The sequence below is a fragment of the Nocardia sp. NPDC057440 genome (assembly GCF_042802915.1).
Taxonomy (GTDB): Bacteria; Actinomycetota; Actinomycetes; order Mycobacteriales; family Mycobacteriaceae; genus Nocardia.
In genome coordinates this window covers 12960-127450 of sequence record NZ_JBHVDF010000001.1, presented here as the reverse complement: position 1 = coordinate 127450, position 114491 = coordinate 12960, and the positions used below count along the sequence as shown (strand labels likewise).

Annotated in this window: 104 protein-coding genes and 3 tRNA genes (1 of these 107 only partly in view); 56 read left to right on the top strand and 51 right to left on the bottom strand. The window is 67.2% G+C overall.

Features of this window, described 5'->3' with window-relative positions:
• Positions 1-2078, bottom strand: partial view of an ATP-dependent helicase gene (locus ACFU4Z_RS00605; RefSeq protein WP_379058299.1) — the start only. The gene continues 2752 nt to the left of window position 1, outside the view; 2078 of the gene's 4830 nt are visible here — the first part of the coding sequence; it begins with the start codon at positions 2076-2078; its stop codon lies beyond the left edge, outside the window.
• Between the two features lie 142 nt (positions 2079-2220).
• Between ACFU4Z_RS00605 and ACFU4Z_RS00600 the strand changes: the two genes are divergently transcribed.
• Positions 2221-2766 carry a histidine phosphatase family protein gene (locus ACFU4Z_RS00600; RefSeq protein ID WP_379058296.1) on the top strand — a complete coding sequence of 182 codons (546 nt, stop codon included), beginning with the start codon at positions 2221-2223 and terminating at the stop codon, positions 2764-2766.
• Here the strand turns inward: ACFU4Z_RS00600 and ACFU4Z_RS00595 are convergent.
• On the bottom strand, positions 2756-3385 hold the full coding sequence (locus tag ACFU4Z_RS00595) for a TetR/AcrR family transcriptional regulator (protein WP_379058294.1): 630 nt from the start codon (positions 3383-3385) through the stop codon (positions 2756-2758). The two genes, ACFU4Z_RS00600 and ACFU4Z_RS00595, sit on opposite strands and share 11 nt — an antisense overlap.
• Before the next feature lie 69 nt (positions 3386-3454).
• On the opposite strand from ACFU4Z_RS00595, the gene ACFU4Z_RS00590 reads away from it, so the two are divergent.
• On the top strand, positions 3455-4402 hold the full coding sequence (locus ACFU4Z_RS00590) for a patatin-like phospholipase family protein (RefSeq protein ID WP_379058292.1): 948 nt from the start codon (positions 3455-3457) through the stop codon (positions 4400-4402).
• Positions 4399-5238, top strand: coding sequence for an SDR family oxidoreductase (locus tag ACFU4Z_RS00585; protein WP_379058289.1), 840 nt, complete (start codon positions 4399-4401; stop codon positions 5236-5238). Before ACFU4Z_RS00590 ends, ACFU4Z_RS00585 begins: the two co-directional genes overlap by 4 nt.
• 163 nt (positions 5239-5401) lie before the next feature.
• On the opposite strand, the gene ACFU4Z_RS00580 is transcribed toward ACFU4Z_RS00585, so the two are convergent.
• The 3 genes from ACFU4Z_RS00580 to ACFU4Z_RS00570 all read right to left on the bottom strand — a co-directional run bounded on the left by ACFU4Z_RS00580 (position 5402) and on the right by ACFU4Z_RS00570 (position 7652).
• The gene (locus tag ACFU4Z_RS00580) at positions 5402-6001 is read right to left on the bottom strand and encodes an FAD-dependent oxidoreductase (RefSeq protein ID WP_379058287.1); all 600 of its coding nucleotides are present in this window, start codon (positions 5999-6001) and stop codon (positions 5402-5404) included.
• Complete coding sequence (locus ACFU4Z_RS00575) at positions 5920-6357, bottom strand: DUF3761 domain-containing protein (protein ID WP_379058284.1); 438 nt, start codon at positions 6355-6357, stop codon at positions 5920-5922. Before ACFU4Z_RS00575 ends, ACFU4Z_RS00580 begins: the two co-directional genes overlap by 82 nt.
• A 140-nt stretch (positions 6358-6497) precedes the next feature.
• Positions 6498-7652, bottom strand: coding sequence for a lipase family protein (locus ACFU4Z_RS00570; RefSeq protein ID WP_379058282.1), 1155 nt, complete (start codon positions 7650-7652; stop codon positions 6498-6500).
• 800 nt (positions 7653-8452) lie between these two features.
• Between ACFU4Z_RS00570 and ACFU4Z_RS00565 the strand changes: the two genes are divergently transcribed.
• From ACFU4Z_RS00565 to ACFU4Z_RS00555, 3 genes are all read left to right on the top strand, one after another.
• The gene (locus tag ACFU4Z_RS00565; RefSeq protein ID WP_379058279.1) at positions 8453-11926 is read left to right on the top strand and encodes an indolepyruvate ferredoxin oxidoreductase family protein; all 3474 of its coding nucleotides are present in this window, start codon (positions 8453-8455) and stop codon (positions 11924-11926) included.
• Positions 11927-12177: 251 nt separating this feature from the next.
• A complete protein-coding gene (locus ACFU4Z_RS00560; RefSeq protein WP_379058276.1) occupies positions 12178-13305 on the top strand; it encodes an acyl-CoA dehydrogenase family protein in 1128 nt (375 codons plus the stop codon).
• A gap of 308 nt (positions 13306-13613) precedes the next feature.
• Positions 13614-14405 carry an SAM-dependent methyltransferase gene (locus ACFU4Z_RS00555; RefSeq protein WP_379058274.1) on the top strand — a complete coding sequence of 264 codons (792 nt, stop codon included), beginning with the start codon at positions 13614-13616 and terminating at the stop codon, positions 14403-14405.
• 33 nt (positions 14406-14438) lie between these two features.
• On the opposite strand, the gene ACFU4Z_RS00550 is transcribed toward ACFU4Z_RS00555, so the two are convergent.
• Complete coding sequence (locus ACFU4Z_RS00550) at positions 14439-15479, bottom strand: hypothetical protein (RefSeq protein WP_379058271.1); 1041 nt, start codon at positions 15477-15479, stop codon at positions 14439-14441.
• Between the two features lie 229 nt (positions 15480-15708).
• Between ACFU4Z_RS00550 and ACFU4Z_RS00545 the strand changes: the two genes are divergently transcribed.
• Positions 15709-16731: an alpha/beta hydrolase gene (locus ACFU4Z_RS00545; RefSeq protein WP_379058269.1), complete on the top strand. Its 1023-nt coding sequence runs from the start codon at positions 15709-15711 to the stop codon at positions 16729-16731.
• 120 nt (positions 16732-16851) lie between these two features.
• On the opposite strand, the gene ACFU4Z_RS00540 is transcribed toward ACFU4Z_RS00545, so the two are convergent.
• Together ACFU4Z_RS00540 and ACFU4Z_RS00535 are read right to left on the bottom strand one after the other, a co-directional pair.
• Positions 16852-16925, bottom strand: a tRNA-Met gene (locus ACFU4Z_RS00540).
• A 63-nt stretch (positions 16926-16988) separates the two neighbouring features.
• Entirely contained in the window at positions 16989-18518 is a 1530-nt protein-coding gene (locus tag ACFU4Z_RS00535) for an aldehyde dehydrogenase family protein (RefSeq protein ID WP_379058267.1), read from the bottom strand.
• Positions 18519-18627: 109 nt separating this feature from the next.
• Between ACFU4Z_RS00535 and ACFU4Z_RS00530 the strand changes: the two genes are divergently transcribed.
• The 3 genes from ACFU4Z_RS00530 to ACFU4Z_RS00520 all read left to right on the top strand — a co-directional run bounded on the left by ACFU4Z_RS00530 (position 18628) and on the right by ACFU4Z_RS00520 (position 22191).
• Complete coding sequence (locus ACFU4Z_RS00530; protein WP_040732134.1) at positions 18628-19080, top strand: Lrp/AsnC family transcriptional regulator; 453 nt, start codon at positions 18628-18630, stop codon at positions 19078-19080.
• Positions 19081-19145: 65 nt separating this feature from the next.
• Complete coding sequence (lat, locus tag ACFU4Z_RS00525; protein WP_379058265.1) at positions 19146-20495, top strand: L-lysine 6-transaminase; 1350 nt, start codon at positions 19146-19148, stop codon at positions 20493-20495.
• Positions 20496-21030: 535 nt separating this feature from the next.
• Positions 21031-22191 carry a hypothetical protein gene (locus ACFU4Z_RS00520; protein WP_379058263.1) on the top strand — a complete coding sequence of 387 codons (1161 nt, stop codon included), beginning with the start codon at positions 21031-21033 and terminating at the stop codon, positions 22189-22191.
• Positions 22192-22214: 23 nt separating this feature from the next.
• On the opposite strand, the gene ACFU4Z_RS00515 is transcribed toward ACFU4Z_RS00520, so the two are convergent.
• Together ACFU4Z_RS00515 and ACFU4Z_RS00510 are read right to left on the bottom strand one after the other, a co-directional pair.
• Positions 22215-22559, bottom strand: coding sequence for a hypothetical protein (locus tag ACFU4Z_RS00515; RefSeq protein ID WP_379058261.1), 345 nt, complete (start codon positions 22557-22559; stop codon positions 22215-22217).
• Complete coding sequence (locus ACFU4Z_RS00510) at positions 22559-22966, bottom strand: DUF1707 domain-containing protein (RefSeq protein WP_379058259.1); 408 nt, start codon at positions 22964-22966, stop codon at positions 22559-22561. Before ACFU4Z_RS00510 ends, ACFU4Z_RS00515 begins: the two co-directional genes overlap by 1 nt.
• Before the next feature lie 261 nt (positions 22967-23227).
• Here ACFU4Z_RS00510 and ACFU4Z_RS00505 point away from each other — a divergent pair, with 261 nt between their 5' ends.
• Together ACFU4Z_RS00505 and ACFU4Z_RS00500 are read left to right on the top strand one after the other, a co-directional pair.
• A complete protein-coding gene (locus ACFU4Z_RS00505; RefSeq protein WP_379058257.1) occupies positions 23228-24823 on the top strand; it encodes a protein kinase in 1596 nt (531 codons plus the stop codon).
• 190 nt (positions 24824-25013) lie between these two features.
• The gene (locus ACFU4Z_RS00500; protein ID WP_379058253.1) at positions 25014-27086 is read left to right on the top strand and encodes a protein kinase; all 2073 of its coding nucleotides are present in this window, start codon (positions 25014-25016) and stop codon (positions 27084-27086) included.
• Between the two features lie 104 nt (positions 27087-27190).
• Here the strand turns inward: ACFU4Z_RS00500 and ACFU4Z_RS00495 are convergent, their stop codons facing one another.
• The 3 genes from ACFU4Z_RS00495 to ACFU4Z_RS00485 all read right to left on the bottom strand — a co-directional run bounded on the left by ACFU4Z_RS00495 (position 27191) and on the right by ACFU4Z_RS00485 (position 31134).
• Positions 27191-28141, bottom strand: coding sequence for a patatin family protein (locus ACFU4Z_RS00495; protein WP_379058251.1), 951 nt, complete (start codon positions 28139-28141; stop codon positions 27191-27193).
• A gap of 107 nt (positions 28142-28248) precedes the next feature.
• Positions 28249-30063, bottom strand: coding sequence for an acetyl/propionyl/methylcrotonyl-CoA carboxylase subunit alpha (locus ACFU4Z_RS00490; protein ID WP_379058249.1), 1815 nt, complete (start codon positions 30061-30063; stop codon positions 28249-28251).
• A gap of 156 nt (positions 30064-30219) precedes the next feature.
• Entirely contained in the window at positions 30220-31134 is a 915-nt protein-coding gene (locus ACFU4Z_RS00485) for a sulfurtransferase (RefSeq protein ID WP_379058246.1), read from the bottom strand.
• Positions 31135-31300: 166 nt separating this feature from the next.
• Here ACFU4Z_RS00485 and ACFU4Z_RS00480 point away from each other — a divergent pair, with 166 nt between their 5' ends.
• Complete coding sequence (locus ACFU4Z_RS00480) at positions 31301-32110, top strand: helix-turn-helix transcriptional regulator (protein WP_379058243.1); 810 nt, start codon at positions 31301-31303, stop codon at positions 32108-32110.
• Here ACFU4Z_RS00480 and ACFU4Z_RS00475 read toward each other — a convergent pair.
• The 3 genes from ACFU4Z_RS00475 to ACFU4Z_RS00465 all read right to left on the bottom strand — a co-directional run bounded on the left by ACFU4Z_RS00475 (position 32036) and on the right by ACFU4Z_RS00465 (position 34856).
• A complete protein-coding gene (locus ACFU4Z_RS00475) occupies positions 32036-32671 on the bottom strand; it encodes a Maf family protein (protein ID WP_379058240.1) in 636 nt (211 codons plus the stop codon). The two genes, ACFU4Z_RS00480 and ACFU4Z_RS00475, sit on opposite strands and share 75 nt — an antisense overlap.
• A 78-nt stretch (positions 32672-32749) precedes the next feature.
• Positions 32750-33076 carry an acyl-CoA carboxylase subunit epsilon gene (locus ACFU4Z_RS00470; RefSeq protein WP_379058237.1) on the bottom strand — a complete coding sequence of 109 codons (327 nt, stop codon included), beginning with the start codon at positions 33074-33076 and terminating at the stop codon, positions 32750-32752.
• A gap of 139 nt (positions 33077-33215) precedes the next feature.
• Complete coding sequence (locus ACFU4Z_RS00465; protein ID WP_379058234.1) at positions 33216-34856, bottom strand: acyl-CoA carboxylase subunit beta; 1641 nt, start codon at positions 34854-34856, stop codon at positions 33216-33218.
• Positions 34857-35071: 215 nt separating this feature from the next.
• Between ACFU4Z_RS00465 and ACFU4Z_RS00460 the strand changes: the two genes are divergently transcribed.
• Together ACFU4Z_RS00460 and ACFU4Z_RS00455 are read left to right on the top strand one after the other, a co-directional pair.
• On the top strand, positions 35072-35260 hold the full coding sequence (locus tag ACFU4Z_RS00460) for a hypothetical protein (protein WP_379058232.1): 189 nt from the start codon (positions 35072-35074) through the stop codon (positions 35258-35260).
• 88 nt (positions 35261-35348) lie between these two features.
• Entirely contained in the window at positions 35349-36149 is an 801-nt protein-coding gene (locus tag ACFU4Z_RS00455) for a biotin--[acetyl-CoA-carboxylase] ligase (RefSeq protein ID WP_379058230.1), read from the top strand.
• Positions 36150-36206: 57 nt separating this feature from the next.
• Here ACFU4Z_RS00455 and ACFU4Z_RS00450 read toward each other — a convergent pair whose 3' ends face one another.
• Positions 36207-37160: an acyl-ACP desaturase gene (locus ACFU4Z_RS00450; protein WP_379058228.1), complete on the bottom strand. Its 954-nt coding sequence runs from the start codon at positions 37158-37160 to the stop codon at positions 36207-36209.
• Between the two features lie 206 nt (positions 37161-37366).
• Between ACFU4Z_RS00450 and ACFU4Z_RS00445 the strand changes: the two genes are divergently transcribed.
• Genes ACFU4Z_RS00445 through ACFU4Z_RS00435 form a run of 3 tightly spaced genes read left to right on the top strand, consistent with a single transcriptional unit; the run spans position 37367 to position 39951 of the window.
• On the top strand, positions 37367-37924 hold the full coding sequence (locus ACFU4Z_RS00445) for a PH domain-containing protein (RefSeq protein ID WP_379058226.1): 558 nt from the start codon (positions 37367-37369) through the stop codon (positions 37922-37924).
• Positions 37925-37964: 40 nt separating this feature from the next.
• Positions 37965-38642: a response regulator transcription factor gene (locus ACFU4Z_RS00440; RefSeq protein WP_379058223.1), complete on the top strand. Its 678-nt coding sequence runs from the start codon at positions 37965-37967 to the stop codon at positions 38640-38642.
• A 1-nt stretch (position 38643) separates the two neighbouring features.
• A complete protein-coding gene (locus ACFU4Z_RS00435; RefSeq protein WP_379058220.1) occupies positions 38644-39951 on the top strand; it encodes an ATP-binding protein in 1308 nt (435 codons plus the stop codon).
• Position 39952: 1 nt separating this feature from the next.
• Here the strand turns inward: ACFU4Z_RS00435 and ACFU4Z_RS00430 are convergent, their stop codons facing one another.
• A complete protein-coding gene (locus ACFU4Z_RS00430) occupies positions 39953-40495 on the bottom strand; it encodes a GtrA family protein (protein ID WP_379058218.1) in 543 nt (180 codons plus the stop codon).
• A 232-nt stretch (positions 40496-40727) separates the two neighbouring features.
• On the opposite strand from ACFU4Z_RS00430, the gene ACFU4Z_RS00425 reads away from it, so the two are divergent.
• The 4 genes from ACFU4Z_RS00425 to ACFU4Z_RS00410 all read left to right on the top strand — a co-directional run bounded on the left by ACFU4Z_RS00425 (position 40728) and on the right by ACFU4Z_RS00410 (position 44418).
• Positions 40728-41903: a 5-(carboxyamino)imidazole ribonucleotide synthase gene (locus ACFU4Z_RS00425; protein WP_379059274.1), complete on the top strand. Its 1176-nt coding sequence runs from the start codon at positions 40728-40730 to the stop codon at positions 41901-41903.
• On the top strand, positions 41893-42396 hold the full coding sequence (gene purE / locus ACFU4Z_RS00420; protein WP_379058215.1) for a 5-(carboxyamino)imidazole ribonucleotide mutase: 504 nt from the start codon (positions 41893-41895) through the stop codon (positions 42394-42396). Before ACFU4Z_RS00425 ends, purE begins: the two co-directional genes overlap by 11 nt.
• Before the next feature lie 29 nt (positions 42397-42425).
• Positions 42426-43088 carry a TetR/AcrR family transcriptional regulator gene (locus tag ACFU4Z_RS00415; protein ID WP_379058212.1) on the top strand — a complete coding sequence of 221 codons (663 nt, stop codon included), beginning with the start codon at positions 42426-42428 and terminating at the stop codon, positions 43086-43088.
• A gap of 169 nt (positions 43089-43257) precedes the next feature.
• Entirely contained in the window at positions 43258-44418 is a 1161-nt protein-coding gene (locus tag ACFU4Z_RS00410; RefSeq protein ID WP_379058210.1) for an acyl-CoA dehydrogenase, read from the top strand.
• 193 nt (positions 44419-44611) lie between these two features.
• On the opposite strand, the gene ACFU4Z_RS00405 is transcribed toward ACFU4Z_RS00410, so the two are convergent.
• Both ACFU4Z_RS00405 and ACFU4Z_RS00400 read right to left on the bottom strand, forming a co-directional pair.
• Positions 44612-44896: a GNAT family N-acetyltransferase gene (locus tag ACFU4Z_RS00405; protein WP_379058207.1), complete on the bottom strand. Its 285-nt coding sequence runs from the start codon at positions 44894-44896 to the stop codon at positions 44612-44614.
• Between the two features lie 64 nt (positions 44897-44960).
• A complete protein-coding gene (locus tag ACFU4Z_RS00400; RefSeq protein WP_379058204.1) occupies positions 44961-46319 on the bottom strand; it encodes an FAD-binding oxidoreductase in 1359 nt (452 codons plus the stop codon).
• 235 nt (positions 46320-46554) lie between these two features.
• On the opposite strand from ACFU4Z_RS00400, the gene ACFU4Z_RS00395 reads away from it, so the two are divergent.
• Both ACFU4Z_RS00395 and ACFU4Z_RS00390 read left to right on the top strand, forming a co-directional pair.
• The gene (locus tag ACFU4Z_RS00395) at positions 46555-46866 is read left to right on the top strand and encodes a hypothetical protein (protein WP_379058201.1); all 312 of its coding nucleotides are present in this window, start codon (positions 46555-46557) and stop codon (positions 46864-46866) included.
• A 71-nt stretch (positions 46867-46937) separates the two neighbouring features.
• Complete coding sequence (locus ACFU4Z_RS00390; protein WP_379058198.1) at positions 46938-47429, top strand: GtrA family protein; 492 nt, start codon at positions 46938-46940, stop codon at positions 47427-47429.
• On the opposite strand, the gene ACFU4Z_RS00385 is transcribed toward ACFU4Z_RS00390, so the two are convergent.
• The 3 genes from ACFU4Z_RS00385 to ACFU4Z_RS00375 are packed head-to-tail and all read right to left on the bottom strand — an operon-like array spanning position 47426 to position 49398.
• On the bottom strand, positions 47426-48064 hold the full coding sequence (locus tag ACFU4Z_RS00385) for a Type 1 glutamine amidotransferase-like domain-containing protein (RefSeq protein ID WP_379058195.1): 639 nt from the start codon (positions 48062-48064) through the stop codon (positions 47426-47428). The genes ACFU4Z_RS00390 and ACFU4Z_RS00385 overlap by 4 nt on opposite strands.
• A gap of 6 nt (positions 48065-48070) precedes the next feature.
• Complete coding sequence (locus ACFU4Z_RS00380) at positions 48071-48910, bottom strand: maleylpyruvate isomerase family mycothiol-dependent enzyme (RefSeq protein WP_379058192.1); 840 nt, start codon at positions 48908-48910, stop codon at positions 48071-48073.
• Positions 48907-49398, bottom strand: a complete 492-nt coding sequence (locus ACFU4Z_RS00375; protein ID WP_379059273.1) for an HIT family protein — start codon at positions 49396-49398, stop codon at positions 48907-48909. Before ACFU4Z_RS00375 ends, ACFU4Z_RS00380 begins: the two co-directional genes overlap by 4 nt.
• A gap of 406 nt (positions 49399-49804) precedes the next feature.
• Between ACFU4Z_RS00375 and ACFU4Z_RS00370 the strand changes: the two genes are divergently transcribed.
• The 3 genes from ACFU4Z_RS00370 to ACFU4Z_RS00360 are packed head-to-tail and all read left to right on the top strand — an operon-like array spanning position 49805 to position 52673.
• Entirely contained in the window at positions 49805-50923 is a 1119-nt protein-coding gene (locus ACFU4Z_RS00370; RefSeq protein WP_379058188.1) for a Re/Si-specific NAD(P)(+) transhydrogenase subunit alpha, read from the top strand.
• On the top strand, positions 50923-51240 hold the full coding sequence (locus ACFU4Z_RS00365) for an NAD(P) transhydrogenase subunit alpha (protein ID WP_379058185.1): 318 nt from the start codon (positions 50923-50925) through the stop codon (positions 51238-51240). Before ACFU4Z_RS00370 ends, ACFU4Z_RS00365 begins: the two co-directional genes overlap by 1 nt.
• A gap of 17 nt (positions 51241-51257) precedes the next feature.
• Positions 51258-52673 carry an NAD(P)(+) transhydrogenase (Re/Si-specific) subunit beta gene (locus ACFU4Z_RS00360; protein WP_379059272.1) on the top strand — a complete coding sequence of 472 codons (1416 nt, stop codon included), beginning with the start codon at positions 51258-51260 and terminating at the stop codon, positions 52671-52673.
• A 122-nt stretch (positions 52674-52795) separates the two neighbouring features.
• On the opposite strand, the gene ACFU4Z_RS00355 is transcribed toward ACFU4Z_RS00360, so the two are convergent.
• The 3 genes from ACFU4Z_RS00355 to ACFU4Z_RS00345 all read right to left on the bottom strand — a co-directional run bounded on the left by ACFU4Z_RS00355 (position 52796) and on the right by ACFU4Z_RS00345 (position 55357).
• Positions 52796-53041, bottom strand: a complete 246-nt coding sequence (locus ACFU4Z_RS00355; protein WP_379058182.1) for a hypothetical protein — start codon at positions 53039-53041, stop codon at positions 52796-52798.
• Between the two features lie 73 nt (positions 53042-53114).
• Positions 53115-54368 (bottom strand): MFS transporter, encoded by a 1254-nt coding sequence (locus ACFU4Z_RS00350; protein ID WP_379058178.1) that lies wholly within the window; start codon positions 54366-54368, stop codon positions 53115-53117.
• Between the two features lie 140 nt (positions 54369-54508).
• Positions 54509-55357 (bottom strand): SDR family oxidoreductase, encoded by an 849-nt coding sequence (locus ACFU4Z_RS00345; protein WP_379058175.1) that lies wholly within the window; start codon positions 55355-55357, stop codon positions 54509-54511.
• Between the two features lie 80 nt (positions 55358-55437).
• On the opposite strand from ACFU4Z_RS00345, the gene ACFU4Z_RS00340 reads away from it, so the two are divergent.
• Together ACFU4Z_RS00340 and ACFU4Z_RS00335 are read left to right on the top strand one after the other, a co-directional pair.
• On the top strand, positions 55438-56403 hold the full coding sequence (locus ACFU4Z_RS00340) for an AraC family transcriptional regulator (RefSeq protein WP_379058173.1): 966 nt from the start codon (positions 55438-55440) through the stop codon (positions 56401-56403).
• Positions 56400-56822, top strand: a complete 423-nt coding sequence (locus ACFU4Z_RS00335; protein WP_379058171.1) for an acyl-CoA thioesterase — start codon at positions 56400-56402, stop codon at positions 56820-56822. Before ACFU4Z_RS00340 ends, ACFU4Z_RS00335 begins: the two co-directional genes overlap by 4 nt.
• A 117-nt stretch (positions 56823-56939) precedes the next feature.
• Here the strand turns inward: ACFU4Z_RS00335 and ACFU4Z_RS00330 are convergent, their stop codons facing one another.
• The gene (locus tag ACFU4Z_RS00330; RefSeq protein WP_379058169.1) at positions 56940-57743 is read right to left on the bottom strand and encodes an SDR family oxidoreductase; all 804 of its coding nucleotides are present in this window, start codon (positions 57741-57743) and stop codon (positions 56940-56942) included.
• Positions 57744-57787: 44 nt separating this feature from the next.
• On the bottom strand, positions 57788-58321 hold the full coding sequence (locus ACFU4Z_RS00325) for an Lrp/AsnC family transcriptional regulator (RefSeq protein ID WP_379058166.1): 534 nt from the start codon (positions 58319-58321) through the stop codon (positions 57788-57790).
• Positions 58322-58466: 145 nt separating this feature from the next.
• Here ACFU4Z_RS00325 and pdhA point away from each other — a divergent pair, with 145 nt between their 5' ends.
• From pdhA to ACFU4Z_RS00305, 4 genes are all read left to right on the top strand, one after another.
• Entirely contained in the window at positions 58467-59579 is a 1113-nt protein-coding gene (gene pdhA, locus ACFU4Z_RS00320) for a pyruvate dehydrogenase (acetyl-transferring) E1 component subunit alpha (RefSeq protein WP_379058164.1), read from the top strand.
• Positions 59576-60550 (top strand): alpha-ketoacid dehydrogenase subunit beta, encoded by a 975-nt coding sequence (locus ACFU4Z_RS00315; RefSeq protein ID WP_379058161.1) that lies wholly within the window; start codon positions 59576-59578, stop codon positions 60548-60550. The genes pdhA and ACFU4Z_RS00315 overlap by 4 nt, the downstream gene beginning before the upstream one ends.
• Before the next feature lie 28 nt (positions 60551-60578).
• Positions 60579-61937: a dihydrolipoamide acetyltransferase family protein gene (locus tag ACFU4Z_RS00310; protein ID WP_379058158.1), complete on the top strand. Its 1359-nt coding sequence runs from the start codon at positions 60579-60581 to the stop codon at positions 61935-61937.
• Positions 61938-62096: 159 nt separating this feature from the next.
• Positions 62097-62591, top strand: a complete 495-nt coding sequence (locus ACFU4Z_RS00305; RefSeq protein ID WP_379058155.1) for a nucleoside 2-deoxyribosyltransferase domain-containing protein — start codon at positions 62097-62099, stop codon at positions 62589-62591.
• A gap of 4 nt (positions 62592-62595) precedes the next feature.
• On the opposite strand, the gene ACFU4Z_RS00300 is transcribed toward ACFU4Z_RS00305, so the two are convergent.
• Positions 62596-63792, bottom strand: a complete 1197-nt coding sequence (locus ACFU4Z_RS00300; RefSeq protein ID WP_379058153.1) for a benzoate/H(+) symporter BenE family transporter — start codon at positions 63790-63792, stop codon at positions 62596-62598.
• 415 nt (positions 63793-64207) lie between these two features.
• Between ACFU4Z_RS00300 and ACFU4Z_RS00295 the strand changes: the two genes are divergently transcribed.
• Positions 64208-65026: a sulfurtransferase gene (locus ACFU4Z_RS00295; RefSeq protein ID WP_379059271.1), complete on the top strand. Its 819-nt coding sequence runs from the start codon at positions 64208-64210 to the stop codon at positions 65024-65026.
• A 256-nt stretch (positions 65027-65282) separates the two neighbouring features.
• On the opposite strand, the gene ACFU4Z_RS00290 is transcribed toward ACFU4Z_RS00295, so the two are convergent.
• Positions 65283-65645 carry a hypothetical protein gene (locus ACFU4Z_RS00290; protein WP_379058149.1) on the bottom strand — a complete coding sequence of 121 codons (363 nt, stop codon included), beginning with the start codon at positions 65643-65645 and terminating at the stop codon, positions 65283-65285.
• A gap of 192 nt (positions 65646-65837) precedes the next feature.
• On the opposite strand from ACFU4Z_RS00290, the gene ACFU4Z_RS00285 reads away from it, so the two are divergent.
• Both ACFU4Z_RS00285 and ACFU4Z_RS00280 read left to right on the top strand, forming a co-directional pair.
• Entirely contained in the window at positions 65838-68768 is a 2931-nt protein-coding gene (locus ACFU4Z_RS00285) for a DEAD/DEAH box helicase (protein ID WP_379058147.1), read from the top strand.
• Positions 68765-69532: a hypothetical protein gene (locus ACFU4Z_RS00280; protein WP_379058144.1), complete on the top strand. Its 768-nt coding sequence runs from the start codon at positions 68765-68767 to the stop codon at positions 69530-69532. The genes ACFU4Z_RS00285 and ACFU4Z_RS00280 overlap by 4 nt, the downstream gene beginning before the upstream one ends.
• 7 nt (positions 69533-69539) lie before the next feature.
• Here the strand turns inward: ACFU4Z_RS00280 and ACFU4Z_RS00275 are convergent, their stop codons facing one another.
• On the bottom strand, positions 69540-70028 hold the full coding sequence (locus tag ACFU4Z_RS00275) for a hypothetical protein (protein WP_379058142.1): 489 nt from the start codon (positions 70026-70028) through the stop codon (positions 69540-69542).
• 73 nt (positions 70029-70101) lie between these two features.
• Between ACFU4Z_RS00275 and ACFU4Z_RS00270 the strand changes: the two genes are divergently transcribed.
• Both ACFU4Z_RS00270 and ACFU4Z_RS00265 read left to right on the top strand, forming a co-directional pair.
• Positions 70102-70629, top strand: coding sequence for a TetR/AcrR family transcriptional regulator (locus tag ACFU4Z_RS00270; protein ID WP_379058139.1), 528 nt, complete (start codon positions 70102-70104; stop codon positions 70627-70629).
• A gap of 253 nt (positions 70630-70882) precedes the next feature.
• The gene (locus ACFU4Z_RS00265; protein ID WP_379058137.1) at positions 70883-71647 is read left to right on the top strand and encodes a helical backbone metal receptor; all 765 of its coding nucleotides are present in this window, start codon (positions 70883-70885) and stop codon (positions 71645-71647) included.
• A 48-nt stretch (positions 71648-71695) separates the two neighbouring features.
• Here the strand turns inward: ACFU4Z_RS00265 and ACFU4Z_RS00260 are convergent, their stop codons facing one another.
• The 5 genes from ACFU4Z_RS00260 to ACFU4Z_RS00240 all read right to left on the bottom strand — a co-directional run bounded on the left by ACFU4Z_RS00260 (position 71696) and on the right by ACFU4Z_RS00240 (position 77016).
• Positions 71696-72103, bottom strand: a complete 408-nt coding sequence (locus ACFU4Z_RS00260; RefSeq protein ID WP_379058134.1) for a DUF3224 domain-containing protein — start codon at positions 72101-72103, stop codon at positions 71696-71698.
• A gap of 219 nt (positions 72104-72322) precedes the next feature.
• Positions 72323-73819 carry a flavin-containing monooxygenase gene (locus tag ACFU4Z_RS00255; protein ID WP_379058131.1) on the bottom strand — a complete coding sequence of 499 codons (1497 nt, stop codon included), beginning with the start codon at positions 73817-73819 and terminating at the stop codon, positions 72323-72325.
• Between the two features lie 199 nt (positions 73820-74018).
• Positions 74019-74753, bottom strand: coding sequence for an HD domain-containing protein (locus ACFU4Z_RS00250; protein WP_379058128.1), 735 nt, complete (start codon positions 74751-74753; stop codon positions 74019-74021).
• A gap of 27 nt (positions 74754-74780) precedes the next feature.
• Positions 74781-75725: a GlxA family transcriptional regulator gene (locus ACFU4Z_RS00245; RefSeq protein WP_379058125.1), complete on the bottom strand. Its 945-nt coding sequence runs from the start codon at positions 75723-75725 to the stop codon at positions 74781-74783.
• Positions 75726-75936: 211 nt separating this feature from the next.
• Complete coding sequence (locus tag ACFU4Z_RS00240; protein WP_379058122.1) at positions 75937-77016, bottom strand: amidohydrolase family protein; 1080 nt, start codon at positions 77014-77016, stop codon at positions 75937-75939.
• Positions 77017-77096: 80 nt separating this feature from the next.
• Here ACFU4Z_RS00240 and ACFU4Z_RS00235 point away from each other — a divergent pair, with 80 nt between their 5' ends.
• Positions 77097-78062, top strand: a complete 966-nt coding sequence (locus tag ACFU4Z_RS00235; protein WP_379058119.1) for a hypothetical protein — start codon at positions 77097-77099, stop codon at positions 78060-78062.
• 63 nt (positions 78063-78125) lie between these two features.
• On the opposite strand, the gene ACFU4Z_RS00230 is transcribed toward ACFU4Z_RS00235, so the two are convergent.
• On the bottom strand, positions 78126-78752 hold the full coding sequence (locus tag ACFU4Z_RS00230; protein ID WP_379058116.1) for a TetR/AcrR family transcriptional regulator: 627 nt from the start codon (positions 78750-78752) through the stop codon (positions 78126-78128).
• 110 nt (positions 78753-78862) lie between these two features.
• Between ACFU4Z_RS00230 and ACFU4Z_RS00225 the strand changes: the two genes are divergently transcribed.
• Positions 78863-79264, top strand: a complete 402-nt coding sequence (locus ACFU4Z_RS00225; RefSeq protein ID WP_379058114.1) for a Dabb family protein — start codon at positions 78863-78865, stop codon at positions 79262-79264.
• A 6-nt stretch (positions 79265-79270) separates the two neighbouring features.
• On the opposite strand, the gene icmF is transcribed toward ACFU4Z_RS00225, so the two are convergent.
• Entirely contained in the window at positions 79271-82489 is a 3219-nt protein-coding gene (icmF, locus tag ACFU4Z_RS00220) for a fused isobutyryl-CoA mutase/GTPase IcmF (RefSeq protein WP_379058111.1), read from the bottom strand.
• A 414-nt stretch (positions 82490-82903) separates the two neighbouring features.
• On the opposite strand from icmF, the gene ACFU4Z_RS00215 reads away from it, so the two are divergent.
• Genes ACFU4Z_RS00215 through ACFU4Z_RS00195 form a run of 5 tightly spaced genes read left to right on the top strand, consistent with a single transcriptional unit; the run spans position 82904 to position 88342 of the window.
• Positions 82904-84403: a CoA-acylating methylmalonate-semialdehyde dehydrogenase gene (locus tag ACFU4Z_RS00215; RefSeq protein WP_379058108.1), complete on the top strand. Its 1500-nt coding sequence runs from the start codon at positions 82904-82906 to the stop codon at positions 84401-84403.
• Between the two features lie 4 nt (positions 84404-84407).
• Complete coding sequence (locus tag ACFU4Z_RS00210) at positions 84408-85547, top strand: acyl-CoA dehydrogenase family protein (RefSeq protein WP_379058106.1); 1140 nt, start codon at positions 84408-84410, stop codon at positions 85545-85547.
• Positions 85544-86617, top strand: a complete 1074-nt coding sequence (locus ACFU4Z_RS00205) for an enoyl-CoA hydratase/isomerase family protein (protein ID WP_379058104.1) — start codon at positions 85544-85546, stop codon at positions 86615-86617. Before ACFU4Z_RS00210 ends, ACFU4Z_RS00205 begins: the two co-directional genes overlap by 4 nt.
• Complete coding sequence (mmsB, locus tag ACFU4Z_RS00200; RefSeq protein WP_379058101.1) at positions 86614-87510, top strand: 3-hydroxyisobutyrate dehydrogenase; 897 nt, start codon at positions 86614-86616, stop codon at positions 87508-87510. The genes ACFU4Z_RS00205 and mmsB overlap by 4 nt, the downstream gene beginning before the upstream one ends.
• A 46-nt stretch (positions 87511-87556) precedes the next feature.
• Positions 87557-88342, top strand: coding sequence for an enoyl-CoA hydratase (locus ACFU4Z_RS00195; protein ID WP_328409811.1), 786 nt, complete (start codon positions 87557-87559; stop codon positions 88340-88342).
• Positions 88343-88436: 94 nt separating this feature from the next.
• On the opposite strand, the gene ACFU4Z_RS00190 is transcribed toward ACFU4Z_RS00195, so the two are convergent.
• Positions 88437-89495, bottom strand: coding sequence for an Hsp70 family protein (locus ACFU4Z_RS00190; protein WP_379058097.1), 1059 nt, complete (start codon positions 89493-89495; stop codon positions 88437-88439).
• A gap of 128 nt (positions 89496-89623) precedes the next feature.
• Positions 89624-90172 (bottom strand): MarR family winged helix-turn-helix transcriptional regulator, encoded by a 549-nt coding sequence (locus tag ACFU4Z_RS00185; RefSeq protein ID WP_379058094.1) that lies wholly within the window; start codon positions 90170-90172, stop codon positions 89624-89626.
• Between the two features lie 142 nt (positions 90173-90314).
• Here ACFU4Z_RS00185 and ACFU4Z_RS00180 point away from each other — a divergent pair.
• A tRNA-Cys gene (locus ACFU4Z_RS00180) sits at positions 90315-90386 on the top strand.
• 69 nt (positions 90387-90455) lie between these two features.
• On the opposite strand, the gene ACFU4Z_RS00175 is transcribed toward ACFU4Z_RS00180, so the two are convergent.
• The 6 genes from ACFU4Z_RS00175 to ACFU4Z_RS00150 all read right to left on the bottom strand — a co-directional run bounded on the left by ACFU4Z_RS00175 (position 90456) and on the right by ACFU4Z_RS00150 (position 96984).
• Positions 90456-91514: an ABC transporter ATP-binding protein gene (locus tag ACFU4Z_RS00175; protein WP_379058091.1), complete on the bottom strand. Its 1059-nt coding sequence runs from the start codon at positions 91512-91514 to the stop codon at positions 90456-90458.
• Positions 91511-93064 carry an ABC transporter permease gene (locus ACFU4Z_RS00170; RefSeq protein ID WP_379058087.1) on the bottom strand — a complete coding sequence of 518 codons (1554 nt, stop codon included), beginning with the start codon at positions 93062-93064 and terminating at the stop codon, positions 91511-91513. The genes ACFU4Z_RS00175 and ACFU4Z_RS00170 overlap by 4 nt, the downstream gene beginning before the upstream one ends.
• A gap of 2 nt (positions 93065-93066) precedes the next feature.
• Positions 93067-94089, bottom strand: coding sequence for an iron ABC transporter substrate-binding protein (locus ACFU4Z_RS00165; protein ID WP_379058084.1), 1023 nt, complete (start codon positions 94087-94089; stop codon positions 93067-93069).
• A 202-nt stretch (positions 94090-94291) separates the two neighbouring features.
• Positions 94292-95707 carry a metallophosphoesterase gene (locus ACFU4Z_RS00160; protein ID WP_379058081.1) on the bottom strand — a complete coding sequence of 472 codons (1416 nt, stop codon included), beginning with the start codon at positions 95705-95707 and terminating at the stop codon, positions 94292-94294.
• 16 nt (positions 95708-95723) lie between these two features.
• Entirely contained in the window at positions 95724-96365 is a 642-nt protein-coding gene (locus tag ACFU4Z_RS00155; protein ID WP_379058079.1) for a hypothetical protein, read from the bottom strand.
• Positions 96366-96480: 115 nt separating this feature from the next.
• Positions 96481-96984: a MarR family winged helix-turn-helix transcriptional regulator gene (locus ACFU4Z_RS00150; RefSeq protein ID WP_379058076.1), complete on the bottom strand. Its 504-nt coding sequence runs from the start codon at positions 96982-96984 to the stop codon at positions 96481-96483.
• Between the two features lie 62 nt (positions 96985-97046).
• Here ACFU4Z_RS00150 and ACFU4Z_RS00145 point away from each other — a divergent pair, with 62 nt between their 5' ends.
• Positions 97047-98264, top strand: a complete 1218-nt coding sequence (locus ACFU4Z_RS00145; RefSeq protein ID WP_379058073.1) for an amidohydrolase family protein — start codon at positions 97047-97049, stop codon at positions 98262-98264.
• Between the two features lie 140 nt (positions 98265-98404).
• Here the strand turns inward: ACFU4Z_RS00145 and ACFU4Z_RS00140 are convergent, their stop codons facing one another.
• From ACFU4Z_RS00140 to ACFU4Z_RS00120, 5 genes are all read right to left on the bottom strand, one after another.
• A complete protein-coding gene (locus tag ACFU4Z_RS00140) occupies positions 98405-98548 on the bottom strand; it encodes an MmpS family transport accessory protein (RefSeq protein WP_379058069.1) in 144 nt (47 codons plus the stop codon).
• A gap of 183 nt (positions 98549-98731) precedes the next feature.
• Complete coding sequence (locus ACFU4Z_RS00135; RefSeq protein ID WP_379058066.1) at positions 98732-99424, bottom strand: class I SAM-dependent methyltransferase; 693 nt, start codon at positions 99422-99424, stop codon at positions 98732-98734.
• Between the two features lie 389 nt (positions 99425-99813).
• Positions 99814-99886, bottom strand: a tRNA-Arg gene (locus ACFU4Z_RS00130).
• A 122-nt stretch (positions 99887-100008) separates the two neighbouring features.
• Positions 100009-100809, bottom strand: a complete 801-nt coding sequence (locus tag ACFU4Z_RS00125; protein WP_379058064.1) for a DUF305 domain-containing protein — start codon at positions 100807-100809, stop codon at positions 100009-100011.
• A complete protein-coding gene (locus ACFU4Z_RS00120) occupies positions 100810-101790 on the bottom strand; it encodes a DUF3105 domain-containing protein (protein WP_379058061.1) in 981 nt (326 codons plus the stop codon).
• Between the two features lie 91 nt (positions 101791-101881).
• Between ACFU4Z_RS00120 and argS the strand changes: the two genes are divergently transcribed.
• From argS to prmC, 9 genes are all read left to right on the top strand, one after another.
• Positions 101882-103534 carry an arginine--tRNA ligase gene (gene argS, locus ACFU4Z_RS00115; RefSeq protein WP_379058058.1) on the top strand — a complete coding sequence of 551 codons (1653 nt, stop codon included), beginning with the start codon at positions 101882-101884 and terminating at the stop codon, positions 103532-103534.
• Between the two features lie 46 nt (positions 103535-103580).
• Entirely contained in the window at positions 103581-104996 is a 1416-nt protein-coding gene (lysA, locus tag ACFU4Z_RS00110) for a diaminopimelate decarboxylase (RefSeq protein ID WP_379058056.1), read from the top strand.
• Positions 104997-105073: 77 nt separating this feature from the next.
• Positions 105074-106429 (top strand): homoserine dehydrogenase, encoded by a 1356-nt coding sequence (locus ACFU4Z_RS00105; RefSeq protein WP_379058053.1) that lies wholly within the window; start codon positions 105074-105076, stop codon positions 106427-106429.
• 94 nt (positions 106430-106523) lie between these two features.
• Positions 106524-107618 carry a threonine synthase gene (gene thrC / locus ACFU4Z_RS00100; protein ID WP_379058050.1) on the top strand — a complete coding sequence of 365 codons (1095 nt, stop codon included), beginning with the start codon at positions 106524-106526 and terminating at the stop codon, positions 107616-107618.
• A gap of 43 nt (positions 107619-107661) precedes the next feature.
• Complete coding sequence (gene thrB / locus ACFU4Z_RS00095; protein WP_379058047.1) at positions 107662-108621, top strand: homoserine kinase; 960 nt, start codon at positions 107662-107664, stop codon at positions 108619-108621.
• Positions 108622-108964: 343 nt separating this feature from the next.
• Positions 108965-111037, top strand: a complete 2073-nt coding sequence (rho, locus tag ACFU4Z_RS00090) for a transcription termination factor Rho (protein WP_379058045.1) — start codon at positions 108965-108967, stop codon at positions 111035-111037.
• Between the two features lie 760 nt (positions 111038-111797).
• Positions 111798-112040, top strand: coding sequence for a 50S ribosomal protein L31 (gene rpmE, locus ACFU4Z_RS00085; RefSeq protein ID WP_328409859.1), 243 nt, complete (start codon positions 111798-111800; stop codon positions 112038-112040).
• A gap of 108 nt (positions 112041-112148) precedes the next feature.
• Positions 112149-113219: a peptide chain release factor 1 gene (gene prfA / locus ACFU4Z_RS00080; protein WP_379058041.1), complete on the top strand. Its 1071-nt coding sequence runs from the start codon at positions 112149-112151 to the stop codon at positions 113217-113219.
• A gap of 25 nt (positions 113220-113244) precedes the next feature.
• Positions 113245-114117 carry a peptide chain release factor N(5)-glutamine methyltransferase gene (gene prmC, locus ACFU4Z_RS00075; RefSeq protein WP_379058038.1) on the top strand — a complete coding sequence of 291 codons (873 nt, stop codon included), beginning with the start codon at positions 113245-113247 and terminating at the stop codon, positions 114115-114117.
• Positions 114118-114491: the final 374 nt, after the last annotated feature.

Genomic DNA, 114491 nt, shown 5'->3' with positions numbered 1-114491 from the left:
GGCAGTTGACCGGTGGCGGTGCGCTGCTCCTCCAGCAGGGTGAGCAGGTTGGTGGCCGCGTTGTCGTCGAGGCCCGCGCCCCGCACGATCTGCGCGAAGCCTGCGCCTGCGCCATTGTGCGACGAATCGGCCACGCCCGACACCCTCGCCGAGGCACCGGTTTTACTGCGCGACGGCCGTTTCCGAGGCACATCGGCAGTTGCGGCGGTGCGCTGCGCAAGGGCCGCGGTGGAGTCTTGTCCGGCTTTGCGGATGAATTCGCCCAACGCCGCGCCGAGTTCCGCGGGGCGGCCGAGCCCGTCGCCGTGCCAGAACGGCAGGCGTCCCGGCTGCCCGAACGCGGGGGTCACCAATACCCGGTCGAAGGTGATTTCCTCGATCCGCCAGCTGGTCGCGCCGAGGGCGAAGACATCGCCGACGCGGGATTCGTACACCATCTCCTCGTCGAGTTCGCCGACCCGCGAGGCTTTTTCGCCGACCATGTACACCGCGAACATGCCGCGGTCGGGGATCGCGCCGCCGGAGGTCACCGCGAGTCGTTGCGCGCCAGGCCGCCCTGTCAATGTGCCCGCGTCCCGGTCCCACACCACTCGTGGTCGCAGCTCGGCGAACTCGTCGGAGGGGTAGCGGCCGGACAGTAGATCCAGCACCGACTCATAGGCCGAGCGCGGCAGCGCGGCGTAACTGCCGGTGCCGCGCACTGTTTCGAACCACCCGTCGACGTCGATCGATTCGAGCGCGCACGCGGCGACCGTCTGCTGCGCCAGAATATCCAGCGGATGCGCTGGGATCTGCATCGCCTCGATCTGTCCCGCGGTCATGCGCTGTGAGGCGACCGCGCAGTGGATCACATCGGTGCGATGCTTCGGGAACAGCACGCCGCGGGAGATCTCGCCGACCTGGTGTCCGGCGCGCCCGATCCGCTGCAATCCGCTTGCCACCGAGGGCGGCGCCTCCACCTGCACCACCAGATCGACTGCGCCCATGTCGATGCCGAGCTCGAGACTGCTGGTGGCCACCACGCAGCGCAGCCGGCCGCTCTTGAGGTCGTCCTCGATGAGCGCGCGCTGCTCCTTGCTCACCGAACCGTGGTGCGCCCGCGCGAGCAGTTGCCCGGCGCCATGGATCACTTCCGTGGACGCCCCGAGCTGCGCGGGCGGCTTGTGCTCGGTGTCGACGGGCTCGCCGATGCGCGCCGCGTAGGTCTCGTTGAGCCGTGCGGTGAGTCGTTCGGCCAGCCGCCGGGAGTTCGCGAAGACGATGGAGGAGTGGTGCTCGAGTACCAGGTCCACGATCGCTTCGTCCACATGTGGCCAGATGGAACCCGGCTGATCGGAGTCGCCCGGCTCGGTCATGTCCGCCACCGGCACACGCACCGACAGGTCGAAGGTCTTCGGCGCGGGCGGCGACACGATGGTGATCGGCGCATCGCCGACCAAGAATCGCCCGACCTCCTCGGGCGGGCGCACGGTCGCCGAGAGACCGATCCGCTGCACCGGCCGCTCGGTCATCAGATCGAGGCGGGCCAGTGACAGCGCCAGATGTGCGCCGCGTTTCCCGCCCGCGATGGCGTGCACCTCGTCCACGATCACGGTGTGGACCTCGCTCAGGGTCTCCCGCGCCGCGGAGGTCAGCATGAGGAACAAGGATTCCGGTGTGGTGATCAGGATGTCCGGCGGCGTGCGCTGCATCGACCGCCGGTCCGCCGCGCTGGTGTCGCCCGACCTGACCCCGACCGTGATGGCGGGCGGATCGAGGCCGAGCCGTCCGGCCGTCTGCGTGACGCCGACCAGCGGTGCGCGCAGGTTGCGTTCCACGTCGACCGCCAGCGCCTTGAGCGGTGAAACATAGAGCACCGAGGTGCCGCGGCCAGGGGGCTTGCCTTCGGTTTTCGGCCGGCCCGCGAGCTGATCGATCGCCCACAGAAACGCCGACAATGTCTTTCCCGACCCGGTCGGCGCCACTACCAACGTGTGCTCACCTGCCGCGATGGCCTTCCATGCGCCCAGCTGAGCGGCGGTCGGCGCGGGAAAGGCCCCGTCGAACCACTCCTGGGTCGCGGTGGAGAACTGAGCCATGGCACCAGTCTGCACCTGGGTACCGACAACTCATCCGGCCGTACAGGCAACCCGGCGGCGGCGTCCCCGTCCTGCCAACTGTCCGAGCGAAGGCAGAGCAATCGAATAACGGCCACCTCCGCCGCGCCGTACGCTTCCATCCGTGCAAAAGGTGCTCAGACTCGACCTGGTCAGCCATGGCATGACCGAGGCGATGCGAAAGGCACGTTTTCCAGTCGACGAGTCGCTCACCGAGGCGGGCCGCAGGGCAATCGCCGCATGCGGGCCGCTCACCGCCGCCCGAGTCCTCACCGGCCCCGAACGCCGGGCTGTGGAAACCGCCGCCCTGATGGGATTGCCCGGTGCGGAGGACACCCGGCTGCGCGACCTCGACGCGGGGGCGTGGCGCGGCGGCGAGTTGATGTCGGTGCCGCAGGACGAGCTATACGCCTGGCTGACCGACCCGCAGTTCCGCGGCCACGGCGGTGAATCCGTGGTGGACGTGGTCGAGCGGACCAGATACTGGATGGCCGAGATCGCCTCCGAGGGCATGTCCACCATCGCGATCACTCATCCGGCGGTGATCAGGGCGGCCTTGCTCGTCGCCCTCGACGCGCCGCCGAAATCGTTCTGGCGCATCGACATTCCGCCGGGCAGCGTCACCAGGCTGCACTATCGCGGCGAGTGGACGTTGCACTTCACCGCGTGAGCGTGCGCGGTTGCGCACGCAGCGCCCCGCCGCCGGAGGTCACCAGCAGCCGCACGGCATCGGTGATCAGCCGGGCCGGGATCGATGGATCTATGGCGCGCTGCATGCCGAGGCCGATACCCATGCTGAGGATCGCGCTCGCGGCTTCTTCCGCGGGCATCGGCAGCGGAATTCCGACGGTGTCGGACAACCTCTGTACTTGCGCGGCGACGGCGCCGCGCACCATGGCGAGGCTGGACACCAGCGCGGCCTGCAGCTCGGGGTCGTCGCGGGCGACCGTCGCGAACTCGAATTCCAGCAGGGTCCAGCCGACGTCGCCGATGGTCCGTTCGGCCCATTCCTGGAAGCGCTCCAGCTGATCGTCCAACGTGATGCCCGCCGCGATCAGGTCGGTGACCTCTTGGAATTTGGTGGCATGGATGAGCCCGAGCACCTCGAGGCCGAGTTCCTTCTTGGTGCGGAAGTTCGAGTAGACCGCGCCCTTCGAATAGCCCGCTTCCTCGGCGACCCGCTCCAGGCTGGTCTTCGCGTAGCCCTCGGCCAGGAAGAGGTCGCGTGCCGTGACGATCAGGTCCGCGCGGGTGCGGGCCTGGCTCTCGGACCGGGTCAGACGTGCCATGCGGACGATTCTACGTACCGACAGATTTCAGATACCGTAGGTATTTGGATTCTGCTAGTGTTTGGAACTATGGGTAACAAGAACGGGTCACAGCGGCGTGGCCTGGCCATCGGATGCGGTGGCACGCTCGGCGCCGCCTGGATCGTCGCCGCGCTCGCCGCGACCCGTGACGTACTGGACTGGGATCCGCGCGAGGCGGACGTGCTGATCGGCACTTCGGCCGGCGCGGAGATGATGACGCTGCTCGGCAGCGGCATCGGGGTGGACGAGCTGGTCGCGATGCAACGCGGCACCTCCGCGAATCCGATTCTGCTGGCGCACATGCGGTCCGAACCCGGACGCTTTCCGCCGCTGCCGCGCCCGCGGCTCGGCTCACTGCGACTGCCCTTGCGCCGCACCGAGTCCGGGCAGGCGCTGCTGACCGCGGGCAGCGGCCTGCTGCCGGTCGGCGGCGGTGACCAGGGTTGGTTGCAGCAACTCGCCGCGCGGTTGAACCCGGGACGCACCTGGGTGCCGCATCCCGCGACCCGGCTGGTCGCCATGGATTACGCCACCGGGGAGCGCGTCGCGTTCGGGGCGCCCGACGCGCCCGAGGCAACGCTGGGCGAGGCGTTGCGGGCGTCGTGGGCCGTGCCCGGCTGGTTCCCGCCGGTCCCGATCGCGGGACGCCGCTTCATTGATGGCGGCGCGGGCTCGACGGCGTCGGTGGACCTGCTCATCCCGGACAAGCTGGATGAGGTTGTTGTGCTCGCCCCCATGGCCTCGACCGGGAAGATTCCGGCAACCGGACCCGGTCACTTCCTCGAGCGGCAGCTGCGAAGCCGTATGAGCGCCCAACTCGATGCCGAGGTCGCGGCATTGCGGGCGGCGGGAACCACGGTGCTGCGCATCGACGCGACCGCCGAGGACCTCGCGGTGATGGGCCCCAATTTCATGGACGGCCGCCGCCGTCTCGACACCTTCGAACACAGTCTGCGCAGCACCCGCCTGGCGCTGGAACAAGGAGCCTTCGCATGAGCATTCTCGGACCCGGCTACCCCGGCTTCGACCTGAAGGGCGCCCGGGTGCTCATCACCGGGGCGGGCCGCGGCATCGGCCGATCCACCGCGGAACTGTTCGCCGCCGAGGGCGCCGAGATCGCGATCGCCGACGTCGACACCGCCGCAGCCGAATCCGCCGCGGCCGCCATCGGCGCGCGCGCCTACGAACTCGATGTGCGGGCACGCGACCAATGGGACAAGGCGGTCGCCGACTTCGGTCGCATCGACATCCTGGTCAACAATGCGGGCGTCATGCCCGCGGGCGCTTTTCTCGACGAACCGGACGCCGTCGGTCGCGCCACTATGGATATCAATGTGTGGGGCCTGATCAACGGCATGCGCGCCGTGGTCCCCGGCATGATCGAGCGTGGCCACGGCCACGTCGTCAATGTGGCCTCGCTGGCGGGCAAGATCCCGGTAGCCGGTCTCGCCGTCTACAACGCGAGCAAGTTCGCCGCCGTAGGTCTCTCGGCGGCAACGCGCCTGGAGTTCGCGCCGCACGGCATCAGTGTGAGCTGTGTGCTGCCCTCGGCGGTCCGCACGCGTCTATCGTCGGGTTTGACCCTCGGCAAGGGCATGCCGACCGTCGACCCCGAAGACGTCGCCGCCACCATCGTGCACACCGTGCACACCCGCAAAGCCGAGGTCGCGGTCCCCAACTACCTCGGCCCCATCGACATCGCCCTCGCGGCTGCCCCCGAACGTGCAGTCCGCTTGGTGCGCAGGCTCTTCGACGGCGACCGCGCCCTGCACCCCGCCGACAACGAGACCCGCGCCGAGTACGAGCAGCAAGTCCGCTCGATCACCGAGTGACCGCTTGCCCGCGCCCACCGGGTATTTCGTCCACCACAGTAAATCGGGACGCCACGACCCTCGCCGGCCGCTCGCCTCTCGAGTGGCACATGGTGGTGCGGATTACTGGCGGGTACCGCGGCCGTGTGCCGCTCGGCGGCGTGGAGCGGGTTCTCGCCGGGACTCAGTGGGCGTCGTAGATGCCCTGGTAGTTGGTCAGGGCGGTGGCGCGGATCTGCTCGTCGCTCCAGTGCGCGAAGCGGTTGGGGGACAGGCGGTCCGGGGCGACCAGCAAGTCGCCGGTGCCGAGGAGCATGTTGGCCAGCTGGCGTCCCACGCCTGCTGCGTGGGTTACCCAGGACGCTTCGGCGATCCACAGGCCGGGCGCGCCCGCGGCGGGGCCGACGAGGGGGAGTTCGTCCGGCGTCAGGGCGAAGACGCCGTTGAGGCGGTGCCCGCGGGTGGCGTTGCGGAAGGCGGGAACCATGGCGGTGGCCGCGGCGAAGGCGTCGCCGAAGTCGTTGTCGCGGAACGGTTGTTCAGCGGAGGCGAGTGTCGCTGTCGGCGTCAGCGGGACCGGGGCGTGCGAATAGGTGCCCAGTCCGTAGCGGCGGCCGTGACGACGGGTGTAGAACGTGTGGTCCGGGTAGCGGACGATCGGCGTGTCGGTGCGCGGACCGTCGGTGGGCGGCCTGGAAGCGGTCAGAGCCAGGTCGCGACCCCGCTGTGACCCGAGCAGGTCCCGGAGCGGTTCTTGCTGAAGCTGTAGGTGCCGTCCTTGCACCGTGCCGTCGCTCCCGGTGGTGGGGCGGCGGCCGATTCCGGGCGGTGCACGCACTGGTCGTAGGAATTGAGGTAGGAATTCGGGCCGCACACGGCCGGACCGTTCTGCGGCGCGGGCAGGATCGCCGCGGGCGGGATGTAGTTCGTGGTTGCGGGTGGCGTGGTCGGCGGCGTCACCGCGGCCTGCGCGGTAGTGGTCGGTGCGGCTGTGGTGGTGTGCGCCGCGACGCTGGACGAGGGAGCGGTTGTCACACCGCTCGTCGAGGTCGGGGGAGACGAACAACCGCCGAGCACGAGCGCGAACGACCCGGCGACGGTGACACTCGCGAAAGCGAGCGTGCGAAAACTGTGCGACATGTCTTCTCTACTAGGAGCTCCAGGCCGGTCGACGAATACTGCGATGCCTGGGGTACCTGCTTCATCGACCTGGACGACGGCTCGTTACCAACGAAAAGCGGCCTCGGAGAACATCTCCGAGGCCGCCTCGTGGTGAGTGCTCAGCAGCTGGTCGGTACCGGGTCGCCGCGGAAGCGGGCTTCCACGTAGTTCCACGCGTCGAGGAAACCGGCGACGGCCGTGGTCATGTGTTCGGCGATGTCGTAGGGGCGGAACTCGACCGGGGCCCCGGCGCGGCAGTAGCGGTCGGCGACCTCGGCCACCGGGGGGAAGAAGGTGAGCTCGTCGAAGCGGCCCTGCCACATGTACGTCGGCACCGTCGGGATGCCGGGGAAGTGGCGCAAGCTGTTCTCGCGCAAGACCTCGCGCGCTTCGGGGCTGTCCATCAGGCTCTTGGACGCCGCCATCTGCTCGGCGCTGCGGAACGCGCCGTGGAAGAGCAGGAATCGGCGGCAGGCGTCGTGGGTGAATTCCCGGAACCACAGGCCGTTCGGGTTGAGCTGATCGGAGATCGGCAACCGGTTCGGGTATTCGCGTTCCAGGCCCATGGCCGCGGCGAAGGCCAGGCCGAATCCGGGGTGAGGATTGAAACCGAGCGACAGCGCCATCTCTTCGAGGTCGGCGGGGATGCCGCCCGCGACCGCGGCGGTGAGTTTCAGGTCGGGGGCGTAGGTGGGCTGCAGTGCCGCCGCCCACGCGGTGGCCATGCCGCCGCCGGAGTAGCCCGCGATGGCGACCTGCGAGGTGGACAGACCGAGCTCGGTCACCTTCTGCACCGCGCGGACGCTGTCCAAGGTCATCATGCCGCTGAGCTTCGCGGCGCCATAGGCGGAGGTGGGGCCGAGGTAATCGGGCAGCGAGACCGCCCACCCGCGACCGATGGGGAGCATGGCGCCGGGCGCGTCCTGCAATTCGCCGTTGAACAGCGATCGCGACGGGTTGCACTGGGTGCCGAGGGAGTTGATCAACGCCTGGTAGGAGACCAGCGGCGGGTTCTTCACACCAATGGGAAGCAGGACGGTGGTCACCCCCATGACGGGGCCGCCCAGCGAGTTCGTGGAGCGGAACGCGACCTGCCAGCCCTCGGTTCCGACGTAGAACGCGGTGTCGATCTTGCGGGTCCGGACCACGTCGCCCGGGCGCAGCGCCTCTAGTTCGGATGGCGGTGTGTAGAAGGGATCGGGATCGGGGGTGGGATACAGCGGCTGGGCATTTGCGGGCACGCCGAGCAGGCCGAGCGAAATGATACTCAACAACAGGATCGCGATCCTGAAGGGAACTCTGGACAAGGCATTCCTTCGATGGGGCAGCCGCCACCGGCGAAGCAGACCTGAGGCAGCAAAGCCTCAGGGTCTCAGCGCATCGGACGGGCCGGCACTACACGGGGGAAACGCAGTGAACCTCTGCGTTCACTGCGTAGACGGAAAGGGGGAACCGGCAACCGGACCGAACGAGCCGATCACGGCAGGCTGTCGCACCTCCTTCGGCTCGTAGGCTGCCGGTGTCCGCCGTAGCGACACCATCCGATGCGAAAGTTATCGTCGACTCGACGAAAACGACCACACCGTCTTGCTGAAACTGTCAGTTTCACAACCTAACCCATGTGAGCTTGGTCAAGATCACATGGATGCCGAATAGTTGCCTAGTTCGCCGCCCAGCAGGTCGGGTGGGGTGCGGTCGCCCATGGCTGCGGTGGCCGAGTTCCGCTCCAAGCCGGGATGGTCGGTCGAAGGGTTCGCCTATCGCCTGCGACATCATCGGTGCGGTGGCGCTGAGATAGCCGGGTGTCGGCTGCGGCCCGAGATCGGCCGCCGTGGCCGGCGGCGGGCCCGCGCGCGGCTGCGAGGAAAATCCGCGGCCCGTGCGTAGCGTGGTCGCGGTCACACATACCTCACATCCTGCATAGGCCGTGCCCACTGTGCGTTCCTTTGATTGAGCACTCTGCTCAACTTTTTCCACCACTATTGTGCGTTCAGGTCTTCGAAGACAGGATGACGGCACCAAGTGCTCAACGAAGCGAAGCGTCCGATCGGCGCTGAGCGGATGGGTGGACTGCATGACCGAGCTCGCTGACCGCGAACTGATCTCAGCCCCGTACGACCTCGCCGACCGCTACCGGGTCGGCGCCGCAACCGTTGTCCTCACCGGCGTCCAGGCGATTGCCAGACAGCTGGTCGAACAGCATGTGCGTGATCTGCGCGCCGGGCAGCGGGTCGGCACGTTCGTCTCTGGGTATCAGGGCAGCCCGCTCGGCGGCGTCGACAAGATGTTGAACGGAATGCCGAACGTTCTTGCCGAGCACGACATTTCCTTTGTGCCGGGATTGAACGAGGAACTCGCCGCCACCTCCGTGTGGGGAAGTCAGGCCGACCTGCCCGCGGGCGCCGCGACGCATGACGGCGTAGTCGGGGTCTGGTACGGCAAGGGGCCCGGGCTCGACCGAGCCACGGATGCGTTACGGCACGCCAACATGTACGGGGTGAATCCGCGGGGCGGCGTGCTGCTGCTGGTCGGCGACGACCCCGCCTCCAAGTCGTCGACGGTGCCCGCGGTCAGCGAGCGCTCGCTGGCGGCGCTGAACATCCCGGTGCTGTTTCCGCGCAATGCGCGCGAGATCGTCACCATGGGTCTGCACGGTGTCGCACTGTCCCGCGCTTCGGGATGCCTTGTGGCGCTGAAGATCGTGGCGGATGTGGCCGACGGTGCCTGGACGGTCGACGGCTCGGTGGGCGACATCGCCATCACCGTGCCGGAAATCGACTGGGAGGGTGAGCCGTTCAGCTATCTGCAGCGGCCGATGGCGGCGCCGATGGACAGCGTGATCGCCGAGGCGGATCTGTACGGCCCGCGCTGGGAAATCGTCAAGGCCTACAGCGCACTCAACGAGCTGGACGTCATCGAGGTGAACCCGGCCCGCGCCACCCTCGGCATCGCCGCGACGGGAACCACCTTCGACGCGGTGCGTCAGGCCCTCGTCGACCTCGGCGTCGACGATGCGGCGCTGCAGCATGCCGGAGTCCGGCTGCTGCGCATCGGCATGCCGTATCCGATCGCGCCCGAACGGGTCCGGCAGTTCGCCGACGGTCTTTCGCGCGTCGTGGTCGTCGAGGACAAGACCGCCTTCATCGAAACCCAGATCCGGGAGATCCTGTACGGCACACCGAACGCGCCGCAGATCATCGGCAAGCGCGATGCCGACAACCGGCCGCTGTTCAGCCAGGACGGAGAACTCACCACCGGCCGCATCGTCGCGCCACTGCGCCGCGCGCTGCAGGGGCAACTGGAGATGAAACGGCCACTGCCGCAACCACTGTCGCTGTCGGTGCTGCCCGCCAAGCGGGCCGCCTACTTCTGTAGCGGCTGCCCGCACAACCGATCAACCGCGGTGCCGGATGGCTCGCTGGCCGGCGGCGGCATCGGCTGCCACACCATGGTGACCATGTCGGGGCGCGACGACAGCAAGGTCACCGGGCTGACGCAGATGGGCGGCGAAGGCGCGCAATGGATCGGCCAGGCGCCGTTCACCGACGTGCCGCACCTGTTCCAGAACATCGGTGACGGCACGTATTTCCACTCTGGGCAGCTCGCCGTGCAAGCCTGCATCGCCGCGGGTGTCAACATCACCTACAAGCTGCTGTACAACGACGTCGTCGCGATGACCGGTGCCCAGGACGCGGAGGGTGCGCTCGCGGTGCCGAGGTTGACCCACAAGCTCCGTACCGAGGGCGTGCGGCAGATCATCATCTGCGCCGACGAGCCGAAGAAGTACCGCAAGCGCGATCTCGCCGCGGGCACTCTGCTGTGGCACCGCGATCGGCTCGACGAAGCACAGCGCACGCTGCGGGAAGTCCCCGGCGTCACGGTCCTCATCTACGACCAGCACTGTGCCGCCGACGCGCGCCGCCGGCGCAAGCGCGGCACCCTGCCGGTTCGCCGCACCCGGGTGGTCATCAACGAGGCGGTCTGCGAGGGCTGTGGCGACTGCGGCGTCAAGAGCAACTGCCTGTCGGTCCAGCCGGTCGACACCGAATTCGGCCGCAAGACCAAAGTTGATCAGACCTCCTGCAACACCGATTACAGCTGCATGGACGGCGACTGCCCTTCGTTCGTCACCGTGGAGCTCCCGGAGCCGACGAAAGCGAAGAAGCGCGGCGCGATCACTCGCGCCGAGCCGCCGGTGCTGCCCGACCTCCGGGACACGACGCCGACGACGACCCAGAATGTCTTCCTGGCCGGGATCGGCGGCACCGGCATCGTCACGGTGAACCAGGTGCTCGCGACCGCCGCGCTGCGCGCAGGCTACGAGGTGGCGAGCCTGGACCAGATCGGCCTGAGCCAGAAGGCCGGACCTGTCGTGTCACACCTGCGGTTCGCCTCCGGCGAGCTGGAGCCCGCGAACCGGCTGACCCCCGGTTCCGCGGACTGCATCGTGGCTTTCGACCTGCTCGCCGCCACGGACAACAAAAACCTGGCCTACGGCTCGAAGGCAGCCACCCTGTCGGTCGCTTCGACGAGCAAGACCCCCACGGGCGACATGGTCTACGACAAGTCCGTCGCCTACCCCGACGAGAGCACGCTGCTGTCGCGCCTCGAGCAGGTGTCGCGCTCGGTGCGTTCGTTCGACGCGCTCGCCGCCGCGGAGGCGCTGTTCGGCAACACCGCCGCCGCGAACTTCCTGATGGTCGGCGCCGCCTATCAGATCGGCGGCCTTCGCCTGCCCGCCACGGCGATCGAGGAGGCCATCGAGATCAACGGCGTCTCCGTAGCCGCCAACATCGCGGCATTCCGCTGGGGACGGGTTGCGGTGGCACGCCCGGATGCTTTCACCGACGCCACCACGCGCAGGCAGCGCAAGCGTGCCGAGATCGACGTCCCCGCAAACCTTTTCGATGAAGTGACCGCGACAGGAGAGACCAGGCGTCTGCTCGAGCTGCGCGCCGTCGAGCTGCTCGGTTTCCAAGGTGTCCGGGTCGCCCGTGCCTATGTTCGGACGGTGCAAGACATCTGGGATGCGCAGCATCGTGTCACCGACCGCACCGAATTCAGCGAGCAGGTCGCCCGCGGCCTCTACAAATTCACCGCCTACAAGGATGAATACGAGGTCGCCCGCCGCCTCACCGACCCGGCGTTCCTGGATGATGTGGCCGACCAGCTCCCCGAAGGCGCCAACCTCACCTACCGCCTGCACCCGCCGGTGCTGCGCGCCATGGGCCGCAAGAAGAAGATCGGCCTCGGTCCACGCAGTCACCTCGCGCTGCGGGTTCTCGCCAAGGGAAAGCGGCTGCGCGGCACCAAGTTCGATCCTTTCGGCTATGCCCACGTTCGCCGGGTGGAGCGCGCCCTGCTCGCACACTACACCGAGATGGTGACGGCGCTCGCCGCCGACCTCGGCCCGGCCGGCTACGACCGGGCCGTCGAAGCGGCCGCCCTCACCGACATCGTCCGCGGCTATGAAGACATCAAACTCGCCAACGTCGAGCTGTATCGAAATGGCTTGCGCGAACTCGGCATCGAGCCGCCGCGGGTGTAGTCGGCAACGAACTGCTGCCTCGGACCGTTGACGGCCGGTCCGAGGCAAGCGGGGTAACGGCCAAGGCCCGGCGGTGTGCGGCCGTCTCGCCTGGGCCGTCACGGTCGCGGAGCTCCGCAGGGGCCTGCCGCTCGGCCGGGTGGACAGGCGGCGGGTTTCGCACTTTTCCGCTCTCCGGTGTACTCGCGCTGCGTACCCTGATCGACACATCGCCTCGCGATCGCGGAACCGCCACTACCGGAGAGTATTTCGTGACCACTGCGCAATTCCCAGGCCCGCTGCGCGATGTCGAGCGCAAGATCCTCGACCGGGTCGCCGAGCTGGCCATCGATTTCGATGCCGCCGCTGCGGATTACGACGAGCGCGCCGTGATCGCGGTCGAGCATCTGGCCGCACTCCACGAGGCCGACGTCGATCGGGCGGTGTTGCCCGAGCAGGTGGGTGGTCTCGGCCTGAGCTACCTGGCATTCGGGCAGCTGGTGCGCACACTCGCCAAGGCCGATCCCTCGACGGCGACGATCTGGGTGATGCATGCCGGAGCGGGTGTCGCGCTCGCCGAGTTCACCCGGGATTCATTGGGCTCGTTCTTCGCCGACGAATTCCTCGCCGGCAAGCGGTTCGCGAACGCGTTGTCGGAGCCGGCCAGTGGAAACCGTTTCCTCAATCCGCAACAGGAGGCCCTTCCCGTCGACGGCGGCTGGTCGATCACCGGCGCCAAGCGCTTCGTCTCGGCCAGCGAGATCGCCGATTATCTACTGGTCAATGCGCGTGTCGAGGATGTGCCGACCTTTTTCGGCGTGATCCCCGACGCCACGGTGTCGGTGATCCCGATCTGGGACACATTGGGCCTGCGCGCGACCCGCAGCCAACTGCTCTCCTTCGACAACACCGTGCTGCGCGCCGAATATCGTGGTCGCGCACCGGGTCCCGGCGATTTCGCCGTCATCCCGGCGGGACTTCCCGCGATCTCCCTCGGCATCGCCGACGCCGCGTTGGACGCGTTGATCGCGCACGCGCGGTCGCGAGTGATCATGGGCAAGCCACTGTCGCACCAGCAGTGGGTGCAGTTCGAAGTGGCCGACGTCGAGATCCGGCTCACCGCCGCTCACGCGCTCTACGACCGCGCGCTCTGGGAGGCCGACAATGGCATCCCCGCCTTCTTCCCGAACTTGGCTCGCGCCAAATATCTCGCCAACAAGATCGCGGTGGATGTCGCGCAACTGGGCGTCCGCATCGGTGGCGCCTCCGGTTACCTCAAACAGTCTCCGATCCAACGCCATCTGCGCGATGCCGAAGCAGGCCAGCTGATGGCCTACTCGACCGAGGTCCTCGCGGGTGTGGTGGGCAAACAGATTCTCGGAGTAGCCGAAAACGAGTGAGCCGCCGCGCCGCGCAGGCCTCATCGATCTCCACAGGGGCCGGAGGAAGGCCTGCCCGATTTCGAGGGGGTTGGGATCGCGACCCACAAGAACCGTTCATCATGCCTGACTGCAGGACGCTGAGGCGGCCCCTTATTCTGTGTGAAAGTTGCTCGAATGTTCACCACTGCTTGCTGTTTCGGGATGGTTCCCGGTATTCGGTGGATCTGGCGCACCTCGTGATGTGGTGGAGGTAGTGTCGGCTCACCGAGCATTCCGGGTCCGCGGCGGCGCTGTGTAGCGCTCATCGGGATGTCGAGGGAGGTGCTGTGCCGAAGGCTGACCGAGTGCCGTCGGGTACCGACCCGACCAAGCCGAATTCGGCTCGGGTGTACAACTACCTGCTGGGCGGCAAGGACAACTACGAGGTGGACGAGTTGGTCGCCCATCGCATGCTCGCCGTCGCGCCGGACACCAGGACGCTGGCCTGGTTCTGTCGTCAGTTTCTGCTGCACTCCGTTCGGTTGGCTGCCGAGGCCGGTGTCCGGCAATTCATCGATATCGGTGCGGGAATCCCGATTTCACCCAATGTGCACGAGGTAGCCCAGCAGATCGATGCCTCGGCGCGAGTGGTCTCGATCGACTACGACCCGGTTGTGTACGCGCACGGCAACGCGCTGCTGGCCGGTGTGCCCGGCGTTTTCTCGATGCTGGGCGACATTCGCCGTCCGAACGACATCATCGAGCGGTCGCGCACCGAGGCCTTGATCGATTTCGACAAGCCGGTCGCGATTCTCATCGTCGGCGTGCTCCACTTCGTGATGGATGACGAACATCCGGCCGAGATCGTCGGGGTGCTGCGCGACGTGCTGGCGCCGGGAAGTTACCTGGCTTTCACGCATGCATCGGACAACACGCACGCGGACTTCATCGAGCGGTCGTCGAGTGACACGGTCGGTAGCTCATCTCAGGTCCGCTATCGCTCGCCGGCCACCGTGGCGGCCTTCCTCGATGGTTTCGATGCGGTCGGACCAGGTCTGGCGCCGGTCCAGGAGTGGCTCGGCGACGACCTGCCGAGCACCCGGGTGGTGATCTTGGGTGGCGTCGGTCGAAAGCAGTGAGACTTTCAGCGCGAAGGCGCCGCGACCGCCCCACTATTGTGTTGCGGCCAGAATATCGGAGCGCGCCACCAGCGCGTCGGCTATCGGGCGTGGACGGCGGCCGAGGCCGCATGCGGTGGCGACGCCGTCGACCGGACGGCCCAATGCCTTCTCGATCATCCGCAATGTTTCGATTTGTTGTGCGAGGGAGGGGCTTTCGTGCACGAACCCGGCGAAGAATCTGGTGCCCGCGCCAAGGGACAAGCCCGCGAGTGGCGCATAGAATGCGGGTTTCGTAGACGGCGGTATTTCGCCCGCCGCGAGTGGGCCGTGAATGTACTCCAGACGGCGACCCGAAGGCCAGTGTCGGACAACGGAATTGGCCAGATCCACGAATGGCCGGGCATCACGCATCGTGGCACGAGCCTTGTTGCGCATGCTGCCGAGGCACATGTGCACTCCGAATCGAGTTCCCGCCGGGGCGTTGGCGGCTAGTGCCGCGATGCCCTTTCCCAATCCCAACGCCGCGTTGATCGGCTGTTGGAGCGGCTGTGCCTTTGCCATGAGCACCATTTCGGCGGTGGCCTCCAACTGCACGACGACGTCGTCTCCGGCTATTTCGCGGACGGCCGCGATATCCCGCGAGGTGGCGTCGCTGAATGCTTGCCGGTGCGACCGGACACCGGCGGCGCCCATCGCTATGAACGTCAGCGTGAAATCGGTGGGCATCCCGATCTGAAGTGCGAGCTCGGGCAGACCGCGGTCGGCCCGCAGACGCTGGAATGTCGGCAGTGCCTCCGTCGCCTCTTCCAGATACCCGAGGCGCATCATGTCGCCGGTCAGTTCAGCATCGCGAGCAGGACGATGGATCGTTCGGTCTCGACTCGAGCGCCAGGTTCCGATCTTCTTCACTTCCAGCGCACCCTGTGCCACGAGCTCCTCGACGATAGGCTGGACGTACCACTCGTAACGACGGGTCTCACCGGTCGGCAGTGTCAGCCGTCGAGCACTCGCGCGGTCCAGCATCGCCCGCATCGCGGCGTCTGTGCTCTCGGCCGGAAAACTGCCAACGAAATGCACGGTCCGCACGCTCATGTCGTGCATCGTAGAGCGCACTCTGACGGATTGTCTGCCAACCGGATTCGAATCGCGCGCGGAGGATTCCGCTTGCGGTGACAACGATGTTCGGTGCGGCGCCAGAACTTCCGTGATGTCGCGGCTACTCTTGCGTGTCGACTGGAGCGCGCTATAGCGTGCCTGACTGATAGCCGAGCAAGGATGTCGGTCGTCGGTCCTTGCGCATCGTCACAAGGGAGCGCGTCGCGTGCGAATCTCCGTCCGGGCCATAGCCACAGCAGCGGTGTCGACACTGTTGTGTCTCACGCCCGGTGTTGCTCGTGCCGATCAACCCGCACCGTCGAACCACTGTCGGGAAATCTCGTTTCCGGTCGCGCAGGGCACGTTGGCCGCGACGCTGTGCTTGCCGTCGGACGGGCCCACGGACACCGTGATGGTGTTGATGGCGGGGTCCAACTACAACCACACGTATTGGGACTTTCCCTACGCGCCGGAGACTTACAGTTTCCGGCGGGCAATGAACTCGGCGGGTTACGCGACACTGGTTGCCGATCGGCTCGGAAACGGAGCGAGCAGTAGGCCCCCGAGCGGATCACTGACCGCGTCCGCCACCGCGGAAGCCCTGCACGGCTTGGTCCAGGGCCTACGGCGCGGACTGTCGGGCGCGCAACCCTTCGGCAAGGTCGTCATCGGCGGTCATTCGCTGAGCTCCGGTACCTCGGTCATGGAGGCCACGGCGTATCACGATGTCGACGGTGTACTGCTCACCGGCTACTCGCACGCGCTGAACATTCCCGAAGTACTCGGCGTGATCAGCACCTACCATCAGGCTGCGGCAGATCCCGAATTCACTGGCCGTGGACACGATTCGGGCTATCTGGTCACCCGACCGGGCGCCCGCGAAGGCGATTTCTTCGGGCCCGGCAATGTCGATCCCGAGGTACTCGCCGTCGATGAAAGGACCAAGGAAGCCTTCTCGCTCACGGAGTATCCCGACGGCCTGACCTCTACTCTGCCCGGCATGTCCAGCTTCATCACCGCCCCGGTCCTGCTGGTCAACGGCAGCATGGACCGTTTGTCGTGCGGTCCTGGTTACTCGGTGTGCGTCGATACCGCGACGCTGTTGGCCGCGGAAGCGCCGTACTTCGGTCCCGCGGCGCGGTTGCGGGCCTTTGTGCTGCCGGGCAGTGGCCATTCGGTCAATCTCGCACGGAACACCGCCGACTACCACGCGGCCGTGGTCGGCTGGATGAAGTCCATCGTCGGGTGAGCGCATCCGCCGCCCGCGTGATGCTCGACGAAGTCGCCCCGTGGCGTTCGGTGGCCTGGGAAGTCCCTGACGCGGGTAAGAGAACAGCCCCGGAACACGTGTTCCGGGGCTGTTTCGTAGTAGCGGGGACAGGATTTGAACCTGCGACCTCTGGGTTATGAGCCCAGCGAGCTACCGAGCTGCTCCACCCCGCGTTGGGTAGCCATAAGACTACGCATGGGGTGGCTGTCCGACCTAATCGCGAGGTCAGAGCCCTGTCAGCCGAACTGGATGCCCTGCGCGAGGGGGAGTTGGTCGGAGTAGTTGATGGTGTTGGTTGCTCGGCGCATATAGGCCTTCCAGGAGTCCGAACCGGATTCGCGGCCGCCGCCGGTCTGCTTCTCACCGCCGAAAGCGCCGCCGATCTCGGCCCCTGAGGTGCCGATATTGACGTTGGCGATGCCGCAGTCGGAGCCGTCGGCGGCGAGGAAGCGCTCGGCCTCGCGTTGGTCGGCGGTGAAAACGGCGGATGAAAGTCCTTGCGGCACTGCGTTGTGCAGGGTGATCGCGGCGTCGAAGTCGTGATAGGTCAGCACGTAGAGGATCGGGGCGAAGGTCTCCTCGCGCACGACCGCGGTCTGTGCGGGCATCCGCACGATCGCCGGACGCACGTAGAACGCGTCGTCGCCAAAGCCCTCCACCCGTTCCCCGCCGCACACCAGCTCGCCGCCGTCGGCGAGCGCCCGATCCAGTGCGGCACGCATCCCCTGGTAGGCCCGCCCGTCGATCAGCGGGCCGACCAGCACCCCGTCCTCGAGCGGATTGCCTACGCGCAGTTGCCGATACGCACCCGCCACGCGTTCGAGCAGTGGGCCGACGACATCGGCGTGCGCGATCAGCCGTCGCAGCGTCGTGCAGCGTTGACCCGCCGTGCCCGCCGCGGCGAACACGATGCCGCGCGCCGCCAGTTCCAGATCCGCCGACGGCGTGACGATCGCGCCGTTGTTGCCGCCGAGCTCCAGCAGACACCGCCCGAAGCGCGCGGCCACCCGCGGTGCGACGATGCGCCCCATCCGGACCGAACCGGTGGCGCTCACCAGCGCGACGCGCTCGTCGTCGACCAGCCGTGCACCGACCTCGGCGCCACCTTGAATGAGTTGGTGCACTTCGGGATCCATGCCGACATCGGCCGCGGCGCGGCGCAGCAGGGTATGACAGGCCAGCGCCGTCAACGGCGTCGTCTCCGACGGCTTCCACACCACCGTGTCGCCGCAGACCAAGGCGACGGCGGTATTCCACGCCCACACCGCGACCGGGAAGTTGAACGCGGAGATCACCCCGACCACACCCAGCGGATGCCAGGTCTCCATCAGCCGATGCCCCGGCCGTTCCGAGGGCATGGTCTTGCCGTACAGCTGCCGCGAAAGTCCGATCGCGAACTCGCAGATGTCGATCATTTCCTGGACTTCGCCGAGCGCCTCCGGGCCGATCTTCCCAGCCTCCAGCGTGACCAACTCGCCGAGTTGGGACTTGTGCACAGTGAGCAGCTCGGCCAGCCGCCGTACCACCGCGGCCCGCACGGGTGCGGGGACGGTGCGCCACCCGCGGAATGCCAGGGCGGCTCGGTCGATCGCGGCGTCGACGTCGTCGAGGGAGTCGGCGGCCAGCGTCAGGAGCTGACCGCCGGTAATCGGTGTGCGGGCAGGCAATGCGCCCGCCGCGGGCGGCTCGGCGCCGAGCTCGCGCAAGAGCGCCGCCGCACGGGCTGCCAGGTCCATGGTGAGGTGATCGTCGAGCGTGTGTGTCATCGATTGCTCCGCTGTCGCTTTGGGCATTCGCACAATCCTGTGCTGTTACGGGAAGTGAACGAGTAGAGGTTTCCGCCACGAGTCGCGCTTGCTGAGTTAGCCTTCGCTGATGGCGGATACACCGGCAAGACCCGCACTCGATGACATCGATCGCCTGCTGATCCGGGAACTGATGGCCGACGGTCGGGCCACGTTATCGAACCTGGCGGAGAAGGCGAGCCTATCGGTCTCCGCCGTGCAATCGCGGGTGCGCAGGTTAGAGGCGCGTGGGGTGATCCGGGGCTACACGGCCCATGTCGACCCCGAGGCGCTCGGTCAACTGTTGTCGGCATTCGTCGCCATCACTCCTCTCGACCCCTCGCAACCGGATGACGCGCCTGCCGTTCTGCAACACATCCCCGGTATCGAGGCGTGCCATTCGGTGGCCGGTGACGAGAGCTATGTGTTACTGGTGCGAGTGGCCTCGCCACGGCACCTCGAGCAGCTGCTCCAGGAGATCAGGGCGACCGCCAACGTCAGGACCCGAAGCACCATCATCTTGCAGACATTCTATGACAGATAACAATTGGCCGTAATTAGTACGAAGAGATGTAGAGATTCCGTAAATATTTCCGTACCCTGACCGGTGTGACCCTCGAACTGGACCGCACCCGCACGGACGGTGACATAGCACCGGTCACCCCCGCAACCCGGGTACACGAGATCTTGTCGGCGCACATCCTGGCCGACGGATTCGACTTGGTGCTGGATCTCCGTAATTCGCGTGGCTGCCGGATCGTCGACGAACGAGACGGCAGCTCCTACCTCGACATGTTCGGCTTCTTCGCCTCGAACGCGCTAGGGATGAACCATCCCGCACTGGCCGAGGACGAAGTCTTCCGCGCCGAACTCGCCGCAGCCGCCCTCAACAAACCGAGCAACTCCGACATCTACACGGTCGAAATGGCGCGGTTCGTGGAGACATTCGCGCGGGTGCTCGGCGATCCACGGCTACCGCACCTGTTCTTCATCGACGGCGGCGGACTCGCCGTGGAGAATGCGCTGAAGGCGGCCTTCGACTGGAAGAGCAGGCACAACGAATCCCACGGCCGCGCACCGGAACTCGGCACCAAGGTGCTGCACCTGACCGGAGCGTTCCACGGCCGCACCGGCTACACCATGTCGCTGACCAACACCGATCCGGTGAAGGTCGCGCGCTTCCCGAAGTTCGACTGGCCGCGCATCGATGCGCCGTATCTGTGCGACGACCTCGACATCGATGCCGCCGAGGCGACCACATTGGCCCAGGCGCGGCGGGCCTTCGCCGAAAACCCGCACGACATAGCGTGTTTCATCGCCGAGCCGATCCAGGGCGAGGGCGGTGACCGGCACCTGCGGCCGCAGTTCCTGCAGGCCATGCAGCGGCTGTGTCACGAGAACGACGCGCTGTTCGTGCTCGACGAGGTACAGACCGGGGTCGGCATGACCGGAACCACCTGGGCCTACCAGCAACTCGGGCTCGAGCCGGATGTGGTCGCGTTCGGTAAGAAGACTCAGGTGTGCGGCGTGATGGCGGGCGGCCGCATCGACGAGGTGCCCGACAATGTGTTCGTCGTCAGCTCCCGGCTCAATTCCACCTGGGGCGGCAACCTCACCGACATGGTGCGCACCAGGCGGATTCTCGAGGTGCTCGAGCAGGACCGATTGATCGAGGGATCTCGAGAGCTCGGCGCGCATCTGCTGCGGCGACTGGAAGGGCTCGCCGAGGCGCACCCGAGCATCACCGAACCCCGTGGGCGCGGCCTGATGTGCGCGGTCACGGTCGCTTCGGCGCAGCTGCGCGACCAAGTGCTGACCAGGCTGTGGGCGCAGGAGCATGTGCTGATACTCGGCACCGGCGAACGGGGCATCCGCTTCCGGCCGCCGCTCACTGTCAGCGATGCCGAATTGGATGTGGCCGTCGACGCCCTGGATCGGGTTCTCGCCGGCCTCGGGTAGTTCGCCATTGATGTCCGGATCGCAGGACCGGCGTCGACCGGCCATCACGCGGAATGCGTTCGGCGTGACGGTCGAGGCTCTGGCTCGGGGTTCGACCAGCCTCGGTTAGTCCAGTCGCCGATGTCCGGATCCACCGAACCTTCCGGTGGATCCGGCGCGGATCGCTGCGGAATCCGCGCCGCCACCGACCTCGGCTACCCGCCCTGCCCAGTGCGGTGGCTACGGATCGGGGCTCTGACCGGCCTCGGAGGAGTTCTGTCGCGAATGTCTGGATGACCGAAGCCGCATCGGTGGATTCGGCGCGGATTACCGCGGAATCCGCGCCCCACCACTTAGGCTTCGCACCCATGTCATCTCGTCTTCACCACCCCTTGGCACGGTGCGACGCGTGAACCGGCAGCGCATGTTCCGCAGCTGCGCACCATCCGCTCGGCCGGACCGACATCCGGCCACGGCCCCCTTTCAATTCATCGCATCCCTAGCCGTAGCGGCGGCCGTGGCGGGGTGCGCCTCCAGCGACGCGGGTTCGACGGGCGTGTCGCAAACACCGAGCACGATTGCCGCGCCGAGCACGATTGCCGCGCCGAGCACGGTTGCCGCGCCGACCACGAGTGCGGAGCCGACCACGAGTGCGGAGCCTCCGTACCCGCAGAACCTGCTACCGGGTATGCCGCCGCCGCTGTCACCGACCGATGTGTACGCCGCGAACCGCGAGCTCAGCCCCGAGGTGGCCGACCATCGGTCGCTGGTGTACGTGCCCAATAGTCAATCCAACACTGTCTCGGTGATCGACCAGGCCAGCTTTCGAGTGATCGACACCTTCCGGTCGGGCGGCACGGAACCACAGCATGTGGTGCCCTCCTACGACATGCAGACGCTGTATGTCACCAATGATCTGCCGATCGGCGGCGGCAGCCTGCTGTCCATCGATCCGAGGACCGGCCTGCCCGGCTCGGTGTTTCCGGTGCGCGACCCCTACAACATGTATTACACGCCGGACGGTCAGTTCGCGCTCGTCGTCGCGGAGGCGGACAAGTCGCTGGATTTCTACGATCCGCACAGCTGGCAGAAGCTGTACTCGATGGCGGTGCCCGCGTGCGCAGGCATCGATCACATGGACTTCACCGCCGATGGCCGGTTCGCACTGGCCAGTTGCGAATTCGCCGGGCGCATGCTGGTTTTCGATGTTGCGGCGCGCACCCAGGTCAAGACGATCGATCTGCCCGGCGGGCGGTCCGGCATGCCGCAGGACGTCAAGCTCTCGCCGGACGGACGCACCTTCTTCATCGCCGATATGGCCGCCAACGGTGTCTACACCGTCGACGCCCTCCGCTTCGAGAACACCGGCTTCATCCCCACCGGCAAGGGCGCGCACGGCCTCTACATCACCCGCGACTCCCAGCAGATGCTCATCACCAACCGCCACGAGGGCAGCATCTCGGTATGGGATTTCGCGGCGAACAAGCTGGTCAACACGTGGCACATCCCAGGAGGCGGCAGCCCCGACATGGGCAATATCTCCGCTGACGGCCGCGTCTTCTGGGTCTCGGGCCGCCACCACGGCGAGGTCTACGCCGTAGATATCGTCCATTGGAACCTGTTGGCCCGCATACCGGTTGGCCGAGGAGCACACGGGTTGACCGTCTGGCCACAACCCGGCCGCTACTCCACCGGACATACCGGCGTCATGCGATAGCTCGGGGAGCGGCCGGATACGCCTCAGTGGGTGCTCGGCCGCAGTCCGAGGCCGCCCTCGACGAATCGCCGGACGGAGGTCAGGCCGGACTCGAGCGCGGGTTCGTAGCCGGGCCGGGCCCAGCCGGTGATGTCGGCGGTGTCGTCGGCCCCCGGGGTCACGCCGATTTCGGCGACCATCTCCGCGGTCGTCGGTTCGCAGACCGCCCACGAATAATGGGTTTCGTTGTCCCACTGCGTCGTACGCAGTAGGACGTAGTCGGGGTCATCGATGCCGCCCGCAGCCAGGGCAGGCCGGTCATCGATGCGTTCGTCGGCGCGCAGTGCGCGCAGGTACCACGTGCCTGCGTTGATCTCGACCGGTTCCATCAGTCCTTGTCCTCCGCGCGACGACCCCTGCGCCGGTCCCGCCCGCGATCGTGCCGATTGCCGTACAGCAGCGCGCCCATCAATGGAATCGCCAGAAACCACAGCCAGCTATGAGTGAGGAAGAACAGGATGACCGCGACGATCGGGATGACAGCCATCAGTCGCTCCGGCCACTCGGCCATGAACCCCGTGTCGTGCTTGGCAGGCACCGCGGTCGCCGCCACGGGCTCGGGAAGATCTACGAATACCGCGTCCAGATCACCGCGGGTCATCGCGGCCGCGACCACCGCGCTGCGCTCGTCGAACTCGGCGACGCTCAGCCGACCGGCGGCGAAATGGTCGGACAGTCGTTGCATCGCCTGCTCACGCTCCGCGGTGCCGATGCGGATCTCGGGCACGTCACTCATACCAGCAAGGCTAGCGGCTGTCGATGACGATGCGGCCGGTGCGACCCGGCGCGGGGGAGTCGGGACCGACGTGGCACATGGGTGTCGACGGACCGAAGTACGTCGATGGACCCGGTGCGGGTGGTGGGAGAATTCCGTGCCCCGAAGGTGGCGGATTGCGAAATGATCGACGGCTGTCGCAGTGGGGTTCTCGGTTTTGTAGTGCCGGTGCGGATTTCGGGTACCTGTTCGATAGAGAGCAGGCTAGTGAGAGGTTTCGATATGGGCGAGATGTGGTTCGGCCACTACCGCCTCGACCGGTTGCTCGGCAGTGGGGGCACCGGGCAGGTTTGGCTCGCGCACGACAGCGTCACACAGCGTGACGTCGCGCTGAAGCTGTTGGCCGCGGTGCATGCCGTCGACGCCACCTACCGGCAGCGGTTCACCAGGGAGGCTCGGCTGGCCGCCCAGGTCCGTGGTCCGCACCTGGTGCCGATCCACACATTCGGCGAACTCGACGGTCGCCTATATATCGACATGGAGTTCATCGAGGGCACCAATGTCTCTGGTCTGCTCCGACGCGACGGGCCGATGTCGCCGGCCAGAGCGGTGGAGATCGTCGCGCAGACCGCGGCGGCGCTGGACCTCGCCCATCGGGCCGGGCTGGTGCACCGCGACGTCAAACCGTCCAACATCATGGTGAGCCCTAGCGGCTTCGTCCATCTGATCGATTTCGGCACCGCCCACCGGATCGACCAGCCCACGATCACGGCCAGCACGAACGTGGTCGGCACCCTCGCGTACATGGCGCCGGAGCGGTTCACCGGCACCTGCGACGGCCGCGCCGACCAGTACTCGCTGGCCTGCGTGCTCTACGAATGCCTCACCGGGAAGCGGCCCTTCGGCACCGTCGATTCCACACAGCAATTGCGCGCGAATCTGATGGCCGACCCACCACGGGTCACCGCTGTGAATCCCACTGTGCCTGCGGCATTGGACGCCGTCGTCGCCCGCGGCATGTCCAAGGACCCGAACCAGCGCTGGTCCAGCGCAGGCGAAATGGCCTCCGATGCGTATGCAGCGGTCACGGGTCTGGAGACGGCGACGGTCGAGATCACCGCGGCAACTGTGCCCACGCGAACAGCCCTGCCGCAACCGTGGCGCATGGTCGGCTCTCAGCACAGGGTCGAGTCGGCGCGTGCGGCGCGACCGCTGCGTGGAGCGGAGTTGTCAGCTGAGACTGACTCGTTGCGCGGGATCGAGCCGTTGCGTATGGCCGGATCGGTGCGTGCGGCGCAACCGCCGGGCGATCACGAGCCGCCCCGGGTCCGGGGCACGGGTCTCGCTGCCGCGGCTCTCTCGACCCTCCTCGCGATGGTCGGGATGGCGCTGTGGCTCGGGCGCCCCCCAGGCAGCGAGACCGATTCCGCCGCACCGTCATCCATACCGACCTCGGCGAGTCCGGTGCCGCGGCCGCTAGCCCCGATCGGACCGGCACCAGCACAGCCACCGATCGCGCTCGTCCCGGCCGCCGGGCAGCCGTGCAACCCCGCCGTGGACGGCAGCACGGTCGGAGGTGACGGCACCCCGCTCGCCTGCCTGCCCGACGGCCACTTCGCCGAGTGGATTCCAGCCCGGCCCCACGCCGACGCGCCGAAACCGGCCAACGACAAACCAGCCATGGAAAACTCTGGCGACAGCGGTAACACCCCGGGCAGCGACAGCACCCCGGGCAGCGGCAACTCCGATGCCGACAGCGACAACGGCACCAACTACGACAGCAACGCGGACAACGGCAGCGGTCACTCTGGCAACACCGGTCACGGGAACGACAAGCCGCACAACGGCAAACCAGGCCGCAGCAAACCAGGCAAGTAGTGGTCAGCGGGTACGTCGCGTGGACGACATCGGATGGGTGCCTGCGCTTCGGTGGTGAGGTAGTGCTACGTAGGGGACATCACACTGTGCGGGGGTGGGTGGCGGGGCTAGGGTCGGAACAGGTTCGGGCAATCCGGGGTCGCCGGGTTGCCGCCCCACCCGCAGCGGCGCGGTTACCGGGAGGTCAGCGATGGGGGAGGAACAGTTCGGGAACTACCGGCTCGACCGATTGCTCGGTCGGGGCGGGATGGGGGAAGTGTGGCTCGCGCGCGACACCGATAGCGGGCGCGAGGTCGCGCTGAAGGTGTTGTCGGAGAACCTGGCGGCCGATGGGGAGTATCGGCGGCGGTTCGAGCGGGAGGCCCGGCTCGGTTCTACCCTCCGGAACCCTCACATCGTGCGCATTCACGGCTTCGGCGAGCAGGGCGGCCGACTGTTCATCGCGATGGATTACATCGACGGCATCGATCTGGCTGAAATGCTCGGCCGGGTCCGCACACTTGCCGCGGCCGCGGCCGTCGACTTCGTCACGCAGGTGGCCTCGGGACTGGATGCCGCGCATCGGGCGGGGCTGATCCATCGTGACGTCAAACCGTCCAACATCCTGATCGACAGTGCCGGGCACGCGTACCTGATCGATTTCGGCATCGCCAAGGGCATCGGACAGACCGCCGTCACCGCAACGGGTATGGCGATCGGCAGCTGGCCCTACATGGCGCCGGAGCGGTTCAACGGGACGGTCGACGCGCGCTCCGACATCTACTCGCTGGCCTGCGTACTGTACGAATGCTTGACCGGCCGTCGCCCGTACGGCGACACCGACCCACCCCGCCAGATGCACGATCACCTGATGGCCACGCCGCCGTGCGCGGCCTCGGTGAATCCGTCGGTACCGGCGGCGTTGGACGCGGTCATCGCCTGTGGCATGGCCAAGGATCAGGCCAGGCGCTACCCGAGCGCCCGGGACTTCGCGGCCGCCGCCCGCGCAGCCGTCGGCTCGGAACGCTCGAATCCGCGCGCCGGGAATCGGCTGGTCACTTCGCTCGTGCCGACACCGAAGCCGCGCACGAAGCTGCTCGAGCAGTCAGGACCGACGCCGACACTGGTGGCGACTGGTCGATCGGAACCGTCGGCGCCGCTGCCACCACCTGTTGCCCCGAACGGCCCGCCGCCGGATCCGCCGGTGGCCGGACAGCAGTCGCCGGTACCACCCGCGCCTCGACGTCCGACACCGACGAAGGTGATGCCGGAGCCTGGCCCGCAACCGTCGTCACTTCCGTCGCTGGTGAAAGCGCCTGTTGTTCCGAGCAAGTCGCCGAACTCGGCGGCCGATGCGCGGTCAGCGGTCCAGCCTGCGCGGAAGCAGCCCGCGCCGACGAAGGTGATGCCGGAGCCGGGGCCGACACCGACGTTGGTGGTGACCCGGCTCGTACCGCCGCTTGCGCCGCCACCGGTAAGAGGTGCTGTCCCGCAGCAGAATTCGCGATACGCGCCGTACGCGCCCGCGCGGCCCGATGCGACTTTCCCGCCACCGGTCCCGGCGAAACGGCCTGCCTATCAACCGAAGTCGAAGCGGCAGCGCGGCGCCTCGGTTGCGCCGCCGCGATGGCCGGTGTCGCGGGGGCGTCCATGGATCGCGCCGCCGCCCGCGGCCCCACGTCGACGCCGTCGACGGTCGGGCGGCGTGCTCACCAAGGTGATCGGCGCCCTCGTCGTGGTGTTCCTGACGCCCTTCGTGCTCGCGGCGGGGTGCATCGCGCTATTGGCCTCGGGCAGCCGGGGCAGCGATTCGAGCGGTGGTTCGAGCGCAGCGCGACCGACGGCGGCGGCCGAAGAACATCCCGCGCCGCCGCCGGAACCCGGTCCGGCCGGCCCCGCGCCCGCGCAGTCAGCGGTGCGCGACGGGAAGTTCGAATTCGTGGTCACCAGTGCCGATTCCGGCATCTCCCGCGTCGGCTTCCAATCCGCTCGCGGTTCTTTCGTGATCGTCACTGTCACGGTGAACAACATCTCCGACCAGTCGAAGCGGTTCCTGCCATTCGGCCAGCGCCTCATCGATACCCAGGGCCGCGTGATCGACCACGACCCCGCCGCCACCATGTGGCAGACCACCCAGGCCCGCCACAACTACTCCTTCGAACTGCACCCAGGCCAATCCGCCACCACCCAACTGGTTTTCGACGTCGCCCCCGACGCCACCCCGAGTCACCTCGAACTACACGACTTCCCACTCTCCCAGGGCGTCACAGTGATGGTGGGTTGACCACGGGCCGCCGCGCGGGTCGCACAGTGTCGCGGTCGCTGTGCCGGCGGTGTGTCCGAGGTGGACGCAGTGGTCGATTCGTACTGTTCGACGGTCGACCTCTGTCAGGCGGTTTCGCTGGTGATGTCCAGTGCGGCGGCGAGATGGGAGTGGACGGCCCGGCGGCCGATCTCGAGTGCTCGGGCCAGGAGGGTGGTGTCCCGTGCCGCGCTGTCGATGTCGGGGGAGCCTAGCGGGGGGTGGATTTGGAGCGCGGCGTGGCCGAGGCCGGTGAGGAATCGGTCTTCGACGTGTTGCTGGAGCGGGCGCTGTAACCAGGCCCGGTAGGCGCCGGGGGCGCGGACGCGTAGGTAGCCGCCGCCGACGATCTGATGCAGCCGGGAGGCGGGCGGGCGCTGTTCGTCGGTGCGACGGGTGCGCAGGACGAGGGCGTGCGTGGCGCCGTCACCGACTGCGGTGCGGATGGGCACGGTTTCGGCGAGACCGCCGTCGAGGTAATGGGAGTCGCCGAGCGGGACGGGAGGTCCGGCCAGAATCGGCAGCCCGGCCGAGGCGCGCAGCGCGGTCATCAGCGTCCGTTTGTCGACGATGTGGCGGTGCAGGTCGACCGCGAGGCCGGTGCGGATGTCGGTGCCGATCGGGTGGAAGGTGGTCGGATTGGCCAGGATCGCGGGGAAGTCCATCGGTTCGACGCCGTCGTACACCTGATGGACCAGGTAGTTCAGGTCGAAGGCGGGTCGGCCGCGCAGCAGCCGAGCCGGATCGACAGCGCGCCGCATGATGGCGGGATCGGTCCATGACCGCATGCCGGGCAGCGCTCGCCCGCACAGCAGCCACGCGCCGTTGATCGCGCCCGCGGAGGTGCCGTAGACGGCATCGAAGATCGAGGCGAGACCGAGTTCCTCCAGCGCTTGCACCATGCCGCTCGAATAGACGCCTCGGCTGCCGCCGCCCTCGATGACCAGCGCGAGGCGATGTCCGTCGCTGCGGCTCGCGGATTCACGGCGGCCGCGGATGACCTCCGTGACGGCAGGGACAACGGGCGAACTGGTCACCCGATCCACCATACGACAGAGCGGGCGCGGACGTTGGGGTCCAGCGCCCGCTCCAGCGGTTGCTCATGTGCAGTTAACGGGGCACATCCTCGGCTGTGCGGAGCCGTTTACTTGATCTCGGCGAGCACGGTGCCCTGGGTGATGGCGGCGCCCGTCTCGACCGAAAGACCGGTGACGACGCCGGCCTTGTGCGCGTTGACCGGGTTCTCCATCTTCATGGCCTCGAGCACCACGATCAGGTCGCCCGCCTCGACGGACTGGCCTTCCTCGACCGCGACCTTGACCACGGTGCCCTGCATGGGCGCGGTGACCGCGTCACCGGAGGCCGCACCGGCACCCGTGCCGCCACGCTTGCGCGGCTTGGGCTTCTTGCGCACCACACCAGCGCCGTTGCCCCCGGTCGAGCCACCGGCACCGCCACCGCCGCCGAGGCTGAACTGGCCGGGCAGCGACACCTCTACGCGACGCCCACCGACCTCGACGACGACCTTCTGCCGCGGCAGTTCCTCGTCCTCATCGGCAGCGGCGCCAGCCGGGGTGAACGGCTCGACGTTGTTGACCCACTCGGTTTCGATCCACTTGGTGTAGACATCGAACTTCTCGCCGTCCCCGATGAACGCGGGGTCTTCGACGATCGCGCGGTGGAACGGGATGACGGTGGCGAGACCGTCGACATGGAACTCGGCAAGCGCGCGTCGCGCCCGCTCCAGCGCCTGGGTCCGGTTCTCGCCGGTGACGATCAGCTTGGCCAGCATCGAGTCGAACTGTCCACCGATCACGCTGCCTTCGACCACGCCGGAGTCCACGCGCACACCGGGGCCGCTCGGCTCCTTGTACACCGAGACCTGGCCGGGCGCGGGCAGGAAGCCGCGACCGGCGTCCTCACCGTTGATGCGGAACTCGAAAGAGTGGCCGCGCGGGGCCGGATCTTCCTTGAACTCCAGCTCTTCGCCGTTGGCGATGCGGAACTGCTGGCGCACCAGGTCGATTCCCGCGGTCTCCTCGGTGACCGGGTGCTCGACCTGCAGACGGGTGTTCACCTCGAGGAAGGAGACGGTGTCGCCCTGCACCAGGTATTCGACGGTGCCCGCGCCGTAGTAGCCGGCCTCCTTGCAGATGGCCTTGGAGGAGGCGTGGATCCGTGCCCGCTGGTCGTCGGTGAGGAACGGGGCCGGAGCCTCCTCGACCAGCTTCTGGAAGCGACGCTGCAGCGAGCAGTCACGGGTGCCCGCGACGATCACGTTGCCGTGCTGATCGGCGATGACCTGTGCCTCGACGTGGCGGGCCTTGTCGAGGTACTGCTCGACGAAGCACTCGCCGCGTCCGAAGGCGGCGACCGCCTCGCGGGTCGCCGACGCGAACAGTTCGGGGATCTCCTCGATGGAGTACGCGACCTTCATGCCGCGGCCACCGCCACCGAAGGCGGCCTTGATCGCGACCGGCACGCCGTACTGCTTGGCGAACTCGACGATCTCGTCGGCGTTCTTCACCGGGTCCTTGGTGCCCGCGGCCATCGGCGCGTTCGCGCGTTCGGCGATGTGGCGCGCGGTCACCTTGTCACCGAGATCGCGGATCGACTGGGGCGAGGGGCCGATCCAGATGAGCCCGGCGTCGATGACGGCCTGGGCGAAGTCGGCGTTCTCGGAGAGGAATCCGTAGCCGGGGTGAATGGCGTCTGCGCCGGACTTGGCCGCGGCGTCGAGGATCTTGTCGAACACGAGATACGACTCGGCCGAGGTCTGACCGCCGAGGGCGAAGGCCTCGTCGGCGAGCTTCACGAATGGGGCGTCGGCGTCCGGCTCCGCGTACACCGCGACGCTGCCGATTCCGGCATCTTTGGCCGCCCGGATCACGCGCACGGCGATCTCGCCTCGGTTAGCTACGAGTACCTTCGTTATCCGCGCGCTGGCATGGCTGGGCACTGAGCCTCCTGTGTGCAATCTTTTTGGTCGCCCCGTGGTCGATCAAACTTACGTCTCGGGCGAGTGTAGGCAGTCTGCCAACAGACAGTGCACTCGGATAGCCCTACTGAACAGTAGGTCGCACATCACACCAGGGTGCCGGGTGTGGCGTAGGCCTTATCTGCTGCGGGTCTTGCGTGATGCAGCGGCCGGAGCCTCGCCTGGTTCAGCTCCCTTGGCAATGGGCATTCGCACCGAGTTGCCCCATTCGGTCCACGAGCCGTCGTAATTGCGCACCGTGTCGAATCCGAGCAGGAACGTCAGTGCGAACCAGGTATGGCTCGACCGCTCGCCGACCCGGCTGTACACGATCAGATCGTCCGGTGCGGCCAGCGCGCCGTAGACCTCGTCGAGTTGGGCGCGGGAACGGAATCGCCCGTCGGAATTGAAAGTCGCGGTCCACGGGATATTCACGGCGGTCGGGATATGTCCACCCCGCAGCGCGGCATCCTCGGGATTGATCGGTGGCTGGATGAGTTCGCCGGAGTACTCCTCGGGCGAGCGCACGTCGATCAGCGGCCTGCCGAGGTGGCCGAGCACGTCCTCGCGGAAGGCGCGGGCGGTGCTGTCGTCGCGGCGCACGGTGGGGTATTCGCTGCGCGTGAGATGCGGCAGATCGAAGGTGGTGTCGCGCTCCTCGGAAATCCAAGCGTCGCGCCCGCCGTCCAGCAGCCTCACATCCTCGTGGCCGAAGAGCGTGAACAGCCACGCGGTGTGCGCCGCCTGCGCATTGCCCCGGTCTCCGTAGATCACCACCGTGTCGTCGCGCCCGATTCCTTTTGCGCGCATAAGCTCGGTAAAACGGACACCGTCGATATAGTCACGCGTGACCGGATCGTTCAGGTCGCCGCGCCAGTCGATCTTGGTGGCGCCGGGAACGTGCCCGATGTCATAGAGCAGTATGTCCTCGTTGGACTCGACGATCTTGAGTCCGTGCGTGCCTATGTTTGCAGACAGCCACTCCGTGGTTACCAGTCGGTGAGGTTGAGAGTAGGAACCGAATGAGGGATGAGGGTCCTTGGCAACGGGCACGATGTGGGTCCTTCACGCGTGGTAGACGGTGGTTACAGCGGTTCGGGTCTCACAGCGATGGTAGGTGTGAGGCGATAGTGACTCTCGTTTCAGATCACAAATCGGCTTAATGGGCGAATAAATCGAACCCACATCCGATAAAGTCTCCCAGGAGGAGGGGTGAGCTATGTCCGATTCTTGGCCGCGGCGGCGACTGCTCGCGATCCTACGTGGCGCCAGTGAGCCTCTCGACGCCCAGGAACTGGCCAGAATCACCGGACAGCACGTCACCACGGTTCGGTTTCACCTGGACGTACTCACCAAGGAATCCCTGGTGCGGCAATTCCAGCAGCCACCGCGTGGCCGCGGGCGCCCGCGTATCGGATACAGCGCGGTGCAGCGATCGGTCGGCTATCAGGAACTCGCGCAGGTGCTCGCCGACCAGCTCGGCCCCGATCCTCGCCGTCGTTCGGAGGCGGCCATCGCCGCCGGGCGCGCATGGGGCGCCAAGCTCGACGTCGGTGACCAGCGGATAGCAACGCTGGAAGACGCCAAGGACCTCGCGATGACGCTCCTTTCGGAACTCGGCTTCGCGCCGGAACGCGATCAGGCCACCGAGACCGACGATCAGACGCCGATCAGATTGACGGCCTGCCCACTGCGTGAGCTCGCGCGCACGCACTCCGAGGTGGTGTGCGGGGTGCATCTCGGCCTGATCAAAGAGGTGCTCGACCGTGGCGGGGACCGCGGTGCGGTGAATGTGCGGCTGCACCCGTTCGTCGAGCCGGAGCTCTGCGTAGTGCGACTGGAGCTCTTGGCGCAACATGAGCAGGAGATGCGACGGGAGCCGGACATCAGCCGGGACGCGACGGTGGTGCCGGTCGGCGCCGAGGCCGCCGCCGAGCCGCGGATCGCGACGCCGTCAGCGGGCCGCGTGGCCCCACAACTGCGCAATGCCGATCCCAACGTCGCCAAGCAGTCGGCGCAGCAGTGGTAGACCGATCCCGATCACGCTGGACGGGTCGCCGTCGATGCGATCGACGAACCAGCCGCCCATGCCATCGAGGGTGAACGCCCCCGCCACCTGGAGTGGCTCGCCGGTCGCGATGTAGGCGTCCAGTTCCTCGGGTTCGGGCTTGGCGAAATGCACTGTGGTGGAACTGCAGTCGACGGACTCGGCGATGACCGCCCCGTCCCGCATGCGCAGGACGCAATGTCCGGTGATGAGATCCGCACTCCGCCCCGCCATCTCGGCCCAACGGGTCCGTGCGACCTCGGGAGTGTGTGGCTTGCCCTGCAGTTCGTCGTTGATCAGCAGCATCGAATCGCAGCCGACTACCACACAATCCGTGGCGAATTCGGGAATCACGGCGGCAACCGACATGGCCTTCGCCCTGGCCAGCTCGACCACGACGACCTGCGGCCGCGTGTTGTCCGGCAGCGCCGCGGCGACGGCGTCCTCGTCCACATCCGACACCCGCACAACAGGGTCGATGCCCGCCGAGCGCAGCACTTCGCGGCGTGCGGGCGAGGCGGACGCGAGAATCAGCCGGGTCACGACCGCGCTCCGTTGCGCTCGGTCGCGACGTGCCTCGAAGAGATGGTGTCGATGGTCGGCTCGGTGCGTCGACTCACGTCAGTCGCGCAGGTGCGACAGCTGCGGGAAGGCGTAGGGCGAGAACGGCGACGTGCCGCGATGCATGAAAGTCGGTCGGCCCCAGTTGTCGGCAGGGCCGGTCGAGCGGGCGGCGCTCGCGCTGTTGGCGGCGGCGGTCAGCACACAGACCAGTGCCGCGACCTCCTCGTCACTCGGCGAACCCTTGACGATGCGAATGAACGGCTTTTCGCCCGATTCGGCGGACGAAGCGACCAGATCCATGGCCACCTCGATCTCGTCGGTGATCGGGTCGACTGTGAACTCCAGTTCGACGGCGGTCAACACATCCTCTGCCACGGTCGTCACAGTGCCAGATCCTTTCTCTATATCGGTCGGGCTTATTCCCCAACTCGATGTCGAACCGATGAAATGATCTTCCTCCGGAACCGACTGAATTGCAGCTCTATGATCCAGTGTGCGCGGCCCATGACGGTTTATCGCTTGATCACAGCGGAATGTTGCCGTGTTTCTTCGGCGGCAGGGTGACCATCTTGCGCTCGAGCAGGCGCAGCGCGGAGACGATCTGACCACGGGTGTGCGAGGGCGGGATGACCGCGTCCACATAGCCGCGCTCGGCCGCGACATAGGGGTTCACCAAGGTGTCCTCGTACTCGTTCTGCAGCTCGAGCCGCAGCGCATCGACGTCGTTTCCGTTCTTGGCGGCCTCTTGCAGCTGCTTGCGGTAGACGAAGCCGACGGCGCCGGAAGCGCCCATCACAGCGATCTGAGCGGTCGGCCAGGCCAGGTTTACATCGGCGCCCATGTGCTTGGAACCCATGACGTCGTAGGCGCCGCCGTAGGCCTTGCGAGTGATGATCGTGATCTTGCCCACAGTGGCCTCTCCGTAGGCGTAGAGCAGCTTCGCGCCACGCCGGATGATGCCGTTGTACTCCTGGCCGGTGCCGGGCAGGAAGCCCGGCACATCCACCAGGGTGATGATCGGGATGTTGAAGGCGTCGCAGGTGCGCACGAAGCGCGCGGCCTTCTCGGAGGCGTCGATGTCGAGGCAGCCCGCGAACTGGGTGGGCTGGTTGGCCACGATGCCGACGCTGCGGCCGTCGACGCGTCCGAAACCGCAGATGATGTTCATCGCGCGCTCGGCCTGCACCTCGAGGAACTCGTCGTCGTCGAGCAGGCGACGGATGACCTCGTGCATGTCGTAGGGCTGGTTCGGCGAGTCCGGGATGATTGTGTCCAGCTCGCGGTCCTCGTCGGTGAGCGAGTCCTCGATGGCGCCGTCGATCGGGTCGGTCGGCGCTGTGCGCGGCGCGTCGGCGCGGTTGTTGCTCGGCAGGTAGGACAGCAGATCCTTGACGTAGTCGAGGGCGTCCTGCTCGCCGGAGGCGACATAGTGCGCCACACCGGACTTCGTCATGTGGGTGTGCGCGCCGCCGAGGTCCTCCATGGTGACGTCTTCGCCGGTGACCGTCTTGATGACGTCGGGGCCGGTGACGAACATCTGGCTGGTGCCGTCCACCATCACCACGAAGTCGGTGAGCGCGGGGGAGTACACGTGACCACCCGCGGCCGGTCCCATGATCAGCGAGATCTGCGGGATCACGCCGGAGGCCTGGATATTGCGGTGGAAGATCTCGCCGTAGAGGCCGAGGGAGACGACGCCCTCCTGGATGCGCGCGCCTGCGCCTTCGTTGATGCCGACGAGCGGGCGGCCGGTCTTCAGCGCCAGATCCATCACCTTGACGATCTTCTCGCCGTAGACCTCGCCGAGGCTGCCACCGAACACGGTGACGTCCTGGCTGAAGATGCAGACGTCGCGGCCGTCGATGGTGCCGTAGCCGGTGACGACGCCGTCGCCGAGCGGACGGTTGTTCTCCAGGCCGAAGTTCACGCTGCGGTGGCGGGCCAGCGCGTCGAGCTCGACGAAGGAGCCCTCGTCCAGCAGTGCGAGGATGCGCTCGCGGGCGGTCATCTTGCCCTTGGCGTGCACCTTGTCGACAGCGGCCTCACCCATCGGGTGTTTGGCTTCTTCCAGCCGATTCCGCAGGTCAGCCAGCTTCCCAGCGGTGGTGTGGATATCGGGGGAGCCCGCCGATTCCGAGGAGGGCTGCTGCTGGACACTCGTCATGGCTCCGGAGTGTAACGAGTACCAGTGGCTCGCACGAAACGAGCACCGGCTACCGGCGAGTAAAAACCGCAGCTAGATCACGTTGCGTTGTGACATCGGACAGAAAATTCCTGGTCGATTATCGCGTTGGCCTCCAAGAAAATCATTGGTGCGGCGCGCGGGTGCCCAGATAGCCTGAATGCGTCCGGATTTGGGCTCAGGGGAGGAGCGAGGCAATGTGGGAATGGGGTAGGACCGTCGCCGAATACGCCACCGAGGCGACCTGGACGAGACGGCAGACCGCGCCTGCGCAACCGACCGTCGTCGACCCGGAATTCTGGGCCGAGGCGGGCGAATCGGAAGGCGACGAGGCGGACGTCTCCGGTGTGCGAGCACCGATTCGCGAGTACGACCTCGTCTGCTGACCGCGGCTGCGTCGGTGTACCCCGATGGCGACGGCTCCGCCGACCTATCGGGGTAAGCCGGTCGGCCGGCACCGAGTAGCCTGCCGATGTGCACAGGCCACCGTTGGATGCAGAGCAGTTGCGGCGCAGTCTCACCGACGTGCCCGAGCTGTCGTTCTTCTCCAGCATCGATGTGCTGGAGTCGACCGGGTCCACCAACGCCGACCTGATCGCGCGCGCCGGGGAGCCGGATGCGGATCGCAGCGTGCTCCTGGCGGAAGCGCAGGAGCACGGCCGCGGCAGGCATGCGAGAACCTGGGTGAGCCCGCCACGGGCGCAGCTGTCGATGTCGTTGCTGGTGCGCTTGCCCGGCGTCGACCCGGCATCGCTCGGCTGGCTGCCGCTGCTCACGGGGGTCGTGGTGGTCGATGCGTTGCGCTCGACCTCGGGTGTGGCCGCGACTCTCAAGTGGCCCAACGATGTATTGATCGATGGCCGCAAGGTCGCGGGCATTCTGGCCGAGGTCGCGGCGGGCGACGGCGCACCCACCGTGGTGATCGGCATCGGCCTGAATGTGAGCCTCACCGAGGCGGAATTGCCGGTGCCGCACGCCACTTCACTGACGCTGGCCGGTGCCGCCGACACCGACCGCACGCTGCTGGTGCAGTCCCTGCTCACCGAATTCGCTCGACGCTTCACGGCGTGGCAGGCCGCGAACTGGGCGACCAGCGATCTGATCGCCGCCTACCGCGAGCGGTGTTCCACGCTGGGTGCGCGGGTGCGCGCGGAGCTGCCCGGTGGGCAGACGCTGACCGGCACGGCCACCGATGTCGACGCCACCGGGCGCTTGCTGATCGGTGATCGGTCGGTGTCCGCGGGCGACGTCACCCACCTGCGCGCCGAAGTCTGAGCCTTCCGTCCCACTGTGGGACCCCGGCCTTCGCCGGGGTCGCGAACACCGAACAACTCACACCGGCTGCATGATGCCCTTGGCGGCTTCCCGCGCGAACATCCGATCGCGCTGCTCCTCGAACTTGAGCACATCGCCCGCCAGCTTCTCCAGGTATTCGCCGAGCCTTTCCCTGGCGGCCTCGCCGCGCGCACCGAAGTCGTTGCGCTCGAAGATGTTCCACTTCTTCAGCACCGGCTGCACCACTTCCTCGAGGTGCTGGCGCAGGTCGTAGATGCCGTGCTTGGCCATCAGCACGCCGTTGCGGCGGAAGTTCGGCATGCTGTGGCCGGGCATGACGAAATTGGCGAGGATCCCGGTGATCGCCACCATGGCCTGGTCGGGGACCAGATCCAAGCCCGCGCCGCACAGGTTGCGGTAGAAGATCATGTGCAGGTTCTCGTCGGTGGCGATGCGCTGCAGCATGCGGTCGGCGATCGGGTCGTCGCAGACCCGGCCGGTGTTGCGGTGGCTGACCCGGGTGGCCAATTCCTGGAAGGTCACATACGCGACGTTCACCAGGAACCCGCCCCAGTATTCGGGGGAGTGCACACCCTTGGTCATATGGATCATCCTGGCCTCTTCGAGCGCGACCGGGTCCACGCCGCGCGTGACGACCAAGTAGTCGCGCATCGCGATGCCGTGCCGGTTCTCCTCGGCGGTCCAGCGGCCGACCCAGGTGCCCCATGCGCCATCGGAGGAGAAGTGCTCGGAGATCTCGCGGTGGTAGGAGGGCAGGTTGTCCTCGGTGAGCAAATTGGTGATCATCGCGGCCTTGGCGACCTCGTTCAGCTTGGACTGCTCCGGCGCCCAGTCGATCCCGCCCATCGCCGCGAAGTTGCGGCCCGCGTCCCACGGAACATAGTCGTGCGGATGCCAATCCTTGGCCATCGACAGGTGCCGGTTCAGGTTCGCTTCGGCCACCGGTTCGAGTTCGGTCAGGATTTCCAGCTGATTCAGATCCTTGGTCACTCTCGCCTCCACGGTCGGATCAACATTTTGTCTAGCAGGACTTGGCTTTTCCGCAGGTAGAGCGTTCAGAGCTAGGTCGAGCGGACATCACTTGAGCGAGCGGGAGAATCTCGGGCGCGACGAGGGCTGCCCGAGGTGACGATTGTGCAGCACGGCGCGCACCGGTGTCCAGGCATTCTGGCATCCGTACACGGTAGGGTTCCGGCATGGGTTATCCGGAGGAGGTGCTCGCGCCGGACGAGCAGTTGATACTCCATCGTCATCCGCATTGGAAAATGCTGTTCTGGCCGGCGGTGACGTTGATCGTCGCCACCGCGCTCGCCGGTTTCCTCGGTGGCCTCGCCTGGCGCAACACCGAAGCCACCACGCGGTCGATCCTGCTCGGCGTCATCCTGGTCGGCTGGCTCGGCATCCTCGGATGGCGTTGTGTCGCACCGGTTCTGAGCTGGAAATCGACCCATTTCATCGCGACCGACCGACGGGTCCTCATTCGTCAGGGCGTGATCACGCATACCGGCATCGATATCCCGATGAGTCGTATTTCCAGCGTGCAATTCCGGCACGGTCTTTTCGACCGACTGCTCGGCACCGGCACGCTGATCATCGGCTCGTCCTCGGAAGAACCGCTCGAATACGACGACATCCCGCAGGTGCAGCAGGTGCATGCGTTGCTGTATCACCAGGTGTTCGAGGAGTCGCAGGGCCACGGGGACCGGTGGGACGAGCGCGGTCGCCATGGAACACCCGGCGGCGGCCACCGATGAGATGCCCGGCCGCTGCCGCGCCGATCCGTAATCTGGGGTCATGACCGCCGTACTCCTGGCCGAAGACGACGAGGCCATCGCCGCGCCGCTGTCCCGGGCCCTTGGGCGCGAGGGTTATTCGGTGACAGTCGAACGCTTCGGGCCCGCCGTGCTCAAGCGGGCGTTGGAGGGCAACCACGATCTGCTCATCCTCGACCTCGGCCTGCCCGGTATGGACGGGCTGGAGGTGTGCCGTCAGGTGCGTGCTCGCGGCGCGGATCTGGCCGTGCTGATGCTCACCGCGCGCACCGATGAGGTGGATTTCGTCGTCGGGCTCGATGCGGGCGCCGACGATTACGTCGGCAAGCCGTTCCGCCTCGCCGAGCTGTTGGCTCGCGTGCGAGCCTTGTTGCGGCGCAGCGGAATCGGTGACGACGTCGTCGAGGTCGGTGGTATCAGGCTGGAGCCCGCGGCCCGCAGGGTGCTGGTGAACGGCGTCGAGATCGGTTTGGCCAACAAGGAATACGAACTGCTCAAGGTGCTGATCGATCGCGCGGGCCAGGTGGTGGCGCGCGAGACCATCCTGCGGGAGGTCTGGGGCGACGCCGAGCTGCGCGGTTCCAAGACCTTGGACATGCACATGTCATGGCTGCGTCGCAAGATCGGCGACGAGGGCCCGATGGCCGAGCGGCGCATCGTCACTGTCCGCGGCGTCGGCTTCCGGCTGAACACCGACTGACATGCGGCGCAGAATTCTGCGATCCATCCTCACGGTGCTGACCATCACCACGGTGGTGCTCGGCGTTCCGCTGATCTACACCGCCTGGCTGTGGGTCGAGGACATTACCCGCAACGATCTGCAGAGCAGGCTGGAGCGGATCGCCGCGGAGGTCATCGTGCAGGAGCACGGCGACGGCTTGGTGACCGGCGAGTTCGACGAGCGATCGGTGCGGCCGCTCGTGCCCGCGGGCGGCAGGCTGACCATCGTCTATCCGGCGCCCAAGGACAACGCCTCACGCCTGGACATCGGCGTGGACCGGGTCACCGATCCACTGGTGGAGTCGCTGTCGATGGGAACCGCGGGCTCGCTGCGCCTGGAGGTGCCGTCGGGGCCGATGCATGTCAGGCAGCGGCAGGCGGTCGCTGTGGTGGCGCTCGCGGTGCTCGCTTCGCTCGGTGCGGCGGTGTCGGTCGCGATGGTCACCGCGGGCCGCGTCGCCGATCCGCTGCGCGACGTGGCGGCACGGGCCGCGCGGCTGGCCAAGGGCGACTTCCGGCCCGATCCGCGCAGGCATGGCATCTCCGAACTCGACCGGGTCTCCGATGTGCTCGACTCCGCCACCGTCGAGATCGCCGGCCGACTGCAACGCGAGCATGCCTTGGTCGCGGACGTGTCGCATCAGCTGCGCAGCCGCTTGACCGCGGTGCGGCTGCGCTTGGACGAGTTGTCCGCTCACACCGATCCCGATGTCGTGCACGAGGCCGAGGAGGCGATGGCGCAGGTCGACCGGCTGACCGAGGCGATCGACGACCTGGTCCGCGCGTCGCGGGACGAGGACGCGGCCGACCGCGATCCGGTGCCGGTAATGGCCGAGTTGCGCGGTGTCGTCACCGAATGGACGCACCCGTTCAGCGAGGCCGGGCGGACGCTGTCGCTGATCGGTGACGAGTCGCTGTGCGCGCCGATCACCGGGTCGCGGCTGCGCGAGGCGGTCGCGGTGCTCGTCGACAACGCTCTCATGCACGGCGGCGGCACCTGCACGGTGTCGGTGCGCACGGTGCGCCCAGGGCGAGATAGGGAGCCGCTGGTGTGCGTGGAAGTGGCCGATGAGGGTGAAGGAGTGCGTGACGAACTCGCGCCGCACATCTTCGATCGGGGATTCTCGGCAGGCGGATCGACCGGTGTCGGGTTGGCCTTGGCACGGGCGCTGATCGAGGCCGACGGCGGGCGCTTGGAGTTGCAGCGGCGCAGGCCCGCGTTGTTCGCGGTGTTCCTCGGGGCGACCACGCCCATCCGGTCGGCGAGCGGAGTGCCCGAACCGCGCTGAATCAGCTGTGGCCGAGCTGCTCTTCCTCGAGCAGATCCTCGAATTCGTCGACGATCTCCTGCATTTCGTCGGGGAAAACCCAGCGGCGCATTGCCCAGAAGCGGAAGGCCATCTGCAGCAGATTGCCGATGATGAAGGCGCTGATGAAGTCGGCGATGTTCTCGACGGTGAAACTCACATCGGGCTGGCGCAGATCGAAGACGTAGCTCGACACCCACAGCGGCAGGAAGGCCAGCACGACGCCGACACCGCTGACGCCGAAGAACAGCAGCGCCTCGTGATGGCGCTCACGCCCGCCGCGATTCTTGAACGACCATTCGCGGTTGAGGATGTAGGAAGCGATGACGGCGATGACGCCGGAAATGATCTTGGCGGTGACCGGCTTGGTATCCAGGACCGTCCACTTCAGCGCATAGAAAATGCCGCTGTCGATCACGAAAGTGGTAGCGCCGACGATGGCGAATTTGATCAGCTCATGGTGGCGGTACGCGATCTCCCGCAGCGGTTGGGGGAGGACGTTGACCACGTCGTCGACGAATGACACAAGGCCCGAGTGTACCGGTAGCGGTTATTCGGGCTCGACGTGACAAGATTGCCAGACGTGAGGGAGCGAACCATCGACACAGCAGCCCGGCTCATGATGGAGCCGAGCGTTAGCGAGGCGCAGTCGTGAGCGAGCGCAGCGAGCGAACCCTGAATGCCGCACGCGGGCGGACGACGGAGCCGAGCGTCAGCGAGGCGCGATCGTGAGCCCACGTTCCTTCGATCCGGCCGTCATGCCCACCGTCACCATGATCGGTGGCGGCCAGCTGGCGCGCATGACCCACCAGGCGGCCATTGCCCTCGGGCAGCGGTTGCGCGTGCTCGCCGAGCGTCAGGACGATCCGGCCGCGCAGGTGAGCCCGGAGGTCGTGCTCGGTAGCCACACCGATCTGGCCGCGCTGCGCAAAGCCGCGGTCGGCTCGCACGCGCTGACCTTCGACCATGAGCACGTGCCGACCGCGCACCTGGAGGCGCTGGTCGCCGAGGGTGTGAACGTGCAGCCGCCGCCGCAGGCGTTGATCTACGCGCAGGACAAGCTGGCCATGCGCACCAAGTTGTCCGAGCTGGGGCTGCCGGTGCCCGCGTTCACGCCGGTGACCACGGCGGCCGACGCGGTGCGCTTCGGTGATGAACACGGCTGGCCGATGGTGCTCAAGGCGGTGCGCGGTGGCTACGACGGCCGCGGTGTCTGGATGCCAGAGACGGCGGCGGAGGCAGAGGCGATCGTCGACGACCAGCTCGTGCACGGTGTGCACCTGCTCGCCGAGGCGCGGGTGGATCTGAAGCGGGAACTGTCGGCCATGGTGGCGCGCTCGCCCTATGGTCAGGCGGCGACCTGGCCGGTGGTGGAGACGGTGCAGCGCAACGGACAGTGCGCGGTGGTGATCGCACCAGCGCAGGAGCTCGCGGAGGAGCTCGCGGCCGAGGCTGAGACGCTGGCACTGAACCTCGCGAAGGCGCTCGGGGTGGTCGGCGCCATGGCCGTCGAACTTTTCGAGACCCACGACGGCGCCCTGCTGGTGAACGAATTGGCCATGCGCCCGCACAACTCCGGGCACTGGGGCATGGACGGCGCCCGCACCGGCCAGTTCGAACAGCACCTGCGCGCAGTGCTCGACTATCCGCTCGGTGACACCAGCCCGCTGGCCCCTGTCACCGTGATGGCGAATATTCTCGGCGCGCCCGAGGCTCCGGCGATGTCGATGGATGAGCGGCTGCACCACCTGTTCGCCAGGATGCCCGATGCCAAGGTGCACTTGTACGGCAAGGGTGAACGCGAGGACCGCAAGATCGGGCATATCAACGTGCTCGGCGACGACGTCGCGGTGGTGCGGGAAAAGGCTGAGCGCGCGGCACGGTGGATGTCGCACGCGATGTGGACCGACGGATGGGATCCCCATGGCGAATGAACCGCAAGTAGGCCTGATCATGGGCAGCGACTCCGATTGGCCGACCATGGAGGCCGCGGCGGAAGCCTTGGCGGAGTTCGGTGTTCGCTTCGAGGTCGGTGTCGTATCCGCGCACCGCACGCCCCAGCGCATGCTCGACTACGCCCGTGACGCGGCGAGCCGCGGTCTACGGGTCATCATCGCGGGCGCGGGCGGCGCGGCCCACCTGCCCGGCATGGTCGCCTCGGCGACCCCCCTCCCGGTGATCGGCGTCCCCGTCCCCTTGAAGTACCTCGACGGCATGGACTCTCTGCTGTCGATCGTCCAGATGCCCGCTGGTGTCCCGGTGGCCACCGTCTCCATCGGCGGCGCCCGCAATGCCGGGCTGCTCGCTGTCCGCATCCTCGCCGCCGCCGACCCGGCACTGCGTGCCCGCATGGAACAGTTCCAGGCCGGTTTGGAAGAGATGGTCCTGCAGAAGGACGAGGCGCTGCGCACCAAGCTGCTCGGGTAGCCGGACGGCCGCCTGACTACGGTGGTCCGGTGGCAAGTGACGACGATACGGCCAGGTTCCGGCTGACGGTGGTTGATCATGCTCTGCGGCTGTTCGCTGAGCAGGGGTACGAGGCGACGTCGGTGGACGAGATCGCCGAGGCGGCGGGGATTTCGCGGCGGACGTTCTTTCGGCAGTTCCGGTCGAAGGAAGACGTGATCTTCGCCGATCACGAGTCGCAGTTGGCGCAGGCGGCGGAGTTTCTCGCCGCCGCGCAGGGGGATCCGTGGGAGGCGGTGTGCGCCGCGGTGGTCCAGGTGTTCGAGCGGTTCACACAGTGGCGGGAGATCGCGGAGCGGCGCTATCGAGTAGTGCGGCGGGTGCCCGCGCTGCGCGAGCGGGAGATCGTGACGGTGTTCCGTTACGAGCGGTTGTTCACGGACTATCTGCGGGAGCGGCTGCCCGAGGCGCCGGATCTGACGCGGGTGCAGTTCACGGCGACGGTCACGGCGACGCACAACTATCTCTTGCGGCGGATGGTGCGTGGGGAGTCCGACGCGGGTGCCGCGGACCTGCGGGTGGAGTTGGCGGCGATCCCGCGGGGTGCGGGGCGTGCGACGGGCGCCGAGGACATGGTGGTCGCGGTGTTTCCGCGTCACATGCCGCCGCGACAGGTCGCTGATCTCGTGACCCGGCGGCTGAGTAGTCTGTGACGTAAATCATAATATGTGGAAGATGACACTCGGTGCCATCGAAAACCTGCATTTGGCGCGAGATACGGGCGTATACTCGAAGTTAATCTGGCACTGAGTGCCGAGGAGCTGGACGTTCCGGGCTGCTTCGGGACGCAGTGATCACGACCGACGACCAGGAGTGTGCCCCATGGCGGGAAACCCCGATTTCGACCTGTTCAAGCTCGAGGACTTCCACGACGAGCTGCGCGCGGCCATCCGCGGGCTCGCGGAGAAGGAGATCGCCCCGCACGCCAAGGACGTCGATGCCAACTCCCGCTTCCCCGAGGAGGCGCTGACCGCGCTGACCGCCGCGGGCTTCAATGCGGTGCACGTGCCGGAGGCCTACGGCGGCCAGGGCGCGGACTCGGTCGCGACTTGCATCGTGATCGAAGAGGTTGCGCGCGTTTGTGGTTCGTCGTCGCTGATCCCGGCCGTCAACAAGCTCGGAACCATGGGCCTGATCCTCAACGGTTCCGAGGAGCTCAAGCAGAAGGTGCTGTCGGACATCGTCGACGGCGAAATGGCCTCCTACGCGCTGTCGGAGCGTGAGGCGGGCTCCGATGCCGCGAGCATGCGCACCCGCGCCAAGCAGGACGGCGACGACTGGGTGCTCAACGGCTCCAAGTGCTGGATCACCAACGGCGGCAAGTCTTCCTGGTACACCGTCATGGCGGTCACCGACGCGGACAAGGGTGCCAACGGCATCTCGGCATTCCTGGTGCACAAGGACGACGAGGGCTTCGTTGTCGGCCCGCTCGAGCACAAGCTCGGCATCAAGGGCTCGCCCACCGCGGAGCTGTACTTCGAGAACTGCCGGGTGCCGGGTGACCGCATCGTCGGCGAGCCGGGCACCGGTTTCAAGACCGCACTGCAGACTCTCGACCACACCCGCCCCACCATCGGCGCGCAGGCCGTCGGCCTCGCGCAGGGCGCCTTGGATGCCGCGATCGCCTACACCAAGGACCGCAAGCAGTTCGGCACCGCCATCGCCGACTTCCAGAGCACCCAGTTCATGCTCGCTGACATGGCGATGAAGATCGAGGCCGCCCGCCTCATGGTCTACACCTCGGCCGCCCGCGCCGAGCGTGGTGAGAAGAACCTCGGCTTCATCTCCGCGGCCGCCAAGTGCTTCGCCTCCGACGTGGCCATGGAGGTCACCACCAACGCCGTTCAGCTCTTCGGCGGCGCGGGCTACACCACCGACTTCCCGGTCGAGCGGATGATGCGCGACGCCAAGATCACGCAAATCTATGAGGGCACCAACCAGATCCAGCGCGTCGTGATGTCGCGCGCGCTGCTGCGTGGCTGAGTAGCCGCATTCATTGGGGGGCCCGGGGCGAATGCCTCGGGCCACTCCGTTTTTCGGGGCATGTCAGTTGTCGAGTTGCACGGCCGCGAACACAACACGCTCACCAGCCCGCATGCCTCGAGGTGATCGGTCCGACTCTCGCGCAGTACCCGCGTGGTGAGTGGGCATCGGCGGTGGTCGGCCGATACGGGAACTAGGCGACCAGGTCGGCGTATTCGCGATGCTCGGCGATGTACTTCTCGACATACCAGCAGGTGGGGATGACCGTGAAGCCCGCGCCGCGCGACTCGTTCAACGCGTACTCGACCACCTGCGCGGCCACGCCGCGGCCGCGGAATTCGGGGAAGGTCATGGTGTGGTGGAAGTCGCGGACCTTGGTGTCCTCGGCGTCGGCATAGTCGGCGTACCCGGCGAGGGTGTCGTCGATATAGATCTCGAAGCGGGTATCGACGGCGTTGTGCTCGAGCCTGGTGGTCATGATCTGATGAAACTCCTTCTCGGCCGGGAATGTTCCTGCGGCTGTCGTGTTGGTCGGGCCTGGTCTACAGAATCGAGCCGGGATTGAGAATGCCATGCGGGTCGAGCGCGTCCTTGATACGCCGGGTCAGCGCCATCACGTCAGGGCCCAGCTGATCGGGCAGCCACGCCTTCTTCAGCCTGCCGACACCGTGTTCGCCGGTGATGGTGCCGCCGAGCGCGATCGCGAGGTCCATGATCTCGCCGAAGGCGCGGTGTGCGCGTTCGGTCATGGCGGCGTCGGTCGGGTCGTGCACGATCAGCGGGTGGGTATTGCCGTCGCCCGCGTGCGCGATCACCGAGATGAGCACGTCGTTGTGTGCCGCGATCGCCGCGACGCCATTGATCAGGTCACCGAGGCGCGGCAGCGGCACCCCGACGTCCTCCAGCAGCAGCGGTCCCAGCTTCTCCACCGCCGGAATGGCGAAACGTCGTGCGGCGGTGAAGGCTTCGCCCTCCTCGGGATCCTCGGTGTGGAAGACCTCGGTGGCGCCCGCCTGCTCGCACACGGCCACCATGATTTCGGCCTCGTTGCGGGCGAATTCGCCCGGTGCGTCCGAGCGCGCGACCAGCAGGCCCGCCGCGTTGCGGTCCAGTCCCATCCGCATCTCGTCCTCGACCGCGTTGATGGCCACCGCGTCCATGAACTCGAGCATGGACGGGCGTAGCTTCCCGGTGATGCCGAGAATGGCGTCCGTGGCGGCGGTCAGCGTCGCGAACGATGCGACAACCGTGCTCTGCGGCGGTTGCGCGGGCAACAGGCGCAGTGTCAGTTCGGTGATCACGCCGAGTGCGCCCTCGCTGCCGACGAACAACTTGGTCAGCGACAGCCCGGCCGAGTCCTTGAGTCGGGGACCACCCAGGCGCACTACGGTGCCGTCGGCGAGCACCACCTCCATGCCGAGCACGTAATCGGTTGTCACGCCGTACTTCACACAGCACAGACCACCCGCGTTGGTGGCGGCGTTGCCGCCGATCGAACATATCTCGAACGACGAGGGGTCCGGCGGATACCACAGACCCTCCTCCGCGACCGCGCGTTTGACCTCGGCATTGAGCAGCCCGGGCTGCACCACCGCGGTGCGCGTGACCGGGTCGACGGCGATGGCGCGCATGCGCTCGGTGCTCAGCACGATGCCGCCCTCGACGGCCGTCGCGCCGCCGGACAGTCCGGACCCGGCGCCGCGCGGGACCACCGCGATCTTGTGCGCGTGTGCGAAACGCAGCGTCGCGGCGACATCGTCGGTGCTGGTGGCGCGCACGACGGCCAGCGGAACGCCGGCATCGGGGTCGCGCGCCCAGTCCTGTCGGTAGCCTTCGAGCAGATCGGCGTCGGTCAGCACCGCACCGTCGGGCAGCCGAGCGATCAGGTCATCCAGTTCCACACAGGTCACGGTATCTGCTCGACCGTGGCCGGACCCGCCGCCGGGTATTCATGACATCGGGCGGCAGGTTGATCGGCGGCCGGAATCGCGGTCCGCACCGTGCCGGACAGACCCGCGCGTCGGCGGGGGGTAGCTCGCTCGGGGTGGTGTCCTCGCTGTTGGGAGGTGGTGCTCGGGCCCGCTGGTGGTAACAATTTCAGGCGAGGGGCGCGTTCGGCGTTTGGAGGAGGCACTGATGCAGGTCGTATCACCGGACTACCGCGAGTTGGTCGCGGCGATGTTCTCGCACGAGTTCCTCGACGGTGGGATCGATGCGAGCGTGCTGCGCCGAATTCATGCGGGCCAGTTCGGCGAATGGCTCACCGCGCTGGATCGTTCCGGAGTCTTCGACAAAGCGGCGTTGGCGACCGTCGCCGAGCAATGGCGACAAGACCCGCTCGTCCTGCTCGACGCACTGCTGGAGGAGGCCGACGACATGACCCGCAGGCGCACTCTGGCCGCGTGGTCGGCGTTCGACCGCCGTCCTCCGCTCACTCGGATCGGGTGATTGCGGCCGTTAGACCTGCCGGTTTGCCCGGCGATCACTTCGTGGACACCTGTCGCTGCCATGCTGGCGGCGTGCCAGGCCTCGCGACGACCACCGACACCGTTGCCGACAGGTTCACCCGCTGGTGCGTGGCCGTCGTCGCGCGCTTGCCCTGGGGCCTTGATGGTCTTGTCGCCCCGACCTTCCTCGGCTTCGCGCTGATCAACGGCTGCACCTTCGGCGTCGACCTGGTGTTGCTGACGGCCTTGCACGGCTGGTGGGGCCTTCCGGTCTGGCTGTCGGTGACGGTGGCCTACGTATGCGCCTTCGGATTGAGCTTCGTGCTCAATCGCACCTTCAATTTCCATTCGCATGCGCCGGTCGGCAGGCAGGCGGTGGTGTACACCGTGGTTGTCACGATCAACTACGTCGCGTTCATCCTCGGTGTCGGCAGTGGGCTGACCGCCCTCGGCCTCGAGTACCACCTGTCGAGGCTGTTGGCAGGTGGTTGCGAAGCGGTCTATATGTACAGCGCGATGCGCTGGGTGGTGTTCCGCCGCACGGACGCCCGAAGTTCCGGCTAGCGCAGCACCTCGGTCTTGTCTCCATCGATCACGACCACATCGTCATCGGTGAGCGCCCAGTGCGCAGTGCCTTCGGCCCGGTAGCGCGCGGCGAGCCGGTTGCCATAACCGTCCGGGTCCGTCGCGGAGTCGATGTGCGGCACGATCGGTCGGTCGACCAATCCCATACCGTCCCATCGGGGTTCGACGCCGCAGCTCGGCGCCACTTCGGCGGGATCGTCCAGCTCGTCGAGGCCGTGCAGATCCGGGCCCATGATGCAGGCCCCCGCGCTGTATCCCGCGTATACGAGCGCGTCGTCGGCCAGCAACTTCCGCAGCACCAGATCTGCTCCGCTGCGGGCGAATTGGGCGCGCAGCACAAAAGTATTGCCGCCGCGCACCCACACCAGCGGGTATTCGGCCAGCGCCCGCTCCAATTCCGTTGCGCGCCCGAGGTAATCGCGCAGATCGAGCGTCTCCGGCGTATAGCCGAGCTTGCGTAGCGGCACCGAGTCGCTGGTGACCGCGCCCGCCCATGCCGCGGGCCAGGCATCACAGGCGTTGGGAATCACCGCAACCCGGCCCGGCGTGCCGACGAGTGCGGCGAGCCGGTCGTAGTGCGCCCCGAATCGGTAGCTGGACAGGAACAGTCGCACCGCGGCTCAGATCGTGAAGGCCAGATTGTGCACCAGTTGCAGGCCGAGCTGTTCGTCGCCGCTGATGGCGATCTCGTCGAGGTGCTTGTCGGCGACGGTCCTTCCGCCGCCGAGGCGGACGAAAAGACCGGAGTCCAAGCGGATCTCGACGTCAGCGGGGGTATCGAACGCGTCCACGTACGCCGCCCGGCCCGCGACCTGGATGTGCAGCGTCCTGGCCAGCGGGCCGGTCAGCTCGAAGGTGATTCGCGCACCGTCCTGTGCCTTGCCGCGCTTGACGACCACCCGCGGGATCGCACCGGCGAACTCGGCGAACGCCAGTTCACCGCGCCTGCCGCCCTCCTCGACGGACACACCGAGCGCGTCGGCGATATCGAATTCGTGCATCCAGCAGTCGAACAGCCGCACCCGCATGAACCGGCCGTAGCTGACCTGGCCGATCGGCGAGGGAGTTTCGGCCTGCCATTCGACGTCGCCGACCGCCGCGAGCGCCGCGCGCCTGCGGTCGATGACATCGTGGTAGAGCTCGAGCAGCCGGGCACCCGACAGCGGCCGCAACCGGTCGACCCAGATCTCATTGAGGACGGCGGTCTCGTTGCGCACGTGGGGGAGCGCGCGCACATCGGTCTTCTCCCTGGTCGGATCGTGCGCGGGCGGCCGCTCGCCGAGCAGCCACGATTCGGTGCCTATGACATGGGCGACCACATCGAATACCGTCCAGCACGGCAGCGGAGACGGTGTGCGCCAACGGTCTTCGTCGAGATCCGAGACCAGTGCCGCGATGGCGTCCCACTGTTGGGACAGCGTGCCGATCAGCTCGATCCGGTCCAGGGTCGGGTCGGTCATCCTTGTGGTCCTTTCTCGGCGCGGCCGGTCGGCTCCGCCTCGTCGTTGCTCGGCTCTTGTTCGTTGTCCAGTGCCGCGATCCCGCCCTTGATGGCCGCGGCGGTGGTCGCGGCGTCATGCGGGCGGCGCAGGAGCAGTCCGGCCGCGAAGCGCAGCTTGTCGCCGTGTCTGCGCGGTATGACGTGCAGGTGCACGTGCGGCACGGTCTGAAAGGCCGCGGTGCCGTCGTTGAGGACGAGATTGGCGCCGTCGGCGGCCAGGCTGCTGCGGCGAATCGCCAGGGCGAGCCGGTGTCCGGCCCGGAAGATGTGTGCGCCGAGCTCGGCGTCCAGGTCCTCCAGTTCGGTGGCGTGGCGCTTCGGGATCACCAGGGTGTGGCCGCGCGCGATGGGACGGATGTCGAGGAAGGCGCACAGCGTGTTGTCCTCGTAGACCTTCGTCGCCGGGGCTTCGCCCGCCGCGATGCGGCAGAAGACGCAGTCGTTCACATCGCCGACCATACGGCGTACGACGAGTGCGGCGTACCCCGAATGCGGCATTCGGCATGATGCACGTCACTGTCGGCCGGCGTCTCGAGCCGCTGACCTGTTCGCGAACCTCGGGGTTGGTAAAGGACTTCTACGTTCGGTCTTGTCGCGTTCACCTGCGGCGACCACCATCGGAGCGCAGCATGTCCCGATCAATCGCCAGTGCCGGAGGTACCGACCATGTCCGCCCCAACACCCCGGAACCGGCATACCGGTGGAATCCGGCAGCAATGTGTGACGGCCATCTCAGCTACGCTCACCGCGAGCCGGGTACAGTTGCGAGGATTTGGACGAACTTACTCTGAAGTAACATCGTCCGGCCGTCGTCCGGTTGCTTGAAGCTCAGCACGAGAAGGAAGTCTGACAAGTGGAGACAACGCAGAGCGTAGGCGATCAATCGCCACGTGGCGCGCGTGTCGGAGTCGTTCGCGAGTCAAACGCGGGCGAACGGCGTGTCGCATTGGTGCCGAAGATCATCCCCAGCCTGCTGAAGCACGGCGTGGACGTGGTGGTCGAAACGGGCGCCGGTCTTGGCGCGCTCATCCCCGACGCCGCCTATGTCGAGGCAGGCGCGACTATCGGCGACCCGTGGTCGGCCGAGGTGGTCGTTAAGGTGGCCCCGCCGAGTGACGCCGAGGTGCAGAAGCTGTCCAGCGGACAGACCCTCATCGGCTTCCTCGCCCCGCGCAACGCCGAGAACCAGATCGGTGCGCTGAAGTCCGCGGGGGTGCAGGCATTCGCGGTCGAGGCCATCCCGCGTATCTCGCGCGCCCAGGTGATGGACGCACTGTCCTCGCAGGCCAACGTCGCCGGTTATAAGGCCGTGCTGCTCGCGGCGTCGGAATCGACGCGATTCTTTCCGATGCTCACCACCGCGGCGGGCACGGTGAAGCCCGCGACCGTCCTGGTGCTCGGCGTCGGTGTCGCCGGACTGCAGGCGCTGGCCACGGCCAAGCGCCTCGGCGGCCGCACCACCGGCTACGACGTGCGCCCCGAGGTCGCCGATCAGGTGCGCTCGGTCGGTGCGCAGTGGCTCGACCTCGGCATCGACGCCGCCGGTGAGGGCGGCTACGCCCGTGAACTCACCGATGCGGAAAAGGCCGCTCAGCAGCAGGCGTTGGAAGACGCCATCAAGGGCTTCGACGTGGTGATCACCACCGCGCTCGTGCCGGGCCGTCCGGCGCCGCGCCTGGTCACCGCCGCAGCGGTCGAGGGCATGAAGCCCGGCAGCGTGATCGTCGACCTGGCCGGAGAGACCGGTGGCAACTGCGAGCTCACCGAGCCCGGTGAGGTCGTGGTCAAGCACGAGGTCACCATCGCCTCGCCGCTGAACCTGCCCGCCACGATGCCCGAGCACGCCAGCGAGCTGTACTCGAAGAACATCGCGGCACTGCTGGAACTGATGCTGGTCGACGGCAAGCTCGCGCCCGATTTCAGCGATCAGGTGCTCGCCGATTCCTGCGTGACACGTGAGGGTGATGCCTGATGTACACCGAACTGCTCGCCAACATCGCGATCCTGGTGCTGTCCGGGTTCGTCGGCTTCGCCGTCATCTCCAAGGTGCCCAACACGCTGCACACCCCACTCATGTCGGGCACCAACGCCATTCACGGCATCGTCGTGCTCGGCGCGCTGGTCACCCTCGGCAATGTGCAGGATCCCTCGATCCTGACGCAGATCATTCTGTTCGTCGCCGTCGTGTTCGGAACACTGAACGTCATCGGTGGTTTCGTGGTCACCGACCGGATGCTCGGCATGTTCAAGGGCAAGAAGGCCGCTGCGCCGGTAAAGGCGGATAACTGATGCACACCTTCGACAATGTGACCTATCTGGTCAACGGCCTCTACATTGTGGCCTTCGGCATGTTCATCTACGGCCTGATGGGCCTCACCGGTCCGAAGACCGCGGTGCGCGGCAACCTGATCGCCGCGGTCGGCATGTTCATCGCCGTTGTCGCGACCCTGATCTCGGTGCGCCACACCAGTAACTGGATCTTGATCATCGCTGGGCTCGTGGTCGGTATCGCCCTCGGTGTACCGCCCGCGAAGTTCACCAAAATGACCGCCATGCCGCAGTTGGTCGCCGCGTTCAACGGCGTCGGCGGTGGCACGGTCGCGCTGATCGCGTGGTCGGAATTCATCAACAGCCAAGGTTTCTCGAGTTTCGATGAAGAGCCGACCGTGCACATCGTGGTCGGTTCGCTGTTCGCGGCGATCATCGGCTCGATCTCGTTCTGGGGCTCGCTGATCGCCTTCGGCAAGCTGCAGGAGATTCTGCCCGGCCGTCCGATCGGCCTCGGCAAACTCCAGCAGCCGCTGAACCTGCTGCTGCTACTCGGCGCGATCGCAGCGGCCGTGGTGATCGGTATCGGCGCCACCGATGACGGTGTGTCGCAGCTGTGGATGATCGCGGTGCTCGTGCTCGCCGCTGTGCTCGGCCTCGCGGTCGTGCTGCCGATCGGTGGCGCGGACATGCCCGTGGTCATCTCGCTGCTCAACGCGCTCACCGGATTGTCGGCCGCCGCCGCGGGTCTCGCGCTGAACAACACCGCGATGATCGTGGCGGGCATGATCGTCGGCGCGTCCGGCACCATCCTCACCAACCTGATGGCCAAGGCGATGAACCGGTCTATCCCGGCCATCGTCGCCGGTGGATTCGGTGGTGGCGGAACGGCTCCCGGCGCGAGTGGTGACGGCGAGGCCAAGCAGGCCAAGGCCACCTCCGCCGCCGACGCCGCGATCCAGATGGCGTACGCCAACCAGGTCATCGTGGTCCCCGGCTACGGTATGGCTGTCGCCCAGGCTCAGCACGCGGTCAAGGAAATGGCGGAGCTGCTCGAAGCCAAGGGTGTCGAGGTCAAGTACGCCATCCATCCGGTCGCGGGACGCATGCCCGGCCATATGAACGTGCTGCTGGCCGAGGCCGAGGTCTCCTACGACGCGCTCAAGGAAATGGACGACATCAACGGCGAATTCAGCCGTACCGATGTGGCTTTGGTGATCGGCGCCAACGACGTCACCAATCCGGCGGCTCGCGAGGACTCGGCCTCGCCGATCTACGGCATGCCGGTGCTGAACGTCGACCAGGCCAAGAGCGTCATCGTGCTCAAGCGCTCGATGAATTCCGGCTTCGCCGGTATCGACAACCCGCTGTTCTACGCCGACCACACTTCTATGCTGTTCGGTGACGCCAAGAAGTCCGTCGGCGCGGTCACCGAGGAACTCAAGGCGCTGTAAAGACAGCAAGCGGGGCATTCGCATTGCTTCGAAACTCCCTGGTGCACAAGCTCTCTCAGGCCGCACCGGGATCGGGAGAGCCCGTTTCCGTTCGCGGAGGCGGGCTTTCCCGCGTCGCGGAGTCAGCGGTGCCCGAGCTGATGTTCGCGAGCCTCGACCGCGTCCTTGGCCTCCTTCAACCCGGCGCTCGGGTCGAGTTCCCGATAGCGCTTGATGGCCTGGATCTTCTTGCCCTGCAGGATGAGTTCGTCGATCTCGGTGTGCCCGAGCGTCGCGGCGGGGTCGGTGATGCCGAGATGCTTCATGATCAGATCGAGCTTGCGTTCGAGCCGTTCGATCTTGCGCTCGAGTCTGTTGTTGTCGAACATCCTACGAACATACCGGCGTGGCCGTCGGCTGCGGCGCAACACTTTCGCGGCGGTTGCCGCAGTGCGTCCAGCATCATTTCCGTTGCGGAGCGACAGCACCCGCGTAGCGGCAGCACAGGAGTACGGCGATGAACGGGACGGCCATCGCGACCGTGAGGGGCACCAGGGCGGTGAGCCAGCCGATCACCGCGGGGCCGGCGAGCAGGCCGAAGTAGCCGAGGCTGAAGACGCGCGACATGTCGGTCGCGGCGGTGTCGGTACCGAGGTTGCCTGCCGCGGTGAAAATCTGGGGGACGATGCCGGACAGGCCGAGGCCCGCGATGGCCCAGCCGAGCAAGGAAAGCGGTACCCAGCCCGACACCATGATCAGGCCGAGGCCGAGGGCGGCGAGTGCGCTGCCGTAGCGGACCAACATGACACGGCCGAACGCGCCGCTGATGCGGTCCGCGGTGAATCGGCCCGCGGTCATGGTGATCGAGAAGGCGCTGTAGGCCAGTGCCGCGGTGGCATCCTCGACTCCGAGATGCTCGCGCATCTGCAGTGTGCTCCAGTCGTTGGCCACGCCCTCGGCGAGCAGCACACCGAAGGCTATAGCTGCCAGCGCCAGCACCTTTCGGTTCTGATCCGCACGACTGGGCTGCCGCCTCGCCTGCGCTCCGGGGCTGTCGATCGATTCTGTTCGGCTGCCCCCATCCGGCAGTGCGGGCGGTGGCGTCGGCGCGGGGGACGGTTCGGAAACCCTCGATTCGGATCGGGTATCGCGCAGCAGTAGCGGGACCACCGCGGCGGTGACGATCAAGCCGGCGATCGCCGCGAGCGTCAAGGTCGGTCGCGCGTCCCAACCTGCCCGCAGCGTCGCCGCGCCGATCAGCGATCCGAGGAGTCCGCCGCCGGAGAACAGCGCGTGGAATGCGGACATGATCGGGCGTCCATAGGTGCGTTCCACGTGTACCGCTTGGGTATTCATCGACACGTCCAGTGCTCCGTTGCCGAAACCGAAGCAGGCCAGCGCAATAGCCAGCGTGACAGGGCCGGTGGCAAGGCCGGGGCCGAGCACCGCGACCGACGCGATGGCCGCGGCCACGCCGACCAGGGTGCGGCTGCCGAAGCGGTCCGCGAGCGGGCCCGCGATCCGCATGCCGACGATGCCCGCGCCTGCCATCAGCAGGATGAACATACCCAGCGTCGACTTCGAGACGCCGGTGTGATCGGTGACGGCCGGAATGTGGACCACCCACATAGCCAGCAGGAAACCGTTCAGCGCGAAGACCACGAACACTGCGGCACGAGCGAGACGGGTCGCGGGGTCGATCGTCGAGGTCGCCACCAATTCGACGGTACCGACGATATTTCCGATGGGCGAGCGGTCTCGCCGCGGTCGTGGCCACGGGCTGTTCGGATCGCGAGTTCACCACGGGCCGGGTGGGGCGATCGTGGCGTCGCGATCCACCCACCCGGTGGCCGACCCTACTGACCCGGTGTGTTCCAGACTCCGGAGCCCGCGGCATCCCGGACGTACTCGGCGAAGTCCTTCGGCTGCCTGCCGAGCGCGCGGTGCACGCCGTCCGCGGTCGCGGAGTTCCTGCCGTCCAGCACCGTGCCGAACAGGTAGTCGAGGAGGCTGACCACATCGGCGGGAACGTGGTATTCGGTCAATGCCGCAATAAAATCGGTCCGGGAGAGCGGGATGTAGGCGATCTCGCGCTCGGTCGCCGCCGCGATCTCGGCAACCGCCTCGGCGAAGGTCAGCGCGCGCGGTCCGGTCAGCTCGTAGACCTCGCCCTTGTGCGCGTCCTCGGTGAGCGCGGCGACAGCCACGTCGGCAATATCGTCGGCGTGCACGAACGGCTCGGGTACATCACCGTTGGGCAGCGCGACCTCGCCGGCGAGCACATAGTCGGTGAAGGCGCCCTCGCTGAAGTTCTGGGCGAAGAAGCTGCAGCGCACAACGGTCCAGTCGAGGCCGGAATCCTGCACGATCTGCTCGCATTCCAGTGCCTCCGGCTCGCCGCGGCCGGACAGCAGTACGAGCTTCCTTACTCCGGCGGCCTTGGCCGCGGCGGCGAATGAGCCAATGGCCACCGGTGCGCCGGGCACGGCGAGGTCGGGCTGGTAGGCGATGTACACCGCGTCGACACCGGTCAGTGCCGGAGTCCAGGTGGCGTGGTCTTCCCAATCGAACGGGACGTCCGCGGTGCGGGAGCCGATCCGGACCGGATGACCGGCCGCCCGCAATCGGGTCACGATGCGGCTGCCGGTCTTGCCCGTGCCGCCGGTGACGAGGATGAGGTGCTGGTGAGTGGTGCTGTTTGTCATGGTTCGAGTACACCGGCACAGCTCGAGACGGGACATAGCTCAGCGGCTCATGATCATGTGTATTCGTCTACTGTTGTCGTGTGGATGCGCTCGCCAGTCTGCTCGAAGGTCCACGCGCCAGAGGTGCGTTCGTCATGTGCTCGCTGCTCGACCCGCCGTGGTCGCTGCGTATTCAGGACCAGGCCCCGCTGACGGTGGTGTCGATGATCCGCGGCACCGCGTGGGTGATGACAGAGCCGGGTGGAAAGCCTGCCGCGCCACGGAAGTTGAGTGCGGGTGATGTCGCCATCTTCCGAGGACCCGACCACTACACACTCGCCGACGACCCCGCCACCGAACCACAGATCTATATCGACCCCGGCAATGTCACCAAGACTCCCGACGGTGAAATCCTGTGCGAGACTTTGAGTCTCGGCACGCGTCAATGGGGAACCGATGCGGACGCCGCCACCGCCATGGTGACCGGCACCTATGAGTCCGCGGGCGCGGCCAGCCAGCGCCTACTCCGTGCCCTGCCGCCCGTCGTCGTCTTGTCGCGCGGCGACCTCGACAACCGGCTGCTCGACCTGCTCGTCGACGAAGCCGCCAAGGACGAGCCCGCCCAGACCGCGGTCCTGGACCGCTTGCTCGACCTGGTCCTGATCACCGCGCTGCGCGCCTGGTTCGCCCGCAACGACGCACCCGCGTGGTACCACGCCTACAGCGATCCACTGGTCGGCAAAGCGCTGCGGCTCCTGCAGCACAACCCGGCGCACGGCTGGACGGTCGCCAGCCTGGCCGAGGCGGTCGGCGTCTCACGAGCCGCACTGGCCCGCCGCTTCACCGACCTGGTCGGCGAGCCACCGATGGCATTCCTCACCGAATGGCGTCTCGCACTCGCCGCCGACCACCTCCAGGAGTCCGACGCCACCATCGAGTCGATCGCCCGCCAAGTGGGCTACGGCAGCGCCTTCGCGCTGAGCACCGCGTTCAAACGTCACTTCGGTGTCAGCCCACGCGACCACCGTCAAGGCGCGACCCCTGCTGAGCTATCGTCGGCCGGGTGACACAGGAGTATCCAGTTCTCTGGCCGGTGCCGACCCGGTGGGCCGATAACGACCACTACGGGCACGTGAACAACGTGACGTACTACTCGTATTTCGACACCGCGGTCAATGCGTGGCTGATTCAGGCCACCGGCACCGACATTCGGGAGCTGCCCGCGCTCGGTGTGGTCGCCCAGACTTCCTGCCAATACCTGGGCTCGCTGAGCTTTCCCGACCGACTTCAGGTCGGCTTGCGCATTTCCCGGCTCGGGCGCTCCAGCATCACCTACGACCTGGCGATCTTCCGCGAAGACGGCGACGCTCTCGAGCTTGCCGCCACGGGCAGCTTCGTGCATGTGTACGTCGACGCCGAGACCCGCAAGCCGGTAGAGATTCCCGAGATCATCCGAACTGCTGCCGCCACGCTCGTCACCGAGTAGACCGCCGCACCCATCGCGCGTCATCGGACCTTCCGGCGGGCCGTCAGGTTATCGGCGGTAGTGAAACGGTGGTTGGGGCAGCGCTCCTGGGCCGCCATTCGACTGTTCGGGTATCGGCTAACTCTGGAGGGCGGAGTGGAAGCGGCGCATGCCGTCGAGCCAGCGCTCGTAGTCGGCGCCTTTGTGGCGGTACATTTTCAGGACTTCGGGGTGGGGGAGGATCAGGAAGTGTTCGGCGGCTACGCCTGCGAGGATGGCCTCGGCGACCTGCTCGGGTGTCAGCACTGCGCCCGCGGTGGTGACGGCTTTGACGGCGAGTTCGCCTGCGGCGGCGTCTTCGGGGATGAGCCCGCCGCGTAGTAGCTGAGTGTCGACGCCCATCGGGCATACGCAGCTGACGCGGATCCCTTTGTCTCCGTAGGTGACCGACAACCATTCGGCGAAGCCGACGGCGGCGTGCTTGGTCACCGAATACGGTGCGGAGCCGATCTGGGTGAGTAGTCCGGCCGCCGACGCGGTGCTGACGAAATAGCCGCTGCCGCGCTCGAGCCAGTCAGGCATCAGCAGTCGCGCGGCCCGCACATGGGCGAGCACATTGACTTCCAGCGCGGCCGACCACTGCGCGTCGGTGCTGTCGAGCCCTGGTCCGCCGCCGATTCCGGCGTTGGCGAAATACAGGTCCACCGGGCCGAACTCGGCGGCGGCGCGATCGATCAACCCCTGGATCACCTTCTCGTCGGCGACATCGCCGCCGACCGCCACCGCGCTCGCGCCGATCGAATCGGCGACGCCCGCGACGGCGTCCGCATCCAGGTCGGCGAGCACCACCCGCGCACCGTTCGCGGCCAGCTCTCGCGCCAGCGCGGCCCCGATGCCCGCACCCGCTCCGGTGACGATCGCAACCTTGCCCGAAATATCCATGCCCGCACCCTAGAACTCGGCGACCACCTCGTACAGCGTCGTTGTTACGGACGGCTGCCGGGTTCCAGTGGCGACCGCGGATAGGAACCCGACCCGGCCAGCCGGTCGAGCAGCGGAGCGGTGCGCGGCCCGACCAATTCCCGCATCACCAGCGCCATATTGGTGCGTTCCACGCCGGGGATCTTGAGGATTTGCCCGGCGATCCGGTACAGGTCGTCCGCGTCCTGGGCGACCACCCGGACGGTCAGGTCGGTCGGCCCGGTCATGCCGCACACCTCGGTCACCTCCGGCACCTCGGCGAGTTCGTCGACCACCGAATCCAGCTGATGCTGATCGACGACGACCGCGACGAAGGCCGACAGCGGATAGCCGAGAGCTCGCGCGTGGACCCGCCGCTCGAAGCTGCCGAGCACACCGCTCGCCTCCCAGCGCGCCAGCCGGGCCTGCACGGTATTGCGCGAGAGCCCGAGCCGGGTGGCCAGCTCCACGCCGGTCGCGCGTGGATTCGCGACGAGTTCCAGCAGCAGCCGCGCATCGGTGGCGTCCAAGGTGGCGTCGACGGGTTCTCTACTGGACATACAACGCAGTATGACACTGGGGGCGGTGCTGGAATTGGGCATTCTGCTCACTCGCATGCCGAACACTTGCGCAGATCGACATCTGAGGCATGCTGTGTGATGTAGGACACATACGCTCGGCGCCCGTGGTGAGGAGGCGATCACGATGCCAGACAAGTCTGCGTATCCCATTCAATTGATCCAGCCCGACGGCCGTCGGGTGTTCGACCGGGAGTATGCCGCGCTGGTCGCCGATATCGGGCCCGAGCAGTTGCGCGACCTCTATGAGGATCTGGTCGTCACCCGCAGGATCGATATCGAGGCCACCGCACTGCAACGCCAGGGCCAACTCGGGCTGTGGGCCCCGATGCTCGGCCAGGAGGCCGCCCAGATCGGCTCCGCGCGGGCACTGCACCCCGACGACTACGCGTTCTGCAGCTACCGCGAGCATGCTGTCGCCTATTGCCGCGGCGTCCATCCCACCGAACTGACCCGGCTGTGGCGCGGCGTCGCGCACTCGTGCTGGGATCCGCACGCGGTGAACATGACCAACCCGAACATCATTGTCGGCTCCCAGGGTCTGCATGCGACCGGCTACGCCTACGCCGCCCACCTCGAGGGCGCGGAAATCGCGACCATCGCCTATTTCGGCGACGGCGCGACCAGTCAGGGCGATCTCGCCGAGGCGCTCGGCTTCGCCGCGAGCTGGAGTGCGGCGGTGGTGTTCTTCTGCCAGAACAACCACTGGGCGATCAGCTCCCCGGTGCGCATCCAGAGCGCGACGCCGATCGCGCGCCGCGCCTACGGTTACGGCATTCCCGGCCTCCAGGTCGACGGCAACGATGTGCTCGCGGTGCTGGCGGTGACCAGGCAGGCCATCGCACGGGCCAGGTCGGGCGGCGGCCCGTCGTTCATCGAGGCCATCACCTACCGAATCGGCCCGCACACCACCGCCGACGATCCGACCCGCTACCGCTCCGCCGCCGAGACCGAGGAGTGGAAGCGCCGCGACCCGATCGACCGCCTGCGCAAGCTGCTGGAACGAGAGTCGCTGTGGGACGAGGCATTCGAACGGCGAGTCGCCGCGCACGCCGACGAGGTCGCGCATCAGGTGCGATCCGCGACGATCGGTATGCCCGACCCGGCGCCGATGGCACTGTTCGAGCACGTCTATGCCACCCCGCATCCGCTGATCACCCAGGAGCGGAGCGAGTACGCGCAGTATCTGGCCGGCGATCCCGGCGAGGCTGCGGTGCACCAGGAAGGAGTCCACTCATGATCACCACCTTCGCGGCCGCCCTCAACGCGGGATTGCGGCGGGCGCTGGAAGACGACCCGAAGGTCGTGCTGATGGGCGAGGACATCGGCCACCTCGGCGGCGTGTTCCGGGTGACCGATACCTTGCAGAAAGACTTCGGCAACAATCGCGTCGTCGACACCCCGCTCGCTGAATCCGGCATCATCGGAACGGCTTTCGGCATGGCGCTGCGCGGCTTCCGGCCGGTGTGCGAGATCCAGTTCGACGGCTTCGTGTATCCAGCATTCGACCAGATCGTCTCGCATGTCGCCAAGATTCACTTTCGGTCACAGGGCAAGGTGATCGCGCCCCTCACGATTCGCATCCCGTTCGGCGGCGGGATCGGCTCGGTGGAACACCATTCGGAGTCGCCGGAGGCCTATTTCGCGCACACCGCCGGACTACGGGTAGTGACACCGACCAACCCGGCCGACGCGTATCTCATGATCCGCCAGGCGATCGCGCTGGACGACCCGGTGATCTTCTTCGAACCCAAGCGGCGCTACTGGGACAAGGCCGACGTCGACTTCGCCGCGATCGAGGAGATCCCGCTGGACCGGGCGCGAGTGTGCGTACCCGGCGCCGACGCGACCGTCGTCGCCTACGGCGGCACCGTGGCGACCGCGCTGACCGCGGCGAAAATCGCTGCCGAGGAAGGGCATTCGCTCGAGGTGATCGATCTGCGCAGCCTCTCGCCGATCGACTTCGGCACCATCGAGGCGTCGGTCACCAAGACCGGCAGGCTGGTCGTGGTGCACGAGGCGCCGGTTTTCGCGGGGCTCGGCGCCGAAATCGCCGCGCGCATCACCGAGCGCTGCTTCTATCACCTGGAGGCGCCGGTGTTGCGCGTCGGCGGATTCGACATCCCCTACCCCCCGGCTAAGCTCGAAAAGCACCACCTGCCCGACCCCGACCGCATCCTGGCGGCGGTCGATCGCTCGCTCGCCGCCTGACCTCGCCCGCTCAGTGAGAGGTGCCTCCGTGGCAGATCTGGAATTCCGGCTACCCGACCTCGGCGAAGGGCTCGCGGACGCCGAACTGGTGTCCTGGTCGGTGGGCGCCGGCGACACGGTGGAGCTGAATCAGACGATCGCGGAGGTCGAGACGGCCAAGGCCGTCGTCGCGCTGCCGTCGCCGTTCGCGGGGACGGTCGTCGAACTGCTCGCCCAGCCGGGCGACACGGTGCTGGTGGGCGCGCCGCTGATCCGCGTGCGCACCGAGGCGGATGCCCCCGCGCCGACCGCCGTGGAACAGGACAGTTCGGTGCCGGACAGTTCGGCGAACGGCACCGGGCGCACCGCCGTGCTCGTCGGCTACGGTCCCGAAGAGGAAGCGGTTTCCCGTCGCCGCAGGCCTGCTCCCGCTGCGGTGGAACCCGACGCGCCGCAGGATAATACGGCCACACCGGTGCCGCAGACCGACCGAGCCGCGGCGACACCGGCGGCCCGCAGGCTCGCCCGCGAACTCGGGATAGACCTCTGGTACGTCCCAGGCTCCGGACCTGACGGTGCGGTGACCGTCGAGGATGTCCGCGACGCCGTCCCGGTCTCCCAGCCGCGCCCGGCCGCCACTCCCGCCCCGGCGCGGGCAGCGGCGGACCCGCGGTCGGACAGCGATCACGGCCTGATCCGGCCCGCCGCCCGCGAAGAACGCACCCCGATCAGCGGTATTCGCAAGCGCACCGCGGCGGCCATGGTGGCGAGCGCTCGCACCATCCCGCAGGCGAGCGCCTTCGTCACCCTCGACTTCACCGCATCGATGGAGTTGCTCGACCACCTGCGCACCACGACGTCGTTCCAGGGGCTGACGCTGACTCCGCTCGCGCTGATCGCCAAGTCCGTTCTCGCCGCCCTCGCGGAATTCCCCGATCTCAACGCATTCTGGGACGAGGCGAAGCAGGAGATCGTCACCAAGCATTATGTGAATCTGGGCATCGCGGTGGCCACCGACCGCGGCCTGCTGGTGCCCAATCTCAAGGAAGCTCATGCGCTGAGCCTGCGGGAGCTGTGCCAGGAGATCGGCTGGCTGGCCGACACGGCCCGGTCGGGCAGCGCGACGCCCACCGACCTGCGCGGCAGTACCTTCACCATCACCAATGTCGGAGTGTTCGGTGTCGACATCGGGGTTCCGCTGGTCAATCCCGGCGAGGCCGCGATCCTGTGCCTCGGCTCGATCCGCAAGCGGCCCTGGGTGTTCCGCGACGAGGTGGCCGTCCGCTGGGTCACTACCCTCGGCATCAGCTTCGATCACCGCATGATCGACGGTGAGCTCGCTTCCCGATTCCTCGCGACCGTCGCAGGTCTCCTCGAGGACCCGCTGACCCTCCTCGGCCGCATGTAGTCGCACCTTCGCCGATGCACGGGTGCGCGGCCCGGTACATCACCGCGAAGAACAGGGCAGCCGTCCCCGCTCGGGCCCAACCACTTACCCGCTTGCCGATCCGGGTCTGTGGTCTCATAGGACCGGTCCCCGACGGCAAGGCATGGAGGCGGAACGCGCATGAACGACCGAGTCACTGTGATCTGGGCGCGCGAGCCCATCCCGGCCGGGCCGAGCGTGTTCCTCGCCGGCCCGACACCACGGGACGCCGAAACGCCGTCCTGGCGTCCGGCTGCCATAGCCGCCATCGAAGCGCACTGGCAAGGTCCTGGATCGCTGCTGGTGCTTGCTCCGGAAACCGCGGGCGGACTGCGGAAATCGGACTACGAGGATCAGGTCGATTGGGAGGTCGCCGGACTCGACAGCGCCGGCGTGATCCTGTTCTGGATCCCGCGGGATATTCGGCGGCTGCCGGGCTTCACGACCAACGTGGAGTTCGGCCTGTATGCCCGCTCGGGCCGGGTCGTCCTCGGGTGTCCGCCGGATTGCCCGAACCCGGAGCGCAACCGCTACCTGGTGTCGACCGCGCGGCGCTATGGGGTACCGGTGGCCGAAACACTGACGGACACAGTCACTTCGGCGCTCGCAGTGGTCGGTGCCGCACCCGCACGCTGAGGGTTCAGGCCTCAGCTGTGCGGTGTGTGAGGACCGTGCGGACCACCAGTCCGGCGATCAGCGCCCAGAAGGCCGCGCCGATGCCGAGGAAGCCGACGCCGGACGCGGCGATCAAGAAGGTGACGACGCCTGCTTCGCGGTGCTGCTCCGACTTCAGTGCGCCTGCCAATGCCGCGGCCAGGGTGGCAAGGAGAGCGAGGCCCGCAACGGTTTCCAGGGTGCCCTTCGGTGCGGTGGCGATCAGGGTGACCAGTGCGGCCGAGCCGAGCGCGAGGACCAGGTAGGTGATGCCCACGGTGAATGCCACAATCCAGCGTCGCTTGGGGTCCGGGTGCGCCGCGGGCGCGGCCGCGAGGGCGGCGCTGATCGCGGCCAGGTTGATCGCGTGGCCGCCGGCGGGAGCGCCGAGAATAGTGCCGATGCCGGTGACGCTCATGGCCGCGCGCCACGGCACTTTGTAGCCGAAGGAACTCATCACCGCGATGCCTGGAAGGTTCTGCGAGGCCATCGTGACGATGTAGAGCGGAATCGCGACGCCGATCATCGCCTGCCAATTCCAGTGCGGCAGTGTCAGTTCGATCGAGGGCGTCATCGCGGCGAGATCGAGGTGCTTGTGCTGCACCGTGATGCTGATCCCCGCCCCCACGGCCGCGGTGGCGAACGCCGCGATCACCGCCCACCGCTTGGCCACGCGTTGCAGCACCAGCCAGACGCCGATCACCGGAACCACCACCGCCGGACTGGTCTGCACCGCTTTCGCGGGAGCCAGACACAGTGGCAAGAGCACGCCCGCAAGCATGGCCTGTGCGATCTCCACCGGAATCGTGGCAACCAGCCGGCCCAGCCGCTGCCACAACCCGGTGATGACGATCAGCACACCGGCGAGGGCGAACGCGCCGACCGCCGCGGCCCAGCCGCCCGCCACCGCACCGGTGCTCGCGAGCAGCGCGGCACCCGGCGTCGACCACGCCAGCGTGATCGGCATTCGATACCGATAGCTCAGCAACATCATGCCGACCGCTTGGGTGACACAGATCGCGAGCAGCCCCGACGCCGCCTGCGCCGAGGTGGCCCCGACCGCGGTCAAACCACCGAGCACGACCGCGAACGAACTGGTGAACCCGACCAGAGCGGTGACCACCCCGGCCCCGAGCGGGTGTGCGAGCCCTGTTTCGGTGGAGTCTCCCTTGGCTTCGGGCAACCCGACCGGCGAGGGTGACCCGCTCGAAGCGGTCGCGATCGTCGGCTCCGGCGGCACGCTCGACCTGGCCGGCACTGTGTGCTCGGACGAGTCGGTCGGCTCCGACGCAACCGTCGATCCGGGAAGGGCCGTCGGTTCGTGCGGCATGGTCGAATCCGACATCGGATCGGTCGTTTCGGACGCCGGGGAAACCTGGGACATCCCCGGGATACTGCCCGTCACCGCCGCCGCATGTCACCAGCCAGTGGTCCGGAACTGGACTGAATTCCGGCCGCGACGCGGACAGGACCGCGGACCCGGGCCGGATCGGAACTACCGGCGAGTTCCTGCGATCCGCCCGGACACCGCGGCCCGCACCTGCGTAGGGTGGGGAAAGTCGGTGCTCGAGGGTACGGATTCTGAACGAGGAGCTGTGGTGCGCGCGGTACTTATCTCGGCAGGGGAGTTGCGGGAAGCCTTGGCGGACAAGCGGGTTCGCCTGCTCGATGTGCGCTGGGCATTGGGTGACCCGGATGGCCCGCAGCATTATCTCGACGGCCACATTCCCGGCGCGGTGTTCGTCGACTTGGAGACCGAACTGGCCGCGCCGCCTTCGCCTGCGCGCGGACGTCATCCGCTGCCCGAGGTCGCCCAGTTGGAGAAGTGCGCGCGCAGCTGGGGTGTGCGGACCGGTGATCCCGTCGTCGTCTACGACGCGACCGGCGGCATGGCGGCTGCGCGGGCCTGGTGGCTGCTGCGCTGGGCCGGAATCGCCGATGTGCGGATCCTCGACGGCGGACTGCCCGCATGGACGGGTGCGGGCGGTGCGATCGCCGCGGGCAGCGAGCCGGATCCCGAACCCGGCGATGTGCAGCTCAGCCCGGGGCACCTGCCGACCATCGACGCCGACGCGGCCGCCAAATGGGACGGCGTGCTGCTCGATGCGCGCGCGGGCGAGCGCTTTCGCGGCGAGGTGGAGCCGATCGATCCGCAGGCGGGACATATCCCCGGCGCGCACAGCGCGCCGACCTCGGCGAACCTGGATGCCGCCGGACGCTTCCGCGCGGCGGACGAATTGCGCAGCCGCTTCGCCCAATTCGGCTCCGGCGCGGTCGCCGTGTATTGCGGTTCCGGCGTCACCGCGGCGCATCAGGTCGCCGCTCTGGCGGTCGCCGGTGTGCAGGCCGCTCTCTATCCGGGTTCGTGGTCGCAATGGTCGAACGATCCCAAGCGTCCGGTCGCCACCGGCAGCTGAGGTTCGATCACGGCAGGCGCGGGCGACGTCGTTCGGCGCGGCGTTGTCGGTCGGCGGTCACCGGCAGGTCATGTCGGATGGTGACAGTGCTGGATTTACCCACGTAGGGCATTGCCCGCACGGGCGGGCGGCAGCCATGCGCTGAGCGCAGCAGCCATCGCCGAATGTCGGCAAGACGTCGGATCTACCCGCGTGAACCGACATCTGTAGAACCCGGAGATCGTGCGCCCGGTACAGAAATCGCCGTGGGCCGACCTCACAACCAAGCGCGAGCCAGCAACTCGTCGTCGGTGACTTCGCTCGAGCGTGGCGGGAACCTGGTGGCCGCGATGGATTCGACGCGCACGCCGTCATGCCCGATCAGCCACGATCCGCCGCGTTCCTCACACTCCGCGATCTTGGCGAAGGCGGTGAGCAGGAAGGTGATCGCGTCATGCGGATCCAGTGTGCGGGCCAAGCGTTGTGATTCACCGGGGCGGGACAGGTCGAGCCACACGCCGCACTGTCCGTCCAGACGCATACCGACGATCTTGGCGGTATTCACGAAGGTGAATCTGCGTCGTTCCCACGGCGTCGTAGGCGTGAAGCTCTGCTCGAGTGCCTGGAGCAGAATCGTCATGCTGCTGCCCTCCGCCTTTCATAGATACCTAAAACTCTGTGGTAGATACCTAAGCTTCCCGCTGGCACCTGGTTCCGATTCAGCCGCCATGACCAGGGGATATCCCAGTATGTTCCGAGCGCGCTCAGAAATCCAGGAATCCGGCGCGACGGCCCGCGCGGGAGTGTCGGACCCGCCTGCTTGGATGGATTGATGCTGCACGGTCTGTGGTCGCCGGGATCGGGGTTGCTGCTGTGGCAGCACTCGCCGGTCGTCGAGCTACCCGATCCGCTGGGCAGTGTGCTGCGGACATCGCGATTCCGGCATCGGGCGCAGGTGCTGGTCATCGGGTCGGATGCGGAGCAAACGCCGGTGCATGGGTCCCCGGCCGGGGGCGCACACGCGATGGCGACCGAGCAAGCGCGTGGACACGCGGCGGCGCACCCGCGTGCGCACGCGGCGGCGACCCAGCAGGTGCGCGCGCACGCCATGGCGCCGGCCGCGGCGGCGGGCGCGTTGCGGCAGCGGTTGCCCGCCGAGGCGGTCGCGGGGGATCTGCGCTTCCTCGCCCATGTCGCGCACGGCATCGAACGCTGGGCGCGGGCCGGCCGGATCGTGCCGGAGCTGCGCCGAGACGACGGCCAATGGTGGGTGCGCTGGCGGTTGGTCGGCGGCGAGCGGCAGCGCGCCTGGCTCGCCGAACTCGCGGTGGCCATGCCCGCCGCGCTACGCGTTGCCGGTCGACCCGGCGCAGTGCTCGACGACATGGTCGCCGAACTCACCGATCCCATTGCCAGAGAACTGCTCGACCTCGGGGAGTCGACGCATCCGCTGGTGGCCGCGCTGCTCGGTGATCTGGCGCTGGACGGCGGAAGTCACCAGCTGGCCGAGGCGCTCGAGCGGTGGCGCGTGAGCCTGACCGGTGATGAGCCGAATCTGGTGTTGCGGCTACTGGAGCCGGACGGCGAACTCGGCACCGAGGACGAGTCGGTGGCCCTGTGGCGCTTGGAGGTGTGCCTGCAAACCGAGGGCGAGGCCCCGAGCCCCGTACCGCTGCATGGTGATCCGAGTCTGGTCCGCACCGCGGTGGAAAAGCTGGGGGTCGCGCAACGTGCCTATCCGCGGCTGCGCGACCTGCCGAGTGACCCGCGCACGCTGGATCTGCTGCTGCCGACCGCGGTGGTCGTCGACCTGGTCGCCCACGGTGCGCACGCGCTGCAGGCGGACGGCATTCGACTGATGCTGCCGCGGGCCTGGAACATCTCGTCCCCGACCATGCGCATGCGGGTGGACAGCGCCGTGCCCGCCGCCGAGAGCACCGTCGGCATGCGCGGACTCGTCTCCTACCGTTGGGAACTCGCGCTCGGCGACACCGTGCTGACCAAGGCCGAGATGCACCGACTGATCACCGCCAAATCCGACCTGGTGCAGCTGCGCGGCGAGTGGGTGCAGGCCGACCACAAGGTGCTCGCCGCCGCGGCCCGCTACGTCGCCGCTCACACCGACGACACCGAACTCACCTTCGCCGATCTGATCGGCGAACTCGGCGCGGGCCATGTCGCGAAGGTGCCGATCACCGAAGTCACCGCGACCGGCTGGGCCGCCCAACTGCTCGACCAGGCGCGCGAACCCGAACCGGTGCCCACGCCGATCGGACTGAAGGCACAACTGCGGCCCTACCAGGAGCGCGGCCTGTCCTGGCTGGCCACCATGAGCCGATTGGGGTGCGGCGCAATCCTTGCCGACGACATGGGTCTCGGCAAGACGGTGCAGGTGCTCGCCCTGCTGGTGCACGAGCGCGAAGCGGCGGGCGGGTGGCACGGCGGTGGTGGACAGTCGGGCGAGGGTTCGCCGGGGCCGACCCTTCTGGTGTGCCCGATGTCGGTGGTGGGCAACTGGCAGCGCGAGACCGAGCGGTTCGCGCCGGATCTGCGGGTGTGGGTGCATCACGGGGTCGGGCGGCTGGCCGGTGACGAGTTGGACGCGGCGGTGGCGGCGGCGGATCTGGTGATCACGACCTACGCGCTGCTGGCTCGGGATGCCGCCGAGCTGGGTCGCAGGCAGTGGGATCGGATCGTGCTCGACGAGGCGCAGCACATCAAGAACGCGGCGACCAGGCAGGCGCGGGCGGCACGGTCGTTGCGGGCACGGCATCGGCTGGCCCTCACCGGAACTCCGGTGGAAAACCGGCTGGAGGAGCTGCGGTCGATCATGGACTACGCGAACCCGAAGCTACTGGGAACACCGCAGTCCTTCCGCGCGCGTTTCGCCGTGCCCATCGAACGCGAGCGTGATGAGAACGCGGTCAGCCGCTTGCGCATGATCACCCAGCCGTTCGTGCTGCGCCGGGTGAAGACCGATCCCACCGTGATCAGCGACCTGCCGGAGAAGCTGGAAATGACGGTGCGGGCCAACCTGACGGTGGAGCAGGCGGCCCTGTATCAAGCGGTGGTCGACGACATGATCGACAAGATCAGGGACGCGAAGGGCATGGCGCGCAAGGGCGCTGTGCTCGGGGCGCTGACCCGCCTCAAGCAGGTGTGCAACCATCCGGCGCATTTCCTCGGCGACGGATCCGGTGTGCTGCATCGCGGCAGCCATCGCTCGGGCAAGCTGGCCCTGGTGGAGGACGTGCTCGACGCCGTGCTCGCCGACGGCGAGAAGGCATTGCTGTTCACCCAGTTCCGCGAATTCGGCGACCTCGTCGCGCCCTACCTCATCGAGCGTTTCGGCACCGAGATCCCGTTCCTGCACGGTGGTGTGCCGAAGAAGCGTCGCGACACCATGGTGACCCGGTTCCAGGAGCTCGACGGCCCGCCATTGATGTTGTTGTCGCTCAAAGCAGGCGGCACCGGACTGAACCTCACCGCGGCCAATCACGTGGTGCACCTGGACCGCTGGTGGAATCCGGCGGTGGAGAACCAGGCCACCGACCGTGCGTTCCGCATCGGTCAGCAGCGCAATGTGCAGGTGCGCAAGTTGATCTGCGTCGACACCATAGAGGAGCGGATCGACGAAATGATCAGCGGCAAGCGGCAACTCGCCGATCTGGCTATCGATGCGGGGGAGAACTGGATCACCGAGCTGAGCACCGACGAACTGCGTGACCTGTTCGCCCTCGGGGCCGAGGCGGTAGGCGATTGAGTCGCTACGCCGATTACCGCGAGTACGGTAAGCGCCGCCCGGTGTCGGGCGGGGTCGAAGCGCGCAGCCGCCGTGGCGCATTCGGGCACACCTGGTGGGGGAAGGCACTGATCGAGGCAGTGGAGGCCATGTCGGAGCCGGGTCGGCTGGCCCGTGGCCGCACCTATGCCAGATCCGGGCAGGTGGTGAGCTATCGGATCGAGCCGGGCGCGGTGACCGCCGAAGTGCAGGGCAGCCAGCCTCGTCCGTTCACGGCGGTGTTCACCGTCCGACCGCTGCGGGAGGAGGAACTGGCGTTGCTCATCGAGACCATCCGCACCGCACCGGGAATGCTCGCCGAGATCGCTTCCGGCGCATTGCCGACGGGACTTGGCCCGCATCTTTTGCCGACCACGGCCGCGGATCTGGATTTCGCCTGTACCTGCCCGGATCCCGGCTGGCCGTGCAAGCACGTCGCCGCGACCTGCTACCTGCTCGCCGAACGGCTCGACGAACGCCCGCGCGAGATTCTGACGCTGCGCGGGCTCGATCTGGACACGCTCATCGCGGGCATCGAACGGGACCCGAATCCGTCGCAGTCCGATGATCCCTACGGCGACCGGACCGAGTTGCCGAAGCTCCCGAAGATCGAATTCCATTCGGCCATGGATGATTTGGATCCGGTGCTGTTGCGACGAGCGTTGCGAATGATCGCCGAGGACGAACAGACCGCCGCCGCCGGGCTGCGTGATCTGCGCACGCTCTACGACGAGCTCGGACGCTGACGGCGCATCACCGCGACCGAACGCTGCGGCTCCCGGCCACGAACACCGCGGCGAAGCACAGGGTTGCCAGGCCGGATATCACGATCACCGGTTCAGGGAAATACAGCAGGGCGATCCAGAGGACGCCTGCTGCCGCGACGACGCAGACGCCGTTGAACACTGACCAGCGGGCGATCAATGGTGGGGCGGCGCGGACGGCGGAGATCACCACCAGCCCGAAAAGCATGCCGAGCAGCCCCATTCCGACGCTGTAGCCGGTATTCAGGTCGAACACGCTGAGCTGTCGGCCACCCTCGATCACGCTCGTCGTTGTACTCGCGGACAGTTCGTTGATCGCTTCCTCTGCCGGCGTATCCGCACCGCCGAAGGCATGCACCACGAGCAGGTGCGCGAGGCCGATCGTGCCGAGCAGTGCGGCGCCGGTGAAATGGACGGGTGCGGCCCATCGTGCGGAAGTGGTGCTGCTCGATGCGGACGAGGTTGTTATCGCGGTCATCGCGACCTCCATAAGCGCGGAAACTCGGGTTGCTTTCCCGAACAGAACAAAAGTTATGTTATAGGCTGGTGATGTGGCAGGCAAGAGTTCATGGTTGGAATCAGGGTTGGTGATCCTCGGCACGGCGGGGCCGACGGGCCTCACGATCGACAAGTTGGTCGCGGCGACCGGGCTCAGCACCGGGTCGTTCTACCATCACTTTTCGGGCATGTCCGGCTATAAGACCGCGCTGCTCGCCTACTTCGAGGAAATGCACACCACCCGCTACCTGCGCGAGGTGAGGGCGGCCGAGCGGCTCGATGGACGCGGCCGGCTCGAGCTGCTGATCGACTTGGTGCTCGAAGACGATGAGCCGGCCAACATAGAAATGGCCGTGCGGGCATGGGCGCTCAACGACCCGATCGCCGCCGCGGCCAAACAACGCGTAGACAACGCCCGGCTCGGTTTCCTGCGGACTCTGCTGAGGGAGTCCGGATACGCGGAGACCGATGCACACGACATCGCACAGATCCTCTACCTGCTCGTGCTCGGAGCGGGCAGTGTGCTCCCCGCGGTGCCACCGGAGCAGCTTCGCGAGCTCTGTCGTCGGATCGTGAGATGAGTATCGACAGGCGGACCGGCAGCGAATCATGCCGTGGCGCATCCGGTTCGGTGGCGGTGATCGCGGGCGTGGACGCCCGGGCGCGATGGGGCGGTGGCCATGGGTATGGACAGCCTGGGCGCGATGGGGTGCCAGAGGGTGGTTCGGTGATCTCGGGCGGACAACCAGAGCGCGATCGGGTGGCGGCCGGCGGTGGTTCGGTGTCCTCGGGCGTGGACAGCCTGGCGTTTTTTCGGTGGCGGGCGGTGCTTCGATGATGTCGGTCGCGGACGACCTCGGGGTCGAAGTCGTGCTCGCCGGGCGGGTACGGCGGGTTGTGTCCCTGGTGCCCTCGCTGACCGAGGCGATGGCAGTCACCTGCCCGGAAACCCTTGTCGCGGCGACTGATTGGTGCAGTCATCCAGTCGATCTGGATGTCGAGCGTGTCCGAGGAACCAAGAACCCGAACGTTCGCCGCATTGTCGAACTGGCTCCCGACTTGGTGCTGTGTAATCAGGAGGAGAACCGCCGCATCGACGTCGAACGCCTGCGCAGCGCCGGAATCCCGGTGTGGGTCACCAGGATCGAGACGGTGCCTGCGGCCATCACCTCGCTGACCAGGCTGTTCACCGTTGCTCTCGGCGCTGCGGTGCCGACATGGCTCACCGAGGCCGAAACCTCCTGGGCCGCAATGCCACCCGCGCCCACCCACAACGCCGTGATCCCGATCTGGCGCAACCCGTGGATGGTGGTCGGCCGCAACACCTTCACCGGCGACCTCGCCCGTCGCCTCGGCCTGAACCTGGTGCACGCCGATCGCCCCGACCGCTATCCACGCCTCACCGACAACGAACTGACCGCGGACATCGACCTGGCCGTCCTCCCCGACGAGCCGTACGTCTTCACCGAAACCGACGGCCCCGACGCCTTCCCCGGCATCCCCGTGGCCTTGGTCGAAGGTCGCGCACTCACCTGGTACGGCCCCTCTCTCGCCACGGCCCGCGCTGTGCTCGCCGATCGAATAGACCGCGCGAGTTGACCGCTGCGCGAGCAGAGCGCCCAGCGGTCACCGTGGCGGCAGGGTGTCTCAGCCGAGCTCGTAGTCGAACCAGAGGTGGTGGGTGCCGTCTTCGTCCACGGTCAGGCCGCCGGTGCCTTTGATGCCCGCCAGGTCGCCGGTGCCGCTGGTGGGGACGATGATGAAGAACTCGGCCCCGCGGTCGGTCCCGAGTGTGGTTGCCGAGTGGGCGAAGTTGAATGCCCCCGCGGCGCCGTTCAGCGTGCCTTCGAAAGACTCCATCGCAACGTAGGTACCGACACCGGTGGCCTGGTCGAACGCGGAGGTGAACAACGTTGCCGAGCGCCCCTTGATCTCACCCTCGAATTCCTTCTGGATGTGTGCGATGCCGACCGGGAGCGCGGTGGTGATCGCCGGGTCGGGCACGACATCGGTAGGGACGAAGGACGCGACGGAAAAAGTGCCGGTTGCTTTCATGCGGCAGAGGGTAGCGACCGGCACCGACAAGTGCGGGCTGCTCGGGCAGTCCGTGCCCTCGCATGCGCCCGTCCCATGACAGACCCACTGGCCGCTGCGGGGGTCGAGGCCTCGGATAGAAATCGCCTGCGAATTGTCAAGGCAGTGATCGCAGCCGGACAGGGCCCGATCCTGTCGGCTATCGATGGGTCGGTTGCGCCCGCCGAGCCGCAGCTCGACCTACCTGCTACTCGTGGCGAATCGGTAGTCGGCGAGGTCGAAGTGGCCGCTGCGCCAGGCAGCCTCGACGGTGGTGGACGGACGCAGCGGGACGTCGCCGTGCGCGTCGAAGTAATAGCTGTTGGACAGCGCGCAGCTGTCCTGCCAGAAGACCTGGCCGTCGCGGCGCGCCAGCATTTCCCGGAAGAAGCGGTCGTTGGCGGCCTCGGTGACCTCCACCAGGGTGGCGTTGGCCGCACGGGCCGCTCGCAGGCAGCGCAGGATGTGCCTGACCTGATACTCGATCAGTGCGAAGTACGACGAGCCGTTGTAGCCGTAGGGTCCGATGATGGAGAAGAAATTCGGAAAGCCGGGCACGCTGACGCCCTCGTAGGCCTGCAATCTGTTGTCGTCCCACCACTTTTCGAGATCGCGGCCGCCGACGCCGCGCAGATCGTAAGTCGGCATATTGCCGGATTCCATCACCTTGAAGCCGGTCGCCAGAATGAGCACGTCCGCGGGGTACTCGGTGCGGCTCGACGTGCGGACCCCGGTGGCGGTGATCTCCTGGATCGGGTCGGTTTCCAGCGTGACATTGTCGCGGTTGAAGGTGGCCAGGTAGTCGTTGGAGAAGCCGGGCCGCTTGCAGCCGAGAGCGTAACGCGGCGTGAGCTTTTCACGGACTGCCGGATCGGCGACCTGGCGCCGCAGGCGCGCGAGCCCCGCCCGCTCGGCGAGCTTGGCCATCGGCAGCGTGCCGTAATAGTGCGCCGAGATCGGGAAGGTGAACTCCACGTAGGTCTGGCTGACCAGCCGGGTCAGCGTCCGTCCACCCGGCACGCGCAGCGCCAACCGGACCGGCTTGGGCAGCGGCAGATCCGGTCTGGGCAAACACCAGATCGGGGTGCGCTGAAACACCGTCAGTCGGTCGACCGCCGGTGCGATCTCGGGGATCACCTGGACCGCGGACGCGCCGGTCCCGATAATCGCGACACGCTTGCCGCGCAGATCCTGCCCGTGATCCCAGCGCGAGGTGTGCATAGTGACACCGCCGAAGTCGGCGACGCCGGGGATATCGGGCAGCTTCGGCCTGGTCAGCACGCCGGTCGCGCTGATGAGGAAGCGTGCGGTGAGCTCGGTGCCGTCCCCGGTGCGCAATCGCCAGCAGTGCAGGTCTTCGTCGAACTCGGCATCGGTAATCGTGGTGCCGAACCGGATCCGGGACCGCAGCTGGTATTTGTCCACGCACGATTCGGCGTACGCCTTCAGTTCCCGCCCCGGCGCGTACACCCGCGACCAGGTCGCCCGCTGATCGAAGGAGAACTGGTAGCTGAACGACGGTATGTCGACGGCGACACCGGGGTAGGTGTTCCAATGCCACGTCCCGCCGACCCCATCGGCTTCATCCACGATGAGGAAGTCGTCGAACCCCGCCTCCCGTAGCTTGATCGCCGCGCCGATCCCGGAGAACCCGGCTCCGACGACGACCACCTCATGATCGATCGCGTTCCCGCTCATGCGACCTCCTTTGGCCTGCGAGCTCACGTCGCCCCGCGTCACACGGCCGGAATCCTCGGCGCGGTCGACGCGGTGCTCGATGCCATCCACGGTACGGCCTCCGCCCGGGGTCAACCAGGCAATCGGCCAGCTGATCACGCGACGAGCGGGACATACGAGTGTGGATTGCTCGATGTTTGCCAGATCGTGCCCTTGTCTGCTAGTCCCGCCAGCCGCTCGAGTCGAGAATCGAATCCCAGGTCATGTAGGGCAGGTCGGGGTGGCGTTGATGGACGATCTCGCCCGCCAGCGTGGCGGGGAATGCCTTGCTGGGGTTGGCAAGTGCCTGGTTTTCGATGGACGTGGTGAGTGCGCGGGTGCCACCGAGCCGTGGGTAGGCCGCGTGCACGCGATCGGCGTAGCCCGGCGGCAGGTCCGCGGGGCTGCCACCGACGTCGAGTCCGATGCCGTCCACGGCAATCCACACCTCTGCCGGACGGCGACGGCGGAAGACCGGCGAGTCGCTGAAGCCCGAGGTATGCGCGGCGATGGCATCCCAGACGGTGTCGACTCGCGCGTCGGTGACGCCGTTCTCCTCGAGGAATATCGCGGCGTAGTCGGCGCCGTCGACCTCGAACCGTTGGTTCCCATTGGCGACCTCGGCCAATCCGATGTCATGCAACGCGCAGATCAGGAACATCGATTCCTCGTCGTAGTCCGCACCGGGTCGCACACCCTGCCGCGCCGCGAGTGCCCGGCCGAAAAGGAATCCGCGCACACTGTGATTGCGCAGGTGCGGCGCCAGCGTCCGAGCGATGAACTCGTTCGCTGTGCCCGCCAATGGCGTCGACGGCAGACCCAACGAATCTTCCTGTGCTGAAGCGATTTTCCCCGACAGTGCCATCGTGGTGCCGGCCAGACCGGCGCCGAGCGCAGCACGACGTGACATCGACATACTCATCTCCTTGGTGAATCGTGGAATTCAGTGCGAGCGGAATCGACGGCGATAGTCGGTCGGCGTGGTACCGAGCAGTTCGAGGAATGTGCGCCGCATCGTCTCCTCGGAGCCGAATCCGCAGTGTCGCGCCACAGTGGCGACACCATCGTCGCCCGATTCGAGCAATGCTCGAGCCGCCTCCACCCTCACGTGCTTGACATATTGCGCGGGCGACATGCCGATCTCCTTGCGGAACAGCCGGGTCAGATGGCGTTCGCTGAGAGCGGCGCGGGTCGCCATCGCGGCCAGGCTGTGGTCGGCGGCCAGGTCTGCCACGACCGAATCCACCGCGTGCCGCAGCCGGTCCGTCCGCGGCGTGCCCACGCTATTGCGGACGCTGAACTGCGATTGCCCACCGGGACGCCGCAGGAAGACGACAAGGTGCTTGGCCAGGGATCGGGCCAGGTCTGCGCCGTGGTCCTCCTCCACCAGTGCGAGCGCCATATCGATACCGGCCGTGACCCCGGCCGACGTCACGATCCGCCCGGCGCGCACATAGATCGCGTCCGGATCGACCTCCACATGCGGAAAGCGTTGCGCGAGATCAGCACACGCCAACCAATGGGTGGTCGCGCGGTGTCCGTCGAGCAGCCCCGCTTCGGCCAGCACGAACGCTCCGGTGCACACCGAAGCAATGCGCCGCACGCCCTCGGCGACCGCACCCACCGACTGCACGAGCGCGGGCGAAACCCGTTCGTGTGCCGCGTATCCCGGCACGATCAAGGTGTCGATACCACCGGCGAGATCGGTGATCGCGCACTCCACGCCGAGTGGCGCACCCACATCGGTGCGGACCGGCCGACCGTCCGGCGAGGCGAACCGGACGTGGTGCCCGGCCCAATGCAAAACCTGGACGGGCCCGGCGATATCGAGCAGCAGCACGCCATCCGATATCGCCACGACGACGGCGCCTTGCGCGCTCGACTCCATGAGCACAAGTCTGCGGAGCCGCCGGAATGTCCACAAGGACACGTTGCCCACAGATCCGGCCGCGCTCGGATCGGTCACGGGTGTCCGGGATCTTTCCGCCTTCGCGGCCCATGTCAGCTGGGCGCACCCCACCCCGCCTGACCCACGACACCACTGAATCGGCCGTCACAAAGATCCCCGTGACGGCCGATTCCCCGTTGGGGTTGGGAACTCAGGTTGCGGTATCGATTCGATACAGCTGTAGCGCGGTGGTTCGGAAGATCTGCTCGAGTTCGGATCTGCCGCCGCCGTGGCCGGTGATCGCGGCGGCTATCACCTGCGTGCTATTGCCGATACTTGTAATCGGTTTGTCCACCGGGAAATTGGAGCCCCACAGGAGTCGGTCCGCGCCGAAGACGTCGAGCGCGTGTTCGACCAGTGGGGCGATCAGGTCCAGGAGTACGGGAACCGGTGTCGGGTGACCGCGACGGGGGACCTGATGGCCGAGGACGGGCATCATCAGTCCGCTGACCTTCGCGAACACATTCGGATTCGTGGCAAGCGCGGTGAGATCGTCGCGCCAGCGGATGAACAGTTCGCGGCGCAGGCTCGGATTCGTGCCGGTGTGCTTGCCGACGGCGCCGAAAATGCCTGCGGGAGTGCCGAGATGGTTCAGCACGATGGGCACCTCGGGATATCGTGCGGCCAACGCGGTGACATCCGGCAGTGCGTGCGAATATACCCACGCCTCGAAGCAGAGACCGCGCTCTGCCAGTGCGGCGAAGCCGTCCAGGAATGCTTTCGTGGTGAGGGCGCTTTCGGTCTTGGTGAACGACCGCACATCGCGGTCGGGGTGGTGGGCGACCATGGCGCGGATACCGCGCAGCAGAGGAGAGGCGGCGCGATGCGCGTCGAGCAGCTCGGCGAAATTCGGTGCCGCGGGATTCGCGTGGCCGAGGATCGCGCCGAGCGCGGGATTCGCGCCGCCGAACGGTAGTCCTGCGACCCAACGGGTTTCGTCGGCTTCGGCCAGCGGTCCCGCACCCGACCACCCGACCTCGATGTGCACGATCGCCTCGACCGGCGTCGCCTCCGCATCCGCGCGGTAGTCCGGCGGCAGGTAGGGATGGGCGAAGAATGTTGGATCGCCGACGAATTCGCGGTCCCGCCGCGGCGCGAGCCGGATCGCGATCTCGATCGGCAGCGGCAAATACTTGAACAGTCGCGCCATGGCGCTGAAGTCGCGTGGCGTCGCCAGCGGATCCCACTGGTGGATGTGCGCATCGATGATGCGAATGCCCGTGAGGTCCATGGTGCCCGTCCCGTCGACGTCGACCGTTCGCTCCGGCGATTGTCACATGTCACCGGGGGAGCGGGGGCGATAATCACCGGGTGCGAGGAGATCATCCGACGTCCGCAGCATTGCAGCGCCTCGTCGACGAGGGGGTGTTGACCGCGGCCCAGCTGGAGGCGGTCGCGGTGGCGCTGGCTGCCGAGGAATCCGGCAATCGGCCGCCGGGCAAGCTGTTCGCCGAGATCGCCGCTTATGTCGGTGCCGGCTTGCTCTTCGGCGGCGGTGGGCTCGTGCTCGCCGGGTCGTGGGAGGACATGGCGCGTGCCGCACGGATCGTCACCTTCGCGGTGGTGGCGATCGGGCTCACGGCCGGTGGGATCGCCGTGGCCGGTGGATTTTCCGCGCTGTTCCACCACGCGGTCGACGGAAGCGCCGCGCGGCTGCGGCTAGCGACAGTGCTGTTCGCCCTTGCCGCGGGGGCGGTGACGGTGACGGTGGGCACCGGGATAGGTAACGGTGACAGCGCTGCCGGGTGGGTCGGTGCGAGCGTCGCGGGCACACTGGCGGCCATCCTCGGCTACCTCGCGCTTGCTTCCCTGACCGGCTTGCTCACCTGCGCTGTTTTCAGTGCCTGCATGGTCCCCGCGGTGCTCGATGTGGCCTTCGGCATCGACGAGCCGTGGATCGGCGTCGGCTTGTTCGGGCTCGGCGGAATCTGGTTCGCGCTCACCCGAATCGGCGCGTTCGCCGAGCTCTGGGCCGGCTACGCGGTAGCGATCCTGATCTCCCTGCTCGGCGCTCAACTGACCGGGGAACACAATCTGACCCCGGCCTCTCTGCTCACCGCCGTGGTGGCCATCGCCTGCTTCGCGTTCTATGCCGCGCAGCGCTCAGCCGTTCTGGTCATCGGTGGCGGCGTCGCGGTTGCCCTATCCGCCGCGGAGGCGGTATGGCAGGGAACCGACGGAGCAGTCGGCGCGGCGGGTTCGGTATTGGCCGTCGGCGCACTAGTTCTCATCGTCGGCGCGGTACTGCTGGCGCGCGCGTCGAAGACCTCGCCGTAGCCGTCCGGCTCAGCGCGTGAGGTCGCCCGCACAGTGCGCATGATGGCCTCGGCTTTGGCGTACTCAGGTGCCGTAGGCCGCGATGAAGGTGCGCACGGCGGCTTCTGCGACAGCACGCAATTCGGTGTCCGGCACGTCTCGGGCACCGAGTTGTGAGCGCCGCTCCAGTGGACCGGTGAGCAGTGCGAGCAGTTGCTCGGCGGCGACGGTCGGGTCGCACGGGCGCAATCTGCCTGCCAGCGCCAGTCGGGCCAGCCGGTCGGCCAGTGCCTCTGCCACGCCCTGCGCAGTGCGTTCCAGCACGGTCGCCGTCAGGTCGGGCAGGTTGGCGTGCTGCGCGTAGGTGAGCCGTCGCAGGTCGCGGGCGCGCTCGGCCGCGCACACCTCGAGCAGTCGATACGCGGTGTCGCTGAGGGCCGCGGACAGGTCGTCGCCCGGGTCGCGCAATCGTTCGACGATGGCGAGGTTTTCGGCCGTCACGGCGTCGGCCGCCGCGAGGATGGCGTGCCGAAAGAGCGTCTCCTTGTCGGTGAGGTGGTTGTACACGGTCGGTTTGGCGACGCCCGCCTCGTCGGCGATCTCCTGCACACAGGCCTTGTCGTACCCGCGCCGGGCGAAGACGGTGAACGCCGCATTCAGGATCGCCTCCCGCTTATCGATCCGGCCCCGCGCGGCCGTTGCTCCCGTCACCCCTGCATAGTAGCGCTCGCACTCTCCGAAATGAACTCGTCGGTTCAGACTTGTGCATCTACTGGTTCGTTTATTAATTTGAACTAGTCGGTTCAAGTAAGGAGATGGTCATGATCGTTCACCTGTTGCGTTTCGGATTCCGGGACGAGGCCACGGATGCGGATCGGGCAGCGGTGCTCGCCCTGATGAAGCGGACTGCCGCCGTGGAGTCGGTGTCGTTCTCGTCGGTGGGACAGAACCTGGGGGATGGCGCCGAAGGGTTCACCCATGCCTACTGCGTAGGCATCGAGGATCTCGATGCACTGGAGCGTTATATGCACGACCCGGTGCACCTCGACGGTGATCCGCAGATCATCCCGCACCTCGCGAAAATCGCGATCGGGCCGGATGTTTCGGATGACACCGATCCCGAACTGCGCGACAAGATCATGGCGCTGCACCAGGCCAAGGTCGCGAAGTATCCGGAATGGGCGCGACTCATGGAGTCGGTCCCCGAGGTGCGGATCTTCTGAACGGTTCTAGACGTTGCGGCGGTATTGGCCGCCGACGGTGAAGAAGGTGTCGGTGATCTGCTGCAGTGTGCAGACCCGGGCCGCGTCCATCAGGACCTCGAAAATGTTGTCATCGGTGCGGGCCACGGCGTCCAGGCGGGCCAGGGCGTCGTGGGCCTCGTCGCGATGACGCTGCTGGAATTCGCGGACCCGATCCAGTTGCGAGGTCTTCTCCGTTTCGGTGCCGCGGGCGAGTTCGAGTTCACGGTGCGGTTCGCCGTGCGGATTGCGGAAGGTATTGACACCGACGATCGGCAGCGAGCCGTCGTGCTTACGGCGCTCGTAGAGCATGGATTCGTCTTGGATGCGACCGCGCTGGTAGCCGGTCTCCATCGCGCCGAGCACGCCGCCGCGCTCGCTGATCCGCTCGAACTCGGTGAGCACCGCCTCCTCGACCAAGTCGGTGAGTTCATCGATGATGAAGCTGCCCTGCAACGGGTTTTCGTTCATCGCGAGGCCCCACTCGCGATTGATGATCAGCTGGATGGCCAGCGCGCGGCGCACCGATTCCTCGGTGGGGGTGGTGACCGCTTCGTCGTAGGCGTTGGTGTGCAGGCTGTTGCAGTTGTCGTAGATGGCGATGAGGGCCTGCAGCGTGGTGCGGATGTCGTTGAAGTTCATCTCCTGCGCGTGCAGGGAGCGGCCCGAGGTTTGAATGTGATACTTCAGCTTCTGTGAGCGTTCGTCGGCGCCGTACTTGTCACGCATGGCCACGGCCCAGATGCGCCGTGCGACACGGCCGATCACCGAATACTCCGGGTCCATGCCATTGGAGAAGAAGAACGACAGGTTCGGCGCGAACTCATCGATCCGCATGCCGCGCGCGAGGTAGGCCTCCACGTAGGTGAAGCCGTTGGCGAGGGTGAACGCCAGCTGGCTGATCGGGTTCGCGCCCGCCTCGGCGATGTGATACCCGGAGATCGAGACCGAATAGAAGTTGCGAACGCCATTGCGCACGAACCACTCCTGAATATCGGCCATCATGCGCAGGCTGAATTCGGTGGAGAAGATGCAGGTGTTCTGGCCTTGGTCTTCCTTGAGGATGTCGGCCTGCACCGTGCCGCGCACGGTGGCAAGGGTCCTCGCCCGGATATCGGCTGCCTCGCCGGCGGTGGGTCGGCGACCCTCGGCGGCCGAGAACCGTGCCAGCGCTTGATCGATGGCCGTGTTGAGGAAGTAGGCGAGGATGGTCGGCGCGGGTCCGTTGATGGTCATCGACACCGAGGTGGTCGGTGCGGTGAGATCGAATCCGTCGTAGAGGGCCCGCATATCGTCGACCGAGGCGATCGACACCCCCGAGGTGCCGACCTTGCCGTAGACGTCGGGGCGTTCGTCGGGGTCGCGACCGTAGAGAGTCACCGAATCGAAGGCGGTGGAAAGGCGGGTCGCCTCGGCATGTTCGGAGAGCACCTTGAAGCGTCGATTGGTGCGGAACGGATCGCCCTCGCCCGCGAACATCCGGGCCGGATCCTCGTTGTCGCGCTTGAACGGGAACACGCCCGCGGTGAACGGGAAGCGGCCGGGCAGGTTCTCCGAGCGCAGGAAGCGCAGCAGCTCGCCGTGATCGGTGTAGCGCGGCAACGCGACCCGCGCAATGCTGCTTCCCGACAGTGATTCCCGGCGCAACGGCGTCCGGATCTCGCGATCGCGCACCTGTACCACCTGCTCCGCGCCGCGGTAACCTTCGGCGACGGCGGGCCAGTCGGTGAGCAGAGCCGTGTTCTCGGGGGACAGATCCGAACGGGCGTTATCGAGCAAGGCGGCGACCGCTGTGTCGTCGGGGAGTTCCGCCAGCACCTGTTCGAAGCGCTGAACCCGTTGCGCGGCGCGCGTCTGCCGATCGGTGTCGGCGTGATAAGCGCGCACTGTCTCGGCGATCTCGGCGAGGTAGCGGACGCGGGCAGGCGGAATGATCTGGGCGAAGCGGGTGGATGCGCGGGTCTCGACCCTGGGCAGTGTGCCGGGTTCCAGCCGCAGGCCGTGCTCGCCCAGTCGCGCGGTCAGGTGCTGGTACAGGGCGGTCACACCGTCGTCGTTGAATGTCGCTGCGCTGGTGCCGAATACCGGCATCTCGTCCGGACTCGCCCCGAACGCCTCGCGATTGCGCAGCAGCTGGCGCGAGACATCGCGCTGTGCGTCGGCGCCGCCGCGGCGTTCGAACTTGTTGATCGCCACCACATCCGCGTAGTCCAGCATGTCGATCTTCTCCAGCTGGGAGGCTGCGCCGAATTCCGGTGTCATCACATACATCGACACGTCCACGTGGTCGACGATCCCGGCGTCGCCCTGGCCGATGCCCGGCGTCTCCAGAATCACCAGGTCGTATCCGGCGGCTCGGCAGGCCGCGATGATCACATCGATATTCTGTGGCAGTTCGTGATTGCCGCGGGTGGCCAGCGACCGGAAGAAGATGTGGTCGCCGTCCAAGGCGTTCATCCGAATGCGATCGCCCAGCAGTGCGCCACCGCCGCGGCGCCGAGTCGGATCGACAGCGAGGATCGCGACGCGGACCTTGTCTTGCTGATCCGAGCGCAGTCGTCGCACCAATTCGTCTGTGAGAGAGGATTTTCCGGAGCCTCCCGTGCCGGTAATGCCCAGCACCGGTACTGTCCGCGCGGCTGCTGCCGCGGTCAGCGCGTCGCGATCGGCGGGAGCGAGGCTGTCCTGTTGCAGGCAGGTGATGGCCCTGGCCAGCGCAGTGCGTTCGCCCGCGAGCACCGCATCGATCGAAGGCCGGTCGGTCGACAGGTCGACATCGCACTGCCGGACCAGTTCGTTGATCATGCCGGGCAGGCCGAGCCGCTGTCCGTCCTCTGGCGAGAAGATCGTCACGCCGGATTCGGCGAGCCGCGCGATCTCCTCGGGGACGATCACGCCGCCGCCGCCGCCGAAGATCCGCACATGCCCCGCCCCGGCCTCGCGTAGCGCGGTGGCCAGGTATTCGAAGTACTCGATGTGGCCGCCCTGATACGAGCTGACCGCAACGCCCTGCACATCTTCCTCGACCACCGCGGCGACGACCTCGTGCACCGCCCGGTTGTGGCCGAGATGAATCACCTCGGAGCCCTGTGATTGCAGGATGCGCCGCATGATGTTGATCGCCGCGTCGTGCCCGTCGAACAGGGCGGCGGACGTCACGAGTCGGACGGGGTTGGCGGGCGTGTGAAGCGCGCTGCTATCGGCCACGGTGGTCCTCCGGCGAGTTCTTTTGGCGCCCGATACTAGGACGTCAAACTAATCGTACGGTGATGACAGTCACAATGCCATGTAGCTCGCACGATGGTCGGTGTGGCGATCGCGCGGATGTTCGAGATCGGAAGTGCTGCGGCAGCGGCTCATCCATCGGGAGGCCTCTTCGCGTAATCCGGCCGGCCGGTGCAGTGGGTGGCCTTATGTACTGGAACCGCACCCGCGCCTGCGGTGTGGCCGCTCGCTCTGAAGCCCCTGAGCTGGCCGTTCTCTGCCTGACCTGCGCTTTTGTGGAGTGGTATATCCCACATCTGCGCGCTCGCCGTGGATTTACTTGGACATCCAACTATAGGATGACCGTAAATCGAGCGTGGAGTTCCACGCCGCCGTTGTCGACACCTGAGGACTGGCATGGTTCGCGAACTCACACACTTCATCGGCGGGCAGCATGTCGCCGGCACGTCCGGCAGGTTCGGCGATGTCTTCGATCCGAACATCGGAGCGGTGCAGGCGCGGGTGCCGCTGGCGAGCAAGTCGGAGGTCGAGGCGGTCATCGCCGACGCCGCCGAGGCGCAGCAGGTGTGGGCCGCCTTCAATCCGCAGAAGCGGGCGCGGGTGTTGATGAAGTTCCTGACGCTGGTGCAGGACGAGATGGATTCGCTGGCCGCGCTGCTGTCGAGCGAGCACGGCAAGACCATCCCGGACGCCAAGGGTGATATTCAGCGCGGCCTAGAGGTGATCGAATTCGCCACCGGCATCCCGCACCTGCTCAAGGGTGAGTACACCGAGGGCGCGGGCACCGGTATAGACGTCTACTCGATGCGGCAGCCGCTCGGTGTCGTCGCGGGCATCACCCCGTTCAACTTCCCGGCCATGATCCCGCTGTGGAAGGCCGGTCCGGCGCTGGCGTGTGGAAACGCGTTCGTGCTCAAGCCTTCCGAGCGCGATCCTTCGGTGCCGCTGCGCCTGGCGGAGTTGTTCCTGGAGGCGGGCCTGCCCGCGGGTGTGTTCAACGTGGTCAACGGTGACAAGGAAGCCGTCGACGCACTGCTGCACGATCCGAGGATCAAGGCCGTAGGGTTCGTCGGTTCTACGCCGATCGCGCAGTACATCTACGAAACCGCGACCGCGAACGGCAAGCGCGCGCAGTGCTTCGGCGGCGCGAAGAACCACGCGATCGTGATGCCCGACGCCGACCTCGACGATGTCGCAGACCAATTGATCGGCGCCGGCTACGGTTCCGCGGGCGAGCGCTGCATGGCCATCTCGGTCGCCGTGCCGGTCGGCGAGGAGACCGCGGATCGCCTGGTCGCCAAGCTCACCGAGCGGGTGCACAAGCTCAACATCGGTCGCTCCGATGATCCCGGCGCCGACCTCGGTCCGCTGGTCGGCCAGGACGGCGTGAACCGGGTGAACAACTACGTCCAGATCGGCATCGACGAGGGCGCGGAACTGGTCGTCGACGGCCGCGGGCTGACGGTGGAAGGCGGCGAGAACGGCTACTTCGTCGGCGCCACCCTGTTCGACAAGGTCACCCCGGAGATGCGGATCTATCAGGAAGAGATCTTCGGTCCGGTGGTCAGCGTGGTGCGCGCCAAGGATTACGAAGAGGGCCTGCGCCTGGCCGATGAGCACGAATACGGCAATGGCGTAGCGATTTTCACCCGCGACGGCGACACCGCCCGCGATTTCGCCGCTCGCGTCCAGGTGGGCATGGTCGGCATCAATGTTCCGATCCCGGTCCCGATCGCCTACTACACCTTCGGCGGCTGGAAGCGTTCCGGCTTCGGCGACCTGAACCAGCACGGCCCCGATTCGATCCGCTTCTACACCAAGACCAAGACGGTGACGCAGCGTTGGCCCTCCGGCCTCAAGGAGAGCAATGCCTTCGTCATCCCGACGATGGACTGAGGTCATGTTCGTACTCGACGACGACGAGAAGGCGATCTCCGAGACCGCCCGCTCCTTTGCCGACGAGCTACTCGCCCCGAACGCCCTCGAATGGGATGAGCAGAAACACTTCCCGGTCGATGTGGTGCGCAAGGCGGGCTCGCTGGGCATGGGCGGCATCTACGTGGGCGAGGATGTCGGCGGCTCCGGGCTGCGCAGGCTCGATGCCGTCCGCATCTTCGAGCAGCTCTCCACCGGCTGCCCGGCCATCGCCGCCTATATCTCCATCCACAACATGGTTTCGTGGATGATCGACAGTTACGGCAACGAGCTGCAGCGCCACCGCTGGCTGCCCCGGCTCACCTCGATGGAATGGCTCGGCAGCTATGCGCTGACCGAGCCCGGCGCCGGCTCCGACGCGGCGGCCTTGAGCACCAAGGCCGTTCGTGACGGTGACGACTATCTGCTCACCGGGGTGAAGCAATTCATCTCCGGCGCGGGCAGCGCCGACGTGTACGTCGTGATGGCGCGCACCGGCGACGCGGGTGCGCGGGGCATCTCGGCGTTCATCGTTCCCGCGGACACACCGGGAGTATCTTTCGGCGCCAACGAGAAGAAGATGGGCTGGCACGCACAGCCCACCCGTCAGGTGATCCTCGACGCCGCCAGGGTTCCCGCCGCGAATCGGCTCGGCCTGGAGGGCGACGGTTTCCGGATCGCCATGAACGGGCTCAACGGCGGACGCTTGAACATCGCCGCCTGTTCGCTCGGCGGCGGTCGCTCGGCACTGGACAAGGCGGTCGCCTACCTGGGCGAGCGCAAAGCCTTCGGCGCCCGGCTGCTGGACAATACCGCTCTGCAATTCGAGCTGGCGGATATGCGCACCTCGTTGGAGGCGGCCCGCACTCTGCTGTGGCGTGCCGCGGCGGCACTGGACGCCGATGCCGACGACAAGGTCGAGTTGTGCGCCATGGCCAAGCGATTCGCGACCGACGCCGGTTTCGATGTCGCCAATAGGGCGCTTCAGCTGCACGGCGGCTACGGCTACCTGGCCGAATACGGCGTCGAGAAGATCGTCCGCGATCTGCGGGTGCACCAGATTCTCGAGGGCACGAACGAAATCATGCGGGTGGTTGTCGCCCGCTCGGTGGTAGGAGCGGCATGACCGGAACGGAACCCGACATCCTGATCGACAAGCGCGACGGCCTCGGCCTGATCACGCTGAACCGGCCCAAGGCCATCAATGCGCTGAATCACGAGATGGCGCTTGCCATGTCGCGCGCATTGCGCGAGTGGGCCGAGGACGACGAGGTGCGCACCGTCGTCGTCACCGGCGCGGGGGAGCGCGGGCTGTGCGCGGGTGGCGACATCGTCGCCATCCACCACGACGCGAAGGCCGGCGGTGACGCCGCCACCAGCGCGACGGCCGCCTTCTGGCGCGACGAGTACATCCTCAACGCGCTGATCGGCCGCTACATCAAGCCCTACGTCGTTGTCATGGACGGCATCGTGATGGGCGGCGGCGTCGGTATTTCCGGCCACGGCAGCCATCGCATCGTCACCGAACGCTCCAAGATCGGCATGCCGGAGGTCGGCATCGGTTTCATCCCCGACGTGGGCGGCACCTACCTCTTGGCTCGCACCCCCGGCGAGATCGGCACGCACGTCGCGCTGACCACCGCACGGATGAGCGCGGGCGATGCCATCGCCACCGGCTTCGCCGACTACTACGTGCCCTCGGAAAACATTCCGGCACTGCTGGAGACGCTGCGCTCGGAGACGGCCGAGATCGCGATCGCCAAGTTCGCCACGGACGCACCGGAATCCGAGTTGCTCGCCGAGCAGGACTGGATCGATGCCTGCTACAGCGCGGACTCCGTCGAGGAGATCGTTGCCCGTCTGCAGGCGAGCGATTCACCTGCCGCGATCACGGCTGCTGCCGAGATTCTCGGCAAATCACCTGTCGCACTGAAGGTTACGCTGCGCTCACTGCGCGCGGCCCGCGCCTCGTCGAGCCTGGAGGCAGTGCTGAACGAGGAGTACCGCGTTTCGGTCGCCTCGTTGGCCTCGCATGATCTGGTCGAGGGCATCCGCGCGCAGGTGATCGACAAAGACCGAAACCCGCAGTGGTCGCCCGCGACGCTCGCCGATGTCACGGTGGCGCGGGTCGACGCGTACTTCGCCGAATTGGGCGAGTACGAACTGGGTTCGACGATTCCGGAGGGACAGCAGTGAGTAAGAAGATCGGCTTCCTCGGCCTCGGCCATATGGGCGGACCCATGGCCGCCAACCTGGTGCGGGCGGGCTACGACGTCATCGCCTTCGACCCGGTCCCCGCCGCGCAGGAGCAGGCGCGCAAGGACGGCGCCACCGTGGTGGACACCGCCGCCGCGGCGGCCGCCGACCGCGATGTGGTGATCACCATGCTGCCCAACGGCAAACTGGTCCTCGATGTCTACGCGGATCTGCTCTCCGCCGCCGCACCGGGCACGCTGTTCATCGACTCCTCGACCATCGATGTCGCCGACGCCAAGGCCGCGGCCGAGCTCGCCGTCGGCGCGGGTCATCGCGCACTGGACGCCCCGGTGTCCGGCGGTGTCGCAGGCGCTGCCGCGGGCACGCTGACCTTCATGGTCGGCGGCGACACCGCGGACTTCGCCGACGCACTGCCGGTGCTCGAGGTGATGGGCGGCAAGGTCGTGCACTGTGGAGGCCCCGGTGTCGGCCAGGCCGCGAAGATCTGCAACAACATGCTGCTCGGCATCTCGATGATCGGCCTGTCCGAGGCGCTCGTGCTCGGTGAGAAGCTGGGCCTGAGCCACCAGTCGTTCTTCGACGTCGTCTCCACCGCGTCGGGCCAGAGTTGGGCACTGACCAGCTACTGTCCGGTCCCCGGCCCGGTGCCGACCAGCCCGGCCAACAACGACTACCAGCCCGGTTTCGCCACCGCGCTGATGACCAAGGACCTCGGTCTCGCCGCGAACGCCCTGCGCGACAATGGCATCGACGGCAGGCTCGGCATGCTCGCCGCCGAGATCTACACCCGGTTCAACCAGGCCGAGGCTGGAAAGGACTTCTCGGCTATCGTCACCGATATCCGTAACCGATCCGACCAAGAGGGTGCCTGAAAAAATGGACGCATCGCGAAGCGATTCCGTGGGGGGTGGAGGCCGGGTGACGGGAGGGCCGGACTTCGAGACGATTCTGCTGGAGCGCAAGGGCCGGGTCGGCTGGATCACGCTGAACCGCCCCAAGGCGCTCAATGCGCTGAACGCGCAGGTCCTCGACGATGTCATCGCCGCGCTCGATGAGCTGGAGCACGACGACGCGATCGGCGCCATCGTCATCACCGGCTCGGAGCGCGCCTTCGCGGCCGGCGCCGACATCAAGGAGATGCAGCCCAAGTCGTACATGGACATGTTCATGAACGACTACTTCGCGCGCTGGGATCGGCTCGCCGCATTCCGCAAGCCCACCATCGCCGCGGTCGCGGGGTACGCGCTCGGTGGTGGCTGTGAGCTGGCCATGATCTGCGACATCCTGCTCGCCGCCGACAACGCCAAGTTCGGCCAGCCGGAGATCAAGCTCGGTGTCATCCCTGGTATCGGCGGCTCGCAGCGCCTGACCCGCGCTGTCGGCAAGGCCAAGGCCATGGACCTGGTGCTCACGGGCCGCAATATGGATGCCGAGGAAGCCGAGCGTGCCGGCCTGGTTTCCCGCATCGTGCCCGCCGCCGACCTGCTCGACACCGCACTCGAGGTCGCCGAGACCATCGCCTCGATGTCGCTGCCGGTCACCATGATCGCCAAGGAAGCCGTCAACCGCTCCTTCGAAACCACCCTCGCCGAGGGCCTGCGCTTCGAACGTCGAGTCTTCCACTCGCTCTTCGCGATCGAGGACCAGAAGGAAGGCATGTCCGCCTTCGTCGAGAAGCGCCCCGCGAAATTCACCAACCGCTGACATAGCCGATGAGGGAGGCCCGGCCGAGCACTTCGGCCGGGCCTCGTGGTTTTCGGAGCAGGCACAACGACCGGTTGCGCTCGGTGTCGGAGGCTCAGCCGAAGGGGGTTGCCGGGATGCCCGCCACCTCTACCGGAGTCGGCGCGGTCCCCCCGCCCGGGGACTGCGCCGAATTCTTGTCCATGGCAAGCAATCCGGCGATGGTGGCGCCGAGTGCCACGGTGACCGCCACGGCGGCGATGAGTTTTCTCCGGCCGACGGTGCCCGAGGTGAGGGTGGGCAGGGTTGCGCCGGTGCGGATTCGGGCCATGCGGACGTCGCCGGTGGGGCGTTCGGCGGCGACCAGGACGGCGCCCCGGGCGGAGACGTATTCGGGTTCGGAGTCGTAGATGATCGGCAGGTCGGTCATGTCGCCGAGCGCCTCGCGGATGTTCGGGTTGCGGGTGCAGCCGCCGAGCAGGACCATCGCCTCGGGGTGCACGCCGGTTTCCTCGATGAGCTGACGGACGAACGACGCCGAATGATGGATGCTCGCCGCGCACAGTTCGGCGAGATCGCTGCGGGTGACAACGGCTCGGCCGCCGGTGGTGGGGTCCATGGCTGTCACCACCCTGACGCTGCTGAGGGCTTCGCGGTGTCTGCGGCTTGTCAGTTTGTCGGTGAGCACGCTGCCGCGGGCCAATTGCCAGCGCAGCAGTGCGTCGTAGCCGTCGCCCCCGAGCACGGTGCTGCGTTTGCTGGACAGGATGGTGTCGGTCCGGCAGTCGGCGTGCGTGATGGTCAGGCCGGAGCTGCCGAGGTCGTAGAGGATCACCGAGCCGGTGTCGGGGAGCAGGCCGGTGAAGCGCAGATACCGCAGCTGGGCGAGCGGTTCGTCGACGATGGTGAGCCGGGTGCGGCCCGCCGCGGCTCGGATGGACTCGGCGTGCAACGGGCAGCGGCAGGTCACCGCGGTTCCGGTGATCAGCTCGTCGCGGTGCTCGGCGGATCCGCTCATCTGGCGAATCGCCTCGAAAACGGGTTCGTCGACGCCACCGCCCGCGCGTCGCGGCACCTCGCAGCGATCGATCGGGGGGAGGTGCGGCTGATCGGAATGCGTCAGCATCGCGCGCGCGCCGCCAGCGCCCGCCGATACCCCCAAGACCAGCACCATGGATCCATGGTGGACCTTTTCCGCGCCGCTGCCAAGACGACGGGGCTGGTAATTCGCTAGTTGGATGCCGGACCGTTACCGGACGGTCGTCGAGTTCAGGTATCGACCGACCAGTTCCCGTGTGGAAGTCAGTGATCGGCGGCTGTCCAGCGAGCCGGTTCGCCTTCGGTGTCGAAGTCGCCTGCGGCATGCCGGAATTCTGCGAGCAACTGCAACAACGTGTGCAGTCGATCCGGCTCCAGCCCGGGCACCGCGAACACCTTCGCATTGAGCTCCGCGGTCGCTTCGGCGACCAATTCCCTTCCCGCGTCGGTGATTTCGACCAATGTTGCCCGACGGTCGCTGGGGTGCGGCACTCGCTCGACGAGCCGCGCCGCTTCGAGCCGGTCGACGGTATTCGTCACGCTTGTCGGGTGCACTTGAAGTCGGGCGCTCGCCTTGGTCATCGGCAGAGCGCCGGTTTTGCTGAAGTTCAGCAACATCAGGAGTTCGTAGCGCGAGAAGGTCAGACCGGTCGGTTTCAGAGCCTCGTCGACCCGGGCCATGACGATTTGCTGGGCCCGCACCAGAGAGGTCACGGCGGCCATTCCGTCGGCGACATCACCCCAGCCGTGGTCGACCCACTGGCGATGGGCCTCCTCGATCGGGTCCAGCGGGAGTGGGCGTGGCCGAGACATGCACCCGATCATTCCATGCGCACGGCCACCATCCCGCCATCCCGCCACATCCGGTCCGGCTCGGAACGCGCGAACCCACTTCGAATCAGAGTGAGCGCAAGGGTGGGCGGGCTCGGCTCGAAACGGCACTATTCAGTGCGAGGCGGGCGTGGCTGAGTGGTTGAGGCAACGGTCTGCAAAGCCGTTTACGCGGGTTCAATTCCCGCCGCTCGCTCTACGCGGTCAAGGGTGCCGCCAGGGTGCTCGGCTCGGTGGAACGACATCACCGAGCCGAGCACCTGCTTCAGGATTCGTCTGCCGCTTCGTAGGCGACTGCGGCGCCGAGCACGTCAAGGCGCACGCGCTGGCCGGTGGTCGGGGCCGCGGCGCTGGCGCGGCGCACGCGCACCGGGTCGGTGTCGCCGTCCAAGGCGATGGTCAGCATGACATCGGCGCCACGGAATTCCACCTCGCGCACCACGCCGCTGCTCTGTTCGGCATCCGAAACCACATGGGCCACCAGCTGTTCCGGACGGATCATGAGGGTCACCTGGCCCGAAGGCGCCGACTTCTGCACCGGGATTCGCCCGAGCGCGCACTTGGCGATATCCGCGTCGACGATCCCGTCGAGCAGTACGCAGTCGCCGAGAAAGCGGGCGGTGAACAGATCGGTGGGCGCGGCGTACACCTGCTCGGGCGCACCGACCTGGGTGAACCGGCCCTGCCGCATCACCGCGACCTGCTCGGCGAAGCAGAGCGCCTCTTCCTGATCGTGGGTGACCAGGATGCTCGTCATGCCTGCCGCGCGCAGCGTCTCGGCGACCGCCTGTCTGGTGGTGGTGCGCAGGCCCGCGTCCAGAGCGCTGAACGGTTCGTCGAGCAGCATCACGTCGGGTCTGCGTGCCAGGGCGCGGGCCAGCGCGACGCGCTGTTGCTGCCCGCCGGAGAGCTGATGCGGGCGGCGGTCGGCATAGGAGGGGTCCAGCGACACCATATCCAGCAGTTCGCCGACGCGGTGCTTGCCGCGGCGCATCCCACGGAATCCGCTGCGCAGACCGTAGGCGATGTTCTGGCCGACGGTCAGATGCGGGAACAGTGCGCCGTCCTGCGCGACGTAGCCGATGTTGCGCCGCTGCGGCGGCACCGAGAATCGATCCCCCACAACGGTTTCCGTGCCGATGGACACCGATCCGGCATCCGGCGACTCGAAGCCCGCGATCACCCGGAGCAGCGTGGTCTTGCCGCAGCCGGACGAGCCGACCACCGCGGTGGAACTCCCGTCGGGAACCTCCAGGGTGATCCCACCGAGAACCTGGGTGTGCCCGAACGCCTTCGCGACGTCGGCCACGACAAGTCGGCTCATACTCCCGCCGCCTTCCTGGATTGGGTGAACAGCAGATACGTCACCGGCACCGCCGCGACGATCATGAGCAGCGCATAGGGTGCCGCGGCCGCGTAGTCCAATTCGCCCGACAGCGACCAGAACCGCATGGCCAGCGTGCGAGTTCCGCTGGGCGCCAAGAGCAACGTCGCGGTGAGTTCGGTCGCGACGGCGACGAAGACCAGTGCGCCCGCGGACGCCGCGGCGGGCGCGCTGAGCCGCAACGTCACTCGCAGGAAGGTGGCCACACCGGACTGCCCGAGCGAGCGCGACACTTCCTCCAACCCGATCGGCACCTGCGCAAGCCCGGCTCGCACGCTGACCAGCGCCCGAGGCAGGAACATCAGCACATACGCGGCCACCACCATGGTCACCGTCTGGTAGAGCGGCGGCGCCCATCGGATGGTGACCGTCACCATGGCCAGGGCGATCACGATGCCGGGCAACGAGCTGGTGATGTAGTTGGCGCCCTCCACAATTCGGGCGAACGCCGAGGTAGAGCGCACCGCGATCCAGGCCACCGGGAACGCGCAGAGGGTAGTGATCAGGGCGGCCATGGCGGCCAGCGCGACGGTCTGCCCGAGCGCCTGGCCGATCTCGCCGAGATCCCACACCTTCGCACCACCCGACCGCAGCCAGCGCACGATCGTCCACAGCGGCACCCCGAGCGCGCCCGCGGTCACCGCTGTCAGTGCGACGAGCACCGGGATTGTGCCGAACCCGAGCCGAACCCGCGCCGCGGCGCGCGGCGCGCCGCTGCCGATCCTGGCGTAGCGCGCACTACCGCGGGCCGCCGCCTCGCCCGCGAGCAGCGCCAGGCAGCACAGCACGAGCACGCCGGCGAGCATGCTGCCCGCGGGACCGGCGAAACTGGATTGATACTGCTCGAAAATCGCGGTGGTGAAGGTGTCGAATCTGACCATCACGAACGCGCCGTATTCGGCGAGCAGGTGCAGTGAAATCAGCAGCCCGCCACCGAGAATCGCCAACCGCAATTGCGGAAGCACAATGCGCAGGAATACCGCCACCGGTCCGGAACCGAGGGCACGCGCGGATTCCTCCACCGAGGGATCGAGGCGACGCAGTGTCGCCGCCGCAGGCAGGTACACCAGCGGGAAATAGGACATGGTCGAGATGACGACACCGGCAGGCAGCCCGTGCATCGTCGGGAAAGCACTCACCCAGCCGTAGCTGTTCACGAAGGCGGGCACGGCGAGCGGAGCCGCGAACACCGGACCCCACCAGGCCGCGCCGGGGACCGCCGTGCGCTCGACCACCCAGGCGAGTCCGACCCCGAGCACCACGCAGATCGGCACCGTGAGCACCACCAGTCCGGCCGTATTGCGCAGCAGTTCACCGACTCTGGGCCGGAACACCAGATCGGCGGCCTGGTCGAGACCGGTGGAGAAGATCGTGGACACGATGTAGCCGAGCGGCACGAACGTCGCCGCGACAAGCAGCAGGGCGACGGTCGTGACGAGAGGCCCGGGTCTGCCGATCCGGGAGGAAACGACGGCGGTCCGAACAGCCACGGTTAGAGCAGACCTGCCTCGGTCATCAGCGCGGTCACCTTCTTGGCGTCGAGCTTGCTGGGATCGACCGACGGCGCCTGCAGATCGGCGAGCGGCGGCAACGCCGGGTTGGCCGCGACGTCACTGGCCACCGGGTACTCCATGGAGTTGCCATCGCGCAGGATCTGCTGCCCGGACTCGGCGGTGATGAACGCCAGGAACTTCTGCGCCGATTCCTGCTTCTTGCTCGACTTCAGCACGCCGCCGCCGGACACGCTGACGAAGGCGCCGGGGTCCTGGTTCTTGAAGTAGTGCAGCGCGGTGTCGGCACTGCTCTCCTTGGTGTTGGCCTGGTCGCGGTACCAGTAGTAGTGATAGATCACGCCACCGTCGGGCCGGCCGGAGTTGACGGCCTTCATGGTGGCGACATTGTTCGGGAACGCGGTGGCGTTGTCCTTCATGCCCTTGAGCCAGGCGCGCGTGGTGTCCTCGCCCTTCAGCGCGAGCAGGCCGGCCACGATGGCCTGGAAGTCGGCGCCCGAGACTCCCGCGCCCCAGCGGCCCTTCCATTGCGGCTGGGCGAGGTCCAGCAGCGACGCGGGCAACTGATCGGCGGCGACCTTGTCCTTGTTGTAGACGAAAACCGTTGAGCGGGCGGCGATTCCGGTCCACTTACCGGTGGAGGGGCGGAACTGCGCAGGCACCTGATCGAGAGTCCGCTTGTCGAGGTCGGCGAACAGGCCCGCGTTCTCGACCAGCGCCATGGCGGGGGAGTTCTCGGTCAGGAAGACGTCGGCGGGGGAGGCGGCGCCTTCGGCGACGAGCTGGTTGCCCAGCGCTGTGTCGCCGCCTTGCCGCAAGGTGACCTTGATGCCGGTCTGCTTGGTGAACGCGTCCACCCACTCTTTGGTGAGCGATTCGTGCTGTGCGTTGTAGACCGTGATTTCGTTGGTGTCGTCCGAGGAATTGGAGCAGGCCGTCATCCCTAGCACCGCGACCGCGACCGCGAGCGTCGCGGACACCGATTTCCATCTGACCGACACCATTATCTGTCCTTCCGACACGTAATAGCCCGCCTACCTATGATGAGGCTTACCTAAGCAACATACCGCGTTCGACGTGCGCGGATGGTATCGGTCCTGATGCGGCCGCAATGCGCGACGGCCGCTGGTGACGGTGTGCGGGCCGGTCGAACAACACCGCCCGTGACGGCTTGCAGGTCGCCCGAGCCACGCCCTTTTCGGGCTGTTATCGGAGTCCCGAGAAATCACGCAGCACAACGTGATTGCGATCGGCGCACGTGCCGAGCGTGTAATCCGGCAGCAGGCCGAAGTATTCGGCTCTGGTCGTCGCGCTCCATCGCTTGGCCGCGGGTGTGCGGGTTTTGTAGAAATTCACCATGTACCCGCCCTCGTAGAGTCGAAGCAGGCTGTAGCCGCCCGGATATTCCTTCACGGCGGCCACTTCCAGGAATTCGACGGCGCACGACGCGTCCGGGCGCGTGCGTCTGTTGCGGTGGGTGTGGCCGCTGTGCTGCAAAAACACGCCGGGAGCCCGCTCGTAGAGCGACTGCAGTTCGGCGCTGTCGGGGCGGTTCAGCACGAACCCGGGTCCTGCGGTGTTGGTGAGTCCGGACTCGATCGTCACCGGATGGTGGCCGAACACCAGCGTCGGACGGTCCGGGTCGGCGTGCAGCAGTTCGGCGAGGTGCTCGAATTGCGGGCGCTCGATGCTGCCGCCCGCGCCGTCGAGCTCGCTGGTGTCCAGGCCGATCAGCCGCAGCCCGCCGACCTCGTGCTCGATCAGCTGCTGACGTGGGGTGAATTCGTGGGCCCAGCAGTCGTGATGGTCGGCGGCCGCGGGTGCACAGGCTTGATAAGCCGCACCGAGATGGGGCCGGTCGTGGTTGCCACGCGCGACGAGATAGTCACGCCCCAGCGTGCCCCACCTGTCCAGGTGGGCACGGACGGCGCGGGACTCCGCGGCCGTCGCCTCGTTGGTGAGGTCGCCCGCGATGATCAGCCGGTCGGCGTCGCGGTCGGGACGGCGCAAGTCGTCGAGCAATGCCGCGAGCATCACCTCCGGATACGGCGGCAGGTCGGGTTCCTGCCGGAATCCGGGCGGCAGGTCGCCGATGACAAGACCGCTGACCTGCTCGCCGTAATGCACGTCGTTGGCCAGCGCGAGGGTGCGCAGCGGGCGGCCCGGTGGCGGCACCAATGTGGTGAATTCGCTGGTGGATTCGGGACTGCCAGGGGTCAGCGTGGTCAACGAGAGTGCGGGGCTCGCGCGCACGCCGTTCGACACCGCCTCGAATCGATAGCGGCGCCCGGGTTCGAGGCCGTCGATTTCCGCGTAGTGGAACGGGGTGGGCTCGGCGTCGGTGTAGACCGGTGTCACGGCGCGTGGCGAGTCGGCGGGGCCGAGGCGAACTTCGGTGTCGGAGTCCGCGGGCACCAGCCGTCCCGTGGGATCCGGCGTCACCGTGGTCCACGTCAGAATCACCGATCGATCGGTGATCGTGACGACTTCCAGGTCGGTGGCGACCAGTGAATTCGGTTGTGCCCGAGCCGCACTCGATCGGACCGTGCCTGTGACGGGCAGTAGCGCGGCAAGGCCGATGGCGGCGAGCAGGGTTCGGCGCGAGGGGCCGCAGCAACTCATAGACGACGGTGCGCGTTCAGTACTTGTCCGTTTCCGCCGAGCAGACCCGCCACTTGCCGTCTTCCTTCCGCAAATGTTCATTGGTGCTGTCGTCGGTGTCGGGCGCTTCGCCGGGGAGCGTGAGTGTCAGGTGTCCGACAACGTGCGCGGTCGCCCGGTCTCCGGTGATCACGATGTTCTCGATTCTATCGATGGTCACCGATACCTTGGACGCATCGAAGGCCTGCTTCTGCTCCTCGCTCAGCGCGTCGAACTCGGCGCGATCCGACGCGCACGCCTTCGCGGCCGCCGCCCGGAAGCCGTCTTTGCCGAGGGCGTCATAGAAGTCGTGGATCGCCACCTCGATCTTCTTTTCGTCGGAAGCGAGCGGCGTCTTGCCCTGCACCGTCAGCACCACACCCGCGGCAATCCCGCCCGCGATGATCAGCACCAGCACCAGCAAACCTATGAACAGTCCCGTTCGCTTCTTCTTCGGCGGTTGCGGGTACCCCTGCGGCGGATATCCGGGCGGCGGGTAGCCCGCGCCACCCTGCGGCGGGTACCCGTAGGGCTGCTGCGGCTGCGGCGGGTACGGCCCCTGTTGTGGATACCCCTGCTGACCTGGCTGTTCCGGGTATTGCGATCCGTACGGCTGCTGCCCGCTCGGCGGATATGTCATCGTCCCATCCCTCCGCTCACCCCCGGTCTGCCACGAAGATTACGGCACTGGGAGACCGGGCGAACGGAACCGGGAGAACGCTGGCGATGACCGGCCGTGGGCAAGCAGGTGCTGGTCAGCGGGGGCGGCGGCGGCCGACAATCGCGTTGATGTCGCGCAGCGCGTCCGCGGCTCGGCGTATCGCGTCGTCGGGTACGCCGGCCATCACCTGCTCGTGCACGCGGCCCGCGGTCGCCACCGCGGCCTCGGCGATGCGCAGGCCATCGGGCGTCAGCTGGACCCACCGACTGCGGCCATCGCCCGGGTTGTCGGCGCGTTCGATGCGGCCTACGGAGGTAAGGCGCTGCAGCACGTTGCTGGTGCCGCCCGAGGTCAGAAACAGTGCGCGGCTGAGCTCGCTCGGCTTGAGTCGATGTGGGGCGCCCGCGCGCAATAGTGCTGCCAGCACATCGAATTCGGCATAGGTGAGCCCGAATTCGGCGATCTCGGTCCGGATCGCCTGCTGCATCACCCCGTCGAGTCGCGAGATCCGCTTGCTCAGCTCCAGCGTCGCGATCAACGAGTCGGACAGGCCGTTGGCCTGCCATCCCGGCACCAGTTCGTCGACGTCATCCTGCACAGCGGGAAGTTTACTAGCTTTCATTATTGCTTTCTTAAAAGCTTTTCATCTAGCCTTGGGCTATGAGTTCGACACTTCTTCTCCGCGGCGGCATCGTGCTGGACACCGAGCCGTGGCCGCGGGTCACCGAGCACACCGACGTCTTGATCGAGAACGGTCGAATCGCCGCTCTCGGAACGGGATTGAGCGCACCCGAGGTGCTCGACGTCAGCGGTCACATCGTGATGCCGGGGTTCGTCGACACTCATCGGCACACCTGGCAGGCGGCCATCGGCGCGACCATGGCCGACGCCACCCTCGGCGACTACCTCGCGCGTGTCCTCGGTGGTTACGCGCCGCGCTATCGACCTGCCGACGTTCGCATCGGCAACCTCGCGGGAGCATTGGACGCGCTGGGTTCCGGTACAACGACGCTGCTCGACTGGTCACAGCTCAATGCCACTCCGGAACACACCGACGCCGCGATCCAGGGACTCCGCGAGTCGGGCATCCGCGGTGTATTCGCCTATGGCGGGCCCGCTCCCGCGTCGGTCATGCCTCGGCTGACGTTCGCCTACGCCGCGATGGGGCCCGAAATCGCCGGAGCGGACGAGGGGATTCGAGAATGGCGCGAAGCCAGGGATCTCGGTCTGCCGATCACCGTGCACATGGGCGGCAATGGAAGAGAAAGCGCGGCAAAGGGATTGGCCGTGCTGGCGACGAACAAGCTGCTCGGGCCGCACACCACGTATATCCACCCCAACTATTTCTCCGACGACGAACTGCGGCAGATAGCCGATACCGGCGGCACTGCGTCGATCGCGCCGATCAGCGAGGCAGGCCTGCACATCGGCTACCCCGCAACCGGCCGCCTGCGTGCGGCCGGTATCCCAACCTCTCTCAGCACCGACTCCGTCACCAGTGGCCCCGGCGACATGTTCGGCGTGATGCGGGCCGCCTACCTACTCGAAAGGGCCCGTCCCGGACTGGAATTCACCACTCGTGACGTCCTGCGCATGGCCACCCTCGATGGCGCGCAGGTACTCGGCCTCGGCGATGTCACCGGCTCGCTGCGCCCAGGCAAACAAGCCGACCTGCTCGTGCTGCGCACCGACAGCCTCGGCATGAGCGCCCTACTCGACCCGATCGCCGCAGTGGTCCTTGCTGCCGGACCTGCCGATATCGACACTGTGTTGGTCGGCGGCGAGATCGTCAAACGCGGTGGGCGACTTGTCCATCACCGAATCGATGCGGTGCGGGCCGAGCTATTGGAGTCGGCCCGCCACGTGGCGACCGTGTGAATTGCTATCGGTGACGGGCGGGCCAGATCACGGCTCGAGGGCCGTTTTCGGGGACCGTGCACGCGACTTGATCATGGGCGTGAAGGCCATACACGCGAGCGCGGACTGACCCGAGTACGCAAGAGTTGGAGGTTACGCGCTCAGAAGGTGCTGCCCGAGCATTCCACCGCGGCGTCCTTGCCGGTAGCGGTTTTCTCGTCGGTCACCTTGCCATCGCCGGTGACCCGGCACGTTACGGATGTTCCGTTGGTCTGCGCGCGGAGGCCGACAATCACGATCCCCAAGTTGTTGGTGACCGAATTCGATCACGGTGCCGCCACTTCGACTTCCCGTCGCGTCATCGCCGCAATCGTTACCCGGCTCCGACCTTGGTTACCGTAGATCGTAAGGGGTTGCCCGGTGCGGGCAGTCGGCTCCAGCGGCCGGCCCGGCCGACCTGGGATCCGTTGATCTCGGCGCAGCCTCCGTTATCCGATGACCCGGATGATCTCGTCGTCGAATATTTCTTGCGTCTGGAAGGACACTCCGGAGTCGAGGAGCCGGGTGTGAAGTGCGGATCGCCAGGGCCGCGGGTCGCCCCACGTTCCGTAGAGCTTCGTCGGCGAGAGGGCAACGATCCGCAGACCGTCCCGGGCGGCAGTCCACGCGGCAGCCGCGACGCCGGGTGTGTGTTCGGACCGATAGTCGTCCATCGCGACAATACCGTTGTCCACCAGTATATTTCGCGCTGTTTCGATATCGTCCCGCACAATTCGATAGAGGTGCGATCCGTCGATATGCACGAAACGGTAGCGGCGCTGCGCCAAGATCGGGCGGGCTGCGGGGCTGTCCATTCGCAGGATTCGCGGTGGTGACGAATGGAACCGCGCATAGTTGGCTCGGAATGCCGATTCGGTCAGATCGCCGTAATCGCGACGGTTCTCGGTGAAATTGGACGGGTCTGGCGCGGGGTCCTCGAACAGATCGACGACCGTGAACTCTTCCCCGCTCCGCCGGTATTCGCCGATGAGGACCGAGGATTTGCCGAAGCAGCAACCGATTTCGGCGAGATCGGCAACCCCGCATCTATGCTCCGAGAGCTCGAGGAAGAACCGGAACAGCATCGGATCGGGGGGGTAAAACCACCCGGATATCCCGTCGAGATCAGCGTCCGTGATCATCCACACCTCCTGCGATCGCAGGCTCCTGCAGATATCGGGCAACGATTCCTTCGAATACCGGCACGGGGTAACCGAGGGTAGAGGGGCGCACTGTCCACGGGCAGATTGAACCATGAGCGGCCCGGATGCGCTGTCCCGGAAGTGTTCGGCTCACGATCGAGTCGAGCGTAACGGCGATCTGCGCGGCGCAGCGTCATGCCACCCGCGAAAGTCGCGGCCGCTGCCTTACCGCGTACTCCATGATGCGACGTATGACCGAGATCGTCGCAGATAACCTATTGACGCGGTGGTCGACGAGGAAGCGTCATCCGGTGCCACTGATGCGTGCCGAGACAGTGAACAGAAAAGGCTCCTGGCCAGGAACTGTCTGGTCAGGAGCCTTTCTTCGGTGCCCTCGGCAGGAATCGAACCTGCGGCCTTCTGCTCCGGAGGCAGACGCTCTATCCCCTGAGCTACGAGGGCGGGATAGATCTCGGCCGGACGCCGGGTGGGGCGGCCGATCGGGCGGGGCAAGCGTATCGCATTGGCAGCTGTCCGCCAAAAAGTGCGCCGGGTCGGGTGGTTTCGCGGGTTCGACCCGGGTCTCAGGTCACCGGCAGGGGTGTTGCGCCTCTGGTGGTGAGCATGGTGGTCATCAGCTGGGCCTCGCCACGCTGGGTTGTCTCCATGGTGCTCGCCAGGCTGCGCACGGCGGTGGTTTCGGCGTGCTCGGCCGCGTATCGGATCATCGACATGCCGCCCTGGTGATGGCGCAGCATCAGCTGCAGGAACATCGTGTCCAGCGCCGGGCCGGTGGCTTGGCGCAGCGCTGTCATCTCCGCGTTGGTCGCCATGCCGGGCATGGTCGGCATCGGGCCGGACATCGGGTGGCCTGCCGTGCTGCCTGCGGCGCCGTGGTCGTGGCCGCCGCCCGCGGGTTCACTCATCCAGCCCATGTAGCCGTCGACGTCCTGCATCGGCTTGCCCCACAGTTGCAGCCAGCCCTGCATCCTGCCGAGCTGGGCCTGCTGGGTGGTCAGGATGTCGTAGGCGAGCCTGCGTACGTCGTTGTCGGCGGAGCCGATGAGCGCGACGCCCGCCATGTCGACCGCCTGGGCATGGTGGGCGGACATGTCCTGGCTGAAACCGGTGTCCGCGGCGTTCGGGTCGGGTTCGGCGTTGCGGTCCAACGGAATCCGGGCGAGGACACCGACGGCGAAACCGATCAGCAGGATGCCGATCGCGCCGATGACCAGCAGCGCGGTGCGCTGACGGCGGAACTGTGCGCCGAGACCGGTGCCGTCGCCATCTTCGGATGCGGCGGTCGGGTCCTGTTCGGTCGGACTGCCGCAGGCATCACTGCCGGAAGTGGCGGTCGAGTCCGGCTCGGTTCCTGTGTCGGCCATCTACTGGCCCGTCGTCGGTTGACCGGGGGCAGGTTGCGTCGGGATCTGCGCACCGGGCAGGCCCGGAGCACCGGGCAGACCGGGAACGCCGGGCACACCCGGGATGCCGCCGGGCAGGCCCGGAGCACCGGGCAGACCGGGAACGCCGGGCACACCCGGGATGCCGCCGGGCAGGCCCGGCATGCCGCCGAGCTCGGCCGGATCGGGTTCGAGGCCCTTACCGTCCATCGGCACCGCATCCGGTCCGGGCGGGCTCGGGTCGAACGGCAGCGGGTTGTTCGCGTCGAAGGACGGGTTGGAGCAGCTCGCGCCCACCTCGGGGTAGGCGCCGTAAGGGTTGGCGCGCAGCGCCGTGAGGAACTGGTTGACCCGCTTGTCGTCGGGGCTGTCCAGGGTCAGCCGATGGCCCCAAGACTGCAGCGACACCGCCGAGGTCAGGCCGGGGTAGGGCGACATCAGGGTCTGCTGCTTGCCCTCGACCTTCTTCTTCAGCGTTTCGATTCCCGCGGTGTCCACCTTGTCCGGGTTATAGGTGATCCACACCGCGCCGTGCTCGAGCGAATGCACCGCGTTCTCCACCCGGATCGGCTTGCTGTACACCACGCCGGTGCAGTTCGCCCAAGCCTGATCGTGCGGGCCGCCGAACGGCGGGCTCTGGTCGTAGGCCACCCGCTGGGCGCCCGAGACGTGCAGACCGGCCTGGTACTCCTGCTTGGTCACGCCCGAGATCTGATCGGAGGGGTCTTTGCGCTGGGCGCTCGGCGTGTATTTCTCGAGGTCGGCCTTGTCCCGGTACTTCGGGACCAGGCTGTAGGCGAGGACACCGACCAATGCGATGATGACCGCGGCAGCGCCGATGGCCAGCCACGGAATCTGGCGCTTCTTGCCGAACGGGCTCTTGCCACCGCCCCTTTTGCGCGAAGACGACGACTTCCCGGCGGCCCGGACGGCTTTGGCCGATTTGGCACTTGTGCTCGGCATTGCTCGTTGTGCTCTTTCGACGTGATGGATCCGCTGGCAGTGCGGTGCCCACTCGAGGTGCACACCCGCCCAGACCATAGGATAGAGACTCGTGACTCCAGCTGACCTTGCAGATCTCCTTCGCGCAACTGCGGCGAAGGTGCTTGTCGAACGTGGACTGGACCCTGCGGTCCTGCCCGACGCGGTCAGTGTGGAGCGCCCCCGTAATCCGGAACATGGTGACTATGCCACGAATGTGGCGATGCAGGTCGGCAAGCGGGCCGGAACCAATCCACGCGAATTGGCAGCCTGGCTGGCCACCGCGCTCGCCGCGACCGACGGCATCGATTCCGCCGATGTGGCCGGTCCCGGCTTCCTGAACATCCGGCTCGCCGCGTCCGCGCAGGGCGCGATCGTCGCGCAGGTGCTCGCGGCAGGCCAGGGGTACGGCACGTCGGAAGCGTTGACGGGAACTCGCATCAACCTGGAGTTCGTGTCGGCCAATCCGACCGGCCCCGTGCACCTCGGCGGTACCCGCTGGGCCTCGGTCGGTGACGCGCTCGGCCGGATCCTGGCCGCGCAGGGCGCCGACGTGACCCGCGAGTACTACTTCAACGATCACGGCGCGCAGATCGACCGCTTCGCCAAGTCGCTGGTCGCTGCCGCCTCCGGCGCGCCGACGCCGGAGAACGGGTACGCGGGCGCTTACATCACCGAGATCGCCGACAAGATCGTCGCCGGACGTCCCGATGCGCTGACGCTGCCGGAGGCCGAGCGGCTCGAGCTGTTCCGTGCCGAGGGCGTCGAGCTGATGTTCGCCCAGATCAGGGCGTCGCTGCACGAGTTCGGCACCGACTTCGACGTCTACTTCAACGAGAGCTCGCTGTTCGAGTCCGGCGCGGTGGAGCAGGCCGTCACCACCCTCAAGGACTCCGGCGATCTGTACCAGAAGGACGGCGCGTGGTGGATCGCCAGCTCGGAATACGGTGACGACCAGGATCGCGTGGTCATCAAGAGCGACGGCAACGCGGCCTACATCGCGGGCGACATCGCCTACTTCCAGAACAAGCGAGCCCGCGGCTTCGACCTGTGCATCTACATGCTCGGCGCCGACCATCACGGCTACATCGGCCGGTTGAAGGCCGCCGCCGCCGCGTTCGGCGACGACCCGGCCACCGTCGAGGTGCTGATCGGGCAGATGGTGAATCTGGTCAAAGACGGCGTCGCGGTGAAGATGAGCAAGCGCGCGGGCACCGTTGTCACCCTCGACGACCTCGTCGAGGCGATCGGCGTCGACGCGGCCCGCTATGCGCTGGTGCGCAGCTCGGTGAACTCGAGCATCGATATCGATCTGAACCAGTGGACCAGCGAGAACAACGAAAACCCCGTCTACTACGTGCAATACGCGCACGCCAGGTTGTCGTCGTTGGCGCGCAACGCGGTGGATCTCGGGGTGAGCGCCGCGAACCCGGACTTCGGGTTGCTCGCCACTGAGCACGAAGGCGAACTCATCCGCACCATCGGCGAGTACCCGCGGGTGGTCGCCAGCGCCGCGAGCCTGCGTGAACCGCACCGGGTCGCCCGCTATCTGGAGGAGCTCGCCGGCGCGTACCACCGGTTCTACGGCGCCTGCCAGGTGCTGCCCAAGGGTGACGAGGAGCCGACGCCGCTGCATACCGCACGGCTCGCGCTGTGTGAGGCCAGCCGTCAGGTGCTCGCCAACGGCCTCGGGCTGCTCGGCGTCAACGCACCGGAGCGCATGTGAACGGGCTATCGGGCTTCGAGACGAGCAGTATGAGGAAGGTAGTTCAGTGAGCGCGCATCCAGCCGGACCCCGGCACGCCGAGATCCCGCACGCCCCCAGTCTGGCCGAGCGCCCGCGTGATCCGAAGCAGATGATCGACCTGCCCGTCAATGTGTGGCCGCGCAACGCTTCTCGCGATGCCGACGGTGTCGTCCAGTTGGCCGGGGTGCCGGTGCACGAGCTGGCCGCACAGTTCGGCACCCCGCTGTTCGTGGTGGACGAGGACGACTTCCGTTCCCGCTGTCGCGATATGGTGCGCGCGTTCGGCTCGAATGCGCGAGTCCACTACGCGTCCAAGGCATTCCTGTGTGGCGAGATCGCGCGCTGGATCCGCGACGAAGGTCTCTCGCTGGACGTGTGCTCCGGCGGCGAGCTCGCTGTCGCGCTGCACGCGGGCTTCCCGGCCCAGCGAATCGCGTTGCACGGCAACAACAAGTCGGTTCCCGAGCTGGAGGCCGCGGTCGCGGCGGGCGTCGGGCACGTGGTGGTCGACTCGCTGATCGAGATCGATCGCCTCGAGGTGGTCGCGGGCCGCGCGGGCGTCGTGCAGGACGTGCTCGTTCGTGTCACCGTCGGTGTGGAAGCCCATACACACGAATACATTTCGACCGCGCACGAGGATCAGAAGTTCGGTTTCTCCATCGCGGGCGGCGATGCCATGGAGGCGCTGGCACGCGTCTTCGAGGCCGACAACCTGCGTCTGGTCGGGCTGCACTCGCACATCGGGTCGCAGATCTTCGAGCTCGACGGCTTCGAGATCGCCGCGCGCCGGATGCTCGGACTGCTGCGCGCTGCCGTCGACAAGTTCGGCATCGAGCGAACCGCCCAGATCGCCACCCTGGATCTCGGTGGCGGCCTTGGTATTTCGTACCTGCCGAACGACGATCCGCCGCCGCTGGACGAGTTCGCGACGAGCCTGCGCAAGCTGGTCGGCGAGGAAGCGGCCCGAGCCGGACTGCCGGAGCCGACCATCGCGGTGGAACCGGGTCGCGCCATCGCGGGACCCGGCACAGTCACGCTGTACGAGGTCGGCACGGTCAAGGACGTCTCGCTCGACGGCGGACTGACCCGCCGCTACGTCAGCGTCGACGGCGGCATGAGCGACAACATCCGCCCCGCGCTGTATCAGGCGGACTACGATTGCCGTCTGGTCTCGCGCTCCTCGGACGCCGACCCGGTGGTTGCTCGCGTGGTCGGAAAGCACTGCGAGAGCGGCGATATCATTATTCGGGACACCTGGATGCCCGCCGACGTCGGCCCTGGTGATCTGGTCGCGGTGGCGGCCACCGGTGCGTATTGCTACTCGATGTCGAGTCGATACAACCAGCTGACACGTCCCGCGGTCGTCGCAGTGCGCGACGGAGTTCCGCGACTCATTCTGCGCCGGGAAACGGTGGCGGACCTGCTCAGCCTGGAGGTGTAGATGAGCAACACCGACGCAGCCTCGCTCATCGGAGCCGATCGGGTGCGGGTATCCCGCACTAACACAGAGGTGGAATCATGACCAATGCCGCGAAGCAAGGGACCTGGGGAACCGATCGTCCGATCGGGGTCGCGGTCCTCGGGATGGGCAATGTCGGCACCGAGGTGGTGCGCATTCTGCGCGACCACGCCGATGACCTGCGCTCGCGCGTCGGCGCACCGGTCGTGCTCCGCGGTGTCGCGGTGCGCAACCTCGACACCGACCGTGGTCTACCCGCCGGACTGCTGACCACCGACGCCGACGCGCTCGTCGCCCGCGACGACGTCGACCTGGTTGTCGAGGTCATCGGCGGCATCGATCCGCCGCGCAGACTGATCCTGGCCGCGCTGAATGCGGGCAAGTCCGTGGTGACCGCCAACAAGGCGCTGCTCGCCGATTACACCGGCGAGCTGGCCGCGGCCGCCGAGCGCAGCCGCGCCGACCTGTACTTCGAGGCCGCCGTCGCGGGCGCCATCCCGGTCGTGCGCCCGCTCATCCAGTCGCTGGCCGGTGATCGGGTCAACAAGGTCGTCGGCATCGTCAACGGCACCACCAACTTCATCCTCTCCGCGATGGACGAGACAGGCGCCGACTACTCGGACACGCTCGCCGAGGCCACCCGCCTCGGATACGCCGAGGCCGACCCGACCGCCGACGTCGAGGGCTACGACGCCGCCGCGAAGGCCGCGATCCTGGCCTCACTGGCCTTCCACACCCGGGTCACCGCCGCCGACGTGTACCGCGAGGGCATCTCGAAGATCTCCGCGGAGGACCTGGAGACCGCGTCCGAGCTGAACTGCACTGTCAAGCTGCTCGCCATCTGCGAGCGCGTCGACTCGGGCCCCGGCGAGCCCGGCCCGGAAGAAGGCGGCAAGGAGCGCGTCTCGGTGCGCGTCTACCCGGCCCTCATCCCGCGCAAGCACCCGCTGGCCGCGGTCACCGGTGCGTTCAACGCGGTGGTCGTCGAGGCGGACAACGCGGGACGGCTGATGTTCTACGGTCAGGGCGCCGGCGGCGCTCCGACGGCGTCCGCGGTGCTCGGTGATCTGGTGATGGCCGCGCGCAACAAGTTCTACGGTGGCCGTGCTCCCGGCGAATCGGTTTATGCTGAGCTACCGATCGCGCCGATCGGCGATACGCCGACCCGTTACCACGTGAACCTGCAGGTCGAAGACCGTCCTGGGGTTCTGGCCAAGGTGGCGGGCGAGTTCGCCAAGCACGGGGTGAGCATCTCGACCGTCCGCCAGGAAGGGCACGGCAACGGTGCGCGCCTTGTTGTCGTGACCCACCACGCGGTGGAGTCGGCGCTCGCGGACACCGTGGCCGCTCTCGCGGAGATGGAGTCCGTCACATCCGTGACCAGTGTTCTGAGATTGGAAGGCACCGAAGAATGAGGACGAATGTGCGGACAATCGCCGACATTCGAGGCGATATGTCGACAGGTTTCCGGTGCGCACCCGCTCCCGGTCCGACGCAGGGAGCGCTGGCATGAACACCGCAGGCGTCGCGCCGCAGACCGGAGTGCATTCCCGCTGGCCGGGGCTGATCGCGGCCTATCGTGATCGACTCGCGGGCGCAGCCGACTGGGAGCCGGTCACCCTCTTCGAGGGCGGCACCCCGCTGGTGCCCGCACCGCACCTGTCCGAGCTGACCGGATGTGATGTGTATCTCAAGGTCGAGGGGCTCAATCCGACGGGTTCGTTCAAGGACCGCGGCATGACGATGGCGATCACCGACGCCAAGTACCGCGGTCAGACCGCCGTGCTGTGCGCCTCCACCGGCAACACCTCGGCATCCGCCGCCGCTTACGCGACCCGCGCGGGCATGACCTGCGCCGTGCTGATCCCGCAGGGCAAGATCGCGATGGGCAAGCTGGCCCAGGCCGTCATGCTCGGCGCGAAGATCATCCAGGTCGAGGGCAATTTCGACGACTGCCTGGAGCTGGCGCGCAAGGTGACCTCGGAATTTCCGAGCATCGGTCTGGTGAACTCGGTGAACCCGGCCCGCATCGAGGGGCAGAAGACGGCCTCGTTCGAGATCTGCGATGTGCTCGGCAAGGCGCCGGATGTGCATGTGCTCCCGGTGGGCAACGCGGGCAACATCACCGCCTACTGGCGCGGTTACCGCGAGTACTACGCCGACGGCATCACCACGCAGCTGCCGCGCATGCTCGGTGTGCAGGCCGCGGGTGCCGCGCCGCTGGTCAACGGCGCCCCGGTCAAGGACCCGGAAACCATCGCCACCGCCATCCGGATCGGCGCGCCCGCGTCCTGGAACGGTGCGATGGAAGCCAAGGAGCAGTCCGGTGGCGCGTTCCGCGCCGCCACCGACGAGGAGATCCTGGAGGCGTACCGACTGGTCGCCGCCACCGAGGGCGTCTTCGTCGAGCCTGCTTCGGCGGCCAGCGTCGCAGGTCTGCTCGCGGCCCGCAAGGAGGGCTGGCTCGACTCCGGCCTGACCGTTGTGTGCACCGTCACCGGCAACGGACTCAAGGATCCCGACACCGCGCTGTTGGGAATGCCGCAGGTCCAGGCGATCAAGGTCGACCCGGTCGCGGTGGCCGCCGAACTAGAGCTGGCATGAGTTGAGCACTCGGGAAAGTCAACTGCATGAGCGGGCAGCAGCCATGACGCGGACGCTGCCCGCTGGGTTGTCCGTGCTCGCGCGGGTGCCCGCCTCCAGCGCGAACCTGGGTCCCGGATTCGATTCGCTCGGTATGGCATTGGGCATCTACGACGAGATCGAGGTGCGCACTACCGATTCCGGCCTGACAATCCGGGTGGAGGGTGAGGGCGCCGACGACGTGCCGTGGGGCCCTTCGCATCTGGTGGTGCGTGCCATCGAGCGTGGCCTGGAATCCGCCGGCGTGTGGGCCGACGGTCTCGATGTGTTGTGCCGCAACGTGATTCCGCATTCGCGTGGACTGGGTTCGTCGGCCTCCGCGGTGGTCGGCGGGCTGGCCGCCGGCTGTGCGCTCGCCGCGAAATTGGATCCGGCACTGGCCACCGGCGCGGACCAATTGGTGCAGCTGGCATCGGAATTCGAAGGTCATCCGGACAACGCGGCCGCCAGCGTGCTCGGCGGTGTGGTGGTGTCCTGGACCGAGACCGACCGGCCCGCCGATGCGGGCGCGGACGGCACCGCGGCCGCGCCGACCCGGATCTACCGTGCGGTGCGCCTCGAGCCGCATCCCGACCTGCGTGCGGTGGTGCTCATTCCCGAGGAGCGCTCGTCCACCGCGCACACCCGTGGTCTGCTGCCCGAGGTGGTGCCGCACGGCGACGCCGCGTTCAACGCCAGCCGGGCCGCCCTCGCGGTGGTCGCGCTGACGGAACGTCCGGATCTGCTGCTGCCCGCGACCGCGGATCGGCTGCATCAGAGCCAGCGTGCGCCCGCCCTGCCGCTGACGACCGCATGGATCCATCGGCTGCGGGCGGCCGGTATCGCGGCGACGGTTTCCGGCGCGGGCCCGACCGTACTGGCCCTCGTCACCAGCGAATTCCCCCGGGAACTCCGCGAACTGGCTGCCGCGGACGGTCTGCGGGTGGTCGAGCCGGGACTCGCAGAAGGCGTCCAGGTCGACTGACGGCGAGTCTGCCTTGCCGAGGTTGACAGTTGCCAGCTATCCTGAGCGAGTCCGTACATCGTGCGCATCAGACGCCGGTGCTTCATCAGGGCAATCGCTCCAGCAGGCTCCAGGCTCGAGCCTCCAGGCCATGGGGGTGCTGCGTAGCTGCGCAACTGGAATGATCTCTCCCACCTTTCACAAACTGGTGGCGAAGCCGCCGGTCCGGCGGGGCAGGTGATACGGCACAAGCGACCGGCAGGACGGATGTCCGGCGGTTGTACTCCGAGTTCGGCACAGTGCCCGGACTGCGGAACAAACCCTCGAAATAGCACACGGCAATCGAGGGAAGGAAAGGATTTCCGTGACAGATACGGACCTGCTCGCGACACCCGGGGTGGAATCCAACCCAACGACCCCGGGCGACCGCGAAAGTGACTCCGGACAGATTTCGAAGATGAGCGAACAAACCGACGTCGCACGATCGGGGCTGACTGGAATGTTGTTGCCGCAGTTGCGCGCGCTCGCGGGGGAGCTCGGTATCCGAGGCACCTCCGGAATGCGCAAAGGCGATTTGATCGCCGCTATCAAGGAAAACCAGGCCGGAAAGTCGGCGAAGGCAGAAAAGTCCGCGCGTGGCGAGGTGAAGTCCGATGCGGACACCGCCAAGGCGGTGCCGGTGCAGGCAACCCTGGATGTGACGCCCGCGGCTCCTGCCGTGGTGAACGAGGCTTCCGCTCAGTCGAATCAGGCTCCCGTCGCGGCTCAGTCGAATGAGGCTCCCGCGGCCACGTCGAAGTCCGCTCCCTCGAAGTCTGCTCGATCCGAGCAAACGCAGGCCGACTCGGCGCAGGCCGAGGCCGCGCCGACCGAGACCACCGAGGAATCCGGCCGCGAGCCGGGTCAGCGTGGTCGTGGCAGGCAGCGTCGCGGACGTGACCAGGCCCGCTCCGGTGGCGAGGCGTCGGTTGAATCGCGGGGTGACGAGCCGAAGCAGGACCAGGAGCAGGGCGAACGCCGCCGCGAGCGGAGTCAGTCCGGCGAGCGGAGTCAGTCCGGCGAACGCGGCCAGTCCGGTGAGCGTGGTCAGTCCGAGCGCGGCAACCAGAACGGGAACGGCAATCGGGACCGTGGCGGCGAAAGCCGTGGCGGCGACAGCAGCCGTGGTGGTGACGAGGACGAGGGCGGTCGCGGACGGCGTGGACGCCGCTTCCGCGAACGTCGTCGTGGTCGCGACCGCGAAGGCGGCCCGAGCACGGGCGAGGCCCGTGAGCTGGAGATCCGCGAAGACGACGTGTTGCAGCCGGTCGCGGGCATCCTCGACGTGCTCGACAATTACGCGTTCGTGCGGACCTCGGGCTACTTGGCCGGACCGAACGACGTGTACGTCTCGATGAACCTGGTCCGCAAGAACGGCCTGCGCCGCGGTGACGCGATCACCGGTGCGGTGCGCGCCCCGCGTGACGGTGAGCAGAGCAACCAGCGGCAGAAGTTCGATCCGCTGGTGCGATTGGACACCGTCAACGGCGGTGACGTCGATGCGGCCAAGCGTCGTCCCGAGTTCAGCAAGCTGACCCCGCTCTACCCGAATCAGCGACTGCGTCTGGAAACCACGCAGAACAAGCTGACCACGCGTGTGATCGACCTGATCATGCCGATCGGCAAGGGCCAGCGTGCGCTGATCGTCTCCCCGCCCAAGGCGGGTAAGACCACGATCATGCAGGACATCGCGAACGCGATCGCCATCAACAACCCCGAGGTCTACCTCATGGTTGTGCTGGTCGACGAGCGTCCGGAAGAGGTCACCGACATGCAGCGCTCGGTGAAGGGTGAGGTCATCGCCTCCACCTTCGACCGGCCGCCGTCAGACCACACCTCGGTCGCCGAGCTGGCCATCGAGCGGGCCAAGCGCCTGGTCGAAATGGGCAAAGACGTTGTGGTGCTGCTCGACTCGATCACCCGATTGGGCCGTGCGTACAACAACTCCTCGCCCGCCTCCGGCCGCATCCTCTCCGGTGGTGTCGATTCCACCGCGCTGTACCCGCCCAAGCGGTTCCTCGGCGCGGCGCGCAACATCGAGAACGGCGGCTCGCTGACGATCATCGCCACCGCGATGGTGGAGACCGGTTCGACCGGTGACACGGTGATCTTCGAGGAGTTCAAGGGCACCGGCAACGCGGAGCTCAAGCTGGACCGCAAGATCGCGGAACGGCGTGTATTCCCCGCGGTGGACGTCAATCCGTCCGGTACCCGTAAGGACGAGCTACTGCTCAGCCCCGACGAGGCCGCGGTGCTGCACAAGCTGCGCCGCGTATTGACCGGCCTCGACTCGCATCAGGCGATCGATCTGCTGATCGACCGACTGAAGAAGAGTAAGAACAACCTCGAGTTCCTGATGCAGGTGAGCAAGACCGCGCCAGGCGCACTCGACGAATGAGCCAGTCCGCCTCCTCGCGACTTCAGCGCACAAGTGAGTGCCGCGAGAGTCGCACGGCGGGCCGGCGGTTGAGTACTCGGCGACTTCTGGGCGTATCCCGGGAGTTACCCATGTGCTCGCGAAATCAGTAATTGCTCTGGCAAGCTCAGGGGCTCCGTGTACACGGAGCCCCTGAGTGCTTCGTGGACCGAAGAAGACCAGTCCGATGGCCGCGGCACCAATGATCATGCAGCCCAGAATCATTGCGGTGGTTGCGGTCGTGTCGGTACGGCTACCGGTGTGCGCGGGCTCGAAGGCCGTAGCGGTCGGAACCGCGTATCCGGCGGTCGAGGTGTTCGGGGCGTCGGGTACGGCAAGCCAGCCCACCGCGACAGTGAGAATCAACAGGGCGAAGATCGCGAGGGCGAATCGGCTGTTCATGGAGTTCTCCTTTCTGTCTCGGCACGGCGTTGTGCTACCAGGGCTCAAACTCTATGAACAGCGGTGTTCGCATCCCTGAGTAGCCGACTACTCGACTTAAGAGTTTGCTAAGAGTGTGTGATCCGCGCGCCCGGACTTCCAGGGGCGGGAAGGGTGGGGGAGTACTTGCCGCCCGGGAACAAACCCGTACCCGGATGCGTTTTGGGAGCGTAGCGGCAGTTCTGGCATACTGAACGGTCGTTGCGTCTGCTCACTGAGCAGACCTCCCGCCTAGTCGGCTCCGGTTCACGCTCTCGCGATCTGCGAGGGCGACCCGGCGGCCAATATCGAGAGGACACCCATGAAGGCAGGAATCCACCCGACGTATGTCGACACCACGGTCGTCTGTGGTTGCGGCAACACTTTCCAGACTCGCAGCACCAAGGAGTCGGGACACATCACCGTCGAGGTCTGCTCGCAGTGCCATCCGTTCTACACCGGCAAGCAGAAGATCCTCGACACCGGCGGCCGTGTGGCCCGCTTCGAGGCTCGCTACGGCAAGCGTGCCGGCAAGAAGGCCGAAGCCGAAGCCGACGCCAAGTAGCTTCCTCGCCGACGCCCGGTCCTGCTTCTGCAGGCCGGGCGTCGGTGCTTTTGTGTGGTCCCGGTCTTCGCCCGGGATGGCGTGGAAAATCGAGAGGAAGCAGTTACCGTGACGCAACCGTCCGCGATCGATGACATTCTGGCCGAGCACGCGGGCTTGGAGATGCAGCTGTCGGATCCGGCGCTGCACAACGATCCGGGCGCCGCGCGCCGGGTCGGGAAGCGGTTCGCCGAGTTGGCCCCCGTCATGGCTACCTATAACAAGCTGCAGACCGCCCGCGACGATCTCGCCGCCGCCAGGGAACTCGCGGCCGACGACGCGGCTTTCGCGGCAGAGGTGCCCGATCTGGAACGCCAGGTCGTCGAGCTGGAGCAGACGCTGGCGGATCTGCTCGCGCCGCGCGACCCGCACGACGGCGACGATGTGGTGCTGGAGGTCAAGTCCGGCGAGGGCGGCGAGGAATCCGCGCTGTTCGCCGCGGACTTGGCCCGCATGTACATCCGCTACGCCGAGCGGCACGGGTGGAAGGTCGAGGTTCTCGACGTCACGATCTCCGACCTCGGCGGCTACAAAGACGCCACGCTATCGATCAAGAGCAAGGACGCCGCACGCGACGGTGTCTGGTCGCGATTCAAATTCGAGGGCGGTGTGCACCGGGTCCAGCGCGTCCCGGTGACCGAATCGCAGGGCCGCATCCACACCTCGGCCGCGGGCGTGCTCATCTATCCGGAGCCCGACGAGGTGGAAGAGGTGCAGATCGACGAAACCGATCTGCGCATCGACGTCTACCGCTCCTCCGGCAAGGGTGGGCAGGGCGTCAACACCACCGACTCGGCCGTTCGCATCACCCACCTGCCCTCGGGCATCGTGGTGACCTGCCAGAACGAGCGTTCCCAGTTGCAGAACAAGGCACGCGCCATGCAGGTGCTCGCCGCGCGGCTGCAGGCACTCGCCGAAGAGCAGGCCGACCAGGAAGCCGCGGCGGGCCGGGCCAGCCAGATCCGCACGGTCGACCGCTCCGAGCGCATCCGCACCTACAACTTCCCGGAGAACCGGATCGCCGACCACCGCATCGGATTCAAGGCCCACAACCTGGATGCTGTGCTCGATGGCGATATGGACGCACTGCTCGATGCACTGGGCAAGGCGGATCGCGAAGCCCGAATGGCCGCCGAATAAGCCTCGATCAGGCAAAGTCAGCGCTATGAGTCGTGAGCCGCTGCGTCCAGCTATCAATGAAGCCGTCGAGACCCTGCGGGCGGCCGGGGTACACAGTCCGCAGGCAGACGCCGAACATCTCGCGGCGCATCTGCTCGGCGTCGAGCGAACACGACTGGCGCTGACGCCGCTGGTCGAGCCGGAGCTGCTGGCGCAGTATCGGATGCTGGTCGCCAAGCGTGCGGAACGAATCCCGTTGCAGCACTTGACCGGTACGGCCGCGATGGGTGAGATCGACCTGGCGGTCGGGCCGGGCGTTTTCGTGCCGCGACCGGAGACCGAGTTGCTGTTCGCCTGGGCATTGGGCCAACTGGAGAAGCTGCCGCACGATCACACGCCCATCGTGGTCGACCTGTGCACCGGTTCCGGCGCGCTCGCCTTGGCCATCGCGCACGCCCGCCCCGACGCCGATGTGCACGCCGTCGAGATCGATCCGCCCGCCTTGCAATGGGCCCGCCGCAATGCCGACCTCCGCATCGCCGACGGCGACACCCCCATCACCCTGTACGCCGACGACGTCACCGACCCGGACCTGCTGACCGAGCTCAATGGCCGCGTCGACCTCGTGGTATCCAACCCGCCCTACATCCCGGAAGCCGCCGAACTCGCCCCCGAGGTCGCCGACCACGACCCGCATCTGGCCCTGTTCGGCGGCCCCGATGGCCTGGACGTCATCCGCGCGATGATCCCCACCATCGCCCGCCTGCTGCGCCCCGGCGGCACGACGGCCATCGAACACGACGACGCCAACGGCTCGGAACTGGCGGCCATGCTCGGCAAACAGGGCGAATTCACCGACATCGTCGAACACCCCGACCTCGCCGGAAAACCGCGCTTCGTCGCCGCCAACCGCGCATGAACAGACGCGCCTACTGGGCACGATGATGTCTTTCGAGCGCAGCGAGATCGAGCACTGGAGTTGGCGACCCCAGCGCACGTCCGAACACCCTGAAGCGCAGACAACACGTCGCAAGATCCCCACAGACACACCCGCTGGGCACGATGACGCCTTCCGAGCGAAGCGAGACCGAGCACTAGAGTTCGCGGTCCGTCCCGCCTCGACAACAGCCGAAGCGCATCGACCGAAGTAGCAAGCTCAGCCACTGACGCCCCCACTGGGCACGATGATGTCTTCCGAGCGAAGCGAGACCGAGCATTAGAGTTCGCGGCCCGTCTCGCTTCCGAGCCGTCGAAGCGCACGCGCCGAAGGCACGAGTCTCGACGGCTCGGAAG

Bases quoted from the DNA above. Each gene is read 5' to 3' on its own strand.
- ACFU4Z_RS00440 (WP_379058223.1), top strand. From the start codon at position 37,965: ATGACCGCCGTACTCCTGGCCGAAGACGACGAGGCCATCGCCGCGCCG.
- ACFU4Z_RS00155 (WP_379058079.1), bottom strand. From the start codon at position 96,365: ATGACATATCCGCCGAGCGGGCAGCAGCCGTACGGATCGCAATACCCG.
- ACFU4Z_RS00105 (WP_379058053.1), top strand. From the start codon at position 105,074: ATGACCAATGCCGCGAAGCAAGGGACCTGGGGAACCGATCGTCCGATC.
- ACFU4Z_RS00405 (WP_379058207.1), bottom strand. From the start codon at position 44,896: ATGACCACCAGGCTCGAGCACAACGCCGTCGATACCCGCTTCGAGATC.
- ACFU4Z_RS00445 (WP_379058226.1), top strand. From the start codon at position 37,367: ATGGGTTATCCGGAGGAGGTGCTCGCGCCGGACGAGCAGTTGATACTC.
- ACFU4Z_RS00380 (WP_379058192.1), bottom strand. From the start codon at position 48,910: ATGACCGACCCGACCCTGGACCGGATCGAGCTGATCGGCACGCTGTCC.
- ACFU4Z_RS00465 (WP_379058234.1), bottom strand. From the start codon at position 34,856: ATGACGAGTGTCCAGCAGCAGCCCTCCTCGGAATCGGCGGGCTCCCCC.
- ACFU4Z_RS00315 (WP_379058161.1), top strand. From the start codon at position 59,576: ATGATCACCACCTTCGCGGCCGCCCTCAACGCGGGATTGCGGCGGGCG.
- ACFU4Z_RS00205 (WP_379058104.1), top strand. From the start codon at position 85,544: ATGACCGGAACGGAACCCGACATCCTGATCGACAAGCGCGACGGCCTC.
- ACFU4Z_RS00505 (WP_379058257.1), top strand. From the start codon at position 23,228: ATGGGCGAGATGTGGTTCGGCCACTACCGCCTCGACCGGTTGCTCGGC.
- ACFU4Z_RS00260 (WP_379058134.1), bottom strand. From the start codon at position 72,103: ATGAAAGCAACCGGCACTTTTTCCGTCGCGTCCTTCGTCCCTACCGAT.
- ACFU4Z_RS00530 (WP_040732134.1), top strand. From the start codon at position 18,628: ATGGCGGATACACCGGCAAGACCCGCACTCGATGACATCGATCGCCTG.
- ACFU4Z_RS00355 (WP_379058182.1), bottom strand. From the start codon at position 53,041: ATGTTCGACAACAACAGACTCGAGCGCAAGATCGAACGGCTCGAACGC.
- ACFU4Z_RS00435 (WP_379058220.1), top strand. From the start codon at position 38,644: ATGCGGCGCAGAATTCTGCGATCCATCCTCACGGTGCTGACCATCACC.
- ACFU4Z_RS00185 (WP_379058094.1), bottom strand. From the start codon at position 90,172: ATGTCTCGGCCACGCCCACTCCCGCTGGACCCGATCGAGGAGGCCCAT.
- ACFU4Z_RS00120 (WP_379058061.1), bottom strand. From the start codon at position 101,790: ATGCCGAGCACAAGTGCCAAATCGGCCAAAGCCGTCCGGGCCGCCGGG.
- ACFU4Z_RS00265 (WP_379058137.1), top strand. From the start codon at position 70,883: ATGATGTCGGTCGCGGACGACCTCGGGGTCGAAGTCGTGCTCGCCGGG.
- ACFU4Z_RS00135 (WP_379058066.1), bottom strand. From the start codon at position 99,424: ATGATCACGGACGCTGATCTCGACGGGATATCCGGGTGGTTTTACCCC.
- ACFU4Z_RS00250 (WP_379058128.1), bottom strand. From the start codon at position 74,753: ATGTCGATGTCACGTCGTGCTGCGCTCGGCGCCGGTCTGGCCGGCACC.
- ACFU4Z_RS00590 (WP_379058292.1), top strand. From the start codon at position 3,455: ATGGGTAACAAGAACGGGTCACAGCGGCGTGGCCTGGCCATCGGATGC.
- ACFU4Z_RS00215 (WP_379058108.1), top strand. From the start codon at position 82,904: ATGGTTCGCGAACTCACACACTTCATCGGCGGGCAGCATGTCGCCGGC.
- ACFU4Z_RS00510 (WP_379058259.1), bottom strand. From the start codon at position 22,966: ATGAGTGACGTGCCCGAGATCCGCATCGGCACCGCGGAGCGTGAGCAG.
- ACFU4Z_RS00190 (WP_379058097.1), bottom strand. From the start codon at position 89,495: ATGGTGCTGGTCTTGGGGGTATCGGCGGGCGCTGGCGGCGCGCGCGCG.
- prmC (WP_379058038.1), top strand. From the start codon at position 113,245: ATGAGTCGTGAGCCGCTGCGTCCAGCTATCAATGAAGCCGTCGAGACC.
- ACFU4Z_RS00425 (WP_379059274.1), top strand. From the start codon at position 40,728: ATGCCCACCGTCACCATGATCGGTGGCGGCCAGCTGGCGCGCATGACC.
- ACFU4Z_RS00165 (WP_379058084.1), bottom strand. From the start codon at position 94,089: ATGGTGTCGGTCAGATGGAAATCGGTGTCCGCGACGCTCGCGGTCGCG.
- ACFU4Z_RS00480 (WP_379058243.1), top strand. From the start codon at position 31,301: ATGTCCGATTCTTGGCCGCGGCGGCGACTGCTCGCGATCCTACGTGGC.
- ACFU4Z_RS00595 (WP_379058294.1), bottom strand. From the start codon at position 3,385: ATGGCACGTCTGACCCGGTCCGAGAGCCAGGCCCGCACCCGCGCGGAC.
- ACFU4Z_RS00225 (WP_379058114.1), top strand. From the start codon at position 78,863: ATGATCGTTCACCTGTTGCGTTTCGGATTCCGGGACGAGGCCACGGAT.
- ACFU4Z_RS00275 (WP_379058142.1), bottom strand. From the start codon at position 70,028: ATGACCGCGATAACAACCTCGTCCGCATCGAGCAGCACCACTTCCGCA.
- ACFU4Z_RS00460 (WP_379058232.1), top strand. From the start codon at position 35,072: ATGTGGGAATGGGGTAGGACCGTCGCCGAATACGCCACCGAGGCGACC.
- purE (WP_379058215.1), top strand. From the start codon at position 41,893: ATGGCGAATGAACCGCAAGTAGGCCTGATCATGGGCAGCGACTCCGAT.
- ACFU4Z_RS00240 (WP_379058122.1), bottom strand. From the start codon at position 77,016: ATGGACCTCACGGGCATTCGCATCATCGATGCGCACATCCACCAGTGG.
- ACFU4Z_RS00395 (WP_379058201.1), top strand. From the start codon at position 46,555: ATGCAGGTCGTATCACCGGACTACCGCGAGTTGGTCGCGGCGATGTTC.
- ACFU4Z_RS00410 (WP_379058210.1), top strand. From the start codon at position 43,258: ATGGCGGGAAACCCCGATTTCGACCTGTTCAAGCTCGAGGACTTCCAC.
- ACFU4Z_RS00210 (WP_379058106.1), top strand. From the start codon at position 84,408: ATGTTCGTACTCGACGACGACGAGAAGGCGATCTCCGAGACCGCCCGC.
- ACFU4Z_RS00565 (WP_379058279.1), top strand. From the start codon at position 8,453: ATGACCGAGCTCGCTGACCGCGAACTGATCTCAGCCCCGTACGACCTC.
- ACFU4Z_RS00365 (WP_379058185.1), top strand. From the start codon at position 50,923: ATGTACACCGAACTGCTCGCCAACATCGCGATCCTGGTGCTGTCCGGG.
- ACFU4Z_RS00500 (WP_379058253.1), top strand. From the start codon at position 25,014: ATGGGGGAGGAACAGTTCGGGAACTACCGGCTCGACCGATTGCTCGGT.
- ACFU4Z_RS00305 (WP_379058155.1), top strand. From the start codon at position 62,097: ATGAACGACCGAGTCACTGTGATCTGGGCGCGCGAGCCCATCCCGGCC.
- pdhA (WP_379058164.1), top strand. From the start codon at position 58,467: ATGCCAGACAAGTCTGCGTATCCCATTCAATTGATCCAGCCCGACGGC.
- ACFU4Z_RS00290 (WP_379058149.1), bottom strand. From the start codon at position 65,645: ATGACGATTCTGCTCCAGGCACTCGAGCAGAGCTTCACGCCTACGACG.
- ACFU4Z_RS00255 (WP_379058131.1), bottom strand. From the start codon at position 73,819: ATGAGCGGGAACGCGATCGATCATGAGGTGGTCGTCGTCGGAGCCGGG.
- ACFU4Z_RS00175 (WP_379058091.1), bottom strand. From the start codon at position 91,514: ATGAGCCGACTTGTCGTGGCCGACGTCGCGAAGGCGTTCGGGCACACC.
- ACFU4Z_RS00585 (WP_379058289.1), top strand. From the start codon at position 4,399: ATGAGCATTCTCGGACCCGGCTACCCCGGCTTCGACCTGAAGGGCGCC.
- rpmE (WP_328409859.1), top strand. From the start codon at position 111,798: ATGAAGGCAGGAATCCACCCGACGTATGTCGACACCACGGTCGTCTGT.
- ACFU4Z_RS00160 (WP_379058081.1), bottom strand. From the start codon at position 95,707: ATGAGTTGCTGCGGCCCCTCGCGCCGAACCCTGCTCGCCGCCATCGGC.
- ACFU4Z_RS00325 (WP_379058166.1), bottom strand. From the start codon at position 58,321: ATGTCCAGTAGAGAACCCGTCGACGCCACCTTGGACGCCACCGATGCG.
- ACFU4Z_RS00550 (WP_379058271.1), bottom strand. From the start codon at position 15,479: ATGAGCGTGCGGACCGTGCATTTCGTTGGCAGTTTTCCGGCCGAGAGC.
- ACFU4Z_RS00125 (WP_379058064.1), bottom strand. From the start codon at position 100,809: ATGGCCGACACAGGAACCGAGCCGGACTCGACCGCCACTTCCGGCAGT.
- thrB (WP_379058047.1), top strand. From the start codon at position 107,662: ATGACGCGGACGCTGCCCGCTGGGTTGTCCGTGCTCGCGCGGGTGCCC.
- ACFU4Z_RS00535 (WP_379058267.1), bottom strand. From the start codon at position 18,518: ATGACACACACGCTCGACGATCACCTCACCATGGACCTGGCAGCCCGT.
- ACFU4Z_RS00145 (WP_379058073.1), top strand. From the start codon at position 97,047: ATGAGTTCGACACTTCTTCTCCGCGGCGGCATCGTGCTGGACACCGAG.
- ACFU4Z_RS00515 (WP_379058261.1), bottom strand. From the start codon at position 22,559: ATGGAACCGGTCGAGATCAACGCAGGCACGTGGTACCTGCGCGCACTG.
- ACFU4Z_RS00330 (WP_379058169.1), bottom strand. From the start codon at position 57,743: ATGGATATTTCGGGCAAGGTTGCGATCGTCACCGGAGCGGGTGCGGGC.
- ACFU4Z_RS00285 (WP_379058147.1), top strand. From the start codon at position 65,838: ATGCTGCACGGTCTGTGGTCGCCGGGATCGGGGTTGCTGCTGTGGCAG.
- ACFU4Z_RS00345 (WP_379058175.1), bottom strand. From the start codon at position 55,357: ATGACAAACAGCACCACTCACCAGCACCTCATCCTCGTCACCGGCGGC.
- ACFU4Z_RS00575 (WP_379058284.1), bottom strand. From the start codon at position 6,357: ATGTCGCACAGTTTTCGCACGCTCGCTTTCGCGAGTGTCACCGTCGCC.
- ACFU4Z_RS00245 (WP_379058125.1), bottom strand. From the start codon at position 75,725: ATGGAGTCGAGCGCGCAAGGCGCCGTCGTCGTGGCGATATCGGATGGC.
- thrC (WP_379058050.1), top strand. From the start codon at position 106,524: ATGAACACCGCAGGCGTCGCGCCGCAGACCGGAGTGCATTCCCGCTGG.